A 113,637-nucleotide genomic window follows, 5' to 3' on the forward strand; every position below is an offset into this window, starting at 1 on the left:
CGCCCTCGCCCGCTCCAACGCCCCCGACGTCTCGGCCTGCACCCGCTCCAACGCGGACGCATAATCCACCAACGCGCTCCCGGTGGCCTCATACCGCGCATACGCCCGCCGGATCTGGGAGACCGTGTCCTCCTTGGTCTCCATCAACGCATCCACCGCCAGGGAGACCGACCCCGCCACATCCAGACGCGACATCGCCCCCGCCGCACCATCGATCGACTCCGCGACCTCCAGATAGTCCTGCCCCCCGGCAAGCACCAGCACCGGATCCCCCGGCGTCGGATCCGCATCCAACCCCACCGGCGACCAGTCCGACGGCCTCACACCGGCCCCCCGGGCCTGGCCGGGGGCGAGGCACCCTCACCACTGATCCCGTCCGCGAGATCGGAGTCGATGTCCGTGAACGCCTGCGCGACCTGCGTCGACGCGTCGGCGAGCAGGCGCAGGTTCTCCGTCATCTTCCCGCGGGTGTCGTCCCACGAGTGCGCGAAGTCCCGCACCGCGCCCGCCAGCCCCTCGTGCCCGACCGCTTCCGCGATGCGGTCGCTCTTGGTGTTCGCGTTCTCGAACTCGTTCGCCACCCTCGTCAGGCTCGACCCCAGCTCGGTCACCGCGTCCAGGTCCACTCGCAGGTCCGCCATCGGCCCTCACTCTCCTCTGCCTGGAACGAGAGTAGCCAGGAGCACCGGTGTCGCACCACGGGAAGAACTGCCCATCAGTCCTGGTCACCGGGCCGCCGGAACGGGGGGGACCCGGTCAGACGGTCCGGGGACCGGCGGCCGCTGGGCTCGGGCCGGTGCACGAAGAGCGCGGGCGGCAGGCCTCGGGCGCGCGGACCTCGTGCGACGCCGTAGCCTGGCCGGATGGATACCGAAGAGCGCCTCGCCGTCTTCCTCGACTACGAGAACCTTGCGCTCGGCGCCCGCGAGCACCTCGGCGGCATGCAGTTCGACTTCAAGCCGATCGCCGACGCGCTGGCCGTGCGCGGCCGTGTCGTCGTGCGCCGCGCCTACGCGGACTGGTCGTACTTCGACGAGGACCGCCGCGCCCTGACCCGCCACCAGGTCGAGCTCATCGAGATGCCGCAGCGCATGGGTGCGTCCCGCAAGAACGCCGCCGACATCAAGATGGTCGTCGACGCGATCGAGATGGCCTTCGAGCGCGAGTACATCACCACGTTCGTCATGTGCACCGGCGACTCGGACTTCTCCCCGCTCGTCCACAAGCTGCGCGAGCTCGACAAGCGGGTCATCGGCGTCGGCGTCGAGAACTCCACGTCGCGCCTGCTGCCGCCCGCCTGTGACGAGTTCCTCTTCTACGACCGGCTCGAGGGCGTCGACGTGCCCGACGAGTCGGAGGCCCCCGCCCCGAAGCGGTCCGGCAGGGGCGGCCCGTCCCGGTCGTCCGCGAGGTCCGGCGGCCGCGGACGCGGGAAGACGGCGGTGCCCGCCGAGGAGGCAGCGGTCGCGGAGCCGCTTGCCACGGAGGGGACGGCCCCGGTGCCCGCGCCCGCCGAGGCCGCCGCCTCGTCGACCGCGTCGTCGACCCGCGGTCGACGCAAGAAGGCCGCCGAACCGGAGCCCGTCGTCGAGCCCGAGGTCGAGCCGACGTCGTCGTCCGCCGTCGACGACGAGCACGACGACGTGACGACGCACGAGGAGCCCACCATGGAGGTGCGGGTCGCACAGACCCTCGCCGACATGCAGTCGTCCACCAGCGGCGCGATCACCGCGTCCATGCTCAAGCGGACCCTCGTGCGCAAGGACCCCACGTTCAGCGAGTCCGACTACGGCTTCCGCACGTTCGGGGAGTTCCTGAGCTTCCTGGCGGACCGTGACTTCGTCGTGCTGACGGCGGGCCCCGCCGCCGGCGACCCCGTCGTCGCCCTGCCCGCACAGCCCGACACGGCGCACGCCTTCGACCTGCTGCGCACCGTGGTGGCCTCCGACGGCGGGACGGCCCAGCTCTCCGGCCTGAAGAACGAGCTGCGCAAGCGCCGGCCCGACTTCTCGGAGAAGGCGCTGGGATACCGCGGATTCCTGCAGTTCGCCAAGGCCGCCGCGGCCGCGGACGCCGTGAAGCTGGCCTGGGACGACACCGCCGAGGACTACCTCGTCACCGTCGCGTGACCCGCGCGGCGGGCCGCGGGCCTGCCCGGGGTGCTTCCGGCGGGGGGCACAATGGTGCGGTGACCTACCGGTTCCTGCGCCTCGTCCTGTCGCTCCTGGTGTACGCGCTGCTGCGCCCGAGCGTCACGGGCCTGCACAACGTCCCCCGCCGCGGCCCGGTGATCCTGGCGAGCAACCACCTGTCGTTCATCGACTCGATCATCATCCCGCTCGTCGTGCCGCGGCACGTCACGTTCATCGCCAAGGCGGAGTACTGGACGCAGCGGGGGATCAAGGGCCGGGTCTACCGCTGGTTCTTCACCACGATGGGCAACATCCCCGTCGACCGGGACGACCCGCGCGCCGGCCAGCGCTCGCTCGACGACGCGCTGGCGGTGCTGCAGCGCGGTGGTGCGTTCGGGATCTACCCCGAGGGCACCCGCTCCCGCGACGGCAAGCTGCACGCCGGGCACACCGGTGTCGCGTGGCTGGCCCTCGCGGGCTCGGCGCCCGTCGTCCCCGTGGCGCTGCGCGGCACGGACAAGGTGCAGCCCGTCGGCAGGCGGCTGCCCCGACCGGTGCGCGGCGTCCAGGTGCACTTCGGCGCCCCCATCGACCCGTCGCGGCAGATCACGGACGGCGCCCGCCCCGCGCAGGTGCGCCGTGAGCTGACCAACCACGTCATGGAGTCCATCCACAAGATGAGCGGTCAGGAGCTTGCCGCATGACGTCGCCGTCGTCCAAGGGTGAGGACGTCCAGCGCCTCTTCGACACCGTCCCGGACTACTACGACCGGATGAACCGCCTCATGACCCTGGGGCGGCACGCGGCGTGGTGCCGCGACGTCGTGAAGCGGGCGCAGCTGCCCGCGGGCGGCTCGCTGCTCGACATCGCGACCGGCACGGGCGTCATCGCCCTCGAGGCGGCCCGGCGTTACCCGGGCGCCACCGTCTACGGCGTCGACTTCTCCGAGGGGATGCTCGCCGGTGCGCGGGAGAAGCCCGGCGCCGAGGTCGTGACCTGGCAGTTCGCGGACGCGAACGACCTGGAGTTCGACGACGCGTCGTTCGACGCCGTCACGCACGGCTACCTGCTGCGCAACGTCGAGGACGCCGAACGGGTGCTCGCCGAGCAGCTGCGGGTGCTCCGGCCGGGCGGCCGGCTCGTCATCCTGGAGACCTGCCCGCCGCGCGGCCTGCTGCGGTGGCCGGTGGCGCTCGGGGTGAAGGTCGTGATCCCGCTGCTCGGGCAGATCGTCGCACGTGACCGCAAGTCGTACACGTACCTCGAGGAGTCCACGCTCGGGTTCATGTCGCCCGAGCAGGTCGCCGAGATCCTGCGCCGGCTGGGGTTCGTCTCGGTCTCGTTCGTCCGCCGGTTCCTCGGCACGCACATGATCGTCACCGCGACCAAGCCGTAGGCGCGACCCCTCGCCCCTCGCGGCGGAGGCAGGTTCCCCCGGGTGGGGGAGGCGCCGTCGCGCCGTGCGCGGAACACTGGCGGGCATGGTGGGGCGGACGACGGCGGGCGGACGGCGCGCTCGCCTGCGCGGTGTGCTGATGCCGCTGACCAGCGCGACGACGGTGCGCGCGGGGATCTATCTCGTGGTCGGCGGCGTGGTGGCCGGGGCCTACGGAGTGCTGGCCGTGGGGTTCGGCCAGATGCTGCTGGCCCCGTCCTCGCCGCGCGCGGCGGTGGTGGTGCTGGCCGCGGTGACCGCCGTCCTCGTCGGCGCACCACCGTTCCTCGCGCCGGTGCGGGCGCTGCAGATCGCGGCGGCGCGCACCTTCCTCGACGTCGACGCGCGTGACCTGCCCGACCCGGCCGGCCCGCCGACGGCGGCGACCCGCTGGCGGGGCGCCGCATGGTTCGCGCTGCACCTGGCCCTCGGGACAGCCGTCGTCCTGGGGCTGCTCATGGCCGTTCCCCTCGCCACCCAGCTCGTGCTGTCCGCCGTGGGGGTGGACCGCTCGTTCCTGGTGCAGGTCGTGCCCACGATCACGCGGTACCCGGCGCTGTGGGTGGCGGTCGCCGTGCTGCTGGTCCTGGCGCTGCCGTACGCGACGACGGCGGCGCGGCACCTGCTGAGGCAGGCCGCCGTGCCGCTGCTCGGTCCGGACCAGACGGCGCGGATCGCCGAGCTGGAGGCGCAGGCCGACCGGCTCGCGCAGCGCGGTCGCCTCGCCCGCGAGCTGCACGACTCGGTGGGGCACGCGCTGACCGTCACGACGCTCCAGGCAGCGGCCGCGGCCCGGCTGCTCGACACGGACCCGGACGCCGCGCGGCGCTCGCTCGCGGCGGTGGAGGAGACGGGGCGGTCCGCGATGGCCGACCTGGACCACGTGCTCGGGCTGCTGCGCGGCGGCGCGGCGGAGGGTCCCGGGGGGCAGCGGGCGCCGGCCCGCTCGCTCGCCGACCTGCCCGGGCTCGTCGCCGACGCCCGGCACGCGGGGGCGGACGTGCGGCTCACGACGGATCAGCGGGGCGGGACCCAGGACGTGCCGAGGGCCGTCTCGCACGAGGCGTACCGCGTGGTGCAGGAGGCGCTCACCAACGCGATGCGGCACGCGCCCGGGGGTGCGGTGACGGTGCGGGTCGCCGGCGGCGGCACGCGCGTCCTCGAGGTCGAGGTGACGAATCCCTGGGTCGCGCGGGACGCGACCCCGGGAGGCGGTCGCGGCCTGCTCGGCATGTCCGAGCGGGTGCGGCTGCTCGGCGGGACGCTCGTCACCGGGCCGCAGGACGGCGTGTGGGTGGTGCGGGCGCGCTTCGGGCGGTGAGCCGCCCTCAGACCCCGCGAGGCGCCGGCAGCTCGCGCAGCCCGCGCAGCGGGCTGCGCAGGACGCTGAGGCTGGCGAGGCAGTGCACGGCCGCCATGACGAAGATCGTCTCGCGGACCCCGACGACGTCGCCGAGCGCCCCGGCCACCACGCCCGCCAACGGCATGGTGCCGAAGTTGACGAACTGGCTCGTGGTCGAGACCCGTCCCATGAGCTCCAGCGGCACGTAGCGCTGCTTCCAGGACGCCCGCAGCACGTTCCCCGCGACGACGGCGAGCCCGACGAAGAACTGGCCCGCGACGACCCACGCGATCCCGGGCCCGGCGGAGCCGAGCCCGACCAGGAGCGTCGGCGGACCGGCGGCGACCATGAGGACGACGGTCGCGCGGCCGCTGCCGAGGCGCCGGCTGAGCCGGGTGGCCAGGGTCGCGCCGAGCAGCCCGCCGCAGCTGCCGATCATGAGCGCCGCGCCGAGCGTGGAGGGGCTGAGGCCGACGTCGCGCACGAGGAAGACGACCAGCAGCGCGCCGTACCCGGTGAGCCCGAAGTTGGAGATCCCGCCGACGACGACGAACCACCGCAGGTAGCGGTCGGACGCCACGAACGCCACGCCCTCGCGGATGCGCACCCGCAGGGGGACGGGGGCCGCGCGCTCGGCCGCGGGCCGGGTGCCGTGCTCCGGGCGGATGCGCCACAGGCACACGGCGGAGACCAGGAAGCTCACGGCGTCCAGCACCAGCCCGCCCGCCGCGCCCACCGCCTGGGCCATCGCCCCGCCCACGCCCGGGCCGGCGATGTGCATGGCGGACTCGGTGCCGATGAGGCGGGAGTTAGCGCCCTCGAGCTGGTCGGCCGGCACCACCTGGGGGAGGAACACGACGTACGCGGTGCGGAAGAACACCGTGGTGGTGCCCGCGACGAGGGCGGCGCCCACCAGGTGCGGCATGGTGAGCACGTCGAGGGCGGCGGCGACCGGCACGCTCGCGATCCCGGCGGCCGCCGCGACGTCGGCCACGATCATCACGGTGCGCGCGGGGAGGCGGTCCACCCATGCCCCGGCGGGCAGGCCGACGAGCAGCCACGGCAGCCACGCGGCGGCGGTGAGCAGGCCCACGGCGAACGCGCTCGCCTCCAGCTCGAGCACGGCGACGAGCGGGAGCAGCACCGACGTCGTCGCGTTGCCGAGGACACTGACACCCTCCCCGAGCCACAGGCGCGTGAAGTTCCGGTTGCGCGCCAGCGGACGCACCGCCGCGGCGTCGGGCATCGTGGTGTCGGGCGTCGTGGTGTCGGGCGTCGTGGTCGCGGGCACCGCGGCGTCGGGCGGGGCGGCGCGGAGGCGGTCGGCGCTCATGGCTGCGCCGGGAACGCGCGGGCGAAGAACAGGACGGGTTCGCGCTCGACGTCGTCGTCGGGGCGGGTGTCGCGGCCCCACCGCGCCAGGAGCTCCTGGAGCTCTTCTGCGAACCGGCTGAGCTCCGCGGGGGACAGGCGCATCCAGTGCTGCGTGGCGAACGCGGTCGCGTCCCACTCGGGCGCGGACCCGGAGCTGGCCAGCCACGCGCGGGTGCGCTCCATCTGCCGCTGGAGGTCCAGGGCCTCGGCGGCCTCCGCGGCGGCGAGCGCGGAGGGGTCGTCGGCGAACTCCTGCCGCGACCAGCGCAGACCGGCGGTGACCAGGCGCCAGACGCGCTCGCGGCGGTCCTTCGCGAGCTCGGGTGCGTCCTCCACGAGGCCGGCCTCGTGCAGCACCTTGAGGTGGTGGCTGGCGCTGCCGACCGCCTGGCCGGTGCGGCGGGCGAGCGCCGAGGTGGTCGAGGGTCCGTCCACCTTGAGCGCGTCCAGGACGCGCGCCCGGAACGGGTTCGCCAGGGCGGCGAGCGCCTTCGCCTCGGTGAGGGTGCGGACGGCGGGTGCGGGCGACGGGGTCGGGTCTTCGTCGGGGGCCATGCGTTCGACCATAGACCCACAAGAAGCGTTGTACAAGAGTTCTTGTGGAATGACGCGGGCTCCGGCCCGACGGTCCGCGCGCCGTCCGCGCACCGACGGTGGCGGGTACGGCAGGATCGACCGGGTGACCCTCCCGAGCAGCAGCGACCGTGCGCCGACCCGTATCGCGCTCGTCGACGACGAGCCGCTGGTGCGTGCCGGCCTCCGCGTCATCCTCGACGCGGAGCCGGACCTCGTCGTCGTCGCCGAGGCGGACGACGGCACCGGCGTGCCCGCGCTCGTCGCCGAGTCCCGGCCCGACGTGGTCCTCATGGACGTGCGGATGCCACGCGTGGACGGCATCGCGGCGACCCGGGCCGTCGTCGCCGGTGACCGGCCCGGCGCCCCGGCGCCCCGCGTGCTCGTGCTGACGACGTTCGAGAACGACGACCACGTGCTCGACGCCCTGCACGCGGGCGCCCAGGGGTTCCTGCTCAAGCGGGCGCGGCCCGAGGAGGTCGCCCAGGCGGTGCGCGTCGTCGCCCGCGGCGACTCGTTGCTCTTCCCGGACGCCGTCAGGCGCCTGGTCGCGAGCGCGGGCGCCACGGACGGCGGCGACGGCCTGCGCGGTGCCCGGCTGACCGAGCGCGAGGGCGAGGTGCTGCGGCTCGTCGCCGCGGGCCTGTCCAACGCGGAGATCGCCGCACGGCTCTACCTGGGCGTCGAGACGGTCCGCACGCACGTCGGGAACGTGCTGGCCAAGCTCGGCGTGCGCGACCGCACCCAGGCCGTGGTGCGCGCGTACGAGTCCGGGTTCGTGCCGGTGCGAGGCGGGACCGCCTCACCCCGGTAGGGCCGCACCGCGGCCGTCCTCCCGCGTGCGCGGAGGATCAGGGACGCAGCACGTCGGCGAGCCGGGCACCCAGTTCCGCGCCGTCGGCGCCGTGCACCAGCGGGGCGTCGGGCACGGGCCGGTCGTCGCGCCGGCCCGCGGGGCGGGCGCGCCCCACCTGCCGGATGGCGATCGCGACGACACGACCGGGCCACCGGTCCGCCGCACGCACGTACACGTCCTCGTCCTGCTGCCCGGCGTCGCCCACGAGCAGCCAGCGGACCTCGGGATACGTGCGCATCAGCCGGTCGAGGCTGTCGCTCTTGTACTGGGCGCCGCTGCGGAACCAGCCGGACTGCGTCGGCCCCCAGTCGGTCAGCAGCATCGGGCCCGCCACGAAGCCGTGCCGGTCGAGGAACCCGGCCAGCGTCTCCGCCGTGTTCCACGCGCCGTTGGAGAGATAGACGAACGGGGCCCCCGGGTGATCCGCCGCGAGCCGCTGGTACAGCGCCGACATCCCGGGCACCGGACGTCGCGCGCGCGCCCGCAGGGCGAACGTGTTCCACGCCGCCACCAGCGGACGCGGGACGCCGGTGATCATCGTCGTGTCGTCGATGTCGCTCACCACGCCGAAGGTGGCGTCGTCCCCGACGACCAGCACCGCCGCCGTGACGGTCGTGCCGGTGGTCGTGCCGGTCGTCGTGAACGTCGCGTCGTGCCGGCCCGGCGGCAGGGGCGCGTCGTCGGGCAGCGAGACCTCGACGTCCACGTACCCGGCCCGATCGGTCTCGACGTCCACCACCGCGCCGCCCACGGCGATGCGCACCGCCTCACGGGGGGCGGGGAGGGTCAGGTAGCTCCACAGCCCGCGGCGGTCGCCGTCCCGCACGGGCGCGCGGGGCCCGTCCGCCCGCGACGGCGGCACCAGCAGCAGCCGTGCCAGCACCCGGACGCGACGCGGGGTGCCGTACCCGGTGTACGTGATGACGCGGGGCACCCAGCCGCGGCGACGGGCGAGCGCCCCCGCGACGTGGCACCACCGGTCCTCGACCACCGCCGCCAGGTGGGGCCGCTGGGTGGGTCGCTCGGACGCGTGCCGCAGGACGGTGCCGTTCGGGTCAGACATGCCCCGATTCTCTCTGCTCCCGCTCGTTCGTACCGGTCCGGCGCGTCACGACCGGCCGGCAGCCGCCCGGCCCAGGCCGGCACCGGCCTGCGCGGCGACGGCCGGGCACGTCGTGAGGTGGTCGTCCACGAGGCCGCACGCCTGCATGGCGGCGTAGGCCGTCGTCGGGCCGAAGAAGCGGAACCCCTCGGCCTTGAGGGCCTTGGCCATCGCCTTCGACTCCGGAGTCCACGCCGGCACGTCCGTCCACGTCGCGACCCGTCCCGCCCGCGCCGCGGGCGCGAACGACCAGAACAGCTCGTCGAGCGTGCGGCCCGCGTCGTGCAGCGCGAGCACGGCGCGGGCGTTGCCGATGGTGGCCTCGATCTTCTGCCGGTTGCGGATGATGCGGGCGTCGCCGAGCAGCCGCTGGACGTCGTCCTCGGTGAACGCCGCCACCCGCTCGGGGTCGAACCCCTCGAAGACCTCCCGGAACGCGGGCCGCTTGCGCAGGACGGTGATCCAGGAGAGCCCGGACTGGAAGCCCTCCAGCGCGATCCGTTCCAGCAGCTCCGCCTCGCCGTGCACGGGTACGCCCCACTCGTCGTCGTGGTACGCGGAGTAGAGCGGGTCGCCGTCGCCGAAGCAGCGGGCGGCCGGGGGAGCGGAGGGATCGGTCATGCACCCAGCCTGACGCACAGGACCGACACGCGAGCTCGCTCGTCCACAGGCGGCAGCGGCCGGCAGGACGGCGCCCGCGGGTGGCGCCACCGCGGGCCGCCCGGCCGGGGCTGGGAGGATCTGCCCATGACCGTGCTGCGCTCGCTGCTCCTGTTCGGTGCCGCCGCCCTGCTCGAGATCGGCGGCGCGTGGCTCGTGTGGCAAGGGTTGCGCGAGCACCGCGGCTGGCTCTGGGTGGGCGCGGGGGTGATCGCGCTCGGCCTGTACGGCGCCGTCGCCACCCTGCAGCCGGACGCGAGCTTCGGCCGCATCCTCGCGGCCTACGGCGGCGTGTTCGTGGCCGGCTCCCTGCTGTGGGGCATGGTCGTGGACGGCTTCCGGCCAGACCGGTGGGACGTGCTCGGCGCCCTCGTGTGCCTGGGCGGCGTCGCCATCATCATGTACGCCCCGCGCACCTCGTGACCGCCACGACGTCAGCGGGCCGGGAACGTCAGGGGGCCGGGACCGGCCGGGACCGTCAGCGGGCCGGGACCGTCAGCGGCTCGCCCGGTGCCAGCCGGCGGTACCCGACCGTGCCGACGAGACCCGTCGTGATCCGGTCGAACACTCGTTTGCCGACGTCGGACAGCAGGGCGTCGTGGATCGGCACCACGAGGCCGGGCGACACCTGGCGGACATAGTCCACGGCGTCGGAGAGCCGGAGCCACGGCGCGCTGACCGGCAGCGCCAGCACCTGGGGTCGTACGCCGTCGGGCAGGCCGGGGAAGGCGTCGCCCGGGTGCAGCACCGAGCCCTCGACGAGGTAGCCGACGTTCTCCAGCACCGGGATGTCGGGATGGATGACGGCGTGCGCGCCGCCCACCGTCCGGACCGCGAACCCCGCGGCCTCGAGCTCGTGCCCCGCGGCGACGGCGTGCACCCGCTCGGCCGGAGCGCCCGCGGCGACCAGCGCGGCGACCACCGGGGCCGGTGCCCACACCGCGGGTCCGTCGTCACCGGCGACGACCGTCGCGAGCCGCTCGGGCGTCACGTGGTCCGGGTGCTCGTGGGTGACGAGCACCGCTGCGGCGCCGTCGAGGATCGCCGGGTCGGTGAACGGCCCCGGGTCGATCACGAGCCGTGTGCCCTCGCGTTCGAGGCGCAGGCCGGCGTGGCCCCAGCAGGTGAGCTCGAGCGAGCCCGTCTCGGGTACCGGCTTCTCGGTGGGCGGCACGGTGGTTCCTCTCGGTGCGGGGGTGGTCGTCACGACTCGATCATGCCGTGACCGATCTTCGTCCGGCCGCCCGACGGGAAGGCCGCCATCCGCGCCGTGGCGCCGGTCGGTGGTGCTCGGCGGAGGCGTGGAACGAATCGGTTCGATGAAGACACGAGCCGATGGCCGGAACGCCGGGAGAAACGGGGCCTTGTGCGACCCGTTCTACGTCCGCTAGTGTCGAACCGGTTCGCAACGATGTGCACCGACGATCGAGCAGGAGGCGTAGTGGCCACCATCGGGGACGTCGCCCGGGTCGCGGGCGTGTCGCGCAGCACCGCGTCATACGCGCTGTCGGGCAAGCGCGCCATCTCCGCCGCCGTGCGGCGCCGGGTCGAGGACGCCGTCCGCGAGCTCGGCTACACCCCGAACGCCGGAGCCCGGGCGCTCGCCACCTCTCAGACGATGGTCATCGGCCTGCTCGCACAGTTCCTCGAGGACGAGTTCGCGCCCGCGATGCTGCAGTACATGCTCGGCGTCTCCGACACCGCGCGGGAGCTGGGCTACGACATCCTGCTGTCGACGGAGGCCGACGGTCGCAACGCGCTGCGGCGCATGACCGACTCGCGGATGGTCGACGGCATCGTGCTGCTCAACGTCGCGGAGCACGACGACCGCCTCCCGATCCTCCGTGCCGCGCCGCAGCCCGGCGCCCTCGTGGGCCTGCCCGCCGACTGCACCGGCGTCGACGTCTTCGACCTCGACTTCGAGGACGCGGGCCGGCTGATGGTGGACCACCTGCACCGGCTCGGTCACCGCGAGCTCGTGCTGGTCTCGCAGCCCGAGCACGTCGTCGAGCGCGGGGGCGCCTACGTGTGGCGGCTGCAGAACGCCGCGATCGAGGCCGCCCGCGTGCGCGGCATCTCCCTGCACGCCACCTTCGCCTCGTCGAGTCAGCCCGACGTCGCGCGCGAGCTCGGTGCGCTGCTCGACGCCCACCCGCAGGCCACCGGACTGCTCGTCAACAACGAGGCCGCGGCCGCCGCCCTGCCCACCGTCCTGCACGCGCGCGGGCTGACGGCGCCCGCGGACCTGTCCGTCGTGGGGCGCTACTCGGACGAGTTCGCCCGCACGTTCTCCCTGCCCTACTCCTCGATCGAGAGCGCCCCGGACCGCCTCGGCCGGATGGCCGTGCGCGAGCTCGTGCGCCGTATCGAGGGGCAGGCGGGGCCCGACGAGCCGCACGTCGTCCGGTTCGTCTCGCCCGAGCTCGTCGACCGGGGCAGCACGGCGGCCCCGCGAGAGGGCTGAGGGCAACCCGCACACACCTTGCGGCGTTGCCGTCGGCCCATCGTCGAACCGGTTCGCCAATCGCGATCGCCGGCACCACCGACCCGCAGCACCCACCGATCCGCAGCACCACCGCAGCAGACCCAGCCGTCGACGACGTCGGCCAACGTTCAAGGAGGAACCGCCATGCAGCACACCGTGCGACACCCCCGGCGCAAGCCCACCACCCTCGCGGCCGCGGCCGCCCTCGCCCTGGTGGGCGTCGGCGTGCTGGGCGCCTGCTCGTCCGGCGGCGGCGCCGGCGGTCCGGGCGCGTCCGGGGGCAGCGACGACACCTACACCTGGTGGGACCCGTACCCGCAGCACGACGCGTCGTCCGACTGGGCCGGCCGCGTGCAGGCTTGCGGCGAGGAGGCGGGCGTCACCATCGAGCGCACCGCCTACGACACCACCGCTCTGACCAACCAGGCGCTGCTCGCCGCGCAGGAGGGCGCGTCCCCGGACGTCATCCTGCTGGACAACCCCGCCGTCTCCACGCTCGCCGACACCGGCATGCTCACGACGGTCGAGGAGTTCGGTCTCGACACCTCCGCGATCGACCAGAACCTGCTCGACGCGGGCGTCGTGGACGGCGCGGCGTACGGCATCCCGATCGGCGCGAACACGCTCTCGCTCTACTACAACGCCGAGGTGCTCGCCGACGCGGGCGTCGACCCGGAGTCGATCGGCGACTGGGACTCCCTGACCGCCGCGCTGAAGAAGGTCACCGAAGCGGGCCACAAGGGCATCACCTTCGCCGGCATCGGCACCGAGGAGGGCTCGTTCCAGTTCCTGCCCTGGTTCTGGGGAGCGGGCGCGGACCTCACCGACCTCGACTCGCCCGAGGCGGTCGAGGCCCTGGAGCTGTGGACGGGCTGGCTCGACAAGGGGTACGCCCCCAACTCGGTCATCAACAACTCGCAGAACACCACGTGGGAGGAGTTCCTCACCGGGGACTTCGGGTTCGTCGAGAACGGCACGTGGCAGGTCAACAGCGCGGCCGACGCGGGCTTCGAGACCGGCATCGTCCAGCTCCCGGGCAAGGACGGCGGCGTGGCACCCGCCCCGACAGGTGGCGAGTTCATCGTCGCTCCCGTCCAGGAGGACACGGACCGTTACGAGACCACGCGCGCGATCGTCGAGTGCATGACGACGCCCGAGGGCTTCGTCGAGACGGCGAACACGTTCGCGTACTACATCCCGCCGACCCAGGACGGCCAGACGGCGCTCCTCGAGGAGTCGCCCGAGCTCGAGCCGTGGGTCGAGGCCGTGAACAGCGCCAAGGGCCGCACCAGCGACGGGCTCGGCACGGACTACCCGGTCATCTCGGAGGCCCTGTGGACGGCGGTGCAGAACGCGCTGTCCGGGGCGGCGTCCCCGGCCGACGCGCTCGCGACGGCGCAGGCCGACGCGGAGTCCGGCACCCACTGATCGAAGGACGTGACATGACCAGCACCCCGGCCACCGTCGGGACGCGCGGCACGCACCCCGGTCCCCGGGGCGCGGCGGGCACCGTGCCCGCCGCGCCCGCCGCGCCCGCGGCGCCCGCGAGGCGGCGCCACCGCGGACCGAGCGCGAGCCAGTGGGCGGCCGTCGGGTTCGCCGCTCCGCTCCTGGTGTACCTCGTCGTCTTCTACGCGTACCCGCTGTGGCGCAACATCGACCTGTCGGTGCACGACTACACGATCCGCGCGTTCGTCCAGGGCAACGCCGAGTTCGTCGGGTTCGAGAACTACGCGGAGGTGTTCAGCTCCTCGACGTTCCCGACGGCGCTGGTGAACACGGTGCTGTTCACGTTCGTCTCGATCGTCTTCCAGTTCGCCGCCGGGCTCGCGCTCGCCGTGTTCTTCCGGTCGGGCTTCCGGCTGTCGAGCACGCTGCGTGCGATGTTCCTGGTGCCGTGGCTGCTGCCGCTCATCGTCTCGGCGTCCACCTGGTCGTGGATGCTCAACAGCGACAACGGCATCGTGAACTCCGTGCTCGGCGCGTTCGGTCTCGAGCAGATCAACTGGCTGACCTCGCCGGACACGGCGCTGCTTTCGGTGACGATCGCCAACATCTGGCTCGGCATCCCGTTCAACCTGGTCATCCTCTACTCCGGGCTGCAGAACATCCCCGGCGAGGTGTACGAGGCCTCGTCGCTGGACGGCGCCGGCCCGTGGCGGCAGTTCTGGAGCATCACGTTCCCGCTGCTGCGGCCGGTCTCGCTCATCACGCTCCTGCTGGGCCTCATCTACACGCTCAAGGTCGTGGACGTCATCTGGATCATGACGACGGGTGGCCCGGGCGACGCCTCGACGACGTTCGCCATCTGGTCGTACCGCGAGGCGTTCGGCACCGGCCAGCCCGACTTCTCCCCGGCCGCGGCCGTGGGCAACATCCTCATCCTCATCGCCCTGGTCTTCGGGTTCCTGCACCTGCAGCTCCAGCGCCGACAGGAGGCGTCATGACCGCCCGCCGCCCGCTCTGGAAGACCGTGCTCGGCGTCGTCCTCACCGCGCTCATGCTGTTCCCCGTCTACTGGCTGGTGAACGTCTCCCTCACGCAGACGAGCGACCTGCGCTCGGACCCGCCGCACTGGTTCCCGTGGGAGCCCACGTTCGAGGGGTACCAGGCGGTGTTCGGCCAGCAGCTCCCGGCGCTCGGCACCAGCCTGCTCGTCGGGTTCGGCTGCGTGGTCCTCACGCTGGTCATCGCGGCCCCTGCGGGGTATGCCCTGGCGCTGCTGAACCTGCGCGGCGGACGCACGTTGAACTTCCTGCTGCTCGTGGCTCAGATGGTCCCGGCGGTCGTCATGGCGATGGGCTTCTACGCCGTCTACAACAGCCTCGGGCTGCTCAACACGGTGGGCGGGCTCATCGTGGCCGACTCCACGATCGCGGTGCCGTTCGGCGTGCTGCTCTTCACCGCGTTCATGTCCGGCATCCCGCGCGAGCTGCTCCAGGCTGCCCGCGTCGACGGCGCCGGAGCGTGGCGGACGTTCTGGTCGGTGGTGCTGCCCGTGAGCCGGAACTCGGCGCTCACCGTCTCGCTGTTCGCGTTCCTGTGGGCGTGGTCGGACTTCATCTTCGCCTCCACGCTCAACCGCAACGGCGACCTCGTCCCGATCACGCTCGGCATCTACAACTACATCGGCAACAACACCACGCAGTGGAACGCGATCATGGCCACGGCCGTCGTCGCGTCCGTGCCCGCGGCGGTCCTGCTCGTCGTCGCGCAGCGCCACGTGGCCGCGGGCGTCACTGCGGGTGCCGTCAAGGACTGACGAAGGACGCTCGTGAACCAGACCCCCTCCCCCTCCCCGACGGCGCGCCCCGTCGTCCCCCCCGGGCCCCGTCGTGGGCTCGGCGTCGGCGAGCTCGTGCTCGACGGCGGCTTCTGGGGCGCGCTGCAGGAGACCAACGCCCGCGCCACGTTCCGGCACTGCCTGGACTGGATGGAGCGACTCGGTTGGCTCGCCAACTTCGACAGGACCGCCGCCGGCACCACCGGCCCCGACCGTCCGGGCTGGCAGTTCTCCGACTCCGAGGTCTACAAGCTGCTCGAGGCGCTCGCCTGGGAGCTCGGCCGCACGGGAGACCCGGACGTCGAGAAGATGTTCTCCGCGGTCGTCGACCGCGTCGCCGCGGCGCAGGACGACGACGGCTACCTCAACACCTGCTTCGGCGGACCCGGGCAGCCCGGCCGGTACACGGACCTGCCCGCCGGGCACGAGCTGTACTGCACCGGGCACCTCCTGCAGGCGGCGGTGGCGCGGGCGCGCACGTCCGGCCCCGACGACCGGCTGGTCGACGTCGCGCGGCGCGCGGCCGACCAGGTCTGCGCCGAGTTCGGTGCTGCGCGCGACGAAGGCCTGCGCCCGGGGGCCGGGATCTGCGGGCACCCGGAGATCGAGGTGGCGCTGGCAGAGCTCGGCCGCGCCCTCGGCGAGCCGCGGTACACCGAGCAGGCGCGGCTGTTCGTCGAGCGCCGGGGGCACGGCACGCTGGCGCCGATCGCGCTGCTCAGCCCCGCCTACTTCCAGGACGACGTGCCGGTGCGTGACGCGGACGTGTGGCGCGGCCACGCCGTGCGGGCGCTCTACCTGGCCGCCGGGGCCGTGGACGTCGCGGTGGACACCGGCGACGACGTGCTGCTCGACGCCGTCGAGCGGCAGTGGACGCGGTCGGTGGAGCGGCGCACCTACGTCACGGGCGGCATGGGTTCGCGGCACCAGGACGAGGGCTTCGGCGACGACTGGGAGCTGCCGCCGGACCGCGCGTACTGCGAGACGTGCGCGGGCGTGGCCTCCGTCATGGTGTCGTGGCGGCTGCTGCTCGCCACGGGCGACGTCCGGTACGCCGACCTCATCGAGCGCACCCTGTACAACGTGGTCGCGACCTCGCCGCGGGCCGACGGACGGGCGTTCTTCTACGCCAACCCCCTGCAGCAGCGTGAGCCCGGCGCGGACGTGCGGCCCGACGAGGTGAACCCGCGCGCCGAGGGTGGGGCGCGGGCGCCGTGGTTCGACGTGTCCTGCTGCCCCACCAACGTGGCGCGGACGCTCGCCTCGTGGCACACCTACGCGGCCTTCGTCGACGACACCGACGGTGCTGCGACCGTCACGCTCGCCCAGTACGCGAGCGGGGACGTGCGCGTCGCGGTGGGTGCCGGCGAGCTGGCCCTGCGGGTCGACACGACCTATCCCACGGCCGGCACCGTGCGGGTCACGGTGCTCGAGGTCCCTGACCGCCCCGTGACGCTGCGCGTGCGCGTCCCGGGCTGGGCGGGCGGCGCGACGCTCGCCACGCCGTCGGGCGGCCCGACGGCCCGTCCGGTGCCCCCGGGCTGGGCCGAGGTGCCGGGGGCGCTCGCGGCGGGCGACGCCGTCGTGCTCGACCTGCCCGTCGAGCCGCGCCTGTCCTGGCCCGACCCGCGCGTCGACGCCGCGCGCGGCACGGTCGCCGTGGAGCGCGGGCCGCTCGTGCTCTGCCTGGAGTCGGTGGACCTGCCGGCCGGCGTCGCGCTGGACGAGGTCCGCGTCGACCCCGCCGCGGGGGTGCGGCCGCACGGTGACGGTGCGCTCGTCCGCGCACGCCGCATCCCGTTGCCCGACGACGGCACGGGAGCGCCGCCCTTCGCGTCCGGTCCGCCGTCCGCCCCGTGGAGGGACGACGACGGTGCCCCGGCCGAGCTGGAGCTCCCGCTCGTGCCGTACCACCGGTGGGCCGAGCGCGGCCCGTCGGCCATGCGCGTGCTCGTGCCGATCGCGTCGCCGGCCCCGCCCGTCCAGAACCTGTCGAAGGAGACACCGTGACCACACCGACCGACGCGACCGACCGGTCCGTGCCGGGCCCCGTGCGGGCCGACGGGACTCGCCTCGTCTGGCGCGGCGGCGGCGAGGTCCTCGTCGTCGAACCCTGGGGGCGGGACTCGGTCCGAGTCCGCGCCACCGTCATGGGCGACGTCGCCGACACCGACTGGGCCCTGCTGCCGCCCGACCCGGCCGCCCACGCCGACGTCCGGGTCGAGGTGCGCACCGACGGCGCCACCCTCGTCAACGGCGGGCTCCGGGTCGAGCTGACGGCGTCGTCGTGGTTCCACGAGCCGGTCGGGTACGAGGTGTTCCGGTGCGACCTGGCGTTCTACGACGCCGCGGGCCGGCTGCTGTTCCGCGAGCTGGGCCGGGGCGGGTCGCTCGACCTGCGGGCCCGGCACTTCCGGCCGCGCGCCGGGGGTGACGGCCACGAGCTGACGGTGGCGTTCGAGGCCGACCCGGACGAGCGGCTCGCCGGCATGGGGCAGTACCAGCAGCACGTGCTCGACCTCAAGGGCTCGACGTTCGAGCTGGCGCACCGCAACTCGCAGGCGTCCGTGCCGTTCGTGGTCTCCAGCGCGGGCTACGGGTTCCTCTGGCACGACCCGGCGATCGGGCGGGCGACGTTCGCCCGCAACCGAACCGAGTGGCACGCGGAGTCCACGCGACAGCTCGACTACTGGGTGACGGCCGCAGCCACCCCGGCCGCGATCTCCCGGAACTATGCCGACGCGACCGGCCACGCCCCGATGATGCCCGAGCGGGGGCTCGGGTTCTGGCAGTGCAAGCTGCGGTACTGGAACCAGGAGCAGCTGCTCGGGGTGGCGCGCGAGCACCACCGCCGCGGGCTGCCGCTGGACGTGATCGTCGCGGACTTCTTCCACTGGCCGCACATGGGCGACTTCCGGTTCGACGAGGAGTTCTGGCCGGACCCGGCCGCGATGATCGCCGAGCTCGCCGAGCTGGGCGTCGAGCTCATGGTGTCGGTGTGGCCGCAGGTGGCGCTGTCCTCGGAGAACTTCGCGTTCCTGCGCCAGAACAACCTCCTGGTGCGCGCCGAGCGTGGCCTCGACGTCCAGATGTCCTTCGAGGGGCCGAGCGTGTTCCTCGACGTCACGAACCCCGAGGCGCGGGCCTGGCTGTGGGAGACCTGCCGGCGAAGCTACGGCGAGCACGGGATCCGCACCTTCTGGCTGGACGAGGCCGAGCCGGAGTACGGCGCCTACGACTACGACGCCTTCCGCACGCACCTGGGCTCCAACCTCCAGGTCGGCAACGTGTACCCGCAGCTCTTCGCGCGGGCGTTCGCGGACGGCCAGCGGGCCGACGGCGAGACCGACGTGGTCAACCTGCTGCGGTGCGCGTGGGCAGGCAGCCAGCGCTACGGGGCCCTCGTGTGGTCCGGGGACATCTCCTCCACCTGGGAGGACCTCGCCCGGCAGGTCACCGCGGGCATCCACATGGGCGTGGCCGGCATCCCGTGGTTCACGACGGACATCGGCGGGTTCCACCAGGGCGACGTGGCGGACCCGGGATTCCGGGAGCTGCTCGTGCGCTGGTTCCAGTTCGGGGCGTTCTGCCCGGTGATGCGCCTGCACGGCGACCGGCTGCCGTACGAGGAGGTCACCGCGGCCGACGGCACGCGGCGGCTGCGGTCGGGCGGGCCGAACGAGCTGTGGAGCTTCGGCGACGAGGTGTACCGCGTGCTGGAGCGCTACGTGCACCTGCGCGAAGAGCTGCGCCCGTACGTCCGCGAGGTGATGCGCGCCGCGCACGAGGACGGCACCCCCGCGATGCGCGGCCTCTTCTACGCGTTCCCCGGGGACCCGTCGGCCTGGGACGTCGACGACCAGTTCCTGCTCGGGCCGGACGTCCTGGTGGCGCCGGTGCTGGAGGCCGGGGCCCGGGAGCGGGACGTCTACCTGCCCGCCGGTGCCACGTGGACCGACGCCGCGACCGGCGAGGTGCACGACGGCGGCACCACGGTCCGCGCTGACGCGCCGCTCGACGTCGTCCCCGTGTTCCTCCGTGACGGGGCGCTCACGCGACTCGTGGGACGGACCGCGGGCCCGGCCTGACCCGGGTCGGGGGGCAGGCGCGCGTGCCCGGCGTGGCATCGCGGGACGACGGCCCGCCGCAATCGAACCGGTTCGGCATGAAGGGAGGCAGGAAGCCACCGCCCTCGGGGCGGGCTCGAACGACGACGTCCGAGCGTGCGCAGCACGGCGCGGACGCACGACCAGAAGGAAGGCACTCGATGATGAGCACGACACCTTCATGGGGCAGACCACGACGGACCACCGTCGCGCTGTCCGCCGTCCTGGCGCTCGCCGCCGGGTCGGGAGCCACGGCGCTCCCGGCCGCGGCCGCCGAGGTCCCGGCGCCCGACCTGCACTACACGATGGACGACGTCACCGACGGTACGGTGCCGGACGCCTCCGGAAACGGGCACGACGGGACGATCTCCGGGACCACAGACGTCGTCGAGGGGGCCACCTCCGACGACCTCGCCCTCGACCTCGCGGGCGGCACCGACGGGGGATACGTCACCGTCCCGCGGCAGGCGATCGACGGCGCCACCGACCTCACCGTCTCCGCCCGCGTCCGCTGGGACGGGCAGGGCGGCGCCTGGCAGCGCGTGTTCGACCTCGGCACCGACAACACCCGGTACCTCTTCACGACGCCGTCCGACGGCGAGGGCGACCTGCGCACGGCCGCCACCACGAGCGGCGGCGGTGGCGAGGCCAAGGTGACCGGGTACGGCGCTCTCGAGGCGGGCGACTGGGTTACGCTGACCACCACGCTCGACACCGCCGCCGGGACCGTGACGACCTACCTCGACGGGGTGGCCGTCGCCGCCGCTCCCACCCCGATGGGCGCGGGGGACCTGCTGACCGACGCGGCGACGTCGGCCGGGTACATCGGCCGCTCGTTCTATCCCGACCCCCTGTTCGACGGCGCGGTCGACGACTTCCAGGTCTTCCGGGCCGCGCTCGGCGCCGACCAGGTCGCCGAGCTGGTCGGAGAGGTGCCCACGCTCGAGGGACTCACCGAGGACTCCTTCGACGTGCGGACCGTCGTCGCCGCCGAGCCGAAGCTGCCGGCGGCGGTGCGCGCGTCGTACTCCGACGGCTACGACCGTGACGTCCCCGTCGTGTGGGACGCCGTCGACCCGGCGCAGTACGCACAGACCGGCACCTTCACGGTGGCCGGCGATGCGGCGGGCACGCCGGTCACCGCGACCGTCACCGTGCACCGCGGAGGCCTGCAGGTCGACCTCGGCACCGACACCGGCGAGTTCCACGGCGGGGCGTCAGGCACCCTGTACGGCCTCTACGGCGACGGCCTGCCCAGCGACAACCTGCTCGAGGGCATGGGGGTGCGGACCGTGTCGACCAAGGCGCAGGACGGTCCCCAGCACCCCGGCGCGGACGCGCTCGAGGTGGTCGGTCCGCTCGCCGACGCCACGGACGGCGACACGTACATCTACATGACGGACATCCACCGCGGATTCCCGTACCAGTGGCCCGGTGACACCCCCGCGGCAAAGCTGGACGGGTTCGTCGACAAGATCGCCACGCAGGTGGACCAGGTGCTGGAGCTTCCCGAGGAGCACCGGGACAACATCGTCTTCGTGCCGTTCAACGAGCCCGAGGGCAACATGTTCGGCACGGGGGAGTGGAGCTACGACGGGACGAGCTGGCTCGACGACCCGACCGACTACTTCGCGGCCTGGGACCGGGTCTACGCCCTGATCAAGGACCGGATGCCCGACGCGCGCATCGCCGGGCCCAACACCAGCGTCCTCTTCAGCCAGGTGAAGGGCTTCCTCGAGCACACGGTCGAGGCCGGCACCGTGCCCGACGTCGTCACGTGGCACGAGCTGTCCCACCCCGAGAGCATCCGGACCTCGGTGGAGCGGTACCGCGGCTGGGAGGCCGACGTGTTCGCGGGCACCGAGCACGAGGGCACCGAGCTGCCGCTCAACATCAACGAGTACGCGTTCAACTACCACACGTCCGTGCCGGGACAGATGATCCAGTGGGTCTCGGCGATCGAGGACTCCAAGGTGGACGCGGACATCGCCTACTGGAACATCGACGGCAACCTGTCGGACTCCGCGGTGCAGTCCAACCGGGGGAACGGCCAGTGGTGGCTCTTCAACGCGTACGCGCGGATGAGCGGGCACACCGTCGAGGTCACGCCGCCGTTCCCGGGGGAGAACTACACCCTGCAGGGCGTGGCGACGCTGGACGAGGAGGCCGCCGTCGCGCGCACCATCATCGGCGGGGCCGACGGCGCCGCACCGATCGACCTGGTGAACGTGCCGGGCGACGTGTTCGGCGACCAGGTGCGCGTCACCGTGCGGGAGATCGGCTGGACCGGTCAGCTCGGTGACTCCGCGGCTCCCGCGCTCGTGAGCGAGTCCGTCGCGGACGTCACGGGCGGCACGGTTGCCGTCGACTTCGACGGGGACGGCCTCCCGCTGCTCGACGAGTCCTCCGCGTACGAGATCGTCATGACCCCGGCCGGGGTGGGCGAGACCACGGTGGCCGCGCCCACCACGTGGGACGGCAGCTACGAGGCGGAGGACGCCGCCTACACCGGCGGTGGCTACTCGAAGAACGGGCCCGAGGGCTCGCCGTCTGACGTCTCGAAGTTCTACACCTCGGGTGGGTACGACGTGGGCGGCCTGCGCACCGGTTCCGACGGCGTCCTCGACTTCGAGGTGACCGTCCCGCAGGACGGCACCTACGACCTGTCGGTCTTCGCCAACAGCGAGAACACGTTCGAGCGCGTGCAGGAGCAGGGGCCCACCAACGTGTTCCTGCGCGTGGACGGTGCCGACGAGCAGGAGATCTTCCTTCCGCTCGGCTACAAGTGGGTGGTCTGGGACCACGCAGACACCACCGTCGAGCTGACCGAGGGCACGCACACCATCTCGCTCGCAGCCCAGAGCCTCGACGGGGCGGGTGCCACGCAGGGTGACGCGATCATCGACCGCATCACGCTGTCCCGGCCGAACCCTGACGCCGCCACCACGGTCTACGAGGCCGAGCACGCCGTGCTCGACGGTGGCAGCACCACCTACGAGGCGGCCGACGGGGTCGCCCCGGCCGACGTCTCCGGTGCGGGTGGCGTGGAGCTCGCCGAAGGCGCGACCGCCACGTTCTGGGTGTACGGGGCCGTGGACGCCGAGGCGACCCTCGCCGCGGACCTCCTCGGTGCCGGCAGCGGCACGGTGGCGGTCAACGGCCACGAGGTGCTCGACCTGACGCAGGCCACCGAAGCCGCGGTGCACCTTGCGGGCGGCGTCAACAAGGTGGTCGTCACCGGTGGACCCGAGGGAGCCGTGCTCGACCGGCTCACCGTGGCCGACGGCACCGGGGCGCTCGCGGCGACCGACTACCAGGCCGAGGACGCCGCGACGGCCGGCAGCGCCGCCGTGGTCGACCTGTCGCTGGCCGAGGGCGGTCAGGCCGTGTCCGGCATCGGGGGCGAGCCGGGCAACGGCAACACCCTGACCTTCGAGGTCGAGGCAGCCGAGGCCGGGCCGCACGCCGTGGTGCTGCGCTACTCCAACCCCGAGCAGTCACCGGCGTCGCACTACAACCCCGACCCGATCGCCCGGCGAGCGGACTTCGTGGTGAACGGTGGTGATCCGCGCGGCGTGCTCTTCCCGCACACGTTCCACGAGAACAACCTGTGGGAGAAGACGGTGGTGCTCGAACTCGAGGAGGGTGCCAACACCATCACCCTGCGCTCCGAGGAGGCGACGAACTTCGACGGCGAGACGTACGCGTCCGACGTCTGGCCCGACTTCCCGCTCCGGTCGCAGTGGGCACCGGTCGTCGACCGGATCACCGTCTCGCCGCTGGTGCACTCGGAGTCCGCCGAACCGGGTCCCGACGCGTGGGACGCGTCGGTCGGGTACACCGCGGGTGACCGGGTGTCGTTCGACGGCTCGGTGTTCGAGGCGTCGTGGTGGACCAAGGACCAGGAGCCGGGCGGTTCGCCGTGGGGCCCGTGGCAGGAGATCGCCTCCACCGAGGACGGGACGGCGGTATGGACGTCCTCGCGGATCTTCACCGCCGGTGACGTCGTCGAGCACGACGGCGCTCGGTACGAGGCTCAGTGGTGGACGCGCAACCAGGAGCCTGGTGGTTCGCCGTCCGGTCCGTGGGAGCCGACCGGCTGACCCCGCCCGCGAGCGTCTCTGTGCGTCCCGCATCGAGGTCTGATGAGGGACGCACAGAGACGCTCGCGCGTTCGGTGTGCGGCGGCTCAGCTCCGGGACAGCACCAGCGCGGAGCTGTGGCCGCCGAACCCGAAGGCGTCCACGAGCGCGTGCCGGGCCGACGTCCCCCTGGACGCCGTCACGACGTCCAGGCCGACCTCCGGGTCCTGCTCGTCGAGGTTGAGCGTGGGGGGCACGACGCCGTCGCGCATCGCGAACAGCGCCGCGAGGGCGCCCAGCGCCCCGGACGCGCCGAGCAGGTGACCCGTGGAGGCCTTGGTCGCGGTCACCGGCGGCGGGTCCCCGAACACCGAGCGCAGGGCCCGGGCCTCGTTGAGGTCGCCCGACGGGGTGGACGTGGCGTGCGCGTGCACCAGCCCGACGTCGGCGGGCTCGAGCCCGGCGTCGCGGATCGCGAGCTCGATGGTGCGAGCCTGGTTGGTCGGCTCGCCGCCCACGATGTCGTGCGCGTCCGAGGTCAGGACGGCGCCGTCGACGGCGCCCAGGACGGTCGCGCCGCGTGCCCTGGCGTGCTCCTCGGCCTCGAGGACGAACAGGACGGCGCCCTCGCCCATGACGAAGCCGTCGCGGCCGGCGTCGAACGGACGTGACGCGCGCCCGGGCTCGTCGTTGCGGGTCGACATCGCGCGGGCGCGGGCGAACGCCGAGATGCACAGGTCGACGATCGTCGCCTCGGTGCCGCCGCACACGACGACGTCGGCCTCCCCGGCCCGGATCATCGAGCGGGCCGTGAGGATGGCCTCCGTGCCGGCGGCGCAGGCGCTCACGGGCGCACGGGCGCCCGCCTTGGCGCCGAGGTCGATCGACACCCAGGCGGCCGGCCCGTTGCACATGACCATCGTCACCGCGTGCGGGCTGACCTGGCGGTGCCCGCCCGTCTGGAGCCGCACGTGCTGCGCGAGGGTGGTGCCGAACCCGCCGTTCGCCGTCCCCACCACCACACCCAGGCGCTCCGGCTCCACCTCCGGTGCCCCCGCGGACGCCCACGCCTCCCGGCCGGCGGCGACGGCGAGCTGCTCGCCGCGGTCGAGCCTGCGCAACTCGCGCACGGAGAGAGCGTCGGCGAAGGCGTCGTCGACCCTGGCCGCGATCCGCACGGGAAGCTCCTGCGCCCACGCGTCGGCGAGGGGTGTCACGGCGTTGGTCCCGGCCACCAGACCGGCCCACGACTGCTCGGCCGTCAGCCCCACGGGCGTGACGGCCCCGACCCCGGTGATCACCGTTCGTCGCACGTTCGCACCTTCCCCGATCCGGTCCCGCCGCAGGTGGGCGGGCCCCTGGTGGCTCACCCTGCCCTAACCGCGCGCGCCGCGCCGGGCGAGGCCGAGGGGCGGCGCGCCGCCCGCGTGCCGCGCGGCGCCGGGCCGGGCAGGGTTCTATGGGGGGACGGCGCACCGGAGCGCCAGGCGTGCCGGGTGCAGCGACGCGAGGAGGCCGAGATGAGCCAGGAAGTCGTCGACGGGGACAGGGTGGTCCCGAACCACGGTCTCAAGCGTGTGATGGGCCGCAAGCTCCTGCTGCTGTTCATCGTCGGAGACATCCTCGGCACCGGGGTCTACGCGCTGACCGGTCAGGTCGCCGGCGAGGTCGGCGGGGCCGCCTGGGCGCCGTTCCTCATCGCGTTCGCCGTGGCGACCCTCACCGCGTTCTCCTACCTGGAGCTGGTCACCAAGTACCCCCAGGCCGCCGGCGCCGCGCTGTACACGCACAAGGCGTTCGGCATCCACTTCGTCACGTTCATCATCGCGTTCATGGTGATGTGCTCGGGCATCACGTCCGCGTCGACGGCGTCCAACGCGTTCGCCGGGTTCCTCAACGACGGGTTCGGCCTCGGCCTCGAGACGGGCGGTGCCGGCCTCCTGTGGATCGCGCTCGGGTTCATGACGCTCGTCGCGATCGTCAACTTCCGGGGCGTGGGCGAGAGCGTCAAGGCGAACGTGGTGCTGACGCTCGTCGAACTGTCCGGCCTGCTGCTCATCATCTTCGTCGGGATGTTCGCGGTGACGCAGGGACGTGCCGACTTCGCGCGCGTCGTCGTCTTCGAGAGCTCCGACGACAAGAGCGTGTTCCTCGCGGTCACGGCGGCCACCACGCTGGCGTTCTTCGCCATGGTCGGCTTCGAGGACTCGGTCAACATGGCCGAGGAGTGCCGGGACCCGGTCAAGGACTTCCCCCGCGTCATGCTCACCGGGCTGTCGGTCACGGGCCTGATCTACGTGCTGGTGGCCATCACGGCGGTGGCGCTGGTGCCGGTGGGCGACCTCACGGACGAGTCGAAGGGCTCGGCGCTCACGCAGGTCGTCGCGGCCGGGGCGCCGAACCTGCCCTTCGACACGATCTTCCCGTTCATCGGGATGTTCGCCGTCGCGAACTCCGCGCTCATCAACATGCTCATGGCGTCGAGACTGCTGTTCGGCCTGGCGAACCAGGGCGTGCTGCCGCGCGCCTTCGGCCGGGTGCACCCGACGCGCCGCACCCCGTGGGTGTCCGTGATCGTCACGACGCTGATCTCGTACGGCCTCATCGTGTACGTGGTCCGGGCCAGCGGCTCGGAGTCCGGCTCCAACGCCATCAGCCTGCTCGGCGGGACGACGTCGTTGCTGTTGCTCGTCGTGTTCGCCGTCGTGAACGTGGCGCTGCTGGTGCTGCGCCGCAAGCCCGTGCCGCACGCCCACTTCCGGACGAAGGTGTGGCTGGCGGTGCTCGGGGCGATCACCTGCGCCTACCTCGCCGGGCCGTGGGCACGGTCGGACGAGCAGCAGGAGCAGTACGTCATTGCGGGCGGGCTCATCGCCGTCGGGGTGGTCCTGTCGTTCGTCACCTGGCTCTACAACCGGACCGTGCGGCACCGCAAGATCCACTTCGACGACGTGGCCCAGCTCGACGAGGACAAGCCCGGCGCGGGCTTCCCCAAGCGGTAGCCCGCACGCCCGCGGGCGCGGTGAGCCGCGGGGGCGGGTCAAGCCCCGGCGAGCGCCGACTCGAACGCCGTCAGGACACGGTCGCTGAAGAGCACGAAGCGGACCTCGTCGACGGTGCCCGGGTGGGTCCGGTCCCACGACCGCACGGCCCCGACGGCGGCGCGGGCGACGTCGTCGGCGTCCCACCCGTAGACGCCCGCGCCGACGGCGGGGAACGCGACCGAGCGGGCACCGGCGTCCGCGGCGACGTCCAGCGACCGGGCGAAGCACGACGCGAGGAGAGCGGGGTCCTGTTCGCCGGCGTGCCGGTTCGGGCCGACTGTGTGGACCACCCACGCGGCCGGCAGGTCGAAGCCGGGCGTGGCCACCGCCGCCCCGACGGGCAGCCCGTCCGGGACCACCGACCGGCGCAGCTCGCGGCACGCCTCGAGCAGCCGCGGCCCGGCGGCGGTGTGGATCGCGCCGTCCACGCCGCCCCCGCCCAGCAGCGACGAGTTCGCGGCGTTGACGACGGCGTCCACCGCCGTCGTCGTGATGTCGCCCTGCTCCGCGGTGACGCGCACGGTCAGGCCCGGCGGGCCTTGGCCTCGTCGGGCATGAGGATCCACAGGATGACGTAGGCCAGCACCTGCGGGCCGGGGATGAGGATCGACGCGACGGTGAGGACGCGGACCAGGCCGCGGCTCCAGCCGAGGTAGTCCGCCAGCCCGGCGCAGACGCCGCCCAGCATGCGGCCGTAGGTGGGCCGGAAGAGCGTGCGCCGGGTCGTGCCGGCGGGCTGCGCGTACGGGGTCGAGGTCGGGGTGCTCATGACTCGACGGTACGAGCGCCGCCGCGCACTCGGTATCCGGTGCTTCCCGGGTTCGACCCTGAGTCGGGTCGATCGATGCGGCAGTTCGTGATCAGGGCGGCAGTCCGGACTGCCGCCCTGATCACGAACTGCCGGGCTGACCGCCCCTCCACGACGTCGCGGGCGCCGACGGTGGGGAGAACTCCCCATGGGACGGGGCGGACGCGGGCGGGCCCATGTGAAATCCTCTGCGTCGAGACGTACACCGACCCCGGGGAGACCGCGCGTGACCGGCGACATCGTCATGAACGACGAGTTCCTGTCGGAGGTCGAGACCGACCTCGGGCGCATGAAGGAACGCCTCTACGAGCCGCTGGACGCGATCCGGTCGGCGGATCCGGCCGCGGTCGGCGAGCCGGAGCTCATCGAGAAGGTGTCGCACTTCCGCGACAAGTGGGACCACAGCATCGACCAGATGTGCGAGGCCACGGGCAACGCCAAGGACCAGCTGCTGAAGATCCGCGAGGGCTTCGCCAAGATCGACGCCGACCTCGCCGCGGCGCTCGGGGGCGAGTGATGGTCCACTACGAGCACATCGGGTACGACCCGGCACCCGGCGACCATGTCGTCACCGGCAGCCTCGCCAACGGCCTGACGGGCGGGCACGAGACCCTCGAGCGGGTGAAGTTCCTGCTCGGCAGCGTCGACGAGGGCGAGTGGGTCGGCGAGGTCGCGGTCGCCTTCCGCAGCATGCTGCACGACGACTTCGAGCCGAAGGTGATCGAGGCGGAGGAGGCCTTCCGCACGGCGGCCTCCGCGCTCGAGACCTGGGCCACCAAGCTCGAGAGCTACCGCGACCGTGCGAACACCCTGAACCACGAGCTCGGCGAGGCGAAGGCCGCTCTCAGCTCGGCCGAGTCGAACCTCTACGGCATGCCCGAGGGCCGCCGCCCGGAGGAGGACGCCCCGCAGCACGAGTGGGACCAGTACCAGGACGACGAGCGCGCCCGCGGTGTCGCGGAGGAGGCCCGCGCCGACGCCCAGGGGGTGGTCGACGGCGTCTGGACGCGCATCGAGACCCTCGTCGAGCAGTACGGCGCGGCGTCGCGCGCGCTGCTGGGGAAGTTCGAGACGGCCGCCGCGATGGCGCCGGACGACCCGTCGTGGTGGGACCGTGCGGTCGACTGGGTCGGCGACCGCTTCGAGGACATCGGCGACGCGTTCGCCGACCTCGGCGACATGATCCTCGAGTGGGCGGCCGAGAACGCCGGGCTGCTCGACCTGATCTCCGACATCATGGGCGTGGTCAGCCTCGTCGCCGGGATCATCTCCCTGCTGCCCATCCCCGGCGCGCAGGTCTTCGCGCTGGTCAGCGTCCTGGCCAGCGGGATCGGCACCCTCGCCGCCTACCTCAGCGCGGCGGGCCAGGCCGGGTCGTTCTCCGGCGGCTTCACCCCGGGCGTCATCATGGGCATGGTCGCGACGGCGCTGGGTGCCGGCGGTCTCACCGCGACGTTCCGCGCGGTGGCGGCGTCGGCCACCGCGGCGGGTCGCACCGCGCCGACGTTCCTGCAGTTCATGAACCCGGCGTCCAAGGTGGGGCAGGCCGCGACGAGCGCGTTCCCCGGGTTCTTCACGCTGGCGGCCAAGGGCGGGAGCATCGACTCCGTCGCGGAGCTGGGCTGGCGCACGGCCGACATCATGTTCGACCAGGGGATCTTCCTCGTCGCGGAGCCGTTCAACTGGTTCAGCGACTACGGGCACCTCAAGGGCGACGACTACAACGGCGTCCTGCCCGACTGGGGTGCCACGGCTGGCGAGACGGACGGCGAGGGCGCGCTGCTGCGCACCCAGCTCGAGAACAGGTGAGCGTGATGACCGAGAGCGACGTCCTCGACGCCGACAACCCCACCCGCTGGAAGCTCCGGATCCGTGTGCCCGACGACTGGGTGGAGCTCGCCGGGACGCAGACCGCCCAGGAGGCGGTCGGCGTCATCCGCGGGGCGCTCGACGCGGTGGACGTCGAGCTGCCGGCCCATGACGCCGGGCTGCTGCTCGACGGGCTGCTCGCCTGGCGGGACGTGTGGAGCGACCGGTCCGTGCTGCTGCACGGGCTCGTCTATCAGGGCAAGGAGTTCCGCGGCCCGACGGCGATCGACGAGGAGATCTTCCTCAACGTCGTGGGTTCCGTCCGGCAGATCGACGCGTTCGACGGACCGCTGTCGCTGCTGGAGGTGATCCGCCGGGTCGTCGCGGCGAAGATGGGCTTCGACCTGTCCGCCGCGTACACCGAGGCGTTCGAGACCGGCATCGGGCCGGCCCTCGGCATGACGGTGACCTACTCCGTCGACGCGCGGCTGCCCGGCGCGGCGGCAGGTTCCGCCCCGCCCGCGAAGCGCGACCTGGGGCTCGCCGTCGTCGTCACGGCACCGTCCGACGGCGGGCCGGGGCTGGTGCTCGTGGGGTGGTCGAGCGAGCCCCAGCACGTGCGCGCCGTCGGGATGCTGCTCGCCGCGATGGCGGGGCCTGCGAAGATCGTGCCGGTGGACGCGCAGGGCGAGGAGATCGGGTGACGGTGGCGCAGGCGGAGGTTCCGGGCGAGGAGGTCACGAGGCGCGGTCGTGCGCCGTTGCCCCCGTCGCCGCGCGATGTGCCCCTGCCTGCGACGTTCGGCGACTGGTACGACCTCGCGGCGGCGCACCTCGGGACCGCCCAGCGCCGTGACGGCGGCGGTCGCCGCATGCTGGCCGGGCTGCTGCTGCTCCTGGGCCTCCTCGCCGGTGCGGGGATCGGGACCCGGCCCGTCCTGGTGCTCCTGGGGCACGGTGCGGACGGCGACCGGGCGGACGTCGCGTCGCTCGTCGTCGGTGGCGTGATCGTCGCCGTGACGCTCACCTGGTGGCTGCGCCACCGGCGCGACTGGGGGCGCGCCCGCGTCCTGCGGCGCGCCTGGTCGCGCGCGCTGCGGCGGCCCGACGTCCTGGCGCTGCCGGTGCGCGAGCCCCGGCCCGCGGACGGTGTCGACCCGGAGGCGATGCACCACTTCCGCGCCCGCAGGCACGCGGAGCTCGAGCCGTACCCGGGGGTCAAGCCCGTGGACGGGGCGACGGGTCTCCTCGACGCCGCGCGCGCCGTCCTCTACCCGATCGTCGCGGCGGTCGGGCTGCTGCTGGTGGCCGTGGGTCTCGACCAGCAGCCTCTCGCGGACGGCGCCGTCGCGCTCGCGCCCGGCGTGGTGGTGCTCGTCGTCGGGCTCGCGGCGTCGGTGCGCGCCTGGTGGCGGCTCGCGGACGGGTTCGCGCTGGTGGGCCTCGAGCACGACGACGCCGCCCGGTGGTCCGGGTGGCGGGTGCTGCACGGGCTGCAGGAGCCCGCCCTGCTCCGGCCGTGGTGGAGGCGGCTCAACGTCGCGTTCCTGCCGATCGCGGGGGGCGGTCTGATCCTCGTCGTGGCGCGGCTGGGCACGGGCTCGATGCGGGTCGACGGCGTCGCCGTGGCCGTGGGCGTCTGCGTGCTGCCCGTCCTGGCCGTCTACGCCTCGTTCGCGCTGCGCGCCCTGGCCGGCCGGCTGCGCGCCCGCGGTGCGGACGTGGAGGTGCTGGTGCTGGCGGACGACGTGCCGGCCCTCGGCCCGGTCGTCGTCCCGCCGGGGCCGGCGCTGCTCCGGCTGGACGGGACGCCGGAGCTGCGCCCGGCGGGCGGGGTCCCGGTCCCGCTCGACGGCGCGACCCTGATCAGCGGTGCGCCGCACATGGTCGCGGCGCGCCGGCACTGGCTGGTGCTGGCCGACGCGTCGCAGGTGCCGCTGGTGTGCGCGGACGTCAGCCGCCTCCGACGCCGTGCGGCGGATGCCGGGCTCCGCGTGCTCTGAGCCGGCGCCGGGTGAACGCGCGCCCGGGTGCCGTCGCCCCGAGAATGGGGTGGGACGGCGAACGTCGTCGGTCCAGGCGAGGGGGAAGTCGATGCGTCGAACGGCGGCCGTGGTTCTCGGGTGCGCGCTGGCGCTGTCGGTCGTTGCCTGCGCCGAGGTGCCCGCGGACGCCGACCCGGTGCCGCACGTGGACGGCGCGCAGGGAGCGCAGGCCCCGGGGGACGACGCCTCGCTCGCCGGGGCGCCCGCTCCCGCGAAGCAGGTCGTGCTCCCGCCGGTGCGTGGCACGTTCGACTACCAGCTCGGCGGCGCGTACGACGCGGTGCCCGGCGGCGAGGGCGACGGCGGCGACGGCGGCGACGGCACGCCGACGATCGACGTCGTCGTCCGGGACGCGACGGCCGACCCGCTGCCCGGCGCGTACAACGTCTGCTACGTCAACGGCTTCCAGACCCAGCCCGACGCGGCGGGCCTGTGGACCGACGAGCACCCGGACCTGCTGCTGCGTGACGCCGACGGCGAGCTGGTCGTCGACCCGGACTGGCCGGACGAGTACGTCCTCGACCCGTCCACGGAGCCGCAGCGGGACGGGATCCTCGCGGTGATCGGGCCCGTGGTCACGGGCTGCGCGGACGCGGGCTTCGACGCCGTCGAGATCGACAACCTGGACACGTGGACGCGGTTCGACCAGATCGACGACGCCGGCGCGTACGCCCTCGCGAGCGCCTACGTCGACCTCGCCCACGCGCAGGGGCTGGCGATCGCGCAGAAGAACGCCGCCGAGATCGCGCCCGTGGCCCACCGCGAGCTCGGCTTCGACTTCGCCGTCACCGAGGAGTGCGGCGCCTGGTCCGAGTGCGCGGACTACACCGACGTCTACGGGGACCACGTGCTCCAGGTCGAGTACCCCGACGCGCTCGACGAGGCGGGGCTGACGTTCGACGACGTGTGCGCCCTCGACGACCGGGCACCGCTGACCGTCCTGCGGGACCTCGACCTCGTGGCGCCCGACGCGGAGGGCTACGTCTACGAGGCCTGCGCCGGCTGAGCTCTACCAGCCGTTCGGGCTGAGGATCTTGCGGATGCGCTTCTCGCTGACGGCGCCGTCGGTGCCGAGCTGCTGCGCGAACAGCGAGACCCGCAGCTCCTCGACGAGCCAGCGCACCTCGGCGAGCTCGGCGGCGCGCGCCGGGTCGGCGGGGCCCGTCGCGTAGGCGGCGCGCGCCTTGTCGTAGGCCTCGGTGACGTCGTGCACGCGCCAGGCCAGCTCGGCGTCCCGCGTGGGGTTGCCCTGGGCCTTCTCCAGGCGGGCCGACGCCGCACGCAGGTAGCGCACCAGGTGCGGGAGGCGCCGCGGCGGGGTCGCGGCGACGAACCCGTCGTGGACGATGCCGGCCACCTGGCCGCGGACGTCCTGGAGCGTGTTGAGCAGCGCCAGGGACGACGACGCGCGCACCTCGCCCTCGACGGTGCGCCAGGCGCTCAGCGCGGCGACGGCGTGCCCGACGACCCGGTGCACCTCGTCCTCGAGGTGCCGCCGGACGAACGCCACCGCGTCCACGTACGACGCGGCGTCCACGACACGGGCGGCCACGGGACCGCCCGTGGGGGTGCCGTGCGCCTTCGCCGCGTCCGGGCTGGTCAGCGCGGTGACGGCCGCGAGCTGCAGGTCGGCCACGAGGGCCTCGGTGTTCCGGTACGGCGCCGCCGCGAGCGTGAGCGACTGCGACGCCGTCCAGCGCGAGGTGATCCGCCCCGCCTGGAGCGCGGTCTCGCCCAGCAGCAGCCTCCGCACGCCGCGGGCGTGCGCGTCGTCGCGGCCCGACACGTCGGCCAGGACCCGCAGCGCCACCGACGGCCTGCGCTTGGCGTCCTCCTCCTCGACGAGCGCCGGGTACCCGCGCACGACGACGCCCCCGCCGAGGTCGGTCGACACGGCCGACGGCAGCGCGCCGTCGGGCAGCCCTGTGGGCCACGTGCTCAGGCCCACCTGCTCGGCCACGACCCGGGGTGCGCCGCCGGACCCGTCCGCGGCGGGAGCCGCCGCGCGGGCGGACGGGCTTGCGGGGGTGGTGGGCGGGAGCCCCGGAGGTCCGGCCTGGCGTCCGGGCGTGCCCGACGCGGCCGGGGCCCGCACCCCGGCCCCGGTGGCGGACGCACGGCGTGCCTCCTCGAGGGCGACGCCGACCGCGCCCTTGACGGCGGCCCGCACCGCGGCCTCGGACCTCGCGGCCAGCCTCCGCTGGAGGGCGAGCAGGTCCTTGGACTCGTCGACCAGGGCCGGGGCCGCCGCGCGGGGCTTGCGGCCGCGGCCCTTGCCCTGGGGGCCCGGGGCGTCCTGCGCGGGAGCACGCGGGCCCTCCTCGACGCGGAACGTCATGCGCAGGTGCGCGGGCAGCCGCTCGACCCGCTCGGCGTCCCAGACCTCGTCCGGGATGTCGACGCCGCGCAGCGCCCGGACGGCGCGCGTGAACTCGACGTGGAAGGGCGCGGCCATGTCCCCGGCACGGGTCAGGTCGTCCCACGACGGCGTGTGCTCGCGCAGCCAGCCGGCGACGGCGGCGCCGATGTCGGGCGCGGGCACGAGCTCGCGCCGCACCGTCTTGGGCAGGGAGCGGATGGTGGCGACGCACAGCTCGTCGAGCAGGCCGGGCACCATCCAGTCGAAGCCGTCGGGGGTGACGCGATTGAGGATCGACAACGGCACGTGCACCGTGACGCCGTCGGCCGCGGTGCCGGGGGAGAACTGGTAGGTGAGCGGCAGGGTGACCTCGCCCTGCGTCCACGCCTGGGGGAACTCGCCCGTGTCGACGGCGTCGGTGTCCACGAGCTGGTCGAGCGTGAACGTCAGCAGGTCCGGGGTCTCGCGCTGCGCCTGCTTCCACCAGGTGTCGAAGTGCGCGGCGCTGACGACGGACGCCGGCACCCGCTCGTCGTAGAACGCGAACAGGTCGTCCTCGGAGGCGACGAGCCCGCGCCGGCGGGAGCGCGCCTCGAGCTCTTCGGCCTCGGCGAGCAGGCGCCGGTTCTCGGCGAAGAACCGGTGGTGCGTGGTCCACTGCCCTTCGACGAGCGCGTGCCGCACGAACATCTCGCGCGCGGCCTCGGCGTCGACCTTGGCGAACAGCACGGGGCGGTCGGCGACGATCGGCACCCCGTACAGCAGCACCTTCTCCGTGGCCACGGCCGCGCCCTGCTTGGTGGACCAGTGCGGGTCGGAGTAGGTGCGCTTCGCGAGCGGGCCTGCGAGCTCCTCCGCCCACTCCGGCCGGATGCGGGCGACGTCGCGCGCCCAGAGCCGCGACGTCTCGACCAGCTCGCCCGCCATGATCCACTCCGGCGGCTTCTTGCTCAGCGGCGAGCCGGGGAAGATGGCGAACCGCGCGCCGCGGGCGCCCACGTACTCGTTGCGCGCCCGCTTGGCGGCCTGCCGCAGCGCGCGGGCGCGGGCCTCGCCCCGCAGGTGCGCGACCGACGACGCCTTGATCTCGCCCGTGTCCTGCATGCCGAGCTGGCTGAGCAGCCCCGCCAGCAGCGAGCGGTGGATGGTGTCGCCGTCCCAGCTGTGCCGATGGTGCGCGAGGTCCGCGGCGTCGGTGCTCGGGCTACCATCCGCGCCGCTCGTTCCTCGCGACGCTCCCGCCAGACCCTCCACGCCCTTCGCATCCGACGCCGCGGACCCCGCGCCGTCGCGCCCGGACGGCCGGGTGGTGTTGGGGGTGTAGCGCATGTCGATCCCGAGCGGCTTGGACATCTCGCGGAGCTGGGCGACGACGTCCTGCCACTCGCGGATCCGTAGGAAGTTCAGGTGCTCCGCCTTGCACATGCGGCGGAACGCGGACGAGCCCATCTCGTGCTGCTGGCCGCGCACGTACTCCCACAGGTTGAGGTAGGTGAGGAAGTCGGAGTGCGGGTCGGTGAACCGCGCGTGGAGCTGGTCGGCCTGGGCCCGCGTCTCGGCGGGACGCTCCCGCGGGTCCTGGATGGACAGGACGGCGGCGATGATCGCGACCTCGCGCGCCACGCCCTGCTTCGCGCCCTCGATGATCATGCGTGCCAGGCGCGGGTCCATCGGGAGCTGGGCGAGGGTGCGCCCGACGTCGGTGAGCCGGGTCCGGCCGTCCTGGTTCGCCAGGGCGCCGAGCTCGGTGAGGAGCTGCACGCCGTCGCGCACCGAGCGGGTGTCGGGCGGCTCGACGAACGGGAAGCGCGCGACGTCGTCAGGCGTGGAGACGACGCCGACGCTGATCATCTGCAGCAGCACGGACGCGAGCGAGGTGCGCAGGATCTCGGGCTCGGTGAACTCCGGCCGGCCGAGGAAGTCCTCCTCGGAGTACAGGCGGATCGCCACGCCGTCGGCCACCCGGCCCGAGCGGCCGGATCGCTGGTTGGCCGACGCCTGGCTGACGGGCTCGATCGGCAGGCGCTGCACCTTGGTCGCCTTGGAGTAGCGCGAGATGCGTGCGGTGCCCGGGTCGACGACGTAGTGGATGCCCGGCACGGTCAGCGACGTCTCGGCGACGTTCGTCGACAGCACGATGCGCCGGCCCGCGTGGGACTCGAAGACGCGGTGCTGCTCCGCGGCCGACAGCCGCGAGTACAGCGGCAGGATCTCGACGTGCTGCGGGTGCTTCGGGTCGCGGACCCGCTCCTTGAGGTGCCCTTCCAGCGCGTCGGCGGCGTCGTGGATCTCCCGCTCGCCGGAGAGGAAGACGAGGATGTCACCCGGCCCCTCGCGCATCAGCTCGTCGCAGGCCTCCACGATGCCGGTGACGAGGTCCTTCTCGTCGCGGTCGGAGCCGCCCTTGGCCTTCTTGGGTTGGTCCGGGTCGGTGTCGGGGGAGAGGGGCCGCCAGCGGATCTCCACCGGGTACGTGCGCCCGGTGACCTCGACGACGGGCGCGGCGTCGGGCAGGACGTCGACCACGGCCTCGGGCGCACCACCGACCTCCGCCAGGTGGGCCGGCGAGAAGTGTGCCGCGAAGCGCGCCGAGTCGATCGTCGCCGACGTGATGACGAGCTTGAGGTCCGGACGCCGGGGCAGCAGGCGCGACAGGTAGCCGAGCAGGAAGTCGATGTTCAGCGACCGCTCGTGCGCCTCGTCGATGACGATCGTGTCGTAGGCCAGCAGGTCCGGGTCCCGCTGGATCTGCGCCAGCAGGATGCCGTCGGTCATGACCTTGACGAGCGTCGAGTCGCTGGACTGGTCGGTGAACCGCACCTGGTAGCCGACGACGCCGCCCAGCTCGGTCCCGAGCTCGGACGCCACCCGCTCGGCGACCGACCGGGCCGCGATCCGGCGCGGCTGCGTGTGCCCGATCTGCCCGGCGCGCCCGCGGCCGAGCTCCAGCAGGATCTTGGGCAGCTGCGTCGTCTTGCCCGAGCCGGTCTCGCCCGCGACCACGACCACCTGGTGCGTGCGGATCGCGGACGCGATGTCCTCCCGGCGGGCCGAGACCGGGAGCTGCTCCGGGTAGACGATAGGCGGCACCTCGACGGCGGCACGCTTCGCGGCCGCCTTCTCGAGCTGCTCGCGGCTGACCCGGCGGGGGCCGGAGCGCTGGGGGGCGCCGCGGTTCCCGGCGCGGTTCTCGCGGCCCTGGCCGCCGCCCTGGCCGCGCCCGCGGCCCCGGCGGCGGGGACGACGCGCACCGCCGTCGTCCGACGACGACTGCGGTGCGGGGCTGGGCTCGGTGCTCACGACGTCCCATTCTCTCAACGTCCGCAAGGTGATTCGCGCGCTCAGGGGGAATGGCGCGCGACGGCGGGAGGCGAAGGGGTCTCGCCCGCGAAGGCGGACCTGCTGGGAGCGGTTCCATGATCGGGCCGCCGCAGTGGCCGACCACGACCGGAGGAGGCGCCGATGAGGGGACGCGTCACGACGCTGCGGGACGTCGCCGACCGGGCGGGCGTCTCACCCACCACGGTGACGCGGCTCATCAACGCCCACGGCTTCGTCAGCCGGGACGCGCGAGCCGCGATCCGGCAGGCCATCGACGACCTGGGCTACGTGCCGTCGGCGCTACCGACTCCCCGGCCGGGCACCGCCGACTCCCGATCGTCGCAGTCATCGCGGCCGCCGCCATCGCGACCGCGCTGGCCTACCGCGGCATGGTCCTGTTCGGACTCGAGGTCGCCGGCATGGTGCCCGCCGAGGCATACATGCTCGCCGGGTTTCTCGAGATCGCCCTGATCGCCGTCGCGCTCATGGCGCGCAGCGCGGCCCTCGACGGCCGCCCATACGAACTCCCAGATGTGACTTGCGCCGTTATATGGCGGGGTTCTATCGGGGTTGTGTGGCGGCCGGGTCAGCTGACGCCGATGACGAGGGTGCTCGCGGTGCTACCGGGCCCGGCCCAGGTGCTTCACATGCGCAACCGGTCAACCCGCGTCAGGCGTTGTGAGGCTGGATGACGATCTTGCCGGTGGCGTGGCCGCTCTCGACCGCAGCAATGGCTTCGCCCGCGTCCTCCAGCGGGTAGAGGGCCGAGACGTTGGGGTCGACGAGGTTGTATTCGATGACGCCGGTGATCTTCTCCAGTGCCTCGGTGGTGCGCTTCAGGGGACTGCCGCCGAGCTCGGTGACGGTGTCGGGGTCGGCGGCGGAGATGATCCTGGCCGGGTCGGTGACGAGTCCGGCGACCTGACGCAGGGCATCGCCACCGACGAGGTCCAGGATCAGGTCTACCCCCTCGGGGGCGATCTGGCGCACCTGGTCGGCGACATTTGCACCGGAGGGGATGAACGTTGCTCCGGTGGCTTGAACGATCTCGCGCTTGGCCTGCGAGGCGATGCCGATGACGGTGAACTGGTGGACCTTGCCGATCTGGGCGGCCATGAGTCCGACACCGCCGCCGGCCCCGAGGATGAGGAGCTGCTGGCCGGGCTCGAGCTCGATCTGGTGGGTGGCGTCGTAGGCGGTGGCCCCGGCGACGGGGATGGTGGCCGCGTCGGCGAAGGCGATCTCGTCCGGCTTGGCCACGGCATCGGTAGCGCGCACGAGGGTGTCCTCGGCGAAGGCGCCGTAGTCCGGGACCACATGGCCGAGGATCTCGTCGCCCACGGCGAAGCTTTCGACTCCCTCACCGAGGGCGGTGACGACACCGGAGACCTCCTGACCCATGGGGGCCGGCAACGGCTGGTCCCGACGGTAGCGGCCGGCGCGGATCTTGTAGTCGACGGGGTTGACACCGGCGGCGCGGACCCGGACGGCGAGCTCACCGGGGCCGGGCTGCGGCGCTGGACGGTCGATGAGTGCCTGGGTCTCGGGGCCGCCGAAGTCGGTGAATACGTACACCTTGGACATGGGGTTCTTCTCCTTCTGCTGTGTGTTCGAAGCGGGTGAGACAGGTGCGGCCAACAGCCGCTGAGTTCGCTGCGCGGGGATGGCCGGTCAGGCGGCGGTGGGAGGTTCGTCCTGGCCAGCGGCCTCGGCGGCGTCGGCTTCTTCCTTGGTGGGGTAGGCGCCGTCGGCCGCGTGCTCGGGCGGGGAGTAGATGGTGTAGAGCACGAGCGGCTCGTCGCCGGTGTTGCGGAAGTTGTGCCGGGCGCCGGCGGGGACGGCGCACTGGTCACCGGCCTCGATCGGGTGGGTATGGCCGTTGAGGTCGGCCTGACCGGCCCCGCTGACGAAGGTCAGGATCTGGTCGGTGTGCTCGTGGACCTCCTCACCGATCTCGCCACCGGCGGAGATCGTCATGATGACGATCTGGGCGTGCTGGCCGGTCCACAGCACCCGGCGGAAGTCGGGATTGTCCTGGGCGACCCGCGCGATGGTGAAGTGCTCGACGTTGCCCTCGATGGTGAAGTGTTCTTCGTTACTCATGATTCCTCCTGTTGTGGTTGTGCCGGGCTTACCCGGCGGTGATACATCCGCGCCTGGCCGGGACGGTGGATGAGGCGTCCCGCCCGGGGTAGAGGGTCAGGACCGGACCGCAGCTGGGATCGGTGCGGCGGTGGCTGGCGCGGAAGGTGTCGCCGTGGTGCTGGTGGTGTCCTGGTGGCGGCGCAGCAAGCGCATGGCGTTGACGATCACGACCAGGACCGAGGCTTCGTGGACGAGCATCCCGATGGACATGGTCACTCCGCCGAGCAGCACTCCGGCCAGCAGCACGGCCACGGTGATCAGGGCGATGGTGATGTTCTGGCGCATGTTGTTCACGGTGCGCCGGGCCAGGCCGATCGCTTCGGGGAGCTTGAGCAGGTTGTCGCCCATGAGGGCGATGTCGGCGGTCTCTACGGCCACGGCCGAGCCGGCCGCACCCATGGCTACGCCGATATCGGCGGTGGCCAGGGCCGGGGCGTCGTTGACGCCGTCACCGACCATGGCCACGACGTGACCCTGACGCTGCAGGTCCGCGACTGCGTCGAGCTTGTCCTCGGGCAGCAGGCCGGCGCGGACCTCATCGACCCCGGTCGCCGCACCAACTGCCTTCGCCACCAGCGGGGCGTCACCGGTGAGCATGACCACCTTCTTCACCCCGGCGTCGTGCAGACGGGCGACCATCTGCGCCGCGTCGGGACGGACCTCATCAGCCACCGCGACCACACCAGCCACCGCATCCTCCACGGCCACGATCATCGCCGTCCTGCCCGCTGCGGCGAGCTCCTCAGCGGCCTGCCCGGCGCCAACAGTGTCGGCGATGCCGTACTGCTCCAGCAGCGCCACGTTGCCGATGAGGACCCGGCGCCCGCCGATGGTGGCAGTGATGCCCTTGCCAGGCACGGGCTCGGTGACCTCGGGCAGCCCCGACGTGGCCAGCCCCTCCGCGGCTGCTGCCTCCAGGATGGGTCGGGCGAGCGGGTGCTCGGAGCCGGCCTCGGCCCGGGCTGCCCAGGTCAGCACCTGGGCGCGATCCATGGCTGGGGCCAGGACGACGACGTCGGTCAGGTGCGGGCGGCCCTTGGTCAGGGTGCCGGTCTTGTCCACCGCGACGGCGGTGATCTTGCCGGAGGTCTCCAGGTACTCCCCACCCTTGATGAGGATGCCGTCCTTGGCGGCCCGGCCGATGCCGGCGACGATGGAGACCGGGATGGAGATGACCAGCGCGCCGGGGCAGCCGATGACCAGCAGGGTCAGCCCGAGCACGACGTCACCGGTGAGCAGGCCCACCACGAGGGCCAGGACCATGATGGCCGGGGTGTACCAGGCGGAGAACCGGTCCATGAACTGGGCGGTCTTGGCCTTGGCGTCCTGGGCGTCCTCCACGCGGTGGATGATGCGGGCCAGCGTGGTGTCGGCGCCGATGCCGGTGGCGAGCACCTGGAGGAACCCACCCTTGGCGACGGTTCCGGCGAAGACGTGGTCGCCCTTGGACTTCTCCACGGGGATGGACTCCCCGGTGATGGAGGCCTCGTCCAGGGCGCCGGTGCCGGCCACGACCTCGCCGTCCACCGGGACCTTAGCGCCGTTCTTGACCAGGACGATCTCGCCCATGGCCACGCTCGCAGCGGGCACCTCCACCTGCACGCCGTCGCGCATGACCACGGCCACGTCTGGGGCCACGGCCACCAGCTCGGCCAGTGCCGAGCGGGTCTTGTTCAGCGTTGCGGACTCCAGGGCGTGCCCGATGGCGAAGAGGAAGGTCACCGCGGCGGCCTCCCAGTACTCCCCGATGATCACCGCGCCGATCGCGGCCACCGAGACCAGCAGGTCGATGCCGATGACCCGGGCCATGAGCGCCCGGGCTGCCTTGGTCACGATCGGGGTACCCGCGACCACGGCGGCGGCCACCATGAAGGCGTTGCTCCACGCATCGGAACCGAGGCCGCGGGCCACGAAGAACGAGATGAGGATCAGCGCCCCGGAGACCACTGGGATCGCCCACCTGCCGTACCACCACTGCTGCAGCTTGTTCATAGCTGTTCGACCTTCCTGTAGCTGTCCAACCCCAGTTCGGGGTGCTGACAACGACGTTATGAAGATCGGCACCGGGCAACCATGACCGGCGTCAATCAACCGCACACCCATCCGTGCACCGCCGCCGGGGCTGCTCTAGCGTGCTGGCGCAATGAAGAGCGTCACCGCCGAGTTGATCGGCGGTGACGCTTAGCTGGTCCGGCTCAGAATGCGACCGGACGAGCCACGTAGCCTCGGCCCGCGGGCGCCCATGACCACACCCCAGTCCGCGGGGCCCGTGGGGCCGGGTGTCACGCGCATGGCGGGACGGCCCCGTCAGGTTCGCCTGGTTGCCAGTTCCTCCACCATCAGGCCCAGACCGCTACCGAGCATGAAGACGTCCCGAGCGATCCCCATGCCAGCCGGCGCTGGACGGATTCCGTCATCACGGGTGAACCCTGGCGTCTTGAGGTACACGGCCATCAATGCGGCCGAGAATCCACTTAGGCCGGCCGCGGCCACCTGGGTGGGTACCATCGGGGCTAGTAGCGCCGTGCCCAGAGCGATCTCGAAGGTCGACAACGCCTTCCCGAAGCGGACCGGGTCCATCTTCTTCAAGAACGGGAACGCGTTGGCGGCCTGGTCCCGCAGCCCCGTTGCCCCGTCGACGTCCAATGACCGCTTAGTGATTCCGGTGTTCAATATGAAGGCCCCGCTCGCCAGGCGCGGCGGGACATGGTGAAGCTTGACGCTCATAGCAATCTCTCCTGAGTTCTTGGGACGTGGGTCTACCAGCGGTTCACACGTGAGAATGCAGCGGGCAGGCTTCCGCTGATCATTGACGGGCCCGGCGGCCCGGTGCGGCCCTCATGGGTGGCGGGATGACGCCCGGGCAGTGCGCTCGCGCTTGGTCTGGGCACCGGTCGACGTCCCTGGTCGCCCTAGTGGAGGCGGGTCCTAGGTCCTCCGAGATAACGCTTGCGGTAACGCCGGCACCGCCGACGGTCACCAGGATGTCCTCGACGTCCAAGCGTCGGGGGTCGTAGTCGACGTCAACCCGGTGCGAGTGCAGATCGATGTGCACGGCCTGCACCCCGGAAGACGCTTCAGGTGCCGGTTGATGTCGGTGGCGCACGAGGGGCAGAAAAACTCGCCCAGGCGCAGCTGCAGGTGCGCCGCCTGTGCCATGACGCTCACTGTCCTTCTCCTTGGCGCGGCGGGCGTCAGAACGCGGCAGGCTTGGCGACGTACCCGGCCTTGCCCACAGCGGCGATCAGGTCCTCGACGCTGGCCTTGGCCGGGTCGTGGTCGACCTCGATGCGTGCCGAGGCGAACTGGACCTTCACGGCGCTGACGCCGTCCAGGCGTCCGACACGCTTCTCGATCTTCGCCACGCAGGAGGGGCAGGAGAAGCCTTCGGCGCGCAGGGTCGTGTGGGTGGTGGTGGGAGCGGTGGTGCTCATGGTGTGTTCCTTCCTTCTCTGACGAGGTCTCACCCTTCTTGGGTGCTGACTACGACGTTACGAGCGGGCCAGGAACCGAACCATGACGTGCATCAATCAACCGCAGCAGACGTGAGAGAGTCCTCGCCCCTCAGGCACTGGCGGCCACGGTGGCGAGCAGACGGTCGCCGTCCAGGATGGCGGTCCATCTGCGGCCGGAGTCGATGATGCCGTCCTTGCGGAGCTGGCTCATTACCCGGGAGACGGACTCCGGTGTCGAACCGGTCATGCCGGCCAGGTCAGTGCGAGACAGCGGCAACTGGATCAATGTGGCACCGGAGGAGCTGTCCTGGCCGAACTTCTCGGCTAGGCGCAACAGCGTGGTCGCTACCCGCTGGGCGACGGTGGCGGTGGATTGCGCGGTGACGTCCGCACGCGCTTGCGCTAGCAGCGCGGTGACGTCGTCCACCACCCGTAGGGCGACCTCGGGGTGTTGCGTCATGACATCGCGGAAAGCGCGTGTGTCGATGCGTAACGCGCAGGTGGTGGTCAGGGCGCGAACGGTTTCGGGGTAGGTGGGCTGGCCCAGGGTGTGCATGCCTCCGAAGAGGTCGCCAGGGGCCAGGAGATCGACGACGACGTCCTGGCCGTTCGGGGTCGGGCGGGAGACCTTGGCGCGCCCGGCTGCCATGACGTAGAGATGTTCGGCCACGTCGCCGGCTGTGTAGAGCGGGTCGTCCTCAGCCCAGGACAGCGAGACCATGCGGTGGTCGATACCGACAAGATCCTCGTGGGACAGACCGGCGAAGAGCGGCACCTGGCCGAGAACCTTCATGCGTACCGGCAATGGACAGTGATGGGGCTGGGCGCAGGTTGAGCGCAGCGGGACTCGTCGTCGGCCAGGTGCGCCGGTAGCCGAATTGACCGGGGAGGATGCACCGTGCGATGCGGCGGAGCCGGGTTCGCTGCTCACGATTGCCTCCTGAAAGTGATGCTAGATGCGCCGAGACGAATAAGCACGTGCTTCGTCTCATTATTGGTAGCCGTAATGGTCAGGCGAGCGTGTATTCGCCCGCCTCCTGCACGGCTGCCTCGATGGCCGAGCGGTTCAGCTCGACGTCGTCCTTGTGCTTGAGGATGATGCGCGCTTCGCCGTCGGGAATGATCTCGGTGGCGACGGCACCGATACCTGCCACGAGATAGAGCCTGTCCTTGATGGCCCGCGCATCCTCGGCTGTGGTCATGCCGGCGACGGTGTAGATAGTGCTGATCATGCCCTGCTCCTGTCAGATCCGGCCGTTGAACGCCTGCATCGCGGCGTCCTCACGGGTGCCGCCACGACCCTCACCGTACGCGGCGTAGTCGGTGATCCACTCGATGGACTTGATCCACTTGACCATCTTGTACCCATGGTTCGACTCCACCCGCAGCCGCAGCGGCGCGCCCAGATGCACCTCCAACGGGTGCCCGTTGCGCTCGTACGCCAGGATCGTGTCGTCCTCGGCGACCGTGTCGAGGTCCAGCACCGCGTAGAACGGTTCCCGCGGCCGGTGGTCCCACATCTCCTGGGCCAGGCCGTGGGAGGTGATCATCACGTAGTTGGCACCCTCCGGGGGAGGTCCGAGGACCTCGAGGAGGTCACGGAGCCGGACGCCGGCCCATTTGGAGGTGGCCGACCAGCCCTGCATGCAGGTGTGGACCGCGATGTACTCGGTCTTCGGGAGCTGACGCAAGTCCCCCAGGCTCAGCTGCAGCGTCTTACCGCTCAGCTCACCACCGAGCTCGAGGCGCCAGTCACGGAAGCCGCTGTCCCGGTGGGCGAGCCACTCCGTGGACTCGTCCTTGGTCGGCGGGAGCCCGTTGGTCCAGTGGAACTCCGAGATGTCCTTCTCGGTGTAAGTACTCTGGCGTCCCATGCGGGGCTTCATCCAGTTCAGGGTGACCTTGCGGATCGGCTCAGTCAGCGCCACGAGCACGCGCTGGGAGCGCGGGCGGTCGGCCAGCGTGAGGTAGCTCAGAGCGATCCACAAGCCGATAACGACGACGATCGTGGCGATCGCGATGGTGAAGGCCTGCGCGTATCGGGCGGTGTCGGTGACACCGAAGACCATGTGCGGCAGGTTGTACTCGGGGTGGACCAAGAACACCAGACCGATGTGCATCACGATGAAAATGCTCATCAGGACCATGCCGATGAAGTGCAGCGAACGAGCGCCCTGGTGCCCACCCCACAGCTTCAGGTACCAGGGGAAGCGCGAACGCACGGCCGGGGACATCGCGATACCTGTCAGGATCAGCAACGGCGCCAAGATGAAGACGACGCCGGTGTAGGTGAGCATCTGCAGCGCGTCGTAGGGCTGGAAATGCTCGATCGAGGGCACGCCGAAGCCGAGGTAGATCCGCATGGATTCCCACGCCTCGGGGAACACATCCCACGAGTTCGGCACGATCCGCCGCCACAGGCCGGTGCCGAACAGCAGGACGACGTAAAGCAGGCCGTTGATCAACCACAGCGTCACTCCCAGTCCGTGCCAGTGCCGCCCCAGGCCGATGTTCTTCTTCCCCGGCAAGGTCAGCAGCGGGCTGGCGGATCGCTCGTCCATGAGGGAGGTGTAGACGCCCTCCTCCTTCGGCAGCTCCCGGCGGGTGAACTTGATCCACTCAGTGCCCGGCTTGGAGTCATTGCGCCACCACAGGCGGGGCAGCGAGGCGAGAATTTCCCACCCGCTGCGCAGCACAATCCCCATTAGGACAAAGTTGAGCAGGTGTGTAGCCCGCAGCCAGAGCGGGAAATCCGGGTCCAAGAATGCCTCCATAGATCGTCGCCGGCTGTAGCCGCGCCTGTCCTCGCCACACTAAGCCGCCCACCTATCCCGGGCATCTACGGGCTGCTCGATGCCGGTCCGCTGCCATCGGTCGGATCCCGTGTTGGCCTTCCATCCCGGGCATCTACGGGCTGCTCGATGCCGGTCCGCTGCCATCGGTCGGATCCCGTGCTGGCCTTCCACGGCAGGCTGCGGTGGGAGCTTTGGTGCGGGAGCCCAGACGTAGATGCTCGGAGAGCCGCCCTGTGCCCCGCGCTCGCATCGGAATCGGACAGAGGGAGTGGAACTCAACCCAGCGGCACACCCTGTGCGGCCATGGGAAAGGTTCGGGGTCGATGGGCTGGCCGTCGATGTGGACGGCGTACTGCAGGTGGTAGCAGCAGGCGAAGTTCCCGGCGTCGCCAACCAGGGCGATGACTAGCCGCAGGCGGCCCCCGAAGTCGGTGCCGTAGTGAAACATGCCGCCCAATAACTTGCGGGGCCCGAAACGTGAGGTGATCGGTGCATCCAGCGGCGCGGGCCGTCACCGAAGCGCTGGTGCCCCAACACCCCAACGCTCGGGCAGCCGTCGCTGCCTGCATGGCCAGAGTCCTCAGCGAGGTCGACGGCAGGCCCCTGACGTTCCACGGGCCATCAGCGATCCGCACTTCTCTTGGCAGCCACGACGCACCACTCGCAGTCTGCTGTACGTAATCGAACGATTCCGCTACAGCGGCGACGAGGGCTCGGCGCCCTCTTCAGGATGCTTGACGGTTCGCGGTTCTCGGCCCACGCCATTTGTAACGAAACTCAGTGCCGGATTCTATGGCTCGATACTTCCCGTGCTGAACGAGTATCGCTACAGTCAGCGCCATGGGGCATCTGCTGGGGTATGCGCGTGTGTCGACGACCGATCAGGACGCTGCGCTGCAGATCGATGCGCTGACTGCGGCGGGGTGTTATCGGGTCTTCGTCGATACGATCTCTGGCTCCCTGGATCACCGGCCCGAGCTGGCGAAGTTGATGGACCAGTTGCGCCCGGGGGACACGCTGGTGGTGTGGCGGCTGGACCGGTTGGGTCGCTCGATCAGGCATCTGATCGACCAGCTGCAGGTCCTGTCCGAGCAGGGCGTGGGGTTCCGCTCCTTGCAGGAGACGATCGACACGACCTCCTCGGGCGGGCGGCTGGTGTTCCACGTCTTCGCCGCGCTGGCCGAGTTCGAACGTGACCTGATCCGTGAGCGCACCCACGCAGGACTGGCCGCCGCCCGGGCCCGTGGCCGCAAAGGCGGGCGACCGCCCGCCCTGTCGCCGGACCAGGTCAAGGCGGCCCGTCGGATGTATGAGCAGAATGAGATGACGGTGGCGCAGATCGGTGCGGTCTTGGGCGTCAGCCGGGCCACCATCTACCGCGTGCTCAACCGCCAAAGTGTCCCAGTGGTCGAACCACGACAGTCGAGAAGCGCCGTGTAGGTCATGGACGCGGCCGGGCGCTGGCAGATCCTCAGGCTTCACGTCGAGGACCAGATCCCGCTCGCCGCCCTGGCCCGGGACACCGGGATCGGGTTGCGCACGCTGGAGCGGTGGCACGCCCGCTACCGCACCGAGGGATACGCAAGCCTCGATAGGCGGCAGCGCGCTGATGTCGGCAGCCGCCGCCTGCCCGCTGAGCTCGTGTCGTTGGTCGAAGGGCTGGCGTTGAGGAAGCCTCGGCCGGCGATCATCACCATCCACCGCAAGGTCAGCGCCATCTGCGAGGAGCAGGGATGGCCCGTGCCCTCCTATGGCGTCGTGCGCGCGATCATCGCCGACCTCGATCCGGGCATGGTCACCCTGGCCCTGGAAGGGCCGGCGTCCTACCGGGACAAGTACGAGATCGCGCTGCGCCGGCAGGCCGAGCGGCCGAACGCGATGTGGCAGGCCGATCACACCCTGCTCGATGTCCTCGTGGTGGGCACCGACGGCAAGCCCGCCCGGCCGTGGCTGACGACGATCATCGATGACTGCTCGCGCGCTATCTGCGGGTACACCGTGTTCCTCGGTGCGCCCTCGGCGATGAACACCGCGCTGGCGCTGCGTCAGGCGATCTGGCACAAGACCGACCTCTCCTGGCCGATGTGCGGCCTGCCCGAGGTGCTCTACGTCGATCACGGCAGCGACTTCATCAGCAACCAACTCACCGGCACGGCCGTGGACTTGCATATCCGACTCATCCACTCTGCCGTCGCGCGTCCTCAGGGGCGCGGCAAGGTGGAGAGGTTCTTCGGGACCGTGAACACCGAGCTGCTGGCTGGTCTGCCTGGGTACATCGCCGAGGGACACCACTGGCCGACGCCGAAGCTGTCCCTGGCTGAGCTCGACGCTGCGATGGAGGAGTTCGTAATCACCTACAACGACCAAACTCACAGCGAGCTCGGCACCTCCCCGCGCGCTGCCTGGATCGCCGATGGCTGGCTACCGCGCATGCCGGAGAGCCTGGAGGACCTCGACGGGCTCCTGCTCACCGTCGCCCAGACCAGGGTCGTGCGCCGCGATGGCATCCACTTCCAGGGCCTGCGCTACATCTCCCCGACCCTGGCCGGTTACGTCGGCCGGTCGGTCGTGATCCGCTACGACCCCAGGGACATCACCGAGATCCGCGTGTTCGACCACGAGGACTTCATCTGTAAGGCCATCAACCAGGATCACCACGACCAGAAGGTCAGCCTCAAGGAGGTCCAGGCCGCCCGCAACGCCCGGCGCCGGGCGCTGCGTCAGGGCATCAACGAGCGGATCGCCGTCGTGGCCACGCAGACCGACCCTGCACCAGCGACCGAGGCGCCGCCGCCGGCGCCTCGGCGGAAGTTGCAGGTCTATAGAGAGGACCTGAGGTGAGTCAGCGCTTCATCGTGACCAAAGAACACCGCCGCTTCACCGAGTTCGCCGACGCCGTGCGGCGCGGGCACACCATCGGCCTGTGCTTCGGACCAGCCGGCGTGGGAAAGACGCTCTCCGCGCGCCGCTACGCCCGCTGGGACAAGGCCCACGACCTGCTGACCTACTGGGGACCGCGCTCCGACAGTGACGCGAAGATCTACGCCGCGCTGGCCAAGAGCCGTACCGTGCTCTACACCCCCAGCGTGCTGACCACGCCACGGGCCCTGAAGGAGGAGCTCGACCAGGTCATCTCCCGCACCAATATCTGCATCGAGCAGCACCTCGCGCCGGCCGGACAGGTCACGCCAGAGACGCGCGGGTGGCGCCACAGCAGGAACTACGTCGAGCTGATCATCGTCGATGAGTCCGAACGCCTACGCCCCACCGCACTGGAACTGCTGCGCGATCGCTACGACCGCGACAACATCGCCCTCATCCTGATCGGCATGCCCGGCCTGGAGAAGCAGTTCAGCCACTACCCCCAGTTCTACAGCCGCGTCGGCTTCGCCCACCAGTACCGGCCCCTGGGCAAGGACGAACTGCTCTTCGTCCTTCAACGGCACTGGCGCGCCCTCACCAAGACCCTCGACCCAGAGGACTTCACCGACGCCCAAGCCATCGCCGCCATCGCCCGCATCACCCGAGGGAACTTCCGACTCCTGGAACGACTCTTCCCCCAGATCGAGCGCGTCCTGAAGATCAACGAACTCGACACCATCACCAACGACGTCATCGAAGCCGCCGCCAGCACCCTTGTCATCGGCGTCAGTTGACAGGCCGCCACATAGCACCTACAGAACCCCGCCATTTATCGGCGCAAGCCACAACTCCCAGAACCCGATTCTGGCGTGCCTCAGAATCGGTCAGTTCTGAAGCGACGACCTGACTTGTGGGAACGGGCCAAGACGTAGCAGTCGATGCCCTCAGGGTGACTCTGCTATGCCCGGGCCGAACCAAGGCGCCAGAGACGTGCCTCCTGTAGCCCTGGTCACGAATGCGCGGGATGGCGATCGAACCTGGACGGATCCTGGCGGCGAACAGGTCATGCCAGGTCCGGAAGCTCCATCCGGCCTAGCGTCGCCCTGTCGGCGACTGCGGTGATCGCCGTCATACGCCGGTGCTCCACGGTGCAGGTCATCAGGCCCACGGGACGACCGGTGGGAGCGAAGGCGAGGACCCCGGGTCGCCCGTCCACCACGACCTGGCGAGCGGTGAACCCCAGCTCGCTCCCCCGCACGACGGCGCGGACGAGTTCTGCACGGCCTCGTCTCACCGTCACGCCCCGCGGGCTGCGCACCTCCCAGACCAGGTCCGGGTGGAGGACCTCGAGCAGGGCCTCGAAGTCGCCGTCGCGGGCGGCGGCCAGGAACGCGTCGACCACAAGTCGTTGCCGGCGGTGACTACCAGTGGGGCGTGCGGCGTCACGGACCTTGCGGCGAGCACGGCTCGCTGCCATCTTTGCGGCGTCGACCGACTTGTCGATGATCACGCCGATCTCGGCGAACGGGACACCGAACACGTCGTGCAGCACGAAGGCGAGCCGTTCATCTGGCCGGAGCGAGCCCAGCACAGTGAGCAGAGCCAGGCCGAGTGCCTCGCTGTCGATCGCGTGGCTCTCCGGGTCCCCGTCGGTGGAGACGACGTCGGCCGTGACGACCGGGTCGCGGAACTGCGCTTCGAAGGACGTCTCGCCCTTTGCCGCCCGGGAGCGCAGGACGTCAATGCTCAGCCGCCCCACCACGGTGGTCAGCCATGCGGCGAGGTTCTCGATCGTTGCGGGGTCCTGACGGGCGAGACGCACCCACGCCTCCTGCACGACGTCCTCCGCGGAGCTCGCGCTCCCGAGCACCCGGGTCGCGATCGCCAGCAGACGCCCGCGCTCTGCCTCGAAGTTCTCTGCCAGGTCGGTCTGGGAGCTCATCGTTACCTCTCCTCGGTCTGTCCCGTCATCACGATGACGGGCCCGAGCGGGCCGACGTAACGACGAAGGAGAAGTTCGTGAACCTCGCCCTGTGGATCCTCGCCGGCGCACTCGCCATCGCCTACACCGCGGGCGGCACCAGCCTGCTGCTGATGCCCAAGGAGCGGTACCGCGCACTCGGGGCCAGCCAGCACTGGGTCGACGACTTCGAGGACCGGCACCTCAAGGTCATCGGCGTCGTCAAGATCATCGGGAGCCTCGGCCTCATCCTCCCGGCAGCGCTCGGCGTCGCACCGCTCCTGACTCCTCTCGCGGCCAGCGGGCTCGCACTCTTCATGGCCGGCGCCGCAACCACGCGCTTCCGTCGCAGCGAATGGAAACTGATGCTCATTGACGTGTTCTACCTCAGCCTCTTCCTCGTGCTGGCCTGGGGGCGGTTCGACCTCCAGCCGCTCTAGGTCTAACCGGCCACGACTTCGATGCCAGTTCGTGTTGTCGAAGTGAGGGTCTCCGGTTCGCGCAAGTGCCCGAACAGGAAGGAGCCCCCCTGAAGTTCCGAAAACTCCAGAACCCGATTCTGGCGCGCCTCAGAATCGGTCAGTCTTGGAGCGTTGACAGTGATTGTTGGGGCTCGACAGAACCGCCACTACTCCAGCGCGGCAGTCGTCACGTCGTGTGGATGAAACGAGGTCGACCCGGCCCTGCGCACCCACTATCGACCGCCCACCGGCCGCAGCGCACTCGTCACCGCGGTCTCACGCCGCAAGGGCGTGACGTACCGTGTCGCCATGTCGAGCGCCAGCGCCCCCACGCATCTCGCGATCTTCGCCTCGGGTGAGGGGAGCACGGCCGCGCGGATCATCGACGCGGCGGGCCGAGGGCTGGACGCCGCGGTCCGTCTGGTCGTCAGCAACAACAGCGGCTCAGGTGCGCTCGAGCACGCGCGCTCCCGAGGCGTGCCGACGCGCCACCTTAGCGGCCGGACCCACTCCGACCCCGAGGCGCTCGCCGCTGCAATCGCGGGGGCGCTCCACGAGGCCGGCGTCGAGCTCGTGGTGCTCGCTGGCTACATGAAGAAGCTCGGCCGCCGCGTCCTGGCTGGTTGGGACGGGCGCATCGTCAACACCCACCCGGCCTTGCTGCCCGCCTACGGCGGCGTCGGGATGTATGGGGACCGCGTCCACTCGGCCGTCCTTGCCGACGGGGCCACCATTACCGGCGCCTCGGTCCACGTCGTCACCGCCGAGTACGACGAGGGTCCAGTTCTCGCGCAGTGCCCCGTGCCGGTCGAGCCCGACGACGACGTCGCGAGCCTCCGCGCGCGCGTCCAGGCGGCCGAGAAGGAGCTCCTCATCTCGTGGCTCACCGCGTCCTGCGGCGTCCGCGAGACCGCCCTGCCCACCTGAGCCGCAGGCCGTCCCGCAGATCCGTCCTGCTCACCGCGTCCTCCGCCCTGCTCACCGCGCCCCCGTGGGCCGGATGCGAGTGAGCCGGCAACGATGCTCACCCAGCGAACCAGGTGACCGTGCGACATCGAACCGTCATCCGGTCCGGGCTGGTGCGGCTTCCGCTGCCTCCGTGTGGTCAGTCGGCCACGGCTCGTCAGGTTCCGAAACTCCCAGAACCCGATTGTGACGCGTCTCAGAATCGGTCGGTTGAGCGGTGTCTGAGAACTTGGCAGGCACACGGTGGCACTACGCGTCGTTGTGCTTCCGGTTCATGGAGTGGGCGCGGGCCAGGCGAGCAAGAAGTGTTGTTGGGACTGCTGCACGGATAGGTGACAGTGGTTCTCAGGCGGCGAGTGCGACCTGAGTGGTGATGATGGCTTCGTACTCGATGGGGGTCAAGCGTCCCGCCGCTCGAACCTGATTTTCTCGTCGTCGATGTCCACGACTTGATCGTCGACGGTGCGCGCGGTCGAGGGCTGCGGCGGTCCGGGCCGGATCACGCGCTAGCTTTCGGCCTTCGTGCGCGATATGTGGCCGGCCTGGAAATGCTGGACCAAGGTGACCGCAGCGAAGGTTGCCGCTTCCGCGTCTGCTCCACTCACTCCGAGAGGACCTCCGGGTCATCGGTCCCGTGACGGTCGAACTCGCTGCGCCACACCATCCCCGTCAGGTGGTGGATCGTGACGCGTGAGTCGTTGCGAATCAGCTTCCCGAGAGTCGCGTCGTCGTCATCGGGGGCGAACGTGCTCTTGCCCGCGGCTTCCACGCCGACGCCTACCAGACGGAGTACAACACCCTCCGCCCGCACGAGGCCATCGCGTGGAACCGGCCCCTGGACGCTGCGGCGCACCACCCGGACGGCGGCGGGCGTCAGATCGACGTGGCGATGCTGTCCACCGACGAGTACGAGGAGATCGCCGCGAAGAATCCGCCGAACATCGCGAGCACGATGAACAGCACGTACAGCACCCAGAACGACGTGAAGATGATCGACAGCCACAGCCCCCACCTGCCGAGGGTGTTGGGGTAGCCCACCTTCTTCGACTCCGACAGGGCCATCGCGGAGACGACGATCCCGGCGGGGGAGATGATGAACGCGAGGATGAAGCCGACGATGCCCATCGTCTTGCCGGGCGGGTCCGGGGCGTAGCCCGGGTAGCCGTAACCGGGCGCCGGGTACGGACCCTGGGGGTAGCCGGCCTGGGGGTAGCCGGCCTGGGGATAGCCGTGCTGGTCGTAGCCAGGCTGGGCGTAGCCCTGCGGAGGCTGCTGCGGGTTCTGCTGCGGGGACGGCTCGCCGGCCGGATACGGATCGCTCACGGGGACAGTGTCGTGGATCGACGGCGTCCGGCGCCAGCACGTGTCAGCCGTCGACCGCCCGGGCGTAGCGCACGGACAGGACCCGCAGGTGCTCGACGAGCTCCGGCGGCTCGGCCGCGTGGAAGTCGAGGCCGAGCATGCCGATCCACACGGCGACCACCTCGACGCTGTCGCCGCCGGTGACGAGCACGCTGCGGCCGTCCGGCAGCGGCTCGACGGTGCCCACGGCGGGGTTGATCCGCGCCAGCACCTCCTCGGCCGGGGCCTCGACGGTGATGCGGGCGTGCACCGCCCAGCCGGTACGCGCCACCTCCTGCACGACGAACGTCGTGAGGTCGCCGGGGAACGGGGCGGGGACGAAGCGCCGCCCGCCCGGGGTGCGTAGCCGCAGCCAGTCGACGCGGTACGGCGTCCACGCGCCCGTGGCGACGTCGCGTCCCACCAGGAACCACCGGCGCTGCCACGAGACCAGGTGGTACGGCTCGATCTCGGCGGGCTCGTCCGCGTAGAGGCAGCGCAGGCTCTGGTGGTCGCGGACGGCGTCGGCCACCGCCGCCAGCGTGGCGGAGTCGACGCGCGGGTCCTCGACGTTGGAGCCGGTGTTCTCGGGGCCGGCCGTGCTGGCGTCGCGGATGGCGGCGAGCCGGCGGCGGAGGCGGTCGGGCATCACCTGCTCCAGCTTGGTCAGCGCCGACTGCCCGGACTCCTCGAATCCCGCGGTGCCCGTGACGGTGCGCAGGCCCACGGCCACGGCGACGGCCTCGGTGTCGTCGAGCAGCAGCGGGGGCAGGCGGGCGCCCGCCCCGAGCCGGTACCGCCCGCCCGGGCCCCGGACGGCATGGACGGGATAGCCCAGCTCACGCAGCCGTGCCACGTCGTTGCGGACGGTGCGGTCGGTGACGTCGAGGCGTTCGGCAAGCTCGGCTCCCGACCAGTCCGGCCGTGACTGGAGGAGGCCGAGCAGCGTCAGCATGCGCGCCGAGGTGGAGCCCATCGCGACCTCCGGAAGTTCGTCGAGAAGTGGTCGAACCCTCCCAGAATAAAGGAAGGAACCTTTCCTGAACCGTCACTACGGTGGTCTCAGGAGCTGGGGCGAGGGCCCGGCTCACGACACCGGGAGAACGCCATGACCACCACCACCGCCGGTCAGGCCGGCATCGAGCTCCGCCCGTTCACCGCGGCGGCCCCGCAGGCCGACCTGGACGACCTGCGGCAGCGGCTCGAGCGGACCCGCTTCGCCCCGGCAGCCCCCGGCGACTCGTGGGACTACGGCACGCCGGAGTCCTACCTGCGCGACATGGTCGAGCGGTGGAAGGGCTTCGACTGGCGCGCCGTCGAGGCCCGGCTCAACGCCTTCCCGCAGTTCACCACCGAGATCGACGGGCAGACGGTCCACCTCCTGCACGTGCGTTCCGCGCACGCGGACGCGACGCCGTTGCTGCTGGCGCACACCTACCCCGGCTCCGTGCTCGACTTCCTCGACATGATCGACCCGCTGGTCGACCCGGTCGCGCACGGTGGCCGCGCCGAGGACGCCTTCGACGTCGTCGTCCCGTCGATGCCGGGCTTCGGCTTCTCGACCCCGCTGGTCGGGGAGTGGACGATGGCGCGGGTCGCGCAGACCTACGACACCCTGATGCGGGGGCTCGGCTACGAGTCCTACGGCATCCACGGCAGCGACGGCGGGGCGATGGTCGCGCGCGAGCTCGCCGTGCTCGACCCCGAGGGCTTCCTCGGCGCGCACGTGCTGCACCTGTTCTCCTTCCCGTCCGGCGCGCCGGGGGAGATGGACGGGTTCGGCGAGAAGGAGTACGCGGCGCTCGCCCACGCGCAGTGGTTCCAGTCGGTGGGCGCGTACAACGTGATGAACGCGTCGCGGCCGCAGACCGTCGCGGCCGGGCTGGCGGACTCGCCCGTGGCGACCCTGGCCTACTCCGAGCTCTTCGAGAGCTTCGGCAACGGCACGTCGCTGGTGCGCCCGGAGCAGGTGCTGGCGCAGGCCACGCTCTACTGGCTGACCAACACCTACGCCACGGCCGCGCGCTACCACTACGCGGAGCAGCGCTCCGGTGCCGAGCCCGTCGTCAGCCAGGGGCGGATCGGCGTCGCGGTCTTCAAGGACGACTTCCAGACCATCCGCAGCCTCGCCGAGCGGGACAACGCGCGCATCGAGCACTGGTCCGAGCTTCCCCGCGGCGGGCACTTCGCCGCGATGGAGGTGCCGGACGACGTCGTCGCCGACCTGCGGGTGTTCTTCGGCTGACGAGCCGGCGCATCATCCGAGCGGCACGGGCACCCGGCGGTCGGTGCCCGTGCCGCGCTCCGGATCACGGCCCCGCACCAGGACCTCCCACCGATCGACCTCCAGGAGGTACAGGCGGAGGTCGGACCCGCCGGCCAGCTCCTCAGGCGTGAACGACACCCCGTCGCGGGTGTCGGCGTACGCCGCGGCGCAGCGGGTCCCGAGCTCGTCGTCGGGCACGCGCCGTGCCCGGCCCGTGAGGTACACGGCCTCCGCGGACCCGACCCGGACGGTGGAGTCGAAGACGACGCCCTCGACGCGCGGCTCGCGCTCGACGTTCCGGGAGTGGTGCGCGGCGGGGGACGACACCCAGTAGACGTGGTGACCGTCCCGAGTGAAGAACACCGGCGAGACGCGGGGGGCGCCGTCCGGGTCGATCGTCGCGAGCGCGACGTAGCGGACGGTGGCCAGGACGCGTGCGGCGTCCGAGGTGAGGTCGGTCATGGTCGGCGGACCCGGCGTCGGCCGCGAACTCATCGGACGGTGGACCCGTCGGCGGGACCTCGTGATGGAATCGACGGGTGTTCACGCGATCCCGCACCCGCTTCGACCTCGTCCCCCGTCGCGTGCGCGTGCACGCCGTCACCGAGCTGACCGGCTCGATGCGTCGCACGACGTTCCGTGACGTCGACGGAGCCGACCCCGGCGCGCCGACGTCGCTGGCCGCGCTCCGGGCCCCTGGCCCGGAGGACCACGTCAAGGTCTTCCTCCCGGACCCGGCCACCGGCGAGCTGCACGCCCCGACGACCGCCCCTGACGGCGGGCTGCAGCGGCCCACCGGCGTCGTCTCCATCTCGCGGGACTACACGGTGCGTGCCACGCGCACGGTGGACGGCGTGGCCGAGCTCGACGTCGACTGGGTGCTGCATGGCGACGAGGGCCCGGCCTCCGCGTGGGCGGCGCGCGCCGCCGTGGGCGACGAGGTGGTGCTCGCCGGGCCGCGCGGCAGCGTGGGGGTGCCCGACGGCGTCGCCCGGCTCACGCTCGTCGGCGACGAGACGGGTCTGCCGGCCCTCGCGCGGTGGGTCCGGTCGACGGGGCCGCAGGTGCCGGTGACGGCCGTCGTCGAGATCGGCGACGACGTCGACGAGGAGTTCGTCGAGGCCGAGCTGGGGCGCGCGGAGGTCGAGATCCTCTACCGCACCGACGGCCCGGGGCAGCTCGAGACCGCGGTGCGCTCGCTCGGCGGACTGGAGGACGGCGAGTTCCTCGTGGCGCTCGGCGAGGCGGGCGAGCTGGTGCCGGTGCGTCGCTACCTGCGCCGGGAGCTCGGCCTGCCCGCCGAGCGGCTGTCCCTCGCCGGGTACTGGCGCCGGGGCACGGTCAACCTGGACCACCACCTGCCGCTGGACCCGAGCGACCCGGACTGACGGGAGGTGCCCCGCCCGCCGGGGCCGCGGTGAATGGCAGCGGGCCCGGTCAGCCGGCGGCGCGGTCGGTCTCGCCGCGCAGGGTGTCGATCTGCTCCTGCAGCCCGCCGAGCAGCCGCGCCACGTCGTCGGCCCCGGCGTCCGCGGCCTCCTGCGTCACGTGCCTGACCTCGGCCGACGCGGCCTCGAGCGCCACCTGGGCGTCCTGGAGCGCGACGACGGCGCCGTCCTTCGAGTCCTGGGCGCGCTGGAGCGCGTCCCGGGCCTCCTCCGTGGCGGCGGTGGCGGACGCCACGGCGTTCGTGACGTCGCCGGCCAGCGCGGCGGGGAGGTCGGACGCCTGCTGCTCCAGGCGCTGGAGGTCGTCCTCGATGGCCTGCGCCTGGTTCTGGGCATCGGCGATGAAGCGTTCGACGTCGGCGGGGGCGGAACACGCGCCGAGCATCATCGCGAGGGCGAGCAGGCTCGCGGCGGCAAGACGGGTGGTCGTCTTGCCCTTCGTCGATGTCGGCGCTGACGTCATGGACCGATTCTGCCCTGAGACGCCGCCGGTGCAGGGGTTCGAATCCACAGAAGGTGTGGAGATCTTGGACACGCTCGGCCGGGTCGGGACAGTGCTGGAAGGATTCGGGCAGCGAAGGGCCGCGACCGAGGGAGTGGCGATGACCGACGGGATCCGGGCCGACGGTGGCCGCGTCGCCGGCCTGGCCGCCCTCCTGCGGCACGGCGCGAGCACCTGGACCCAACGGGCGGACGCCACCGCGCTGACCGGTCTGGGACCGGGGGTCGCCGACGCCGCCACGCAGGCCGCGGCCACCTGGCGCGCCGAGCTCACCGTCGGCGGCGACGCCGTCCGCGACCTCGCCCGCTCCCTGGACGACGGGCTCGCCACCCTGCGGCAGACGGACGACGACGCCGTCCGCCGGGCCGGGCAGGTGCGGCACACCTCCTTCGCCGCCCCGACGCCGTCCGGCGTCGGCGTGCGGACGCAGGGCGCCCAGGCCGCCGCCCGCCGCTGGGGCGGCGACGTCCTCACCGCGCCCGAGGGAGCGCCCGACGACGTCCGCGCGGGCGCAGGCGAGTACGAGACCACGGCGGACCTCCTGGACGAGCGGGCGGACACGCTGACCGCGACGGCCCACGAGGTCACCGACGCCGACGCCGAGGCCGGGACGGCGGCGGCGCAGGGCGCGCTGGCACTCGCCGACCTGGCCCGCCTCGAGGCAGGCGGCTGCCGGATCATCGCCGCCGGGCTGCGCGCCTACGCGACCGCGCTCGACGGCGCGCAGAAGGACCACGCCGCGACGTCCGGGGCTGCTGCCGGCGCGGAGGACGCCCTGCGTCTCGCCCTCGGCGACGCCGCCGGGCACGCCCGGCTCGCGGGTTTCGCCCCGACCGGCACGGTCACCGCGCTCGACGCGGCGGCGGCGCTCGCGGCCGGTGTCGGCGACCCGGACAAGGCCGTCGTGTCCGCGGCCGAGTGGGCGGCGTACCTCGCGGTCCGCGACGACCTCTCCGACGCGGAGCTGGCCCGGTTCGACGCCGTGCTGGCGGACGCCCGGACCCCCGAGGAGCGGCAGGCGGTGATCGCCGCCCTCGCCACGGGGGCCGGACTGCCGCTCGCGCTCGCGCTCGCCCGGCGGCTCCGGCAGATGACGCCTGCCGAGGTGCGCGCCGTCGCGTCGCTCGGCCTCGCCGACGTGGGTGCGGGCGTCTCCGGGGTGGCGCTCGGGACGCCCGACGGCACCGACCTGATCCAGTTCACCGGCACCACCTGTGGTTCCGCGTCCCTGCTCCTGCTGGCCGCGCAGCGCGACCCGTACCTGGCGCTGTTCCTCGCGACCGGCGAGACCGTGGACGGCCACGTGCCCGACTACCTCGCCGACATCCCGCGGATCGACCGCCTCGCGGGCGCCGGGCTCACCACGGGCGAACGGCTGCGACACGTGCAGGAACAGGTGCGCGTCCAGACCAACAGGTTCACGTTCTGGCCGGGTCGCTGGCTCGGGTCCGCGCCCTGGGGCTACGGCGACGAGGTGAGCAGGATCCTCGGCGGGCAGGACGTCGACATGTCGTACAGCCTGCTGAGGCCGAAGGGCGGCGCGCGCGACCTGGTCGCGCGCGCCGTCGCCTCCGTGGACGCCGGGACGCCCGTGCCGTTCCTCGTGGGTCCGAGCGGTACCGACGTGCCGCGCCACTACGTGCTGCTCGTTGGGCACTCGGACGGTGAGCTGCAGTTCTACGAGCCCGGCAGCGGCGAGGTGCGCAGCGTGTCCGTCCAGGACGCCGTCGCGGGGACCGGCCCCGTCGGGGCGTTCGGCAACTGGCACGCCATCTACGGGGCGGCGGTCCCGGAGGGCTGAGCTGCCCGGGCCGTCGCGACCAGGAGGGTCGACGTCGCGCGGTGCGCGCGAGGGCGGCGGGACCTCAGGGCCAGCGGGGTTGGCGGAGCGCCCTCGCCAGCACCGGTCAGCCGCGAGCGCCCAGGCGCCGGCTGACCTCGGCGGCGGCCCGCCCGGCGGCCGCGGCCAGCTCCGCGCGGCGGGCGTCGTCGACGTCGTCGGACCAGAACGTCAGGGCGACGCCCGCGACCGGGTAGCCCGTGTGGTCGAGGGCGGCGTGCGCGACGGACGCCAGGCCGGGCGTCACCTCGCCGTCCTCGGTGGCGTGGCCGCGGCGCCGGACGTCACGGAGCACCTCGCGCAGGTCACGCAGCGTGCGCGGTCCGACGCCGGTCCGGTCGGCCAGGGCGACGGCGCTGGGGAACAGCGCCCGCACCTGCGCGGCGGGCAGCAGGGCGAGGACGGCGCGGCCGCTGGCGGTGAGGTGGCCCGGCAGCCGCACGTCGACGTCGGTGACGAGCGACGGCCGGTGCGGGGCGCGCTGCTCCACCAGGTAGAGCACCTCGCGCCCGTGCAGGACGGCGAGGTGCGCGCTCTCGCCCGTCGTCTCGACCAGGCGCGCGACGACCGGGCGCGCGAGGCGGGCGAGCGGCGCCTGGCGGGTGTACGCCGACCCGAGGGAGAGCGAGGCCACGCCCAGGCCGTAGCGGTGCTCCTCCGGCAGGTGCGTCACGAACCCCTCGTCGACCAGCACCGACAGCAGGTGGTAGACGGTGGAGCGCGGCAGCCCCAGGTGCTGGGCCACGGCCGCCGCCGGGGACGGCCCGGGCTGCGCCGCCAGGTAGGTGAGCACCCGCAGCGTGCTGCGCGCCGCCGGCACGTCCGCCATCGTCCCTCCCTTCGCGCGAGGTCGGGCCCCGCGTGCCGCCGGGGCCGCCGGGCCGCGGACACGAGGCACGGCCGCCGCGCGTGTCTGGGATACCAGACTGAACTTCCCGCCGGCCGGTGTCCAGCCGCCCAGCGGCGGTGTGTGCTGGCCGCATGACCGTCACCACCCCCTCGGCGGCCCCCGGCGCCGTCGCCGACGTGGAGCTCACCGGCGAGCCCCTCACCGTCGACGACGTCGTCGCCGTCGCCCGCCACGGTGCCCCCGTCCGCATCGCCGACCGTGCGCTCGAGGCGATGGCCGCCAGCCGCGCCGTCGTCGACGACCTCGCAAACGACGACCGTCCGCACTACGGCGTCTCCACCGGCTTCGGCGCGCTGGCCCGGACGCACATCCCTCCCGAGAAGCGGGCGCAGCTCCAGGTCGGCCTCGTGCGCTCGCACGCCGCGGGCTCCGGCCCGGAGGTGGAGCGCGAGGTGGTGCGCGCCCTGCAGCTGCTGCGGCTGGCCACGCTCGCCACCGGGCGCACCGGCGCGCGGCCGGTCGTCGCCGAGACGTACGCGGCGATGCTGAACGCGCGGCTCACTCCCGTCGTGCACGAGTACGGCTCGCTCGGCTGCTCGGGCGACCTCGCGCCGCTGGCGCACGTCGCGCTCGCCGCGCTCGGCGAGGGGCCGGTCCGCGACGACGACGGCGTCCTCCGCGACGCCGACGAGGCGCTCGCGGCCGCGGGGATCGCCCCGCTGGAGCTGCGCGAGAAGGAGGGCCTGGCCCTCATCAACGGCACCGACGGCATGCTCGGCATGCTGTGCCTGGCCCTGGCGGACCTGCGCTCCCTGCTCACGACGGCGGACGTCGCCGCGGCCTCCAGCGTGGAGGCGCTCCTCGGCTCGGACGCGCCGTTCGCCGCGGACCTGGTCGGCATGCGTCCCCACCCCGGCCAGGCGGCGTCGGCCGCGAACCTCCGGGCGCTCCTCGCGGGGTCGCCCGTCGTGGCGAGCCACCGCCGGCTCGACGCCGACGGCCGCCCCGAGTGCACCCGCGTCCAGGACGCGTACTCGCTGCGCTGCGCCCCGCAGGTGCACGGCGCGGCGCGGGACACGCTGGACCACGCGGCGTCCGTCGCCGGCCGCGAGCTCGCCGCCGCCATCGACAACCCCGTGGTCACGGTGGACGGCCGCGTCGAGTCGAACGGCAACTTCCACGGCGCCCCCGTCGCCTACGTGCTGGACTTCCTCGCCGTCGCCGTGGCCGACGTCGCCGCGATGAGCGAGCGTCGCACCGACCGGTTCCTCGACGTGGCGCGCAACGAGGGGCTGCCGCCGTTCCTCGCCGACGACCCGGGCGTCGACTCCGGGCTGATGATCGCGCAGTACACCGCCGCGGGGATCGTGAGCGAGCTCAAGCGGCTCGCCGCGCCCGCGAGCGTCGACTCCATCCCGTCGTCGGCCATGCAGGAGGACCACGTGTCCATGGGCTGGGCCGCTGCCCGCAAGCTGCGCCGCGGCGTCGACGGGCTGGGCCGGGTGCTCGCCATCGAGCTCATGACCGCCGCACGCGCCCTCGACCTCCGCCTCGCTGACCTGTCGGGGCGAGAGTTGTCAGGACGTGGTGCACGCATCGATGCACGTGAGCCTGACAACTCCACGGGGCGAGAGTTGTCAGGACGTGGTGCACGTCGTGATGCACGTGAGCCTGACAGCTCCGCGGGCTCGCCAGGGTGGCGGGCCGCCGAGGGCACCGGGGCCGTCCACGCGCTGCTGCGCACCGCCGTCGAGGGGCCCGGACCGGACCGCTTCCTCGCACCCGAGATCGAGGCCGCGACCCGGCTGGTGGCGGACGGCGCGGTCGTCGCGGCCGCGGCCGCCGCCGTCGGACCGCTGAGCTGAACCGAAGGAGACACCGATGTCCCACCCCACGACGTACGACCGGGGCACCCCGGTCCCCGTGCGCGCACCGCGCGGCACCACCCTCACCGCGCGCAGCTGGCAGACCGAGGCGCCGCTGCGCATGCTCATGAACAACCTCGACCCCGAGGTGGCGGAGCGACCCGACGACCTGGTCGTCTACGGCGGCACCGGCCGCGCCGCGCGCGACTGGCCGAGCTACCACGCCATCGTGCGCACCCTGACGACGCTCGCCGACGACGAGACCCTGCTGGTCCAGTCCGGCAAGCCCGTCGGCGTGCTGCGCACCCACGAGTGGGCGCCCCGGGTGCTGATCGCCAACAGCAACCTCGTCGGCGACTGGGCGACCTGGCCCGAGTTCCGCCGCCTCGAGGCCCAGGGCCTGACGATGTACGGGCAGATGACGGCCGGCTCGTGGATCTACATCGGCGCGCAGGGCATCCTGCAGGGCACCTACGAGACGCTCGCCGCCGTCGCGGCCAAGCGGTTCGGCGGCACCCTGGCCGGGACGCTGACGCTCACCGGCGGCTGCGGCGGCATGGGCGGCGCGCAGCCCCTGGCGGTGACGCTCAACGGCGGCGTGTGCCTGGTGGTCGACGTCGACCGGTCCCGCCTGGAGCGGCGGGTGCGCGAGCGCTACCTCGACGAGGTCGCGGACTCGCTCGACGACGCCGTGCGCCGGGTCTCGGCGGCGCGTGCCGCGAGGCGGGCGTTGTCGGTCGGGGTCGTGGGCAACAGCGCGCACGTCGTGCCGGAGCTGCTGGAGCGCGGGGTCGAGGTGGACGTCGTCACGGACCAGACGTCCGCGCACGACCCGCTGTCGTACCTGCCCCTCGGCGTCGACCTCGACGCCTGGGCCGACTACGCCGCCGCCAAGCCGGAGGAGTTCACCGACCGGGCGCGCGAGTCGATGGCTCGGCACGTGGAGGGCATGGTCGGCTTCCTCGACGCCGGCGCCGAGGTGTTCGACTACGGCAACTCCCTGCGTGACGAGGCCCGCAGCGGCGGTTACGACCGGGCCTTCGAATTCCCCGGCTTCGTGCCCGCGTACATCCGGCCGCTGTTCGCCCAGGGCAAGGGGCCGTTCCGCTGGGCCGCCCTGTCGGGGGACCCCCGCGACATCGCCGCCACCGACCGGGCCGTGCTCGACCTCTTCCCTGACGACGACCACCTGCACCGGTGGATCCGCGCGGCCCAGGAGCGGGTCGCGTTCCAGGGGCTGCCCGCGCGCATCTGCTGGCTCGGCCACGGCGAGCGCGACCGGGCGGGCCTCGCGTTCAACGACCTGGTCGCGTCGGGCGAGGTCAGCGCGCCGGTCGTCATCGGCCGCGACCACCTCGACGCGGGCTCCGTCGCGTCCCCGTACCGGGAGACGGAGGGCATGGCCGACGGCTCCGACGCCATCGCGGACTGGCCGCTGCTCAACGCTCTCACCGCCGCGTCGTCGGGCGCGACCTGGGTGTCGCTGCACCACGGCGGGGGCGTCGGGATGGGTCGCTCGATCCACGCCGGGCAGGTCTCCGTGGCGGACGGGACGCCGCTGGCCGCCGTGAAGCTGGCGCGCGTGCTGTCGAACGACCCGGGGCTCGGCGTGCTGCGGCACGTCGACGCCGGCTACGACGACGCCACGGCCGCCGCCGAGCGCGGCGGCCTGCGCGTGCCCATGCTGGAGGCGGGGGACGCCGGGGTCACCGGGGTCACAGGGGTCACCGAGCCGCAGCGGGAGGACTGAACGTGCCGGAGGTCGAACATCCCGGGGATGCGACGCTGATCCTCGGGATCGGCGAGCTGACGACGAACGCGCCCGGGACCGACGGCGCCGTCGGCCCCGACGACCCGACCGGCGTCGTCCGCGACGCCGCGCTGCTGCTCGACGGCGGCCGCGTGGCCTGGGCGGGCCCGGAGAGCGCCTGCGCGGCCGGGGTGGAGCGCGTGCTCGGGCGCGCGCCGGACCGCGTCGTCGAGGTGGACGGCCGCGCCGTCGTCCCCGGCTTCGTGGACAGCCACACGCACCTCGTGTTCGCGGGCGACCGGTCCGCCGAGTTCGAGGCGCGCATGGCCGGGCGCCTCTACACGGCGGGCGGCATCCGCACCACGGTCGCGGCGACGCGCGCGGCGTCGGACGACGCGCTGCGAGCCAACCTGCGCCGGCACGTCGCCGAGGCGCTGGCGCAGGGCACCACGACGCTCGAGGTCAAGAGCGGCTACGGGCTGAACGTCGCCGACGAGGAGCGGTCCGTGCGGCTGGCCCGCGAGGTCACCGAGGAGGTGACGTTCCTTGGCGCGCACGTCGTGCCGACCCGGTCCGCGGGGGACGCACCCGCCGACCGCGACGCGTACGTCGACCTCGTCACCGGTGACATGCTCGCCGCCTGCGCCCCGCACGCGAGGTGGGTCGACGTCTTCTGCGAGATCGGCGCGTTCACCCCCGAGCAGGCGCGGCGGGTGCTGACGGCAGGCGCCGCCGCGGGCCTCGGCGTGCGGGTCCACGCGAACCAGCTCGGCCCGGGCCAGGGCGTGCGTCTCGCCGTCGAGCTCGGTGCGGCGTCCGTGGACCACTGCACCTACCTGTCGGACGACGACGTCGCGGCGCTCGCGGGCTCGTGGCGGGACGGCGAGGGGACCGTCGCGACGCTGCTGCCCGGGGTCGAGTTCTCCACCCGGCACCCGTACCCCGACGCACGGCGGCTGCTCGACGCGGGGGCGGTGGTCGCCATCGCCAGCGACTGCAACCCCGGGTCGAGCTACACGTCGTCGATGCCGCTCATGGTGGCGCTCGCCGTGCGGGAGATGGGGATGACCGTGGCGGAGGCCGTCTGGGCCGCCACCGCGGGCGGCGCGCGTGCCCTGCGTCGTGACGACGTCGGGCACCTGGGCCGTGGCGCCCGCGCCGACGTCGTGGTCCTGGACGCGCCGTCGCGCACGCACCTGGCGTACCGCCCCGGCGTGCCGCTGGTGCACGCGGTCTGGAGGGACGGCCACCAGGTGGTGGGCCGGTCCGGTCGAACCGCGCCGGGATAGAGAGTCGTCAGGCCTCTCTATCTCGGCAGGGTGGGCTCTCTATCTCGGCGGGGTGGCCTCGCTGTCTCGGCGGAGGGCGACGCCGGCGAGGACCTCGAGGACGCACAGCGCCGCGAGGCGCACCGTGCGGCCGTCGGGAGCGTCGGCGGTGGCGTCCACCTCGGCGACGTCGACGGACCGCACGCGCTCGTCCTGCGCGGCGGCGCGCACCAGCGCGCGCAGCTCCCACGCCGCGAGCCCGCCCGGCACGCTGGCCGGGCACCCGGGCGCCACGGACCGGTCGCAGACGTCGACGTCCACGTCCAGGTGCACGGGCCCGCCCGCAGCGCCGGCGACGTCGAGGGCCTCGCGGACGAGGTCGTCGAGCCCGCCGATGCCGTCCCGACCACCCGCGCGCCGCACGTCGTCGAGCGTCACGACCGTGATCCCCAGGTCCCGCGCCCGCCGCACGTACGCCGCCGAGTTCGCGAAGTCCGCGATCCCGACCTGCACGACGCGGGACGGGTCCAGCCCCGCCTCGACGAGCCGGCGCACGGGCGAGCCGTTGGAGACGCCGTCGCGCAGGTCGTGGTGGGCGTCGAAGGTGACCAGCCCGGCCGTCGCCAGCGTCTCGCCCCACGCCCCGAGCGCGACGGGCACGGTGAGCGCGTTGTCGCCCCCGAGCGCCACCAACGCCCGTGCCCCGGCGAGCGCGGCGGCGACGGCGTCGCGCGCCCGCGCCTCGCCGTCGGGCCCGTCGGGCTCGTGGACGTCGCCGTGGTCGACGACGGCCAGGGCGCCCAGGTCGACGGGGTCGCCGCCCGGGCCGCGCACCAGGGCGGGGCCGTACCGCCGCAGCGCGTCCCGCACGGCGGCAGGCGTGGCGTGCGCGCCGGTCGCGGACAGAGACGTGCGCCACGTCCCGACGCCGAGCAGCGCGAGGTCGGCCGTCGGCCCGGGGGTGGCGGCGTCCGGCGACGGACCAGGCCAGCCGCCCGCACGCGGCCAGAGCGGGTCGTGGGGCAGGGGTGGGGTGCTCACCCGGCGACAGTACGTCGGCGTATGACGACGGTCACGTGGGGGAGCATCGGCGCCTCGACGCTGCTAGCCTCCTCGTGTCCGCGGGTCACCGGCCCGCGCCGTATCGCCCACGACTCCGTTGGAGATCCCGTGACCGTCAGCGTCCCCGTGAGGAACCTCCTCACCGCGCGCCTCGATGTCGACTTCCGTCGCGTCGCCAGCGCGCTGTGTCGCTGACCCTTCGCTGACCGCCGTCGACGCCGACGGCGTAGCACCCCGGCGCCTGCCGATCCCTGGTCCTCGGTGACCGCCGTCGTCCCCTGACGACCGCGCCGCCCCGACCGCCCCGGCCTGTGAGCGCCCGCCGCACGCGTCCGTGCGCCCGTCGTCCCCGGACGACGTCCCCTGCCCGACGGCGCCCCTACCCTTGCGCGCCGCCATCCCCGGTGCCACCCGGCACCAGAGGCGAAAGGTTCCCTCGTGTCCCGCACCTCCACGGCGAAGATCCCCGGCACGTCTGCGCGTGCCCGCGGACTGCGTCTTCCCTCGTTCTCCGTCCAGATCCTGCTGGGCCTGGTGCTCGGCGTGCTGCTCGGCTGGGCGGCCCTGGCCCTGGGCCCGCAGGCCGACGGCGAGACGCCCAACGGCCTGACCACGACGCTCGACACCATCGGCTCGTCGTTCGTCACCCTGCTCAAGGCGATCGTGCCGCCGCTGATCTTCACGGCGATCGTCGCGTCGATCGCCAACCTGCGCACCGTCACGAACGCCGCCCGCCTGGCCGGCCAGACCCTGCTGTGGTTCGCGATCACCGCCGCGATCTCCGTGGCCATCGGCATCGGCCTGGGCCTCGTGTTCCAGCCCGGCAACACCACGACGCTCACGACGGCGGACGCCGCCGAGCCGTCGCGCACCGGCACGTGGCTGGACTTCCTCAACGGCCTGATCCCGAGCAACGTGCTGGGCCTGGGCGCCTCGACGTCGGTCGAGGCGGGCGCCGACGGCGCGCTCAGCGCCGAGACGGGCGTGAGCTTCAACGTGCTGCAGATCCTCGTGGTCGCGCTCGTCATCGGCATCGCGGCGCTCAAGTCGGGCGCCAAGGCGGACCCGTTCCTGGCGTTCAACCGGTCCGCACTCGCCATCGTGCAGAAGGTGCTGTGGTGGATCATCCGCCTGGCACCGCTGGGCACGATGGGCCTCATCGGCTACGCCGTCGCGACGTACGGCTGGGAGTCGCTGCGCTCGCTCGCGTCGTTCGCGGCGGCGGTCTACGTGGGCCTCGCCCTGGTGCTGTTCGTCGTCTACCCGGTGCTGCTGCGAGTCAACGGCCTGAGCGTCCTGTCCTGGTTCCGCGGCGCGTGGCCGGCGATCCAGCTCGCGTTCGTGTCCCGCTCCTCGATCGGCACCCTGCCCGTGACGGAGCGCGTCACCGAGCGCAACCTCGGCGTCCCGAGCGAGTACGCGTCGTTCGCCGTGCCGCTGGGTGCCACCACCAAGATGGACGGCTGCGCCTCGATCTACCCCGCGATCTCGGCGATCTTCGTGGCGCAGATCTTCGGCGTCGACCTGTCGGTAACGGACTACCTGCTCATCGCGTTCGTCTCCGTGGTGGGCTCGGCGGCGACCGCCGGCCTCACCGGCGCGATGGTCATGCTCACGCTGACGCTGTCGACGCTGGGGCTGCCGCTCGCGGGCGTCGGGCTGCTGCTCGCCGTCGACCCGATCCTCGACATGGGCCGCACCGCGGTGAACGTCGCGGGCCAGACTCTGGTGCCGACGATCGTCGCCAAGCGCGAGGGCATCCTCGACCTCGAGCGGTTCCGCGCCGCGTCGGCGGAGCACCTGTTCGCCGACGACGAGCCGGAGTCCGCGGACGCCGCCGAGGCGCCCGCCGAGCGTGAGCTGGCGGAGGCCACCGCGCGCGGCTGACCCTGAGGTCGTTGTGAGCGGGGGCCCTCGGGTGGACGACCTCCTCCTCGAGGAGGAGGTCGTGCGGCCGCCGATCTCGGCCGTGCGCAGGTGACGGCGCCGTGCGGTGCGTCCCTACCGTCGACGACGACGGGCGGCACGACACCGACGCACGCCGCCGACACCAGGAGGACGCATGATCTCAGTGACGGCGCTCACCAAGCGCTACGGGCCCACCACGGCCGTGGACGGGCTGACGTTCACGGCACCGTCCGGGGCGGTGACGGGGTTTCTCGGGCCGAACGGCGCGGGCAAGTCCACGACGATGCGGATGATCGTGGGCCTCGAGCGGCCCACGTCCGGCACGGCGACGGTCGACGGCCGCCCGTACGCCGAGCTCGCCGCACCGCTGCGCACCGTCGGCGTCATGCTCGACGTCCGCTCCGCGCACCCCGGGCGCACCGCGTTCCGCCACCTGCTGGCGCAGGCGCGCACCCACGGCATCCCCCGGTCCCGCGTGGACGAGGTGATCGCCCTCACCGGGCTCGAGGCCGTGGCGCACCGCCGGGCGGGCACGTTCTCGCTCGGCATGGGCCAGCGGCTCGGCATCGCCGGCGCGCTGCTCGGCGACCCGGGGACGCTGATCCTCGACGAGCCGGTCAACGGGCTCGACCCCGACGGTGTCCTGTGGGTGCGCGACCTGGTGCGCCGCCTCGCCGCCGAGGGCCGCACCGTCCTGCTCTCCTCCCACCTGATGCACGAGCTCGCCCTGTGCGCCGACCGGGTCGTCGTCATCGGCCAGGGCCGGCTGCTCGCGGACGCGACCGTGCCCGAGCTCGTCGACGGCACCGAGGGCGGATCCCTCGAGGAGGCCTACCTGCAGCTCACCGCCGGCGCGGTGCAGTACCGGGGCGGTGACGTCCGATGACGGTGACCCTGCGGCGCGTCGTCGCCTCCGAGTGGACCAAGCTCTCCGGCCTCCGTGGCCCCGCCGCGATCGTCGTCGCCACCGTCGTGGTGTCCGGCCTCCTGACGTACGCCGCCGCGAACGCGTCGTCCGTGGACCCGGGGTTCGACCCGATCGACTCGCTCACGGCGGGCCTCGTGCTCGCCCAGGTGGGCCCCCTGATCCTGGGCGTCCTCGTCGGGACGGGGGAGTTCGGCTCCGGCACGTACCGCGCGACGTTCACCGCGGTCCCGCGCCGGCTCCCCGTCCTCGCGGCCCAGACCCTCGTCACGGCCGCGGTGGCGCTGGTCACCGCCCTCCTGGCCGTCGGCGCCGCCGTGGTCGCCCTCCTGCCGCCCGCCGCGTCGCGAGGGATCGCCCTCGACCTGACGTCGGACGGGACGCCGCAGGTCCTGGTGGGCATGGTGGCCTTCCTCGTGGGGCTTGCCCTGCTCGGCCTCGGGGTCGGGGCGCTGCTGCGCCGTCCGGTGCCGTCCGTCGTGGCCGTGGTCGCCGTGGCCCTCGTGCTGCCGATCGCGCTCGTGCTGGCGGCCGACGCCGGGACCGACCCGATGGCGGGCGCGGCGGGGAGCACCAGCCTCCAGGACACGGTCAACACCGTCGTCACCCTGCTGCCGAGCGGCGCGGGCGCGCTCCTGGCGACCCCGCCGGGGACAGGCGGTGTCGAGGGGGCCCCCGACCTCGGCCCGTGGGGCGGCGGGCTCGTCCTCCTCGCGTGGATCCTCGTGCCGCTGGCCGCGGCGGCGGCGCGCCTGCGCGGCCGGGACCTGACCGGGTCCCGGTGAGAGTCCCGGTGAGAGCCCTGGTGAGAGTCCTGGTGAGAGTCCCGGTGAGGCGGACGGTCGCCGGGCACGCCGGCGTCACCGTGACCCGCGTGGTCGCCTCGGAGTGGACCAAGCTGGCCGGCCTGCGCGCGCCGGTGTGGGTCGTCGTGGCCACCGTCGCCGCAGCGGCGGCGCTCGCGGCAGTGCTCGGGATGTTCCTGCGGCCGGGGGACGGCGGCAGCGGGGCCACGCTGGTCGTCTCGGGGCACCTGCTCGTCCAGCTCGGACCGCTGGTGCTGGGCGTGCTGGTGGGTGCGGGCGAGTACGGCGCCGGCACCGCGACGACGACGTTCACCGCCGTCCCCCGGCGGCTGCCGGTGCTCGCGGCGCAGGTGGCCGTGACGGCCGTCGTCGCGCTCGGCACCGCGGCCGCCGCCGTCGCCGCGGCGGCATGGGCGACGGCCGGCGTGCGGGCGGGCTCGGGGCTGGCGCTCGACCTCGGGGACGGCGAGACCGCCCGGGTCCTCGCCGGGTACGTGCTCTCGCTGACGGGCGTGGCCCTCCTGGGGCTCGGCCTCGGTGCCCTGCTGCGCCGTCCCGCGGCGGCGTTCGGTGCGGCCGCGCTGCTGCTCGTCGTCGTGGACCACCTGCTCGCGACGAACCCGGGTCGGGTGACCGACACGGTCCGCGCCCTCCTGCCGGGCGCCGGGTCGCGCCTGCTGCTCGACGACGCAGGGCTGGCGTCCCTGGACGCGGCGAGCCTCGGCCCCGACCTCGGGCCGTGGGGCGGGGGCGTCGTCCTCGGACTGTGGGTGGCCGGCCTGCTCGCCGCCGCCGCGCTCCGGCTGCGCCGTGGCGACGTCGTCTGAGCGCGGGGAGCGGTCGTGACGGGCGGTGGGAGAGTGGGGGACGTGACGACCCACCGCGCGGCCGGCGCCCTCACCGCGGGGCAGGTGCAGCACCAGGGCCCGGTGCGGCGCCTGCTCGCGTCCCGGCCGTGGGTCGCCGACGTGGCCCTCCTCGGGCTCGTGCTGCTGCTCGGGCTGTTCGCCGCGGCGCTCGCCCTGCAGACCGTCGAGGGGTCCACCCGCATCGGCCTGTACCGGCCGGGCGACCCTGCCGGATGGCGGGTGCCGGCGGCGTCGCTGGCCGGCACGGTCGCCGGTGCGGGCCTCCTGACCCTGCGTCGCCGACGGCCGCTCGCGGTCGTCGTGGCGCTGGTGGCGCTGTCCGCCGCCTCGCTCGCGCTCGCGGGCGTGCTGGGGGTGCTGGGGGTCTGTCTCGCGGGTGCGCTGTACGCCGTGGCGGACGCCCGCAGCCCCGGGACCGCCTGGGCCGTCTGCGCGGCCGTGTTCGCCGTGCTGTCGGTGGCGATGTGGTCGTGGCAGGAGATCGGCCTCGCGGAGATCCTGCTGTGGAGCGAGCCGATCATGGATCCCGCGGGCGAACCGGCCCGGCAGCTCGACGAGCCACCCTTCTCGGCCGGCCGGCGCTCGGCCTCGGTGTCCCTCCTGCTGGCGCTCCTGGTGCTGGGTGTCGCCGCCGGTTCGGCGGTGCGGGCCCGCCGCCTGCACGCCCTGGACATCGTCGAGCGGTACGAGGCGATGGCGCGGGACCGGGACCAGAGCGCCGCGATCGCGCGCACGTCGGAGCGCGCCCGCATCTCCCGCGAGATGCACGACGTGGTCGCGCACAGCGTCTCCGTCATGGTGGCGCTCTCCGACGGGGCGGGCGCCGCGCTCGACCGTGCGCCCGAGCGCTCCCGCGAGGCGCTGCGGGAGCTGTCCCGCACCGGCCGGGAGGCGCTGTCGGACCTGCAGCGGGTGCTGGGCGCCCTCGACCCCGGTGACGACGACGCCGCACCCGCCGACCCGGGGACGGAGCCCGTCGGGACGGACCTCGGTGCTGTCGTCGAGCGGTTCCGCGCCGCCGGGCTGCCCGTGACCGCGCGCGGCCTCGACACCCCGCTGCCGCCGGACACCTCGCTGCGCCTCGCCGTCGTGCGCATCGTGACCGAGGGCCTGACCAACGTGCTCCGGCACGCGCCCGGCACGTCCGGCGTGCACGTCGCCGTGGAGCGCGGCACGGGCACGGTCGAGGTGGAGGTGCTCGACGACGGCGGCACGCGGCCGCCGTCCGGTGGTGGCAGCGGCCGCGGCATCCTCGGGATGCGGGAGCGGGCTGCGCTCCTCGGCGGGCGTGTCGACGCCGGCCCCCGGGCGGGCGGCGGGTGGCGGGTCCGCGTCGTGCTGCCCTGGGACGAACGGACCGACCCCCGCCCCGAGGACGACGAAGGAGACCGGTGATGACCACGGTGCTGCTCGTGGACGACCAGGCGCTGCTGCGCATGGGCTTCCGCCTCGTGATCGAGTCCACCGACGACCTCGACGTCGTCGGTGAGGCGTCGGACGGCGCGAGCGCCATCGAGCAGGTCGCCGCGCTCGCCCCGGACGTCGTGCTCATGGACATCCGCATGCCGCGCATGGACGGCATCGAGGCCACGCGGCGCATCGTCGCGGAGCACCCGGCGGTGCGTGTGCTCGTGCTGACCACCTTCGACGTCGACGAGTACGCGTTCGCCGCGCTGCGCGCCGGGGCGAGCGGGTTCCTCCTGAAGAACGCGCGCCCCGACGAGCTCCTCGACGCGATCAGGACGGTGGCGACGGGGAGCTCGGTCGTCGCGCCGCGCGTCGTGCGCCGCATGCTCGACCTGTTCGCGCGGCACCTGCCCTCCGGGCAGCCGGACGACGGCGACGCCGCGGGGGACGGGCTGGACCCGCGGCTGCGTGCGCTCACGCCCCGCGAGCTCGACGTGCTGCGCGGGATCGCGGACGGGCTGTCCAACGCCGAGATCGCGGAACGTCTCGTCCTGTCGGCGACGACCGTGAAGACCCACGTCGGGAACGTCCTGGCCAAGCTCGCCGTCAGGGACCGGGTGCAGGCCGTGATCGCCGCGTACGAGTGCGGGCTCGTCGAGCCGGGCCAGGGGTTCAGGACCCGCTGACCCCGCGATGACCGTTGAGTGAATTCTGCTCTGGCGGGTGGCATGGCGCGGCAGCCTGGCGCACAGTAGGAACACGATGTGGTCGCCCGCGTCATCCGTGCGCGGGCCGATGTGCAAAGATGCGAGCGCTGCCGCATCGAGGCCAAGGGAGGTTCGCGGTCGTGACGCTTGCGCAAGGCGCTGACCAGGTGGAACGCCCTGGGTCGCGGACGTCCGGACGGCGGCTGCTGCGCCTGCTCGGCTCCGGCATGGCGGCCGGCTTCCTCGCGGTCGGCCTCGTCGCACTCCCGGTGATCGGCTCGCCCTCCGACCAGGCGCTGCTGCACGCGGACCAGGAGCTGCCCGCGCAGGGTGCGGGCAGCCCGACGGGCGAGGGCGTGTCCGTCGGGATGATCGGGTCGGCGAACGACCGGCCGACGACCGTCGACGAGGTCCTGGACGTCCTCGAGCGCGCCGAGCTGGCCGCCCACGACGCCGGGGTCGAGATGACGCCGCAGATCGAGCAGGCGGCCGCCGAGCTGGGCATGCTCCTGAGCAGCTACCTCGGCCACCAGGAGAGCGTCGTGGAAGGGCTGCGCACGTTCGCGGCGCCGTCCGACGGGGACCAGGCCGCGTCGCTCGCGCCTCCGGTGCTGGCGCCCGAGACGGAGGCGCCGGCGCAGACGCCGGTCACGGTTCGGCCCGTCGCCCGCGTCGTGGGCCTCGGCCAGGGTGCGGAGCCGGACGACGAGGCTCCCGCCGGCGAGGTTTTCGCGGACGACGAGGCTGAGGCACGCGACCACGAGGCCGACGAGGTCACGTTCGACGACGTCGTGGTCGCCGCGACGCGTCTCGCCGGGCTGCTCGACCCGTCGACGGCGATCGGCGTCTCGGCGATCGTCCCGGCCGGCGGCGCCGACGGGAGCGCGGCGGTCCTCACGGCGAGCCTGCGCGCCGTCGTCGCGAAGTACGCGGGCAGCACGTCCGGGTTCGCGAACGGACGCATCCCGACATCGGCGCTGTGCCCCCTCGACTTCGCCCCCGGCCACATGCTGCGGTGCGACGCGGCCGATCAGCTCACGGCCCTGAACGAGCTGTACGAGAAGGAGTTCGGGTCCCCGATCCCGATGACCGACTCGTACCGCCCGTTCGAGGTGCAGGTCCGGCTCAAGATCACCAAGCCTCACCTTGCCGCGGTGCCCGGCACGTCGAACCACGGCTGGGGCCTCGCCGTCGACCTGTCGAACCCGATCGCGGGCGGCGCGTCCGCCGAGTACGTGTGGCTGCGCGTGCACGGACCCGACTTCGGCTGGGACAACCCCTCGTGGGCGCGTCCGAACGGCTCCAAGCCCGAGCCGTGGCACTTCGAGTTCTTCGCCGCCGGTGCCATCCCGGACCGCGCGCAGAACGCCTCCGACGTCGGCGTGCGGGTGCGGGACGCGAGTGAGGACGGTCCGACGAAGCCGGCCGGCACCCCGTCCGACGACGGCAGCAAGGACACCTCCAGGACCGGCGCGGACAAGCCCCAGGACAGCACGAAGAAGCCCGCCGGCAAGGACACCGACAAGAAGACGCCCGCGAAGCCGGCGCCCACGCCCGCCCCGACCCCCACCGAGCCGTCGACCCCGTCTCCGTCCCCGACGCCCACGGACCCGACCGAGCAGCCGACGGAGGAGCCGACGGAGGAGCCGACCCCGACGCCCACGGACCCGACCGAGGAGCCGACCGAGCCGACTCCGACCCCGACCCCGACGCCCACGGACCCGACCGAGGAGCCGTCCGATCCGGAGCCGACCGACCCCCCGGCGGACGGCGGCGAGGGTGAAGAGGGCGACGAGGGCGACGAGGGCGACGAGGGCGACGAGGGCGACGAGGGAGCAGAAGGCGGCGAGCAGTGCCCGACGGACGATGCGGCGGCGGAGACCGAGGACTCCGAGGCCTCGGATCCCGACGCGGAGGGCACGGACACCGACGCGGCGGAGCCCGAGAGCGAGGAGCCGGAGAGCGACGGCGTCGACTGCGGTACGGATGACGAGAATGACTGCGCCACGGACGCCGCCCACGACCTGGCGGCCAAGCAGGACGAGGACGACGCGTGACGCCGTCGTCCCGGCGCGCCGCACGATGAGCGGCCCGGCCGCTGCCGACGGGCCGCGCACCGAGACGGACGGCGAGCGGCGGTCCCGGCAGGCGCTGGAGGCGTCGGGGATCCCGTTCGAGCTGGTGCGGCACGGCCGGGTGGCATCCCTCGAGGAGGCGGCGCGGGTCCGCGGCGTGTCGCCGGAACAGATCGTCAAGAGCATCGTGGTGCGCCGGGGCGAGGGTGATTTCCTTTTCGTCCTCGTGCCGGGCGGCCGCACGATCGCCTGGCCCCGCCTCCGGGCGCTGTTGGGCGTGACCCGGCTGTCGATGCCGGACAAGGACGTCGCGCGGGACGTCACGGGCTACGAGCGCGGCACGATCACGCCGTTCGGCTCGACGACACCGTGGCCGGTGGTCGCGGACCTGCGCGTCGCCGGCAAGGTCTCGGTCGGGGCCGGCGGGCACGGGGTGGCGGCCACGCTCGACGGCGCGGAGATGGTGCGCGTGCTCGGCGCCCAGGTCGCCGACGTCACGGACCCGGAACCCTCGGGATGAGGTGTGCCCCTGGGGGTGAGACCATGACCGGCAGCGGACGGACGCCACCCGGTGAGGGTGGACGAATCCACACGGCGGGGGAACACTCGACGCGGGCCCGTTGTTCGGAGCCATATCCGAGGGACCCGCTCGCCGATCGGCATTCGCACGTACGGGAGCTTCACGACGACATGGACATCGACATCAGCACTGAGCCGGAGCCCAGCTCGGGCATCTCGACACGCAACTCCGACGACGCGACCGTCCTGACCCTGTGGGGCGAGGTGGACGCGGCGCTGCGCGAGGCCGCGAGCGACGCCATGGCGGCGCTGGCGGTGCGAGGCACGGTGCGCCCGATCGTGCTCGACGTCCGCGACGTCACCTTCATCGACTCGTCGGGCATCGCCTTCATCCTGCAGGTGTACATGCTCGGTCAGGAGACCGGGACGCCGGTGCGCCTCCGCGACCCGTCCGACGCCGTGTCCGAGGTGCTGGAGATGGTCGGCATGGGCGGCCGGATCCCCGTCGACGCGTCGGAGCCGACGGGCCGCGTCGGCTGACGCCGCCGCCCGCCGCCCTCGGATGACCTTGACATTCGCCGCCGTCGACTCCGCGCGGGTGCGCGCGGCTCGCCTCGACGCGCTGCACCTGCGGCCGGACGTCGCGGGCGGCGCGCAGGACCTGACGTCGGCCGTCGCGCACCTGCTGGCCGTGCAGGGACAGGAGCTGCAGCCCGCGCTGTGGGGCCTGTCGCGCCGGGTCGCCCCGTCTCCCGGCGCGACGTCGTCTCCCGGTCGCACGGAGGCCAACGCCCTGCTCGCCGCCGGCGAGGTGCTGCGCACGCACGTGCTCCGCCCCACCTGGCACCTGCTGCGGCCCGACGACGCCCGCTGGCTGGTCCGGCTCACGGGCGAGCGCGTGGCACGGCTCGTGGCGTCCACGGAGCGGAGCTGGGGGATGGGCGACCTGGGCCCCGGCGTCGACGCCGTCGCGGCCGAGGTGGCCGACGGGCCGCGGACCCGCGCCGAGCTCAAGGAGGCGCTCGTCGCTCGCGGGCTGCTGGCCGCGGACGCGCCGGGGGTCGTGTTCACGCACGTGCTCATCCGGGCCGAGATCGGCCGCCTGGTCATCAGCGGACCGCCCACGGAGGGCCGGCCCACGCAGCACCAGACCTATGCGGCGTTCGACGACCGCGTCCCGTCGGGGTACGGGCCGCTCGGCGAGCGGTACGACGCCCAGGAGGCCGTGCTGGAGCTGTGGCGGCGCTACCTGCCGGCGCGCGCCTTCGCGACGGTGAACGACCTGCGCCTGTGGAGCGACATCACCGTCAGCGCCCTGCGCCGCGGGCTCGCGGTGCTCGAGGACGCGGGGGAGGTGGTGCGGCTGCCCGGCGCCGGCGACCTGGAGGGCCTGGAGCTGGTCGCCACGCGCGAGACCGCTGAGCGGTGGTCCGGCGCGGGGATCCCCGTCCCCTCGCGCGCCGGCCCGGTCGTGGACCTCCTCCAGGCGTACGACGAGCTCCTCCTGTCCTACCGCGAGACGCGGCACGTCGTCCTCGACCCCGCGCTGCCGCTGCCGGACCGGACGGGGTCGTTCGTCCACACGGTCCTGGTGGACGGCGTCGTCGCGGGTCGTTGGCGGTGGCCAGCGGGCCGTGCGGTCGACGCCGAGCACCCCGTCGAGGTGCAGTGGATGCGCGACCCGACGCCTGCGGAGCGCGCCGCGCTCGACGAGCAGTCGGCCGAGCTCGGCGCCTACCTGGCGCGCTGAGGTCGGTCGGAAGGACGACCGAGGATCCCCCCGGAGGCGGATTCCGTCGTCCGCGCCCAGATGGCAGGGTGGTGATCGTGCATCAGAACTGGGCTCGCAACCTCACGTACTCGGCGCGGGAGCTCGTGCGCCCCACCAGCCTCGAGCAGCTCGCGGAGGTGCTCACGGGTGACGAGCCCGTGCGCGCTCTCGGCTCGCGGCACTCGTTCAACGACGTCGCGGACACGCACGGCGTGCACGTCCAGGTGGACGCGCTCGACGACGGCCGCCCGGCGGTGGACCCGCTCACGCCCGACGGCGAGTCGACCGGCGTCGTGTCGGTCAACGCCGGCCTGCGGTACGGCGAGGTGTCGCGCGGCCTGCACGCCACGGGCCGCGGCCTGGGGAACCTGGCCTCCCTGCCGCACATCTCCATCGCGGGTGCGGTCGCCACGGCGACGCACGGGTCTGGCGACGCGAACCAGAGTCTCGCGAGCTCTGTCGTCGGCCTGGAGCTCATGACGCCGAACGGCGAGCTGCGGCGCCTGACCCGCGACGAGCACCCGGACGTGTTCGGCGGCTGCGTGGTGTCCCTCGGCGCGCTCGGCGTCGTGACGCGGGTGGAGCTGCTCACCGTGCCCACCTACGCCGTGCGGCAGGACGTGGCGGCCCACGTGCCGTGGGACGCGTTCGTGAGCGACTTCGACGCGATCACCGGGTCGGCGTACTCGGTGAGCGCCTTCACGAGCTGGGACGAGCCGGACGTGCGGCACGTGTGGTTCAAGTCGCTGGCGGGGGCCGACGGCGGGAACCGCCCGGACGTGCCGGCCTCCGTCCGGTCGTGGGCCGGCGCGCCCGTGCACCCGCTGCCCGGCGTGGACCCGGCGGCGTGCACCGAGCAACTCGGCGTCGCGGGGCCGTGGAACGACCGGCTGAGCCACTTCCGGCTCGAGTTCACGCCGTCGGCGGGCGACGAGATCCAGTCGGAGTACCTGTTCCCGCGGCGGAAGCTGGGGGCCGCCGTCGAGGCGATGCGCGCGATCTCGGCCACGGTGGGCCCGCTGCTGCAGACCAGCGAGATCCGCACGATCGCGCCCGACGACCTGTGGCTGAGCCCGTTCGACGAGCCGTCCGTGGGCTTCCACTTCACCTGGCTGTCGCGGCCCGCCGAGGTGCTGGCCGTGCTGCCCGACGTCGAGCGGGCGCTGATGCCGCTGGGTGCGCGGCCGCACTGGGGCAAGGTGAGCACCGTCGACGCGCGCGACCAGGCGGAGCTGTACCCCCGGTTCGCGGACTTCCGGCAGCTCGCCGACCGGCTCGACCCGGAGGGTCGCCTGCGCGGGGGCCTCGTGGGGCGCCTGCTCGCCGACTGACCGGCGTCGCCCGCGGACGGCGGTACGACGACGCCGATCCGCCGTCGGATCCGCGGCACGCCGGGCCGGCTTCGGATGCCGAGAGGGCCGGATGCGCGCATCATCGCTCGTGAGACACGTTTGACGCGGCGGTGATCACCATGGAGGTTCGTCACCTGTGAGCGCACCAACCACATCAGGCAACCATCCCCCACGGGAGCAGTTCAGCGGGCAGGTCGGCTTCATCCTGTCCGCGATCGGCTCGGCCGTCGGGCTCGGCAACATCTGGCGTTTCCCGGGCGTCGCGTACGAGAACGGCGGTGGGGCGTTCCTCATCCCGTACGTCATCGCGCTGCTGACCGCGGGCATCCCGATCCTCTTCCTGGACTACGCGCTGGGGCACCGGTTCCGGGGCGGCCCGCCCACGGTCTTCCGCCGCGTCAAGCGGTGGCTCGAGACGCTCGGCTGGTTCCAGGTGATGATCTGCTTCGTCATCGCCATCTACTACGCCGCGATCATCGGGTGGGCGCTGAGCTACTTCGTCTACTCGTTCGACCTCTCGTGGGGCGACGACACCGCGGGCTTCTTCACGGGCGACTACCTGCAGCTCTCCGACACGGCGAACGGCGGGGCCTGGTTCACCCTCGACTTCGTGCCGGCGGTGCTGATCCCGCTGGTGCTGGTGTGGCTCGCCGCGATCGTGGTGCTCGTCGCGGGCGTCGCCAAGGGCATCCAGCGCGCGAACGTCGTCTTCCTCCCGCTGCTGGTCGTCGCGTTCGGCATCCTCGTGGTGCGCTCGCTCTTCCTGGACGGCGCGGTCGACGGCCTCAACGAGTTCTTCACGCCGAACTGGACCGCCCTCGGCGACCCGAACGTCTGGATCGCGGCCTACAGCCAGATCTTCTTCTCGCTGTCCGTGGCGTTCGGCATCATGATCACGTACGCCTCCTACCGGAAGCGGCGGGCGAACCTCACGTCCCCCGGTCTCGTGGTGGCGTTCTCGAACTCGGGGTTCGAGCTGCTCGCCGGCATCGGCGTGTTCTCCGCGCTCGGCTTCCTGGCCCACGAGCAGGGCGTCGCCGTCGGCGACCTGGAGGGGATCTCCGGCCCGATCCTGTCGTTCGTGACGTTCCCCGCCGTCGTCTCGCAGATGCCGGCCGGGCCTCTGTTCGGCGCGCTGTTCTTCGGCTCGCTCGCGATGGCCGGGTTCACGTCGCTGATCTCGATCCTGCAGGTGGTCTCCGCGTCCTTCCAGGAGAAGTTCGCGCTGCGCCGTCAGACGGCGGCACTGTGGATCGGCGTGGTCTGCGCCGTGCTGTCGGTGGTCGGCTTCTCGACCACGACCGGCCTGTTCGCGCTCGACACGATCGACAACTGGTCCAACAACATCGGCATCGTGGCGTCGGCCGTGCTCATGTGCGTCTTCATCGTCTGGGCGCTGCGCCGCGGACCGGAGCTGCGGTACCACGTCAACGCGATCTCCACGTTCCAGGTGGGCCGGTGGTGGTACGCGTGCGTCGGCGTCATCGTGCCGGCGGTCCTCGCCTACATGCTGGTGGAGCGGATCATCACCCTGGTCGAGGAGCCCTACGAGGGCTACGACCCGACCTATCTCCTGTACGTCGGCTGGGGCACGCTCGTGGTGCTGGTGGTGGGCGCGATCGCCCTCTCGCTGCCGCGCTGGCGCCGGGACCCGGAGGACTTCGTCGCCTGGCCCCCGTTCCCCTCGTCGTCCGCGACGACGACCTCGAAGGAGGCCGCGCGATGACCACTCCCGCGATCCTGCTCATGATCCTGGCCCTGCTCATCGTGTGGGGCGGCCTCGTCGTCAGCATCCTGGCCCTGCGGGCGCGCCCTGAGCGCGACGACCTGCCGCCCGGCGGCGAGGACGACACCCGCGACGAGGGCTCGGTCATCGTCCACGACACGTGACGCGGACCTCACCTCGGCTCCCCGCCGAGATAGAGAGGGCTCCCCGCCGAGATAGAGAGGGCTCCCCGCCGAGATAGAGAGGGGGGGGCGCCCCCCGGGGGGGGCGCCCCCCCCCCCCCCCGCGGGGGGGGGGGGGGGCCCCCCCCCCCCCCCCCCCCCCGGGGGGGGGCGGGGGGGGGGGGCCCCCCCCCCCCCCGGGCGCCCCCCCCCCCCCCCCCACCCCCCCCGGGTCCGGGCTCTCTGTCTCGGTGAGACCCTTCTCCGGCTACCAGCGGTCGTGGACGTGCTCGCGGATCATCTCGTCGTAGATCTCGCGGACGCCGGAGGTGAACAGCGGTCCGAGCACCTCGACCGACCCGGCGGCGGCGTTCAGCCGTGCCTGCTCGGGCGAGCGGGCACCGGGGATCACCGTGGAGACGCCGGGGCGCTGCCACGCCCAGGCGATGGCCGCCTGCGCAGGGGTGAGGTCCTGCGCCGTCGCCGAGGAGGCGAGCTCGGTGAACCGCACCGCCGCGTCCACGCCGGTCTCGAAGGGGACGCCGGAGAACGTCTCGCCGACGTCGAACGCCTTGCCCTCCCGGTTGAACGTGCGGTGGTCGTTCTCGCCGAACACCGTGTCCTTCGTGTACCGGCCGGAGAGCAGGCCCGAGGCCAGGGGGACGCGGGCGATGATGCCGACGCCTGCCGCGGACGCCGCCGGCAGCACCTCCTCGAGCGGCTTGAGCCGGAACGCGTTGAGGATGATCTGCACGCTCGCGACGCCGGGGCGCGCGATCGCGGTGAGCGCCTCCTCGACCGTCTCGACGGACACGCCGTACGCCGCCGTCACCCCGTCGGCGACGAGGGTGTCGAGCGCGTCGTACACCTCGTCGTCGGAGTAGACCGCCGTGGGCGGGCAGTGGAGCTGCACCAGGTCGAGCCGCTCGACGCCGAGGTTGCGGCGCGACCGGTCCGTCCACTCGCGGAAGTTCGACAGCACGTAGTTCTCGGGGACCTGGTCCATGCGGCGGCCCATCTTGGTCGCCACGGTGATGCCGGCGTCCTGGTGGTCCGCCAGGAAGGCGCCGATCGCCTGCTCGCTCCGTCCGTCGCCGTAGACGTCGGCGGTGTCGTAGAACGTGACGCCGGACTCCAGCGCAGCCTCGAGCACCCCGCGGGCGGCCTCGTCGCTGACGTCCCCCCAGTCCGCCCCCAGCTGCCACGTCCCCAGGCCGACGACCGACACCATCCGGCCGGTACGGCCCAGCACCTGCTTCTCCATCGTTCCTCCGTTCGTGGGCACCCCCGGCACCCTGGGATGCGCGCCCGCTCCGGACCGCTGGTGCCCGGGAAGCGCGCCCCCCTACGCTACGTCGGCCGCGCACATCCGGCGTGCCGACTACGGTGTGAGCGTGAACACCGCAACAACTCCAGTCGCCGGGGGCGACGACGCCACGCCCGCACCGTCGGGCGCCCAGTACCGGATCGTCTCCGGCGAGCACGCCGCCACGGTCACCGAGGTGGGTGCCATGGTGCGCGAGTACTCCGTGGGCGGCCGCGATGTCTTCGTCCCGTTCGCCGTGGACGAGACCGCACCCGTCTTCAACGCCGCCGTCCTGCTCCCCTGGCCCAACCGGCTGCGCGACGGCGCCTACGCCGTGGACGGCGAGAGCTACCAGCTCCCCGTGAGCGAGCCCGCCCGCGGCACGGCCCTGCACGGGCTGGCCTGCTGGTACCGCTGGACGCCGGTCGAGGTCGCCTCCGACGCGGTGATTCTCGAGCTCGCCCTGCCCGCGCAGAAGGGCTGGCCGTTCCAGCTCGTCTCCCGCGTCACCTACCGCGTCTCGGACGCGGGCCTCGAGGTCGTGGTGAGCACGCGCAACGCCGGCACCGGGACCGCGCCCTACGGCGTCGGCTTCCACCCGTGGCTGTCGGCCGGGGGCGCCGACCTCGACGACTGCACCGTACGGCTCGACGCCGGCACCCACGTCACGGTCGACGACCGCCTGCTGCCGACGGGGACCGAGCCCGTGTCGGGGCCTTACGACCTGCGCGAGACCCGCAGCCTCGCGGGCCTCGGCCTCGACGACGCCTGGGTCGACCCCGTGCGCGACGCGGACGGCCTCGCCTGGGCGCGGCTCGGGGCCCCGGACGGCCGGACGGCGGCCGTGTGGATGGACGGCAGCATGGACTGCTGGCAGGTCTGCACGGCGGACCACATCGCCGGCCACGAGCGGTACGGTCTGGCGGCGGAGCCGATGAGCTGCGTCGCGGACGCCTTCAACACCGGTGAGCGGCTCGTCCGCCTCGCTCCCGGGGACGAGCACACCGTCCGCTGGGGCGCGACCCTGCTGTGACGCTCGGCGTGGGATCCTGCCGCACGGTGCCGGGGTGCCCCAGAATGGCCGCGCAAGGGCGACACAGGACAGGACGGTGAAGGATCGGTGACCCAGGCCGAGGTACGCATCTGCGTCGTGGGTGACGAGCTCAGCGTGGGCGTGGGTGACGCCCGCGCGCTGGGCTGGACCGGTCGCGTCATGGCGCGCACGAGGTTCGGACGACCGGCGATGGCCTTCACCCTCGCGGTGCCCGGCGAGACGAGCTCGGCGCTCGGCGCGCGCTGGCAGGCGGAGACCGAGTCCCGCTTCGGTCCGGAGGCGACCTGCGAGAACCGGCTCGTCGTCGCCCTCGGGCGTCACGACGTCGGCTCCGGCCTGTCCGTCGCACGGTCCCGGCTGAACCTGGCGAACATCCTCGACGTCGCCGAGTCCAGCCGGGTGCCGACGTTCGTCGTCGGCCCGCCGCCCGGGCGGGAGGAGGACGGCGAGCGGATCGCGGAGCTCTCCGCCGCGTTCTCCGACGTCGCCGCCCGGCGACGGGTGCCGTACGTCGACACGTACGCGCCGCTCGCCCAGCACGAGCAGTGGCTGGCCGACCTCGCCACCCACGGCACCACGTATCCCGGGCAGGCCGGCTACGGGCTCATGGCGTGGCTGGTGCTGCACACGGGCTGGCACGCCTGGCTCGGCCTGCCCGCCGAGGACTGATCCCGGAGGACCGAGCCAGAGCGCAGGGGACGGTGGTCAGCGCCGGTCGATGGTGACGTGCGCGCTGGTCACCGTCGCGGACAGGTACGCGGCGTTGCTGCCCTCTGCGGGGTGCTCGGAGTGGTCCACGACGAGGGTCGTGCCGCTGCTGGGCAGCACAGACCCGTCGAGGACCACCTGGCCGGACGCACCGCGCACCTTGACGTTCACCGCGGTCCCCGCGGGCAGCTTCACGTCGAGGGCGCCGGAGACCGTCTTGCCGTTGATCATCGGGCTGGCGCCGGCGTCGGCGGTGACGGTGCTGCGACCGGAGACGGTGCTCAGGGAGACGCGCGCCAGCGCACCGGACAGCGCCGTGGCGCCGGAGACGGTCGTGACGGCCACGTCGCCGGTGTGCCGGCTGACCGCGACGTCGCCGGAGACGGACCTCAGCGTCGCCGGGCCCGCCGCGCCGGTGACGCGCACGGTGCCGCTGACGGTCTTGACGGACAGCTGCCGCCCGCCGGTGACGTCGGTGTGCGCCTCCACGGTGCCGACGTCGACGCCGGTGCCCACGGGGACGGTGACCCGCACGACGGCGCGCTCGGTCGTGGTGAGGCTTCGCAGCCGGGCGAAGGCCGAGTCGTACCAGGTGCTCTCGTAGCCGATCCGGAGCCGGGTGTCGTCCCGGACCACCTGCAGAGGCTTGGCACCGATCTCGAGCACCTCGACCCGCACGCCGGTGGCCTCGGGGGCGGTGACCACCTCGGCCCGCCCGTCCTGCAGCCGCAGGGTCACGCCCGCGACGCCCTCGATGTCGATCGTCTGAGGGGCGGCGACCGCCCAGGACTCCGTGCTCATGCCACTCCTCGTTCACCGGCGACGTCTCTGATGCTCCCACCCTGCCAGACCCGCGGGGCGCCCGGATCGGGGACACCCCTGATCCGGGCCCTGGCCGCGATTCCGGTCCAGGCACGCGGATGTGGGATCATGGGGCGACCCCGTCCACCATTCGTGAGGAGACCACCGTGAGCAAGCGCGGTCGCAAGCGTCGTAGCCGCAAGGGCAACGGCGCCAACCACGGCAAGCGTCCCAACGCCTGAGCCTTCTGTCTCGCCGAGAAGCATCTGGGCCAGACAGGACAGAGGGCGGACCGCACCTGGTGCGGTCCGCCCTCTGTCGTTCTCGGGCGTGCCTCGGTGTTCTCGGAGGAGGTCGTCCGGGCGAGCCCGGAGTGCAGGCTCGGCGTCAGGTCGTCATGATCGTGAGCTGCTGACGGATCCGGATCCGCAGCGTCTCCGGCGCCCGCTCGGCGCAGGAGCGACGCACGAGCTGCTTGACGAGCTCCTCCACGCTCAGCTCCGCCAGGCAGGGCGCGCAGTGCGCCACGTGGGCGCGCATCCGCACCTCGTCCTGCGGCGTCATCTCGGAGTCGAGATACTCGTTCAGGTGGACGAGGGCGTGCTCGCACTCGGTCTCCCCCGCCGCAGGCTCGTGCGGGATGGGGACGATGGGTTCGGTCATGACGTTCCTCCACGGGCGCCCGCCAGGCCTCGCTGCGCCGCGTAGTCGGCGAGCAGCTCTCGCAGCTGCCGGCGTCCGCGGTGCAGCCGGGACATCACCGTCCCGATCGGCGTACCCATGATCTCCGCGATCTCCTTGTAGGGGAAGCCCTCGACGTCGGCGTAGTACACGACCATGCGTCGGTCGTCGGGCAGCTCTTGCAGTGCACGCTTCACGTCCGAGTCCGGCAGCCGGTCGAGCGCCTCGGCCTCGGCGGACCGCAGCCCGCGCGACGTGTGCGACGCGGCCCGCGCGATCTGCCAGTCCTCGATGTCCTCGGCCTGCGACTGCTGCGGCTCGCGCTGCTTCTTGCGGTACGTGTTGATGAACGTGTTCGTGAGGATCCGGTAGAGCCAGGCCTTGAGGTTCGTGCCCGGCTTGTACTGGTGAAAGGCGGCGAACGCCTTGGCGAACGTCTCCTGCACGAGGTCCTCGGCGTCGGCAGGGTTGCGCGTCATGCGCAGCGCCGCGGAGTAGAGCTGGTCCAGGTACTGCAACGCGTCGCGCTCGAAGCGAGCGGCGCGGGCCGCCGGGCTCTCCCCCTCGGGCGCGCGCTCGGTGTCCTCGGGGATCTCCACCTCGGAGCTCCCCGGGGTGTCCTGCGCGGTCCCGCGGGGCCCGTCCGGTGCGTCGCCGCCCGTCGGGTCCAGGTTCTGGGTCATTACCATCGAGCCTAGTCGAGCCACCGAGGCTGGTCCTCCGATCAAGGGGGTGGACGTGCCGTGCGCACTGCCGTCCCGGTCGGTGCCGGGGGCGTCGAACGCTCCGCGCGGCACGTCGAACAGGCGCACGGGTGCCGTGCGCTGCGCGGCGGGTGCCGTGAGGGTGTCGGGGGTTCGTGTCACGTCCGGTTGCAACCGCACCGGCGGCCCGCGCATTCCCGCGGCCCACGCCCGTCAGGCGGGGACGCTCTCGTCGCAGGCGAAGCGGCGCCGGTAGGCCACGGGACTCGTGCCGAGGCTGCGGGCGAAGTGGTGGCGCAGCACGGCGGCGCCGCCGAACCCGACGAGCCGCGCGATCTCGTCCACCGGGGCGTCGGACGACTCCAGCAGCTCCTGCGCCCGCGCGACGCGTTGCCGGGCGAGCCAGGCGCCCGGCGTCGTCCCGGTCTCCTGCCGGAACCGGCGCGCGAAGGTGCGTTCCGACATCGCGGCCCGTCGCGCCAGCCGGGGTACGGGGTGCTCGTCGGCGAGGTGCTCGCGCATCCATGCGAGCAGCCCTGCGAGCGACTCCCCCTGGCGGGGCAGCGGGTCGACGACGAACTGCGCCTGTCCGCCCTCGCGCTGCGGCGGCACGACCATGCGCCGCGCGATGCTGCGGGCCGCGTCGCCCCCGAGCTCGGCGCGCACCAGGTGCAGCGCGGCGTCGATCCCGGCCGCGGTGCCCGCGCTGGTGAGGATCCGGCCGTCGGTGACGTAGAGCGCGTCCGGGTCGACGACGGCGGAGGGCACCTTGGCCGCGAGCCGCTCGGTGTACATCCAGTGGGTGGTGCAGCGGCGGCCGTCCAGCAGCCCGGCGTCGGCCAGGGCGAACGCTCCGGAGCAGATGGCGAACAGCCACGCCCCTCGGTCGTGGGCACGACGCAGCGCCGCCAGCATCTCGGGGGGCGCGCCGCCGCCGTCCACCTCCACGCCGTCCACCTCCACGCCGTACGCGACGACGACGACGAGGTCGGCGTCCTCGACCGCCTCGAGGCCCGCGTCCACCACCACGGGGAAGCCGCCCTTGGTCGTCACCGGCCCGGGCACGGGCGTGCACAGCGTGAACTCGAACGCGGGGCCGCCGGTGTCGGTCCGGTCGATGCCGAACACCTCGTAGGCGACGCCCAGCTCGAACGGTGCCGCGCCGGGCACGACGACGGCCGCAACCTTGTGGATCATCCTGACAGCGTCGCACGGCGCTGGCAGGATGTCGACGCGAGGTGTTCATCGCGCCAATCCCGTCGGTCGCGCCGCGTTCCGTCCCGTCGCGTCCGGTGGCGTCCCGTCGCGGCGGGCGCTGGTGCTCCGTCGCGACACGGGCGTGCGGTCAGGACACCGCCCCGCCCCGGAGGCCGTCCGCCGCGACGGCCAGGACGACCGCGACCAGGAAACCCCACACCGCCAGGCCGACGCCTCCGCGCAGCCGTCCTCCGCGGCGGCCGACCCGCACCCCGAGGAGGATCACGACGACGCTCGCCACGACGGCGACCGCCGCGCCGGTCCAGAGGTACGTCGCGGCCTGCACGTGGTCGCTCGCCGTCGGCGGCTCGCCGAAGAACGACGCCAGCGTGACGACCGCGCCGAACCCGGAGACCAACGGCCAGGCCAGCATGCCGACCGTGGCCACGAACCAGGCCAGCGGGGACTCCCAGCGATACCCCTGCTCGACGCCGGAGCCCGCCACCGCACCGCCCGCCACCGCACCGCCCGCCGCCGCGACCTGACCGGCGTCCGCGGTCGACGGGTCCGCCTGGGGCACCCCGCCCGGCTCCTGCGCCGCAGCCCGCCGCGCGTCCCGCCACGCCACGATCGCGCGCCCCGCCGCCGCCGCGAGCGCCGCGTCCAGCCAGAGCTCGCCGCTTCCGGGCAGGCCGACCCAGCCGTCGCTCAGCCGGCCGAGCACGGCGCCCGCGGCGGCGAACGCGACCACCTGGACGATCACCGGGCGTCGGGCGAGCAGCGCGGTCAGCAGCGCGGCAGCGGGCACGCACAGGGCGACCGTCAGGAGCGCACGCGCCCCGAGGACGCCGATCAGGTGCCATGCCGCCTGCGTGCCGGGGGCCCCGCCCTGCGCGAGGGTGACGAGGACGGACAGCGTCGCCGAGAGCACGAACGCACAGCCGCAGGAGCGCCATCCGACGGACCATGCCCGCGCCGACGTCCCTGCGTGTCGCGAGGTCTGCGTCAGGGTCATGCGCCTTGATGCAACAGGCGATGGCCGGCCGCGTCAACCGACGACGAGCATTGGCAGGATCGCGATGGACGATGGCACTTCCGCCACTGGTGGCGGGATCTAGATGTGCGAATCATTACTGCCATGGCCCTCCTCATCCTCCTCACCCTGGTCATGACGGCGACACTGATCGGGCTCGCGCGCGTCGTCCGGCGCGACGGGCTCGGTGCGCGACGACCCCCGCGCTCCCACCTCGACTGGTGGGAGAGCACCTCGTCGCCGTGACCGGCCGTGACGGGCCGTGACGGGCCGTCACGGGCCGTCACGGTCACGGCTGCGTCGCACGCCTGCGGTCGACGCGCAAGCCTGTGCAGGCTCTGCCACAGTGGGGCCATGCTGCTGCGTCGTATCGCCCGCCCCCTCCTGGCCGCCCCGTTCGTCTACGACGGGATCCAGGCGGCGCTCCATCCGGCCGAGCACGTGGACACCGCCCGCGAAGCTTCCATGCTCGTCACCAGGACCGTCGGCACACCGTCGCTGAGCGACCGGCAGCTCGGCCTGCTGGTCCGCGCGCACGGCGCCGCGACCGCCGTCGCCGGGCTGCTGCTCGCCCTCGGGCGGACGCCACGCACCGCCGCCCTCGCGCTGGCCGCGCTCACCGCCCCGCTCGCCGTCGCGCACCAGCCGTTCACCAGCAAGGGCGCCGAGCGCAACGAGCGCACCGCCGCCTTCGTCAAGGACCTCGGCAAGGTCGGCGCCGCGGTGATCGCCGGCATCGACCTCGAGGGGCGGCCGGGCGTCACCTACCGCGTCCAGCAGGCCCGCGACCACGCCGCCGACCTGGCGGAGGCCAAGGCCAAGACCATCAAGGCCACGACCAAGGCGGAAGCCGCCGCGGTGCGTGCGAAGGTCGCCAAGATCGTCTGACGCCGCCGGGAGACCGGCGGCGAGACGCGCGACCCCGACGACCGCGCGTGAACTAGCCTCGGTGCCATGACTGCTGCCGTCCCGCCGCCCTCCGCCACGACCGATCCCGACGTCGCCGACGCCTGGGCCGCGCCGGTCGCAGAAGGCCCCCTGGACGCGACGGTCGACATCCCCGGCAGCAAGTCGCTGACCAACCGCCTGCTCGTGCTCGCGGCGCTCGCCGACGGGCCGGGCACCCTGCACGGCGCGCTGCGCTCGCGCGACGCGGACCTCATGATCGAGGCCCTGCGCACCCTCGGGGTCGAGATCTCCGAGGGCGCCTCGCCCAGCACCCTGCACGTGCGGCCCGCACCGCTGCGCGGCGGGGTCGAGGTCGACACCGGGCTGGCCGGGACCGTCATGCGGTTCCTGCCGCCCGTCGCCGCCCTCGCCGACGGCCCCGTGCGCTTCGACGGCGACCCGGCCGCCCGCGTGCGCCCGATGCTTCCCGTGCTCGCCGGGCTGCACGGCCTCGGCGTGCGGATCACCGGCGACGGGCCCGAGCTGCCCACCCACCTGCCGTTCACCGTGCACGGCACCGGCCGCGTCGTGGGCGGCGCCGTCGACGTCGACGCCTCGGCGTCGTCCCAGTTCGTCTCGGGCCTGCTGCTCGCCGCCGCGCGGTTCGAGCGAGGGCTGGCGCTGCGTCACATCGGGACGACGCTGCCGAGCCTCCCGCACATCGACATGACGGTGGCCACCCTGCGCGACGTCGGCGTGCGCGTCGACAACTCGCGCGACGGCATCTGGGAGGTCGCCCCCGGCCCGATCCGCGCCCGCGACGTGCGTGTCGAGCCCGACCTGTCCAACGCGGCCCCGTTCCTGGCCGCGGCGCTCGTGGCCGGCGGCACCGTGCGGGTCCCCGGCTGGCCGGCGGCCACCACCCAGCCGGGGGCCCTGGTGCCCGGCCTGCTCGAGCGCATGGGTGCCACCACCGCCGTCGTGCCCGGCGCGGACGGCGACGTCCTCGAGGTCACCGGCACCGGCGAGATCCACGGCCTCGACGTGGACCTGCACGCCGCGGGCGAGCTCGCGCCGACGTTCGCCGCCCTCGCCGCGCTCGCCGGCTCCCCCACCCGGCTGCGCGGCATCGCGCACCTGCGAGGCCACGAGACCGACCGCCTGGCCGCGCTCGCGGCCGAGATCACCCGGCTCGGCGGGCAGTGCGAGGAGACCCGCGACGGTCTGGTCATCACCCCGCGGCCCCTGCACGGCGGCGTCTTCCGCACCTACGCCGACCATCGGATGGCGACCTCCGGCGCCCTGCTGGGGCTGCGCGTGCCCGGGATCCGGGTCGAGGACGTCGCCACGACGGCCAAGACCCTGCCCGGCTTCGACGGGATGTGGGAGCGCATGCTCGGCGGCGCCCCGGCCGGGCCGGGGGCCGTCGCCTGATGGCGCGGTCCCGCGACGAGCACGCGCGCTACGACCGGCCCTCGAAGAAGGGGTCGCGGCCCCGCACCAAGCAGCGTCCCGAGCACGCCGACGCCGTCACCGGGCTGGTCACCGGGGTGGACCGCGGGCGGTACACGCTCGTCGTCGACGACGGCACGCCCGACGAGCACGGCGTCCTGGCCATGAAGGCCCGGGAGCTGACCCGCACACGCGTCGTCGTCGGGGACCGCGTCGACGTCGTCGGCGACACCACCGGGGACGAGGGCACGCTCGCCCGGATCGTGCGCATCGGCGACCGCACCTCCGTGCTGCGGCGCACCGCGGACGACACCGACCCGTACGAGCGCATCGTCGTCGCGAACGCCGACCAGCTCGTCATCGTCACCGCCCTCGCCCAGCCCGAGCCCCGCACCGGCATGATCGACCGGTGCGTCGTCGCCGCCTACGAGGCCCGCATGGACGTGCTGCTGTGCCTGACGAAGGCCGACCTCGCCTCCCCCGACGCGCTGCGGACGCTGTACGAGCCGCTCGGGGTCGAGGTCGTGGTCACGCGGGCCGACGACGACGCCACCGTCGAGACGGTCCGCGAGCGCCTGGTCGGGCGCACGTCGGTGTTCGTCGGGCACTCGGGCGTGGGCAAGTCGACGCTCATCAACGCCCTCGTCCCGGACGCCCGGCGCTCCACCGGGGTGGTCAACGACGTGACCGGACGCGGTCGGCACACGTCGACGTCCGCGGTCGCGCTGCGGCTGCCCACCGGGCCGGCAGCCGAGCCGGACCCTTCGCCCGCCCTGGGCTCCGGGCACGGCGTGACCCACGACGGCTGGGTCATCGACACCCCCGGTGTGCGGTCGTTCGGGCTCGCGCACGTCGAGACGGCGAACCTGCTGGCCGCGTTCGAGGACCTGGACGCCGTCGCCGCCGAGTGCCCCCGTGGCTGCACCCACCTGGCCGACTCCCCCGACTGCGCGCTGGACGCCTGGGTCGAGAGCTCGGCCGACGACGAGGTCCGCGCGGTCCGCACCGCCCGGCTCGCGTCGTTCCGGCGGCTGCTCACCGCCCGGTCCGCGGCGGAGTGACCGCGGCCCGGCTGCCCGCTCGGGTCTCGGTCCGCGCGCCTGCCCGCCGCACGGGCGGGCGGACCGCTAGCGTGTGAGACGTGCCGTACACCCAGCAGCCTCCCAGCCCCACCAGCGGGCCAGCGCGCACGTACGAGGACGACCTGCGCCTGGCCCACGTCATCGCCGACCAGGTGGACGCCATCACCATGTCCCGGTTCAAGGCGCTCGACCTGCACGTGGAGCGCAAGCCCGACGACACGCCGGTCTCGGACGCCGACCGCTCGGCCGAGGAGTTCATCCGCGCCCAGCTCCACCGCGCCCGCACCCGCGACGCCGTCGTCGGCGAGGAGTACGGCGCGGCCGGCAGCGGGGCACGCCGGTGGATCGTCGACCCCATCGACGGCACCAAGAACTTCGTGCGCGGCGTGCCCGTGTGGGCCACGCTGATCGCACTGGCCGACGGCGAGCAGGTCGTCATGGGCCTCGTCTCCGCGCCCGCGCTCGGCCGGCGTTGGTGGGCGGCGAAGGGGTCGGGCGCCTGGACCGGCAAGTCCCTCGCGGCGGCGACCCGGATGTCCGTGTCGGCCGTGGGCTCGTTGTCGGACGCCTCGTTCGCCTACTCGTCGCTGTCCGGCTGGGAGGAGCGCGACAAGCTCGACGGCTTCCTCGACCTCACCCGGGCGTGCTGGCGCACCCGGGGGTACGGCGACTTCTGGTCGTACATGCTCGTGGCCGAGGGGGCGGCGGACATCGCCGCGGAGCCCGAGCTCGAGGTCTACGACATGGCCGCCCTCGTGCCGATCGTCACCGAGGCCGGCGGACGTTTCACCTCCCTCGACGGCACTCCGGGCCCCTGGGGCGGCAACGCCGTGGCCACCAACGGCCACCTGCACGACGCCGCCATGGTCTACCTCGGCTGACCGCCCCCGCCCCCGTGCCCCCTGGGTACCCCCGCGAGAAGACCTCTCTATCTCGCGGGGACGCTCAAGGGCGGGGGATGGCGCGGATCTCCGTCGGGTCGTACCAGAGCAGGTCCCGGTCGGTGACGCGCTGCAACGCAGCGTCCAGCTCCGCGTCGTCGTCCGCGTCCACGGCGGCGAGCATCGCTCGCACGTCGGCGGCGGCCTCCGGCTCGTCGACGTGCACGGCCACGAGCGCGACGTCCGGCACGGCGGGCACGGCGACGGTGCTCTCGGCGACGTCGTCGACACCACCCTCGACGGCGGAGACCAGCTGCTCGCCCACCTCCACCGAGACGACGACCCGCAGCGGGACCACCCCGGGGCGCGCTGCCACGAGCGCGAGCGCGTCGTCGGCCGCGGCGAGGAACGCCGCGTACTCGTGCCCCTCGGCGTCGTCGTCCGGCAGCGAGGCCTCCAGCGCCGGGGTCACCGCGTGCACGTGGCGGGCGGGGAGGTCCCAGCGCACCCGGCCCGCGGCACCGGTGGCAGGGTCGAGCTCGTCGAGCGTGGCCGGGACGTAGATGCGCATGGCCCCAGTGTGCCGTCTACGCTCGGTTCCGGGGGCCGGACGCACCGCCGCGACCGCGCCGCGGCGGCCGGAGCCACCCTGCTGTCCGAGGTCGAGACCAACCCGTACGGCAGGTCCTACCGGGTCGAGGACCTCGAGGGCCACCGCTGGATGTTCATGCAGCCGTCCTGACCGACTCCCGCACGCCGTTCGCCAGAGACGCGACGGCGCGCGCCACGGGCGACGTCGGCGCGTGCTCCGCGAGCGTGCGCCCCGCGAGGACGGCGCCGTCCAACGCCGTGGCGTCCTGCGGCACCAGGTGCACCTCCTCCAGCCCGGCGTAGCGGGCGAGCGCGTCGCGCACCGACTCCTCGGGGTGCGGCCCGACGGCGGACGCCCGGACCCGGTTGGCCACCACCAGCCGCGGCGCCGCGACGGGCACCGGCACCTCGGACAGCTCCTCCAGGCCACGCACCAGACGCTGGATGCCGATCGGGTCCGCGGAACCGACGACCACCACGACGTCCGCCGCCTGCAGCGCGGCGAGGGTGGTCGCGTTGCGCTGAGGCGCGCGGGTGTCGTACATGAGCATCTCGTCCGACTCGAGCACGGCGCCGCAGTCGACAACCGTCCAGTGGGCCAGCTCGCGCGCCCGCTCGAGCACCACCTCGACGGCGCTGGCGGGCAGCTCCGGCCAGCGCGCCGCCCGCGTGATCCCCGTCAGCACGCGCAGCCGACCGTTCACCACGGGGCTGTTGCGGGCGAGGGTGGCCAGGTCGAGCGTGCCCTGACCCGCGGCACGGGCGACCGCGGCCAGGCCCGGAGCGTCGTCGAGCATGCCGAGCCGCGCCGCGACCGACGCACCGTAGGTGTCCGCGTCCACGAGCAGCGAGGTCAGCGCCTCGGGCCGGGTGCCGTCACCGTCGTTCCTGGTCGCCGAGCGACCGCGCCGCCGACGCCGACCGGCCCGGGTCACCAGCCCGGCGAGCTCGGCCGCGAGCTCCACGGCGACGGTGGTGCGCCCCGGCGCCCCGACGGGCCCCCAGACGGCCACGACATGCCCTCGGCGCGGGAGGTCGCGCGGGTCCGGCACGGCCGTCCGCACGGTGTCGTCGTCATCCCACGCGTCACCGTGCACGGCGGCGGGCGGCGCGGCCTGCGGACCGGGGCCGGGGCCCGCCAGGACGCTGCGGGGCGCCGGACCCGTCGGGGTCACCACCGCGGCGGCCTCCCGCACAGCGGCCAGCACCGCCCAGTCCTCGTACTGCTCGACGACGGCGTCGACGCCCAGCGCACGCAGCCGCTCGGCGGGCGCCCCGTCGTCGCCCAGCGCGGCGACCCGCACCCCCGCGTCGTGCAGGCGGCCGACGACGTCGCGGTCCAGGCCCGGGAGGTCGCCCGAGACCAGGGCCACCATGCCGGCACCGGCGGCGGCCGCCGCCAGCAGCTCGGCGACGTCGCCGCAGCGGCGGGTGACCGTGAGCCCCGCACCCGGCGTGCCGAGCGCGAGCACGACGTCGGTCTCGGCCGGGCCACGGACCGCGCACAGGACGGTGAGGCTCGCGGCCATCACACGCCCGTCCCGGCCTGCGGCACGACCGTGACCGCGCCGGGCGACGCCAGCGCCTTGAGCACGGCGGGCAGGTCGTCCGTGCCGACGAGCACGTGCAGCGTCGCGCCGTCGGAGACCACCAGACCGCTGCCGGCCGAGTCCACCTGCTCGACGACGACGCCGGTCACCAGCGGCGCCGGGTCGCTCACCGGGGCGGTACCCCCCGCCGAGGTCTCGGGGACGGACCACAGGTCGACGACGGCGCCCGCCGCGATCCGCTCGGAGACCCCCTGGTCCACGGGCACAGCCACCGAGCGGACGTCGACGTCGGCCGCCGCACCGAGCGACGCGCGCGACACGAGCTCGCCCTCGTCGACGACCCGCAGCGCCACGAGGTCCTCCGGGAACGGGCGGTCGGCGCGCAGATAGAGGTCCGTCCCGGAACCCAGCCGGACGTCGACGGTGCGCAGGCCCTCGACCGCGACGGGCTCGCCGGGCGTCAGGGTGCTGTCGGCGGCGTAGACCGGCACCGTCTGCGAGGCGCTGGACACCGCCCAGGACCCCAGGGCCACGGAGGCGGCGACGATGACGATGCCGACGACGAGGCGGGGGTCGCGCCAGCCGGGGCGACGCAGCCGCGGCGCGGTCGGGGCGGGCAGATGGTCGGTGCTCACGGACGTCCTCCGGAGGTCGGGGCTGCGGGCGCGTCGTCGCGCCGGTCACCTATCATCCGTGATCCACGGACGCCTTTCGATCATCCCTGTGGACAAGCAGCACCAACCGTGGTGTCCACTGTGCGAGACTGCCGCTATGACCAGCCGATTCCTGTCGCTCGCGGACGTGCAGGAGATGCTCAACATCTCGAGCACGCAGGCGTACTCGCTGGTGCGTTCGGGCGAGCTGCCTGCGATCCAGGTCGGGCCCAAGAAGGTGTGGCGGGTCGAGGCGAGCAAGCTCGAGGAGTACATCGAGCACCAGTACGCCCGCACCCGCGACCGCATCGCGTCCGGCGAGCTCTAGGCGCCCTCGGCTCCTCGCGTCGTCGCCGGTCCTCGGCCGGGCGCGCCCGTCTGCCGCCCTACGCCTCGCTGACGCGCAGCACGGCCGCGAACGGCACCGTGCTGACCACCGGCCGCGCGCGGTCGGTCTCCTCGACATCGAGGTGGTCGGCGCCGACCCGCCCGATCCGGCCGACCACGGCACCGCCGCGCGTGCGCACCAGCACCCGTGAGCGGTCCCGTTGCAGTCCGCGCAGCACGTGCCCGAGCCCGAGCCGGTCGGTCCGCGCACCCGAGGGGACGGCCATCCGGCCGAGGCCCACCACCGCGCTCACCGACGCGCGCGGCACCAGGTGCTGCACCCGGCCCCGCACGCCCTGGCCGTCCAGGAGCAGCCAGGAGTCCGCCACCCGCACGACGCGGCCGTCGACGCCCTCGCCGTCGGCCAGCTCGCACCGCACCGCGGTGCCGATCGCGGCCCGCAGGCGGTCGGTGAGCGGTATCGACGCCTGCTCGGCACGGGTCAGCTCGGCGACGACGCCCTCGCGCTCGGCGGCCTCCTCGGCCGCGAACCGCGCCTCGAGGTCGTCGAAGAGCAGCGCCCAGCGCAGCGGTCCAGGCCCGGTCATGGAGCTCCCTGTCATTCGTGCGACGGACAGCCCCAGCATGCCGGGGTGGACAAGGTGGCACCAGTCCGCTTCAATAACTGCCATCAGATGATGCCAAACGCTATCAACAGGCATCATCGGCACCGATCGAGGATCGATCGATCCGCGGTCCCAGGGACGAAGGAGATCCGATGGCCGGCAAGACCACCCCGCCGTCCGGCCGTGGCACGGGCCGGCTCGCGCTCGTCGCGGCCGGCGCGCTCGCCGCGGCGTGGCTGCTGGCACGGCGGGCATGGGCGCTGCTCCCGGAAGCCGGGGCCGCGGGCGAGACCATGGCCGGGCTCTCCGTCGACCACGTGGTCGAGCTCGTCGTGGTGACGGCGGGCGCGCTCGCGGGTGCGTGGCTCGGCCTCAGCGCCCTCGTCGCGCTCACCTGCGTCGCGTCCGGCCGACTCGGCCGCCACTGGCGGGCGGGCTGGGCGGTGCTCGACCGCGTGGCCCCCGGGGCCGTCCGTCGTCTCGCTCGCTCCGCGGTCGGCGTCGGCGTGGGAACGGGTCTGGCCCTCGCGCCGACGGCGGCACTGGCTGCCGACAGCTCCAGCGACATTCCGGGCGGTCAGGGCACCCCCTCGGTCGCCGAGGTGATCGACCTCGGCTGGCAGTCGACGCCGGCCCAGGCACCGTCCGAGGCGACGGATGCGAGCACATCCTCCGAGGACTCTTTGGAGACCACCGCTGTCGACGCCGCGGCACAGGTGCCCGCCGACGCCGTCACCACGGTGCCCCCGCCGCCGGACGGGAGCGACGCGACCCCGACCACGGAGACGCCGGCCGCGGCCGAGGATACGGCAGCGTCCGAGACCACCGAGAGCACCGACACCACCGAGACCACCGCCGAGGACGACTCCCCTGGTCCGGGAGCCGCGACCACGGTGGCGAGGACGATCCGCCCCGCGGGACCGGACGACGGCACCCATGTCGTCCTACGGGGCGACACCCTGTGGGACCTCGCCGCCGAGCGGCTCGACGGCTCACCGTCCGACGCCGACGTCCTGCGCGAGGTGGTCCGGTGGCACGACGCGAACCGTGACGTCATCGGGTCCGACCCGGACGTCATCCTCCCGGGGCAGGTGCTCCAGGTGCCGAAGTGACCGGCGTCGCCCTCAGCACCGCCCGTCCCTGACCCAGAGCGACCCGCGCCCGCCAGGCGCCCAGGACCCGGAGGCCCGCATGACCACGACCAGCGCCCCTCGCAGCGCGAGCCCGGCCGCGACCACGACACCTGCTCCGGCGGGCACTGAGGCACCGGGGACGTCCGCCCCGGCCCCGCGACCGCGCATCGTCGCCGGACCTCGGCGGCCAGGCCCGGCCTCATATCCCGAGGCAGCCCGCCGGCCGGGTGTGCGCAGGGTCCGGGTCGGAGGCCCGACACGGCGGCCGGCCGCCGAGCTCGACGACGAGGCCGCCGCCCGGCCGATCCGCCCCCGCACGCCGGCGCCGCTGCCCGACCCGACCGCGCAGTGCTGTTCCGTGGTGCGTGCCGCCGTCGAGGTGCTGCGCGACGAGCGCCCCGCCGCCCAGCTCGCGCGATGGGTCACCCCGCAGGTGCGGGACCAGCTCGCCGAGCGTGCTCGCCTCCTGCGGTCCCGGGCCGGCAGCAGGCCGGTCTCCGACGGTGCCCCGGCCAGCAGGCCGGTGCTGGTCCGCCGGGTGCGGCTCGTGCGCCTGGGTGACGACGTCGCCGAGGCCACGGTGGTGCTCGACGACGACGGCCGGGTGCGTGCGGCGGCGGTACGGCTCGAGGCCCGGCGCGGGACGTGGCGCGTGGCCGTCCTGGAGATCGGCTGACCCCTGCGCCCGCGAGATAGAGAGGTCTTCTCGCGAGATAGAGAGGGGGCGGCCCGCACCACGTGCGGGCCGCCCCCTCTCTATCTCGCGAGAAGACCTCTCTATCTCGCGGGGTGGTGCGTCACTCGTTGGCGCCGTGGCAGACCTTGTACTTCTTGCCCGAACCACAGGGGCACTGCGCGTTGCGCGGGGTGCCCGGGAAGGTGCGTCCGTCGCTCTCGACGGCGGTCGCCTCGCCGTGCAGCGCCCTGCGTGCCCGGCGCGAGTCACCGGCGACCGACGTCGACCCGTCCTCGCTCGGCGCGGAGTACTGCAGGTTCTGCGGCCGCGGAGCCTCCAGGCCCTTGGCGACGAGCACGGGCTCCTCGTCCGCGGGGGCGGTGCCGGCCGACGCGGCGGGCGCCTCCTCCGCGCGCCCGGCCTCCGCGGGCTCGGCCGCCGCCGGCCCGGTCTCCGCAGGCGCGACCGGCGCCTTGCGCGCCGCACGACCGCGCGCTCCGCCGAACGCGGCGGGCACCTCGGGCTCGGGAGCAGCGGCCGGCGTCGGCCGGGACGCCTGCGCGCCAGGGGTGGCGCCCGAGGCCAGCAGCTGACCCGCGGCGCTCTGCGCCGCGGCGGCGGCGCCTGCGGCCGAGATCGCCGGGCCGCCCGCCTGCCCGCCCTGCTGCACCTGCACCTCGAGGTTGAACAGGAACCCGACCGACTCCTCCTTGATGGCCTCGGTCATGGCCTGGAAGAGCTGGAAGCCCTCGCGCTGGTACTCGATGAGCGGGTCGCGCTGCGCCATCGCGCGCAGGCCGATGCCCTCCTTGAGGTAGTCCATCTCGTAGAGGTGCTCGCGCCACTTGCGGTCCAGCACGGACAGCACGACGCGCCGCTCGAGCTGGCGCATCGCGGGCTCGCCGAGGGACTCCTCGCGGGCCTCGTAGGCCACGCGCGCGTCGGACAGCAGCTCCGTCAGCACCAGGTCGTGGCTGAGGCTGCCGATACCGCCCGCCTCGTCGATGACGTCCTCGGGCGTGATCGACACGGGGTACACGGACTTCAGCGCGGTCCACAGCCCGTCGAGCTCCCACGACTCCGGGTTGCCCGTGGAGGTGGCGCCGTCGACGTAGGCGGTGATGACGTCGCTGAGGAAGTGCTGCACCTGCTCCTCGAGGTCCTCGCCCTCGAGCACCCGCTTGCGCTCGGCGTAGATGACAGAACGCTGGCGAGCCAGGACGTCGTCGTACTTGAGCACGTTCTTGCGGATCTCGAAGTTGCGCGACTCGACCTGCGACTGCGCGCTCTGGATCCCGCGGGTGACCATCTTCGACTCGAGCGGCATGTCGTCCGGGAACCCGGCGCGGTCCATCATCGACGAGGCGAGGCCCGAGTTGAACAGGCGCATGAGGTCGTCCTGCATGGACAGGTAGAACCGGGACTCGCCCGGGTCGCCCTGACGGCCGGAACGACCGCGGAGCTGGTTGTCGATGCGTCGCGACTCGTGGCGCTCGGTGCCCAGCACGTACAGCCCGCCGAGGGACTTGACCTCTTCGTGCTCCGCGGCGACGGCGTGCTTGGCCTTCTCCAGGACGTCGGGCCAGGCGGCCTCGTACTCCTCCGGGTCCTCCGCCGCGTCCAGGCCGCGCGCCGACATCTCGCTCACGGCGAGGAACTCCGCGTTGCCACCGAGCATGATGTCGGTTCCACGACCGGCCATGTTGGTCGCCACGGTGACGGCGCCCTTGCGTCCCGCCTGGGCGACGACGGCAGCCTCACGCTCGTGCTCCTTGGCGTTCAGCACGTTGTGCGGGACGCCCGCACGCTTGAGCAGGCTGGACAGCAGCTCGGACTTCTCGACGCTCGTGGTGCCGACGAGCACCGGCTGCCCCTGGGCGTGACGCTCCACGATGTCGTCGACGACCGCACCGAACTTGCCGTCCTCGTTCTTGTAGACGAGGTCGGGCTGGTCGATGCGGATCATCGGCCGGTTGGTCGGGATGGGCACGACGCCGAGCTTGTACGTGCCCTGGAACTCCGCGGCCTCCGTCTCGGCCGTACCGGTCATGCCGGCGAGCTTGCTGTAGAGGCGGAAGTAGTTCTGCAGCGTGATCGTGGCGAGCGTCTGGTTCTCCGCCTTGATCTGCACGCCCTCCTTGGCCTCGATGGCCTGGTGCATGCCCTCGTTGTAGCGGCGGCCGGCGAGGATTCGGCCGGTGTGCTCGTCGACGATCATGACCTCGCCGTTCATCACGACGTAGTCCTTGTCGCGCTTGAACAGCTCCTTGGCCTTGATCGCGTTGTTGAGGAAGCCGATGAGCGGCGTGTTGAGCGACTCGTACAGGTTGTCGATGCCGAGGTAGTCCTCGATCTTCTCGATCCCTGGCTCGAGCACGCCGACGGTGCGCTTCTTCTCGTCGACCTCGTAGTCCTTCTCGGCCTCGAGGCGGCGCACCACCTTGGCGAACTCCGTGTACCAGCGGTTCGCGTCGCCGGACGAGGGACCCGAGATGATGAGCGGCGTCCGCGCCTCGTCGATGAGGATCGAGTCGACCTCGTCGACGATCGCGAAGTGGTGGCCGCGCTGCACCAGGTCGTCGGGCGACCAGGCCATGTTGTCGCGCAGGTAGTCGAAGCCGAACTCGTTGTTCGTGCCGTACGTGATGTCCGCGGCGTACTGCCTGCGGCGCTCGTCGGGCGTCTGGCCGGACAGGATGACGCCCGTCGTCAGGCCCAGGAAGCGGAACACGCGCCCCATCAGGTCGCCCTGGTACTTCGCGAGGAAGTCGTTCGTGGTGATGACGTGCACGCCCTTGCCCTCGAGCGCGTTGAGGTACGCCGCGGTCGTGGCGACGAGCGTCTTGCCCTCACCGGTGCGCATCTCGGCGATGTTGCCGAGGTGCAGGGCCGCGCCGCCCATGAGCTGGACGTCGAAGTGCCGCTGACCGAGGGTGCGCCGGGACGCCTCCCGGACGGCGGCGAACGCCTCCGGCAACAGCTCGTCGAGGGACGCACCGTGCTCCAGCCGCTCCTTGAACCGTGCGGTCTCCTCCTGGAGCTCGGCGTCGCTGAGCTCGGTGAAGCTCGGTTCGAGCCGGTTGACCTGCTCGGCGTAGCTGGTGAGCTTCTTGAGGATCCGGCCCTCGCCGAAACGCAGGACCTTCTCGAGGATCGCAGGCACGCAGTACTCCTGGGTCGGTGACGCCCCGGGATGTCCGGGACCGTACGGTTGCGGCGCCGACGCCGGCCGATGGCTCGAGCGCGTCGTCACCTGGGTCACACCAGGACCATCCTAGAGCCTGTCGAGCAACCTCCGTGAGGCTGTCAGCAGCATCCTTCTCGGACGTCCCTGTGCCGCCGAAGCGGTGAGGGTTCCCACGTCATCCCGGCCGGTCTCGCTCACGCGGGTGCGTGAGCCAGAGCCGTCCGCTCGGCAGGCGTTGTTGACCTGGCCTCGTGCTTCGGGGGCCAAGTCCTGGGAGCGGTGGTGCTTCTCGCCCCAGGTGGCGAGGTTGACCGCGGCGTTCAGGCCGCGGTCGATCGTGTGCCCGCAGTCTCGTGCTACGCCGCCTCGACGGACACGGACAGTTCTTCGCCGGGCTTGAAGCCGATCCTCGGCCCGCCACGCCCGGGTTCGCAGCGGACGAACGGCGGCCCCTACGTCGCCGATGCCGGGTGGCCCGCTCAGCGCTCGCCCCCGGGCGGCGTCGGGCTGGCGGCCTGGTCCGCCAGCTCGGCACCCGCCGCCCCGTAGAGGTGGAAGACGGCGTCGGCGCCGTGGCGCCGCAGCTCCGCGGCATCGGCGTCGTACCGGGCGATCGCCGCCACCCGGCCGTCGAACCCGGTGGCCCGCAGCCGCGCGAGCGCGATGAGGTTCGCCTTGTGGAACGGCATCGCCAGGACGGCGAGCCGCACGTGCCCGGCCCGCTTGACGCGCGTCCAGAACTCGGTGTCCGTGGCGTCGGCGGGCACGACGTCGATCCCCTGGGCGCGCAGCGCCGCCACGCGTGTGCGGTCGTGCTCGACGCCGATGACGGCGAAGCCGTACGTGTCCCGCAGCCGCGTGTACGTCGCCGCGCCGACGCGGCCGAGCCCCAGCACGACGGCGTCGGCGTCCCCGACGTCCACGGGCCGGTCGTCCGGGTGCAGCCTCGCGGCGTCGCGGCGCGGCAGCAGGCGGGTGAGCCAGGTCGCGAGCTCCACCCCGCGCCGGTTGACGATCGCCGAGACGACGAAGCTGGCGGCCACCGCGAGCGAGACGACCACCGCCCACTCCTCGTCGAGGAGCCCGTGGGTGGCCCCGACGGCGACCACGATGATGCCGAACTCGGAGAAGTTGCCGAGCGTCAGCGCGGCCAGGAACGCCGTGCGCCGTCGCAGGTGCATGAGCCACAGGAGGACGGCGTAGGCCGCCGCTTGGAGCGGCACGAGGAGCAGCAGGAGGAGCGCGAGGCCGACGTCGGCGGCCGTGGGGGTGCCGTGGAGACCGATCTGCAGGAAGAACGCGACGAGCGCGAGGTCCTTGACGGTCAGGAGCGAGCGCGACAGCTCGGTCGCGTGCGGGTGGCCTGCGAGCAGCGCGCCCATGACCAGTGCGCCGAGATCACCGGACAGCCCGACCGTCTCGAACAGCCAGAACCCGGGGACGAGGGCGACGAAGGCCCCGAACAGCGCCTGCATCTCGCCGTGCCCGGTACGGTCCCAGAGGCGGTGCAGCAGGAGCCGGCCCGGCAGCAGCCCCAGCAGCGTCACGGCCCAGGGACTGGGCGGCTCCCCCGTCGACAGCGCGAGGAACACCACGGCGACGATGTCCTGGACCACGAGCACACCGACGGCGATCCGGCCGTAGAGCGCCGTCGTGTCGGACCGGTCCTCCAGCACCTTGACGACGAACACCGTGGAGGAGAACGACAGCGCCAGGCCGACCAGTGCCAGCGACCCGAAGGGCTCGTCGGCGAGCAGCGGCAGGCCGACGACGGCGAGGAACCCCAGGAACCCGACGCCGAGCGCGACGCTCACCGCGAGGTGCGCCATGGTCGTGAACCAGATCTCCCTGCGCAGCAGGGAGCGGACGTCGAGCTTCAGCCCGATCGCGAACAGCAGGAAGGCGACGCCGAGCTCCGCGACCAGCTCGAGCTCGGGCAGCTCCGGTGCGCCCGCCACCCCGAGCGCGAAGCCCGCGGCGAGGAACCCCACCAGCGGCGGCAGGCGCGCCAGCATCGCCAGGAATCCGCCGAGCAGCGCGGCGGCGAGGTACAGCACTGCGGTGGCCATGGCGCTCCTCGCGTGGACTGCCGCGAGGATCCCAGACGTCGCGGCCGCGCACCACCGCGGCGGCAGATGTCTCGAGGCGCCTCAGGCCCCCGCGGCCGCCGCCATGACGCTTCCCGCGCCGCCGCCCGGGACCGCCGTGGCGCGGGACAGCCGGGGGGCGAGGTCGCCCCGCGGTCCCACGACCGTCTCGTCCAGGCCCAGCCAGCCGGCGAGGAGCTCAAGCTCCGCCCCGAGCGCTGCCGCGGTGCCGTCGGTCGCGTGCGCGGTGGCGTGCGCCGCCTGCACCCGGAGGACGCCGGCCTGCCGGTCGGCCTTGAGGTCGACCATCGCGGTGATCGCGTCCCCCTCGAGGAAGGGCAGCACGTAGTAGCCGAGGGTGCGGAGCGGTGCGGGCACGTAGATCTCGATGCGGTAGTAGACGTCGAACAGCGCCTCCAGCCGGCGCCGCTCCCACACGAGCGGGTCGAACGGGCTGAGCAGGGCCCTCCCCTCGGCCCGGCGCGGCAGCCGCGCGTCCCGGTGCCGGAACGTCGGCTGGTCCCAGCCGTCGACCCGCACCCGCGCGAGCACACCGTCCTCGACGAGCTCCGCGAGCGCCCGACGTACCACGGGGCCCTTGAGCCGGAAGTAGTCGGCGAAGCAGCGCGCCGTCCCCACCCCGTGCGCCCGCGCGCCGAGCGCGAGCAGCTCGCGCACCGCGTCCGCGTGCGGCACGGGCTCGACGGTGCGCACCGCGGGCGGCAGCACCCGCTCCGGCAGGTCGTAGCAGCGCTCGAACGCGCTGTTGCGCCGCGCCGACATCACCTCGCCGGTGAAGAAGAGGAACTCGAGGCACCGCTTGGCGACCGTCCAGTTCCACCCCCATTCCTCCCGGGTGCGCGGCGTGGTGCGGCCCGCGGCCTCCAGCTCGTCGTGGATCTCGCGCGCCGTGACCGGCCCGCGCTCGGCGACCATCTGCCGCACCAGGTCGACCTCGTGCGCGTGGGCGAGCGCGGTGCCGGAGATCTCGCCCCACGCCTCGTCCAAGTAGTTGCGGCGCCGCCACTCGAGCAGCGGGTACGTCGTCGCGGGCACGAAGGACGCGACGTGCGCCCAGGTCTCGACGATCCGGCGCGGCGAGCGGCCCGACGCCCGGTCGAGCAGGCCGACGTCGTACGGCCCGAGCCGCGAGAACAACGGCATCAGGTGCGCCCGGGCCAGGACGTTCACCGAGTCGATCTGCAGCAGGTTCAGGCGGTCCACCCCCGCCATCGCGCGCCGCATCGACACCTCTCCCTCGGGGCGCGGGCGGTGCAGTCCTTGCGCGGCGAGCGCGATGCGCCGCGCCTGGGCGAGCGAGAGGGTGTCCACCCCGGCATCCTGCCCGCGCCCACCGACACCCGCCGAGACGGAGAGGGGCCCGCCGAGATAGAGAGGGGGGCCCGCACTATAAAGGCGGGGCCCCCCACCCTCGCGGGGGGGGTCCCCCCCCCCCCCCCCCCCCCGGCCGGGGCCCCGCGGGCTAGCGTGGGGGCCCCCCACTCTATCTCGGCGGGACCCCTCTCCGTCTCGGCGGGTGTCTGCCCTGGCGTCAGGTGAGCTCGGTGACCGGCTCGGCGCCGTCGACCTGGGTGTCGAGCTGGATCACGCCGTACGTCCAGCCGCGGCGCCGGTAGACGGCCGCCGGGCGGGCGGACTCCTTGTCGATGAAGAGGAAGAAGTCGTGCCCCACCATCTCCATCTGGTAGACGGCGTCGTCGACGGTCATCGGCTCGGCGCGGTGCAGCTTCTCCCGGATCAGCACCGGCGAGTCGCCGAGCTGGTGCTCGACCGCGTCGCCGGGCTCGGCGAGCGTCGCGGGGGCGGCCTCCGTCTCGCGCTCGGCGGCCACCTCGTCGTACGGGCGGACGTCGACGGCGGGGATGACGTCGTTGGAGCGGCGGCGGTGGTCCTTGCGGCGGTCGCGCGCACGGCGCAGGCGCTCGGTCAGCTTGTCCAGGGCCAGGTCCAGCGCACCGAAGCGGTCGTCCGCCGCGGCCTCCGCGCGGATCACGGGCCCCTTGTCCCGGACGGTGAGCTCCACCCGCTCGCGCAGCTCGGACAACCTCGGGTTGTTCTCACGCGTGACCTCGACGTCCACGCGACGGGCGTAGGGGGCGAGCTGGGTGACCTTGGCGAGCTTGTCCTCCGCGTGACGGCGGAAACGCTCCGCCACCTCGGTGTGCCTGCCGACGACGACGATCTCCATCGTGTTGCTCCACTTCGTCGTGGGTCTGCCCGACTCGAGCGACCCGGTTGTGCTGTCTGGGCACCTCGAGGGGTGCCGGTATCGGCACCACCTCCCGGTCGCCGGGCACTCGGCCCGGCCGCGGTCGCGGGTCGGTCAGACGGTCCGCTCGTCGCGTTCCACCTGCCGTCGGATACCTAGGCTAACCCCTCCCGGTGGCCCGGGTACACCGAGGGCGTCGCCGCCTCGACGGGCGTCGCCGGACGGCCCGGCGGGGGTGTCGCCGCGACCACCAGCGCGGCGACGACCTCGGCCTGTGCCGCCTCCAGCGCCCGTTCGGCGGAGGCCAGCGTGGCCCCGGTGGTGACGACGTCGTCCACTAGCAGGCAGACCGCCCCGGACGCGACCTCGGCCGAGGCCCTGCGGTGCACGACGACGCCGGTCGCGAGGTTGCGGCCCCGCGCCCGGGCCCCGAGTCCTACCTGGTCCCGGCTGTGACCGCGCCGCCCCAGCGCCCGTACGACGTGTGCCGGGACGCCCGCGTCACGCAGGCCCTGCGCCACCGCGCCGGCGAGCACCACGACGTGCTCGCGGCCCCGCGCCCGACGCGCGGCCGCCGTCGACGGTGCGGGGACGACGAGGACCGGCGCACCCCGTGCCGCGGCGGCGACCGGCCCCGCCACCGCCCCCGCGGCCCTGCGCACCGCGGGCACGAGCAGCCGGTCGAGGTCGACCCGGCCCCGGTCCTTCCAGCCGACGACCAGCTCCCGGACCTCGCCCGCATACGGCGCGAGCGCCCACACGGGCAGCGGCTCCACGCCGTCGAGCCGGTCGAGCCGGGGCGCCGCGTCCTCGACCCGCCGCGGGACGCCTGCCAGCGGGGCGGCGCAGGCCGGGCAGCAGCGCACGTCGGGCAGCCCGCAGCCTGCGCACGCCACGGGCACGACGAGGCGTGCGAGCTCGCGGGCCCAGCCGGCTGCCCGGCCCAGCGGTCGTGCATCCCCTCGTCGTCGGACCATCCCCGGAGTCTTGCCGAGAGTGCCGGCGTCCCGACCCGACGGACACGCCCCTGGGGACCACGACGGCGCGCGGGCCCCTGGGGACGACGTCCGGCACCCGTCAGCCCGGGTAGGCGACCGCCGTCACGCCCTCGGACACCACCGGCCACAGCGACGACGTCTGACGCGAGTACAGGGTCCCGTCGCCGTCGAGCACGAGCATCGCGCCCGTGCCGACCGACGACGTGACCCACCTCGGGCCGGTGACCCCCGTCACCGTGCGGGTCTGCCCACCGGTGCCGGCCTGGCCACCGACCCCGGCCAGCGACAGGATGCGGTCACCGTCGTTGTTCATGCCGAGGATCGCCAGCACCGCGCCCTCCTGCCACGACGCCAGCGCGGCCTGGCTGACCGGCGCGCCCACCTGGACCGGGTCGGACAACCCCGTGGGGACCCCGTCGGCGTCCCGCTGGATGCCCGCGACGTGGACGCTGCGGCCACCGGTGCCCGAGCTGACCACCGCGATCCGCGCACCCTCCGGCGACACCCGGACCGAGAGCACCGCCCGGTCCGCGAGCCAGCTCACGTCGACCGGCTGCACCTGGCCCGAGGCCAGGGCCACGAGCAGCTCGTCGCCCTGGGCGCTCCACACCGCGTCGAAACGGTCGACCGACGGCGCGACGAGGTTGGTCCCGGACATGAGGACCGTCTGCCCCTGGTCCCCGGACACCCGGACGATCCGCTCCTTGCCGTCGCGCACGACCACCGGGCTGTCGCCGCTGCCCACCGCGAGCGCCGTCGGGTCCAGCCCCTCGAGGCTCACCGCGAGGTCCGCGTCCTCCAGGGAGTGGCCCACCACCTCCTGGAGGCCGTCGGCGGTCAGCGCGCGGGCGGCCCCCAGGGTCCGCGGCCGCGGCAGCTCGACCACGGCCGACTCCGGCACGACCAGCGGCGACGTCCGGTCCGACAGCACGACGTCGCGCCCCTCGCCGCCCTCGACCAGGGTGGCCTCGAGCTGCGCCAGGGCGAGCGCCCGCTCCTGGCTCGTGGCCTGGGTGATCGTCGAGGTGAGGCTGACGTCGATGGTCCCGTCGTCGCCCACGGTCACCGCGTCGATCGCGAGCGTGGTGCCCTCCGGGATCACCGTCACCGTGGAGTCCGCCAACCACTCGGGCGGGCCGGCGAGGATCTGGCTGGTCGCGTCCGTGCGCCAGGTCTGGCGCGGGAACCACCGCACGTCGGGCACCCACCAGCTCAGGTCGGGCGTGGGGAAGTACAGGCTCGTGAGGTGGAACGCCTGGCCGAAGAACGCCGTCGACAGCATGAGGCCGTCCTCGAGCTGGGAGATGCGCCACTCGCCGTCGGCCTGCCGCGTGAGCTCGAAGGTGACGGCCTCCGGGCTCGGCCGCGCCTCCTCCGTGTACACCCCGTTCTCGTCGAGGGTGGCGACGACGTTCGCCCGCGCCGTCACGACGGCGGTCGTGACCTCGGCGTCGGTGGCCTCCTCGTCCGCCGGTTCCTCGGCGAGGGAGCTGTCCAGCAGCGCCTCGCCGTCGAGCACCAGGACGCGGGCGTAGCGGTCCCACCCCGTCCACGCGCTGCGCGTGACGAACTCCTGCGCCGCCGCGAACGAGCCGGCGGACGTGGGGCCCGCCGCCGCCTGCGTGAGGAAGCCCCGGACGATCTCGTCGGGACTCGCCCCCGGGGTCGGGCCGGCGGGGATGAACCCGATCTCGCTCGCCTGCTCCAGCTCGGCGGCGCCGTCGCGCACCGCGCCGTCGGTGGGGATGCGGGCGCACCCGGCCACCACCGCGAGGGCTGCCACCGTCGCCGCGAGCAGCGCCGTCGTCCGCGGTCGCCGTGGGGTTCTCATCGCTCCTCCTCGGTCCGTGCCCCGCCACCGGACGGGCCGGGGGTCGGTGCGCCCTTCGGGTCGACGGCGGTCGTGTCGTCCAGCGCCCCCACGCCCGGCTGCTCCAGGTCGGGGATCTCGGTCGGTGTCGGCCCCGTCGGCGGGTAGACCACGGGAATCTGCCCGGTCGGGAGGTTCGTGACGCCCTGGTCGGCCTCGAGCGGCAGCGGCGAGCGCTCAAGCCGGATACCGGCGCGCCGCGGCAGGGTCAGCCGGAACGTGGACCCCTCGCCGATCTTCCCGGTCACCTCGAGCCAGCCGGCGTGCAGGCGCGCGTCCTCCAGCGAGATCGCGAGCCCCAGGCCCGTGCCGCCGGTGGTGCGTGCCCGCGCCGGGTCGGCGCGCCAGAACCGGTCGAAGACCCGCTGGAGCTGGTCCGGCGTCAGGCCGACACCGTGGTCGCGCACCACGACCGCGACGGCGCGCGCGTCCGCCGCGACCTCCACCTCCACGGGCCGCCCCTCGGCGTGCTCGACGGCGTTGACCACCAGGTTCCGCACGATCCGCTCGACCCGGCGCGGGTCGACGTCGGCCGTCGCCGGCTCCTCGGGCAGAGTCACGGACAGGAACACGGACTTGGACTCCGCCAGCGGGGCGGCACCCTCCACGACCCGGTTCACCAGCTCGCGCAGGTCGCGGAGCTCGACGTCGAGCACCGCCGCGCCGGCGTCGAAGCGGCTGATCTCCAGCAGCTCCGTGAGCAGCAGCTCGAACCGGTCGAGCTGGGTCTGCAGGAGCTCCGCGGATCGCCGCGCCGCCGGGTCGAGGTCGTCGCGCGAGCCGTGGATGACGTCGCCCGCCATCCGGATCGTCGTCAGCGGGGTGCGCAGCTCGTGCGACACGTCCGACACGAACCGCCGCTGCGCGGTCGACAGCTCCTCCATCCGGGCGATCTGGTCCTCGAGGTTCGCCGCCATCTCGTTGAAGGTGCGTGCGAGCGTCGCCATCTCGTCGTGACCACGGCTGCCCGACATCCGCTCGTCCAGGTGACCGTCGGCCAGGCGCGACGCGACCGTGGCCGCCCGGCGGACCGGTGCGACGGTCTGCCGCGTCACGAACCAGGTCAGGACGCCGATCAGCACGAGGATCGCGGTCGCGCCGATCGCGAGGATGCGCTGGACGAAGGACAGCGTCTCCTGCTCCGCCTGGAGCGAGTAGACCGCGTAGAGCTCGTACGTGCCGATCGTCGGCACCTCGACCGTCGAGCCCACCACCACGCCGGGCTCGGACGCGTCCGAGTCCGTGAACTCGGCCGGGATCCGGACGGACTGCAGCACCTGGCCGTCGGACGCGAGCGTCGCGACCCGCAGCTCCGGGCTCACGATCTCCTCCAGGCCCACCTCGGTGGCGGGCTCGACCAGCCGCACGCTCACGTCCGGCCCGCTGAGCAGCAGGAAGTCCTGCGCGCTCGAGGCCCCGACCGCGAGGGTCTGGACCATGGTGGTCAGCAGCGTCGTCAGGTCCGACGTCGTGGTCGCGGGCGAGGAGCTGAACGACGTGCGCACCTGCTCCGCCATCGCCGCGTTCTCGAGCTCGATCCGGTCCACCCGTTGCTCGAACAGCCCGTCACGGATCGAGAAGGACAGGTACACGCCGAGCAGCGAGGCCGCCAGGAAGCCGACGGCCAGCGCCGACGCGACCACGCGCAGCTGCAGGGACGACCGCCACCGGTGCGCCACCGCGCGGCCCCGCCGGGCCACCCAGCGGCGCGACCGCCGCCACGTCTCGGAGACGCGGCGCGCGGCGTCCTCAGCGCGGGGCACCGGCCTTGTACCCCACCCCTCGCACGGTCAGGACGACGGTCGGGTTCTCCGGGTCGCGCTCGACCTTGGACCGCAGCCGCTGCACGTGCACGTTGACCAGGCGGGTGTCGGCGCTGTGCCGGTAGCCCCACACCTTCTCCAGCAGCACCTCGCGGGTGAAGACCTGCCAGGGCTTGCGCGCCAGCGCGACCAGCAGGTCGAACTCCAAGGGCGTGAGGCTGATGCGCTCGCCCTCGCGGGTGACGCTGTGGCCCGTGACGTCGATCTCGACGTCGCCCACGCGCAGCCGCTCCGGGCCGGGCTCGTCCGTGCGTCGCATGCGGGCGCGCATCCGCGCGACGAGCTCCTTCGGCTTGAACGGCTTGGTCACGTAGTCGTCGGCACCGGACTCCAGGCCGAGGACGACGTCCACCGTGTCCGTCTTGGCGGTGAGCATGATGATCGGGGTCCCGGACTCCGCCCGGATCTCCCTGGCCACCTCGATGCCGTCCTTGCCGGGCAGCATCAGGTCGAGCAGGACGAGGTCGGGCTGCTCGTCGCGGAAGGCGGCGAGCGCACTGTCCCCGTCCGTGCAGAAGGCCGGCTCGAACCCCTCGGAGCGCAGGACGATGCCGATCATCTCGGAGAGGGCGGTGTCGTCGTCTACCACCAGCACGCGGGACTTCATGGGCCTCAGTCTGCCAGGCTGTGGACTGCTGCGTGGGGCACCTCGCCCCGGGGTACTAGGGTCGTGCCGTCCAGCGGCACCGGTTCTCCGCCTCCGCGGTCGCGGACGCCCCTGCTCGACCCCCAGAGTTTCACCCGCACGCCCGACCACCGGCCGACCCCGCCGCCTGTAATCTCCCGACCCGACCGCTGCAGTTCCCCGACCCGACCGCCCAGAGATCCCCCGACCCGACCGCCCAGAGATCCCCCGACCCGACCGCCCAGAAAAGCCGCCCGGGAGGCCGCGATGTCCACGCCCGATCAGCCCGCACCGCCGTCCGGCTGGGGTGACACCCCCGAGCCACCGCGGTACGGCCAGCGCGCCCCCGACGCGCCGGCCCCGCCCGCGGGGTCGCCGGGCCAGCAGTACGGGCAGGGGCAGTACGGGGAGAGCCGGTACGGCGGTGGCCAGCCCGGCCAGACCCCGTACGGGCAGGGCACGCCGGGCGCGCCGCCGTACGGCCCGCAGGACTCCAAGCCCGGGATCGTGCCGCTGCGGCCGCTGTCGCTGGGCGAGATCTACGACGGCGCGTTCAGCGCGATCCGCCACAACCCGGCGGTCATGCTCGGGATGTCCATCCTGGTGCTCCTCGTCGCGACCGTGCTCGGCCTGCTGGTCGGCCAGCTCGCCGTGCCCCCGCTGACGGCGTTGTTCGGCGCCGGCGCGACGGCCGACCCCATGCTCGCCGGCTTCGAGAGCCTGTACGCCCAGATCTTCGCGACCGGCCTCGGCAGCGGGGTGACCGTCATGCTCGCCACCCCGGTGGTCGAGGGCATCCTCACGGTGTCGCTGAGCCAGTCCGTCATCGGACGCAAGGCACCCGTGGCCGAGGTGTGGGGCAAGGTACGTCGCCGGGTCCCCGTCCTCGTCGGGTGGGCGCTGCTGCGCTCGATCGGCGTGGGCATCGTCATCGGCGGCTGGCTCACGCTGATGATCATCGGCATCGCGTTCACCGCGGAACAGTCCACGTGGCTGGCCGTGACGCTCGGCTTCGTGGCGGTCATCGGCTTCCTGGTCGGTGCGGTGTGGCTCGGGGTGCGGCTCGGACTGGTGGCGCCCGCGCTCGCCCTCGAGGGCAAGGGCCTGGGCACCACCCTCGCCCGCGCATGGCGCCTGACGCGCGGCTCGTTCTGGCGCCTGTTCGGCATCTACCTGCTCGCGTACGTCATCGTGTACTTCGCGGCGAGCATCATCACCACGCCCATCCAGTTCATGGTCGGATACTTCGGCGCCACCGACACGAGCACGCTCACGCTGGCCACGATCATCGGGATGGTCCTGGCGACCCTGATCTCCACGGCCGTGACCACGATCTTCATGTCCTCCGTGGTGTCGCTGCTCTACATCGACGTGCGGATGCGGCGCGAAGGGCTCGACGTCCAGCTCGCGACGGCGGCGGCCTCCCAGGACGGCGACGCCCGGCCCGGCACGCGGTGACCCTCACGTCCGGGCTGCCGGCGACCGCGCTCGCGGCCGCCGGCGGTCTGCTGCCCGCGGCCGTCCCCGTCGACCCGGACCGTGCGACCGCACGCCGCTGGCTCCTCGAGGAGCTGTCCAAGCCCGAGTACCAGGAGGATCCGTCCCTCCTGATGCGGTTCCTCGAGTGGTTCGCCGGTCTCTTCGACGACCTGCCCGCCCTCGACAGCGGTCGGGTGTGGCTGGCCGTCGTGCTGGTCGTCGTGGTGCTGGTGATCGTGCTGATCGCCTGGCGCGTGGCCGGCCCGATCCGGCTCTCGCGCCGCGCCCGCCCGTCGGTCGCCGTGCTCGAGGACGACTCCCGCACAGCCGCCGAGCTCCGGGCGTCTGCCGACGCCGCCGCCGCACGCGGCGACTGGTCGACGGCCATGCTCGACAGGTTCCGTGCGCTGGTGCGGTCGCTCGAGGAGCGCGTGGTGCTCGACGAGCGACCCGGCCGTACCGCCCAGGAGGCAGCGGCCGCCGCCGCGGACCGCCTCCCCGACGTCGCCGCGCAGCTGCACCGCGCCGCCGCCCTGTTCGACGACGTCTGCTACGGCACGCTGCCCGCCCGAGCGGAGGACGACACCACCATGCGAGAGCTCGACACCCGGGTCGCCGCCCTGCGCCCGCAGCTCCCGGCCACGGTGGCCGCACCCGGGCCGGGTGATCCGGCATGAGCGCCACTACCGCGGAGCCCGCGCTCGCCACCGGCGCGGGGTCGACCTCCTCGACCGGCGGTGCCCTTCCCGACGGCACCGTCGTCGGGGACGGCACCACGGGCCGCAGCCGGGCCGCGCGCCGGTGGCGGCGCGCCCGCTGGACCCTTCTCGTGCTCGCGCTGTTCGCGCTTGTGGTGCTCGTCCTGGCGGTCTCCCGCCCGACGACGTCGACCGTGCCGTACGCACCGGACAACGTGGGCGGCTCCGGAGCCAGGGCCGTCGCGGAGGTGCTCGCCGACCACGGCGTCGAGGTCCGCCACGAGACGCGGGTCGCCGACGCCGTCGCGGCCGCGGGGCCGGGCACCACCCTGCTGGTCACGCCGTCGCCGCTCCTGCTGCCCGAGCAGGCGGAGGCCATCGCCGCGTCGGCCGCCGACGTCGTCGTGCTCGAGGCCGACAGGTACACCGCCGAGGTCGTCTCGGACGGCGCGGTGACGCGCGTCCCTGCCGGCGGCACCCCCGGGGCACCGGTCGCCCCGCGGTGCGACCTGCCGGCCGCCGTCGCGGCCGGCGACCTGCTCCTCGCCGAGGGCGGCCTGGAGGCCATGCCCGGGCACGGCGACGACGTGACGCTGTGCTGGCCGGGCGAGGCGGGCGCCACGCTGGCGCACCTGACCCGCGACGACGGCGCAGGCGACGTGACCCTCGTCGACGACGCGACCTTCCTGATCAACGACGCCGTGCTCGACGACGGGAACGCCGCGCTGGCGCTGCACCTCCTCGGCGCGCACGAGCGCCTCGTGTGGCTCGTCCAGGACCCTCTGGACACCAGCTCGACCAGCGACGAGGCCTCCACCCCGACCGGCGCCCTGCTGCCGTCCTGGGCAGGCCCGGTCGGCCTGTGGGCCCTCGTCGTGGCCCTCGTGACCGCGATCTGGCGCGGACGACGGCTCGGCCCGCTGGTGCCGGAGTCCCTGCCGGTCGTGGTCCGTGCCTCCGAGACCACCCGTGGCCGCGGCCGCCTCTACCGGAGATCCCGCTCGCGCGGGCACGCCGCCGCCGGTCTGCGAGCCGGGACGGCCGAACGCGTCGGGCAGCGTCTCGGCGTCCCCCGGTCCGCCGACGCGACCGCCCTGACCGATGCCGTCGCCCGCGCCACCCGGCGCGCACCGCAGCAGGTCGCCGACCTGCTGTACGGCCCCCCACCCACCGACGACGACGCGCTGACCGAGCTCGCGCGTCGGCTCGACACCCTGGAGAGCGAGGTCCACCGATCGTGACGACCCCCGAGGACAGCCCGACCACCGAGCCCACACCGCCGGCCGTGCCCGTCGAGACCGCACCGCCGGTCGAGGCGGCCGCGCCCGCCGAGGGCGCACCTGTCGAGGCAGAGGCCGTCGAGGCAGCGCCCGTCGAGGCAGCGCCCGTCGAGGCAGCGGCCGTCGAGGCAGCGGCCGCG

General features: G+C 73.3%; 105 protein-coding genes (1 of these 105 only partly in view). 60 read left to right on the top strand and 45 right to left on the bottom strand.

Features of this window, described 5'->3' with window-relative positions; genetic code table 11:
- Window positions 1–324 (bottom strand): hypothetical protein (locus LEP48_RS14475; protein WP_225566318.1); only part of this gene is annotated, 324 nt, incomplete at its 3' end.
- Window positions 321–641 carry a hypothetical protein gene (locus tag LEP48_RS14480; RefSeq protein WP_225566319.1) on the bottom strand — a complete coding sequence of 107 codons (321 nt, stop codon included), beginning with the start codon at window positions 639–641 and terminating at the stop codon, window positions 321–323. The genes LEP48_RS14475 and LEP48_RS14480, both read right to left, overlap by 4 nt.
- Before the next feature lie 222 nt (window positions 642–863).
- On the opposite strand from LEP48_RS14480, the gene LEP48_RS14485 reads away from it, so the two are divergent.
- From LEP48_RS14485 to LEP48_RS14500, 4 genes are all read left to right on the top strand, one after another.
- A complete protein-coding gene (locus LEP48_RS14485) occupies window positions 864–2,129 on the top strand; it encodes a PIN domain-containing protein (RefSeq protein WP_225566320.1) in 1,266 nt (421 codons plus the stop codon).
- A 59-nt stretch (window positions 2,130–2,188) separates the two neighbouring features.
- On the top strand, window positions 2,189–2,836 hold the full coding sequence (locus tag LEP48_RS14490; protein ID WP_225566321.1) for a lysophospholipid acyltransferase family protein: 648 nt from the start codon (window positions 2,189–2,191) through the stop codon (window positions 2,834–2,836).
- A complete protein-coding gene (locus tag LEP48_RS14495) occupies window positions 2,833–3,528 on the top strand; it encodes a ubiquinone/menaquinone biosynthesis methyltransferase (RefSeq protein ID WP_225566322.1) in 696 nt (231 codons plus the stop codon). The genes LEP48_RS14490 and LEP48_RS14495 overlap by 4 nt, the downstream gene beginning before the upstream one ends.
- A gap of 139 nt (window positions 3,529–3,667) precedes the next feature.
- Window positions 3,668–4,888 (top strand): sensor histidine kinase, encoded by a 1,221-nt coding sequence (locus tag LEP48_RS14500; RefSeq protein WP_225566324.1) that lies wholly within the window; start codon window positions 3,668–3,670, stop codon window positions 4,886–4,888.
- 7 nt (window positions 4,889–4,895) lie between these two features.
- Here LEP48_RS14500 and LEP48_RS14505 read toward each other — a convergent pair whose 3' ends face one another.
- The gene (locus LEP48_RS14505) at window positions 4,896–6,242 is read right to left on the bottom strand and encodes an MFS transporter (protein ID WP_225566325.1); all 1,347 of its coding nucleotides are present in this window, start codon (window positions 6,240–6,242) and stop codon (window positions 4,896–4,898) included.
- On the bottom strand, window positions 6,239–6,838 hold the full coding sequence (locus tag LEP48_RS14510) for an ArsR/SmtB family transcription factor (RefSeq protein ID WP_225566326.1): 600 nt from the start codon (window positions 6,836–6,838) through the stop codon (window positions 6,239–6,241). Before LEP48_RS14510 ends, LEP48_RS14505 begins: the two co-directional genes overlap by 4 nt.
- 124 nt (window positions 6,839–6,962) lie before the next feature.
- On the opposite strand from LEP48_RS14510, the gene LEP48_RS14515 reads away from it, so the two are divergent.
- Entirely contained in the window at window positions 6,963–7,670 is a 708-nt protein-coding gene (locus LEP48_RS14515; RefSeq protein ID WP_225566327.1) for a response regulator, read from the top strand.
- Between the two features lie 37 nt (window positions 7,671–7,707).
- Here the strand turns inward: LEP48_RS14515 and LEP48_RS14520 are convergent, their stop codons facing one another.
- Window positions 7,708–8,775, bottom strand: a complete 1,068-nt coding sequence (locus LEP48_RS14520; RefSeq protein ID WP_225566328.1) for an App1 family protein — start codon at window positions 8,773–8,775, stop codon at window positions 7,708–7,710.
- A 45-nt stretch (window positions 8,776–8,820) separates the two neighbouring features.
- On the bottom strand, window positions 8,821–9,435 hold the full coding sequence (locus LEP48_RS14525) for a DNA-3-methyladenine glycosylase I (protein ID WP_225566329.1): 615 nt from the start codon (window positions 9,433–9,435) through the stop codon (window positions 8,821–8,823).
- 126 nt (window positions 9,436–9,561) lie between these two features.
- Here LEP48_RS14525 and LEP48_RS14530 point away from each other — a divergent pair, with 126 nt between their 5' ends.
- On the top strand, window positions 9,562–9,897 hold the full coding sequence (locus tag LEP48_RS14530) for a YnfA family protein (RefSeq protein ID WP_225566330.1): 336 nt from the start codon (window positions 9,562–9,564) through the stop codon (window positions 9,895–9,897).
- A gap of 55 nt (window positions 9,898–9,952) precedes the next feature.
- Here LEP48_RS14530 and LEP48_RS14535 read toward each other — a convergent pair whose 3' ends face one another.
- A complete protein-coding gene (locus tag LEP48_RS14535) occupies window positions 9,953–10,681 on the bottom strand; it encodes an MBL fold metallo-hydrolase (RefSeq protein ID WP_225566331.1) in 729 nt (242 codons plus the stop codon).
- Window positions 10,682–10,915: 234 nt separating this feature from the next.
- Between LEP48_RS14535 and LEP48_RS14540 the strand changes: the two genes are divergently transcribed.
- From LEP48_RS14540 to LEP48_RS14570, 7 genes are all read left to right on the top strand, one after another.
- Complete coding sequence (locus tag LEP48_RS14540) at window positions 10,916–11,938, top strand: LacI family DNA-binding transcriptional regulator (RefSeq protein WP_225566332.1); 1,023 nt, start codon at window positions 10,916–10,918, stop codon at window positions 11,936–11,938.
- A 165-nt stretch (window positions 11,939–12,103) separates the two neighbouring features.
- Complete coding sequence (locus LEP48_RS14545; RefSeq protein WP_225566333.1) at window positions 12,104–13,387, top strand: sugar ABC transporter substrate-binding protein; 1,284 nt, start codon at window positions 12,104–12,106, stop codon at window positions 13,385–13,387.
- Between the two features lie 14 nt (window positions 13,388–13,401).
- Window positions 13,402–14,406: a carbohydrate ABC transporter permease gene (locus tag LEP48_RS14550; protein WP_225566334.1), complete on the top strand. Its 1,005-nt coding sequence runs from the start codon at window positions 13,402–13,404 to the stop codon at window positions 14,404–14,406.
- Window positions 14,403–15,221 (top strand): carbohydrate ABC transporter permease, encoded by an 819-nt coding sequence (locus LEP48_RS14555; protein ID WP_225566335.1) that lies wholly within the window; start codon window positions 14,403–14,405, stop codon window positions 15,219–15,221. The genes LEP48_RS14550 and LEP48_RS14555 overlap by 4 nt, the downstream gene beginning before the upstream one ends.
- A 12-nt stretch (window positions 15,222–15,233) precedes the next feature.
- Window positions 15,234–17,252: a glycoside hydrolase family 127 protein gene (locus LEP48_RS14560; protein WP_225566336.1), complete on the top strand. Its 2,019-nt coding sequence runs from the start codon at window positions 15,234–15,236 to the stop codon at window positions 17,250–17,252.
- Window positions 17,249–19,330, top strand: a complete 2,082-nt coding sequence (locus tag LEP48_RS14565) for a glycoside hydrolase family 31 protein (RefSeq protein WP_225566337.1) — start codon at window positions 17,249–17,251, stop codon at window positions 19,328–19,330. The genes LEP48_RS14560 and LEP48_RS14565 overlap by 4 nt, the downstream gene beginning before the upstream one ends.
- A 179-nt stretch (window positions 19,331–19,509) precedes the next feature.
- Entirely contained in the window at window positions 19,510–23,451 is a 3,942-nt protein-coding gene (locus LEP48_RS14570) for a LamG-like jellyroll fold domain-containing protein (protein WP_225566338.1), read from the top strand.
- A gap of 86 nt (window positions 23,452–23,537) precedes the next feature.
- Here LEP48_RS14570 and LEP48_RS14575 read toward each other — a convergent pair whose 3' ends face one another.
- Window positions 23,538–24,743 (bottom strand): beta-ketoacyl-[acyl-carrier-protein] synthase family protein, encoded by a 1,206-nt coding sequence (locus LEP48_RS14575; RefSeq protein WP_225566339.1) that lies wholly within the window; start codon window positions 24,741–24,743, stop codon window positions 23,538–23,540.
- A gap of 207 nt (window positions 24,744–24,950) precedes the next feature.
- On the opposite strand from LEP48_RS14575, the gene LEP48_RS14580 reads away from it, so the two are divergent.
- Entirely contained in the window at window positions 24,951–26,432 is a 1,482-nt protein-coding gene (locus LEP48_RS14580; protein ID WP_225566340.1) for an APC family permease, read from the top strand.
- Between the two features lie 38 nt (window positions 26,433–26,470).
- Here the strand turns inward: LEP48_RS14580 and LEP48_RS14585 are convergent, their stop codons facing one another.
- Window positions 26,471–26,995, bottom strand: a complete 525-nt coding sequence (locus LEP48_RS14585) for an O-acetyl-ADP-ribose deacetylase (RefSeq protein WP_225566341.1) — start codon at window positions 26,993–26,995, stop codon at window positions 26,471–26,473.
- Between the two features lie 2 nt (window positions 26,996–26,997).
- Window positions 26,998–27,243, bottom strand: a complete 246-nt coding sequence (locus LEP48_RS14590) for a PspC domain-containing protein (RefSeq protein ID WP_225566342.1) — start codon at window positions 27,241–27,243, stop codon at window positions 26,998–27,000.
- Between the two features lie 265 nt (window positions 27,244–27,508).
- On the opposite strand from LEP48_RS14590, the gene LEP48_RS14595 reads away from it, so the two are divergent.
- From LEP48_RS14595 to LEP48_RS14615, 5 genes are all read left to right on the top strand, one after another.
- Window positions 27,509–27,799, top strand: coding sequence for a hypothetical protein (locus tag LEP48_RS14595; RefSeq protein WP_225563467.1), 291 nt, complete (start codon window positions 27,509–27,511; stop codon window positions 27,797–27,799).
- The gene (locus tag LEP48_RS14600) at window positions 27,799–29,091 is read left to right on the top strand and encodes a DUF308 domain-containing protein (RefSeq protein WP_225563468.1); all 1,293 of its coding nucleotides are present in this window, start codon (window positions 27,799–27,801) and stop codon (window positions 29,089–29,091) included. Before LEP48_RS14595 ends, LEP48_RS14600 begins: the two co-directional genes overlap by 1 nt.
- 5 nt (window positions 29,092–29,096) lie before the next feature.
- A complete protein-coding gene (locus LEP48_RS14605; protein ID WP_225563469.1) occupies window positions 29,097–29,795 on the top strand; it encodes a hypothetical protein in 699 nt (232 codons plus the stop codon).
- Entirely contained in the window at window positions 29,792–31,093 is a 1,302-nt protein-coding gene (locus LEP48_RS14610) for a hypothetical protein (RefSeq protein WP_225563470.1), read from the top strand. Before LEP48_RS14605 ends, LEP48_RS14610 begins: the two co-directional genes overlap by 4 nt.
- 91 nt (window positions 31,094–31,184) lie before the next feature.
- Window positions 31,185–32,141 carry an endo alpha-1,4 polygalactosaminidase gene (locus LEP48_RS14615; protein WP_225563471.1) on the top strand — a complete coding sequence of 319 codons (957 nt, stop codon included), beginning with the start codon at window positions 31,185–31,187 and terminating at the stop codon, window positions 32,139–32,141.
- A gap of 3 nt (window positions 32,142–32,144) precedes the next feature.
- Here the strand turns inward: LEP48_RS14615 and hrpA are convergent, their stop codons facing one another.
- On the bottom strand, window positions 32,145–36,794 hold the full coding sequence (gene hrpA, locus LEP48_RS14620) for an ATP-dependent RNA helicase HrpA (RefSeq protein WP_225563472.1): 4,650 nt from the start codon (window positions 36,792–36,794) through the stop codon (window positions 32,145–32,147).
- Between the two features lie 162 nt (window positions 36,795–36,956).
- On the opposite strand from hrpA, the gene LEP48_RS18945 reads away from it, so the two are divergent.
- A complete protein-coding gene (locus LEP48_RS18945; protein ID WP_225563473.1) occupies window positions 36,957–37,286 on the top strand; it encodes a LacI family DNA-binding transcriptional regulator in 330 nt (109 codons plus the stop codon).
- Between the two features lie 198 nt (window positions 37,287–37,484).
- Here LEP48_RS18945 and LEP48_RS14630 read toward each other — a convergent pair whose 3' ends face one another.
- The 8 genes from LEP48_RS14630 to LEP48_RS14665 all read right to left on the bottom strand — a co-directional run bounded on the left by LEP48_RS14630 (window position 37,485) and on the right by LEP48_RS14665 (window position 45,177).
- On the bottom strand, window positions 37,485–38,399 hold the full coding sequence (locus LEP48_RS14630; protein ID WP_225563474.1) for an NADP-dependent oxidoreductase: 915 nt from the start codon (window positions 38,397–38,399) through the stop codon (window positions 37,485–37,487).
- Between the two features lie 87 nt (window positions 38,400–38,486).
- Window positions 38,487–38,918, bottom strand: a complete 432-nt coding sequence (locus tag LEP48_RS14635; RefSeq protein ID WP_188524003.1) for a cupin domain-containing protein — start codon at window positions 38,916–38,918, stop codon at window positions 38,487–38,489.
- 96 nt (window positions 38,919–39,014) lie between these two features.
- Window positions 39,015–40,952, bottom strand: coding sequence for a heavy metal translocating P-type ATPase (locus tag LEP48_RS14640; protein ID WP_225563475.1), 1,938 nt, complete (start codon window positions 40,950–40,952; stop codon window positions 39,015–39,017).
- A 315-nt stretch (window positions 40,953–41,267) separates the two neighbouring features.
- Window positions 41,268–41,687, bottom strand: coding sequence for a hypothetical protein (locus tag LEP48_RS14645; protein WP_225563476.1), 420 nt, complete (start codon window positions 41,685–41,687; stop codon window positions 41,268–41,270).
- Window positions 41,688–42,154: 467 nt separating this feature from the next.
- Entirely contained in the window at window positions 42,155–42,394 is a 240-nt protein-coding gene (locus LEP48_RS14650; RefSeq protein ID WP_154795784.1) for a heavy-metal-associated domain-containing protein, read from the bottom strand.
- A 130-nt stretch (window positions 42,395–42,524) separates the two neighbouring features.
- On the bottom strand, window positions 42,525–43,346 hold the full coding sequence (locus LEP48_RS14655; RefSeq protein ID WP_225563477.1) for a Crp/Fnr family transcriptional regulator: 822 nt from the start codon (window positions 43,344–43,346) through the stop codon (window positions 42,525–42,527).
- A gap of 79 nt (window positions 43,347–43,425) precedes the next feature.
- Window positions 43,426–43,647, bottom strand: a complete 222-nt coding sequence (locus LEP48_RS14660) for a hypothetical protein (RefSeq protein ID WP_168631482.1) — start codon at window positions 43,645–43,647, stop codon at window positions 43,426–43,428.
- Window positions 43,648–43,659: 12 nt separating this feature from the next.
- Complete coding sequence (locus LEP48_RS14665) at window positions 43,660–45,177, bottom strand: molybdopterin-dependent oxidoreductase (RefSeq protein WP_225563478.1); 1,518 nt, start codon at window positions 45,175–45,177, stop codon at window positions 43,660–43,662.
- An 873-nt stretch (window positions 45,178–46,050) separates the two neighbouring features.
- On the opposite strand from LEP48_RS14665, the gene LEP48_RS14670 reads away from it, so the two are divergent.
- The 3 genes from LEP48_RS14670 to LEP48_RS14680 are packed head-to-tail and all read left to right on the top strand — an operon-like array spanning window position 46,051 to window position 48,866.
- The gene (locus LEP48_RS14670; RefSeq protein WP_225563479.1) at window positions 46,051–46,650 is read left to right on the top strand and encodes a recombinase family protein; all 600 of its coding nucleotides are present in this window, start codon (window positions 46,051–46,053) and stop codon (window positions 46,648–46,650) included.
- Window positions 46,651–46,653: 3 nt separating this feature from the next.
- A complete protein-coding gene (locus tag LEP48_RS14675; RefSeq protein ID WP_225563480.1) occupies window positions 46,654–48,051 on the top strand; it encodes a Mu transposase C-terminal domain-containing protein in 1,398 nt (465 codons plus the stop codon).
- Window positions 48,048–48,866: an AAA family ATPase gene (locus LEP48_RS14680; RefSeq protein WP_225563481.1), complete on the top strand. Its 819-nt coding sequence runs from the start codon at window positions 48,048–48,050 to the stop codon at window positions 48,864–48,866. The genes LEP48_RS14675 and LEP48_RS14680 overlap by 4 nt, the downstream gene beginning before the upstream one ends.
- A gap of 269 nt (window positions 48,867–49,135) precedes the next feature.
- Here the strand turns inward: LEP48_RS14680 and LEP48_RS14685 are convergent, their stop codons facing one another.
- Complete coding sequence (locus tag LEP48_RS14685; RefSeq protein WP_225563482.1) at window positions 49,136–50,014, bottom strand: sigma-70 family RNA polymerase sigma factor; 879 nt, start codon at window positions 50,012–50,014, stop codon at window positions 49,136–49,138.
- A gap of 77 nt (window positions 50,015–50,091) precedes the next feature.
- Between LEP48_RS14685 and LEP48_RS14690 the strand changes: the two genes are divergently transcribed.
- Both LEP48_RS14690 and purN read left to right on the top strand, forming a co-directional pair.
- On the top strand, window positions 50,092–50,472 hold the full coding sequence (locus LEP48_RS14690; protein WP_225563483.1) for a DoxX family protein: 381 nt from the start codon (window positions 50,092–50,094) through the stop codon (window positions 50,470–50,472).
- Between the two features lie 330 nt (window positions 50,473–50,802).
- Entirely contained in the window at window positions 50,803–51,420 is a 618-nt protein-coding gene (purN, locus tag LEP48_RS14695; RefSeq protein WP_225563484.1) for a phosphoribosylglycinamide formyltransferase, read from the top strand.
- Between the two features lie 640 nt (window positions 51,421–52,060).
- On the opposite strand, the gene LEP48_RS14700 is transcribed toward purN, so the two are convergent.
- The 3 genes from LEP48_RS14700 to LEP48_RS14710 form a co-directional block, all read right to left on the bottom strand.
- The gene (locus LEP48_RS14700) at window positions 52,061–52,270 is read right to left on the bottom strand and encodes a hypothetical protein (protein ID WP_225563485.1); all 210 of its coding nucleotides are present in this window, start codon (window positions 52,268–52,270) and stop codon (window positions 52,061–52,063) included.
- 62 nt (window positions 52,271–52,332) lie between these two features.
- Window positions 52,333–52,782, bottom strand: coding sequence for a hypothetical protein (locus LEP48_RS14705; RefSeq protein ID WP_225563486.1), 450 nt, complete (start codon window positions 52,780–52,782; stop codon window positions 52,333–52,335).
- 43 nt (window positions 52,783–52,825) lie between these two features.
- The gene (locus tag LEP48_RS14710; RefSeq protein WP_225563487.1) at window positions 52,826–53,776 is read right to left on the bottom strand and encodes a helix-turn-helix transcriptional regulator; all 951 of its coding nucleotides are present in this window, start codon (window positions 53,774–53,776) and stop codon (window positions 52,826–52,828) included.
- 132 nt (window positions 53,777–53,908) lie between these two features.
- Here LEP48_RS14710 and LEP48_RS14715 point away from each other — a divergent pair, with 132 nt between their 5' ends.
- A complete protein-coding gene (locus LEP48_RS14715; RefSeq protein WP_225563488.1) occupies window positions 53,909–55,045 on the top strand; it encodes an epoxide hydrolase family protein in 1,137 nt (378 codons plus the stop codon).
- A 12-nt stretch (window positions 55,046–55,057) separates the two neighbouring features.
- Here the strand turns inward: LEP48_RS14715 and LEP48_RS14720 are convergent, their stop codons facing one another.
- Window positions 55,058–55,528 (bottom strand): pyridoxamine 5'-phosphate oxidase family protein, encoded by a 471-nt coding sequence (locus LEP48_RS14720; RefSeq protein WP_225563489.1) that lies wholly within the window; start codon window positions 55,526–55,528, stop codon window positions 55,058–55,060.
- Between the two features lie 77 nt (window positions 55,529–55,605).
- On the opposite strand from LEP48_RS14720, the gene LEP48_RS14725 reads away from it, so the two are divergent.
- Entirely contained in the window at window positions 55,606–56,454 is an 849-nt protein-coding gene (locus LEP48_RS14725; protein ID WP_225563490.1) for a siderophore-interacting protein, read from the top strand.
- A gap of 49 nt (window positions 56,455–56,503) precedes the next feature.
- On the opposite strand, the gene LEP48_RS14730 is transcribed toward LEP48_RS14725, so the two are convergent.
- Window positions 56,504–56,977, bottom strand: a complete 474-nt coding sequence (locus LEP48_RS14730; protein ID WP_225563491.1) for a hypothetical protein — start codon at window positions 56,975–56,977, stop codon at window positions 56,504–56,506.
- 139 nt (window positions 56,978–57,116) lie between these two features.
- Here LEP48_RS14730 and LEP48_RS14735 point away from each other — a divergent pair, with 139 nt between their 5' ends.
- Complete coding sequence (locus LEP48_RS14735; RefSeq protein ID WP_225563492.1) at window positions 57,117–58,817, top strand: hypothetical protein; 1,701 nt, start codon at window positions 57,117–57,119, stop codon at window positions 58,815–58,817.
- Window positions 58,818–58,923: 106 nt separating this feature from the next.
- On the opposite strand, the gene LEP48_RS14740 is transcribed toward LEP48_RS14735, so the two are convergent.
- Window positions 58,924–59,685 carry an IclR family transcriptional regulator gene (locus tag LEP48_RS14740; RefSeq protein ID WP_225563493.1) on the bottom strand — a complete coding sequence of 254 codons (762 nt, stop codon included), beginning with the start codon at window positions 59,683–59,685 and terminating at the stop codon, window positions 58,924–58,926.
- A 152-nt stretch (window positions 59,686–59,837) separates the two neighbouring features.
- On the opposite strand from LEP48_RS14740, the gene hutH reads away from it, so the two are divergent.
- From hutH to hutI, 3 genes are read left to right on the top strand one after another with little or no spacing between them, the layout of a single operon-like run.
- Window positions 59,838–61,571 (top strand): histidine ammonia-lyase, encoded by a 1,734-nt coding sequence (gene hutH, locus LEP48_RS14745; protein WP_225563494.1) that lies wholly within the window; start codon window positions 59,838–59,840, stop codon window positions 61,569–61,571.
- A 16-nt stretch (window positions 61,572–61,587) separates the two neighbouring features.
- Window positions 61,588–63,321, top strand: a complete 1,734-nt coding sequence (hutU, locus tag LEP48_RS14750; protein WP_225563495.1) for a urocanate hydratase — start codon at window positions 61,588–61,590, stop codon at window positions 63,319–63,321.
- 2 nt (window positions 63,322–63,323) lie between these two features.
- Window positions 63,324–64,610: an imidazolonepropionase gene (hutI, locus tag LEP48_RS14755; RefSeq protein WP_225563496.1), complete on the top strand. Its 1,287-nt coding sequence runs from the start codon at window positions 63,324–63,326 to the stop codon at window positions 64,608–64,610.
- A gap of 39 nt (window positions 64,611–64,649) precedes the next feature.
- Here hutI and LEP48_RS14760 read toward each other — a convergent pair whose 3' ends face one another.
- Entirely contained in the window at window positions 64,650–65,630 is a 981-nt protein-coding gene (locus tag LEP48_RS14760; protein ID WP_225563497.1) for an arginase family protein, read from the bottom strand.
- 459 nt (window positions 65,631–66,089) lie between these two features.
- On the opposite strand from LEP48_RS14760, the gene LEP48_RS14765 reads away from it, so the two are divergent.
- From LEP48_RS14765 to LEP48_RS14825, 13 genes are all read left to right on the top strand, one after another.
- Window positions 66,090–67,538: a dicarboxylate/amino acid:cation symporter gene (locus LEP48_RS14765; protein WP_422723783.1), complete on the top strand. Its 1,449-nt coding sequence runs from the start codon at window positions 66,090–66,092 to the stop codon at window positions 67,536–67,538.
- Window positions 67,539–67,713: 175 nt separating this feature from the next.
- On the top strand, window positions 67,714–68,445 hold the full coding sequence (locus LEP48_RS14770; RefSeq protein WP_225563498.1) for an ABC transporter ATP-binding protein: 732 nt from the start codon (window positions 67,714–67,716) through the stop codon (window positions 68,443–68,445).
- Window positions 68,442–69,269 carry an ABC transporter permease subunit gene (locus tag LEP48_RS14775; protein ID WP_225563499.1) on the top strand — a complete coding sequence of 276 codons (828 nt, stop codon included), beginning with the start codon at window positions 68,442–68,444 and terminating at the stop codon, window positions 69,267–69,269. The genes LEP48_RS14770 and LEP48_RS14775 overlap by 4 nt, the downstream gene beginning before the upstream one ends.
- Before the next feature lie 44 nt (window positions 69,270–69,313).
- Complete coding sequence (locus LEP48_RS14780) at window positions 69,314–70,117, top strand: hypothetical protein (protein ID WP_225563500.1); 804 nt, start codon at window positions 69,314–69,316, stop codon at window positions 70,115–70,117.
- A gap of 42 nt (window positions 70,118–70,159) precedes the next feature.
- On the top strand, window positions 70,160–71,554 hold the full coding sequence (locus tag LEP48_RS18865) for a sensor histidine kinase (protein WP_225563501.1): 1,395 nt from the start codon (window positions 70,160–70,162) through the stop codon (window positions 71,552–71,554).
- A complete protein-coding gene (locus LEP48_RS14790; protein WP_225563502.1) occupies window positions 71,554–72,252 on the top strand; it encodes a response regulator transcription factor in 699 nt (232 codons plus the stop codon). The genes LEP48_RS18865 and LEP48_RS14790 overlap by 1 nt, the downstream gene beginning before the upstream one ends.
- A gap of 188 nt (window positions 72,253–72,440) precedes the next feature.
- Window positions 72,441–74,330 (top strand): M15 family metallopeptidase, encoded by a 1,890-nt coding sequence (locus tag LEP48_RS18870; protein WP_225563503.1) that lies wholly within the window; start codon window positions 72,441–72,443, stop codon window positions 74,328–74,330.
- A 25-nt stretch (window positions 74,331–74,355) separates the two neighbouring features.
- Window positions 74,356–74,868 (top strand): aminoacyl-tRNA deacylase, encoded by a 513-nt coding sequence (locus LEP48_RS14800; protein WP_225563504.1) that lies wholly within the window; start codon window positions 74,356–74,358, stop codon window positions 74,866–74,868.
- Window positions 74,869–75,038: 170 nt separating this feature from the next.
- A complete protein-coding gene (locus tag LEP48_RS14805; protein WP_225563505.1) occupies window positions 75,039–75,407 on the top strand; it encodes an STAS domain-containing protein in 369 nt (122 codons plus the stop codon).
- Between the two features lie 22 nt (window positions 75,408–75,429).
- Window positions 75,430–76,617 carry a winged helix DNA-binding domain-containing protein gene (locus tag LEP48_RS14810; RefSeq protein ID WP_225563506.1) on the top strand — a complete coding sequence of 396 codons (1,188 nt, stop codon included), beginning with the start codon at window positions 75,430–75,432 and terminating at the stop codon, window positions 76,615–76,617.
- A 77-nt stretch (window positions 76,618–76,694) separates the two neighbouring features.
- Window positions 76,695–77,969 carry an FAD-binding protein gene (locus LEP48_RS14815; RefSeq protein ID WP_308009939.1) on the top strand — a complete coding sequence of 425 codons (1,275 nt, stop codon included), beginning with the start codon at window positions 76,695–76,697 and terminating at the stop codon, window positions 77,967–77,969.
- 157 nt (window positions 77,970–78,126) lie between these two features.
- Window positions 78,127–79,716, top strand: a complete 1,590-nt coding sequence (locus tag LEP48_RS14820; protein WP_225563507.1) for a sodium-dependent transporter — start codon at window positions 78,127–78,129, stop codon at window positions 79,714–79,716.
- The gene (locus LEP48_RS14825) at window positions 79,713–79,880 is read left to right on the top strand and encodes a methionine/alanine import family NSS transporter small subunit (RefSeq protein ID WP_225563508.1); all 168 of its coding nucleotides are present in this window, start codon (window positions 79,713–79,715) and stop codon (window positions 79,878–79,880) included. Before LEP48_RS14820 ends, LEP48_RS14825 begins: the two co-directional genes overlap by 4 nt.
- A 265-nt stretch (window positions 79,881–80,145) precedes the next feature.
- Here the strand turns inward: LEP48_RS14825 and LEP48_RS14830 are convergent, their stop codons facing one another.
- Window positions 80,146–81,141 (bottom strand): aldo/keto reductase, encoded by a 996-nt coding sequence (locus tag LEP48_RS14830; protein WP_225566343.1) that lies wholly within the window; start codon window positions 81,139–81,141, stop codon window positions 80,146–80,148.
- A 130-nt stretch (window positions 81,142–81,271) separates the two neighbouring features.
- Between LEP48_RS14830 and LEP48_RS14835 the strand changes: the two genes are divergently transcribed.
- Together LEP48_RS14835 and LEP48_RS14840 are read left to right on the top strand one after the other, a co-directional pair.
- The gene (locus LEP48_RS14835) at window positions 81,272–82,216 is read left to right on the top strand and encodes an aldose 1-epimerase family protein (protein ID WP_225566345.1); all 945 of its coding nucleotides are present in this window, start codon (window positions 81,272–81,274) and stop codon (window positions 82,214–82,216) included.
- An 87-nt stretch (window positions 82,217–82,303) separates the two neighbouring features.
- Window positions 82,304–82,906, top strand: coding sequence for a GDSL-type esterase/lipase family protein (locus LEP48_RS14840; RefSeq protein WP_225566346.1), 603 nt, complete (start codon window positions 82,304–82,306; stop codon window positions 82,904–82,906).
- A gap of 36 nt (window positions 82,907–82,942) precedes the next feature.
- On the opposite strand, the gene LEP48_RS14845 is transcribed toward LEP48_RS14840, so the two are convergent.
- Window positions 82,943–83,746 carry a DUF4097 family beta strand repeat-containing protein gene (locus tag LEP48_RS14845; protein WP_225566347.1) on the bottom strand — a complete coding sequence of 268 codons (804 nt, stop codon included), beginning with the start codon at window positions 83,744–83,746 and terminating at the stop codon, window positions 82,943–82,945.
- A gap of 167 nt (window positions 83,747–83,913) precedes the next feature.
- On the opposite strand from LEP48_RS14845, the gene LEP48_RS18950 reads away from it, so the two are divergent.
- Window positions 83,914–83,988, top strand: a complete 75-nt coding sequence (locus LEP48_RS18950) for a 50S ribosomal protein bL37 (RefSeq protein WP_375791718.1) — start codon at window positions 83,914–83,916, stop codon at window positions 83,986–83,988.
- A 145-nt stretch (window positions 83,989–84,133) separates the two neighbouring features.
- On the opposite strand, the gene rsrA is transcribed toward LEP48_RS18950, so the two are convergent.
- The 4 genes from rsrA to LEP48_RS14865 all read right to left on the bottom strand — a co-directional run bounded on the left by rsrA (window position 84,134) and on the right by LEP48_RS14865 (window position 87,343).
- Complete coding sequence (gene rsrA, locus LEP48_RS14850) at window positions 84,134–84,409, bottom strand: mycothiol system anti-sigma-R factor (protein ID WP_225566348.1); 276 nt, start codon at window positions 84,407–84,409, stop codon at window positions 84,134–84,136.
- A complete protein-coding gene (locus LEP48_RS14855; protein ID WP_304608344.1) occupies window positions 84,406–85,326 on the bottom strand; it encodes a sigma-70 family RNA polymerase sigma factor in 921 nt (306 codons plus the stop codon). Before LEP48_RS14855 ends, rsrA begins: the two co-directional genes overlap by 4 nt.
- Window positions 85,327–85,344: 18 nt before the next feature.
- Window positions 85,345–86,328, bottom strand: coding sequence for a helix-turn-helix domain-containing protein (locus LEP48_RS14860; RefSeq protein WP_225566350.1), 984 nt, complete (start codon window positions 86,326–86,328; stop codon window positions 85,345–85,347).
- Window positions 86,329–86,476: 148 nt separating this feature from the next.
- Complete coding sequence (locus LEP48_RS14865; protein ID WP_225566351.1) at window positions 86,477–87,343, bottom strand: hypothetical protein; 867 nt, start codon at window positions 87,341–87,343, stop codon at window positions 86,477–86,479.
- 123 nt (window positions 87,344–87,466) lie between these two features.
- Here LEP48_RS14865 and LEP48_RS14870 point away from each other — a divergent pair, with 123 nt between their 5' ends.
- The 5 genes from LEP48_RS14870 to hisN all read left to right on the top strand — a co-directional run bounded on the left by LEP48_RS14870 (window position 87,467) and on the right by hisN (window position 91,664).
- Complete coding sequence (locus tag LEP48_RS14870) at window positions 87,467–87,607, top strand: hypothetical protein (RefSeq protein ID WP_225566352.1); 141 nt, start codon at window positions 87,467–87,469, stop codon at window positions 87,605–87,607.
- 108 nt (window positions 87,608–87,715) lie between these two features.
- Window positions 87,716–88,249, top strand: a complete 534-nt coding sequence (locus tag LEP48_RS14875; RefSeq protein ID WP_225566353.1) for a DoxX family membrane protein — start codon at window positions 87,716–87,718, stop codon at window positions 88,247–88,249.
- Between the two features lie 66 nt (window positions 88,250–88,315).
- Window positions 88,316–89,683 (top strand): 3-phosphoshikimate 1-carboxyvinyltransferase, encoded by a 1,368-nt coding sequence (gene aroA, locus LEP48_RS14880; protein ID WP_225566354.1) that lies wholly within the window; start codon window positions 88,316–88,318, stop codon window positions 89,681–89,683.
- Complete coding sequence (gene rsgA, locus LEP48_RS14885) at window positions 89,683–90,762, top strand: ribosome small subunit-dependent GTPase A (protein ID WP_225566355.1); 1,080 nt, start codon at window positions 89,683–89,685, stop codon at window positions 90,760–90,762. Before aroA ends, rsgA begins: the two co-directional genes overlap by 1 nt.
- A gap of 80 nt (window positions 90,763–90,842) precedes the next feature.
- Window positions 90,843–91,664: a histidinol-phosphatase gene (gene hisN, locus LEP48_RS14890; RefSeq protein ID WP_225566356.1), complete on the top strand. Its 822-nt coding sequence runs from the start codon at window positions 90,843–90,845 to the stop codon at window positions 91,662–91,664.
- 64 nt (window positions 91,665–91,728) lie between these two features.
- On the opposite strand, the gene LEP48_RS14895 is transcribed toward hisN, so the two are convergent.
- The gene (locus tag LEP48_RS14895; protein ID WP_225566357.1) at window positions 91,729–92,235 is read right to left on the bottom strand and encodes a DUF6912 family protein; all 507 of its coding nucleotides are present in this window, start codon (window positions 92,233–92,235) and stop codon (window positions 91,729–91,731) included.
- A 9-nt stretch (window positions 92,236–92,244) separates the two neighbouring features.
- On the opposite strand from LEP48_RS14895, the gene LEP48_RS14900 reads away from it, so the two are divergent.
- On the top strand, window positions 92,245–92,406 hold the full coding sequence (locus tag LEP48_RS14900; protein ID WP_225566358.1) for a VOC family protein: 162 nt from the start codon (window positions 92,245–92,247) through the stop codon (window positions 92,404–92,406).
- On the opposite strand, the gene LEP48_RS14905 is transcribed toward LEP48_RS14900, so the two are convergent.
- Complete coding sequence (locus LEP48_RS14905) at window positions 92,390–93,784, bottom strand: CpaE/TadZ family protein (protein ID WP_225566359.1); 1,395 nt, start codon at window positions 93,782–93,784, stop codon at window positions 92,390–92,392. The genes LEP48_RS14900 and LEP48_RS14905 overlap by 17 nt on opposite strands.
- On the bottom strand, window positions 93,784–94,440 hold the full coding sequence (locus LEP48_RS14910) for a hypothetical protein (protein WP_225566360.1): 657 nt from the start codon (window positions 94,438–94,440) through the stop codon (window positions 93,784–93,786). Before LEP48_RS14910 ends, LEP48_RS14905 begins: the two co-directional genes overlap by 1 nt.
- A gap of 136 nt (window positions 94,441–94,576) precedes the next feature.
- Between LEP48_RS14910 and LEP48_RS14915 the strand changes: the two genes are divergently transcribed.
- Window positions 94,577–94,786, top strand: a complete 210-nt coding sequence (locus LEP48_RS14915; RefSeq protein WP_225566362.1) for a helix-turn-helix domain-containing protein — start codon at window positions 94,577–94,579, stop codon at window positions 94,784–94,786.
- 58 nt (window positions 94,787–94,844) lie between these two features.
- Here LEP48_RS14915 and LEP48_RS14920 read toward each other — a convergent pair whose 3' ends face one another.
- Window positions 94,845–95,393, bottom strand: a complete 549-nt coding sequence (locus LEP48_RS14920; protein WP_225566363.1) for a hypothetical protein — start codon at window positions 95,391–95,393, stop codon at window positions 94,845–94,847.
- A gap of 170 nt (window positions 95,394–95,563) precedes the next feature.
- On the opposite strand from LEP48_RS14920, the gene LEP48_RS14925 reads away from it, so the two are divergent.
- Both LEP48_RS14925 and LEP48_RS14930 read left to right on the top strand, forming a co-directional pair.
- Window positions 95,564–96,523, top strand: a complete 960-nt coding sequence (locus tag LEP48_RS14925; protein ID WP_225566364.1) for a LysM peptidoglycan-binding domain-containing protein — start codon at window positions 95,564–95,566, stop codon at window positions 96,521–96,523.
- 250 nt (window positions 96,524–96,773) lie between these two features.
- Complete coding sequence (locus LEP48_RS14930; protein ID WP_225566365.1) at window positions 96,774–97,220, top strand: Rv3235 family protein; 447 nt, start codon at window positions 96,774–96,776, stop codon at window positions 97,218–97,220.
- Between the two features lie 121 nt (window positions 97,221–97,341).
- Here LEP48_RS14930 and secA read toward each other — a convergent pair whose 3' ends face one another.
- The 8 genes from secA to mtrA all read right to left on the bottom strand — a co-directional run bounded on the left by secA (window position 97,342) and on the right by mtrA (window position 110,022).
- On the bottom strand, window positions 97,342–100,383 hold the full coding sequence (gene secA / locus LEP48_RS14935) for a preprotein translocase subunit SecA (RefSeq protein WP_225566366.1): 3,042 nt from the start codon (window positions 100,381–100,383) through the stop codon (window positions 97,342–97,344).
- Between the two features lie 503 nt (window positions 100,384–100,886).
- Window positions 100,887–102,476, bottom strand: coding sequence for a cation:proton antiporter family protein (locus LEP48_RS14940; protein WP_225566367.1), 1,590 nt, complete (start codon window positions 102,474–102,476; stop codon window positions 100,887–100,889).
- 81 nt (window positions 102,477–102,557) lie between these two features.
- Window positions 102,558–103,826 carry a winged helix-turn-helix domain-containing protein gene (locus LEP48_RS14945; RefSeq protein ID WP_225566368.1) on the bottom strand — a complete coding sequence of 423 codons (1,269 nt, stop codon included), beginning with the start codon at window positions 103,824–103,826 and terminating at the stop codon, window positions 102,558–102,560.
- A gap of 220 nt (window positions 103,827–104,046) precedes the next feature.
- A complete protein-coding gene (gene hpf, locus LEP48_RS14950) occupies window positions 104,047–104,703 on the bottom strand; it encodes a ribosome hibernation-promoting factor, HPF/YfiA family (protein ID WP_225566370.1) in 657 nt (218 codons plus the stop codon).
- A 176-nt stretch (window positions 104,704–104,879) separates the two neighbouring features.
- Entirely contained in the window at window positions 104,880–105,701 is an 822-nt protein-coding gene (locus tag LEP48_RS14955; RefSeq protein ID WP_225566371.1) for a ComF family protein, read from the bottom strand.
- A gap of 100 nt (window positions 105,702–105,801) precedes the next feature.
- Window positions 105,802–107,553 carry an LpqB family beta-propeller domain-containing protein gene (locus LEP48_RS14960; protein WP_225566372.1) on the bottom strand — a complete coding sequence of 584 codons (1,752 nt, stop codon included), beginning with the start codon at window positions 107,551–107,553 and terminating at the stop codon, window positions 105,802–105,804.
- Window positions 107,550–109,355, bottom strand: coding sequence for an MtrAB system histidine kinase MtrB (gene mtrB / locus LEP48_RS14965; RefSeq protein WP_308010041.1), 1,806 nt, complete (start codon window positions 109,353–109,355; stop codon window positions 107,550–107,552). The genes LEP48_RS14960 and mtrB overlap by 4 nt, the downstream gene beginning before the upstream one ends.
- Window positions 109,342–110,022 carry an MtrAB system response regulator MtrA gene (mtrA, locus tag LEP48_RS14970; RefSeq protein WP_225566373.1) on the bottom strand — a complete coding sequence of 227 codons (681 nt, stop codon included), beginning with the start codon at window positions 110,020–110,022 and terminating at the stop codon, window positions 109,342–109,344. Before mtrA ends, mtrB begins: the two co-directional genes overlap by 14 nt.
- 285 nt (window positions 110,023–110,307) lie before the next feature.
- Here mtrA and LEP48_RS14975 point away from each other — a divergent pair, with 285 nt between their 5' ends.
- The 4 genes in view from LEP48_RS14975 to LEP48_RS14990 are tightly spaced (each overlapping or abutting the next) and all read left to right on the top strand, a layout consistent with a single transcriptional unit that may run on beyond the window.
- Window positions 110,308–111,498 carry a DUF7847 domain-containing protein gene (locus tag LEP48_RS14975; protein WP_225566374.1) on the top strand — a complete coding sequence of 397 codons (1,191 nt, stop codon included), beginning with the start codon at window positions 110,308–110,310 and terminating at the stop codon, window positions 111,496–111,498.
- Window positions 111,495–112,196, top strand: a complete 702-nt coding sequence (locus LEP48_RS14980; protein ID WP_225566375.1) for a DUF4129 domain-containing protein — start codon at window positions 111,495–111,497, stop codon at window positions 112,194–112,196. The genes LEP48_RS14975 and LEP48_RS14980 overlap by 4 nt, the downstream gene beginning before the upstream one ends.
- On the top strand, window positions 112,193–113,458 hold the full coding sequence (locus LEP48_RS14985; RefSeq protein ID WP_225566376.1) for a DUF4350 domain-containing protein: 1,266 nt from the start codon (window positions 112,193–112,195) through the stop codon (window positions 113,456–113,458). The genes LEP48_RS14980 and LEP48_RS14985 overlap by 4 nt, the downstream gene beginning before the upstream one ends.
- Window positions 113,455–113,637, top strand: partial view of an AAA family ATPase gene (locus LEP48_RS14990; RefSeq protein ID WP_308010042.1) — the start only. The gene runs 975 nt beyond the window's last position; 183 of the gene's 1,158 nt are visible here — the first part of the coding sequence; the start codon lies at window positions 113,455–113,457; its stop codon lies off the right edge, out of view. Before LEP48_RS14985 ends, LEP48_RS14990 begins: the two co-directional genes overlap by 4 nt.

Origin of the sequence: Isoptericola luteus (genome assembly GCF_020297055.1) — a bacterium.
Lineage (GTDB): Bacteria > Actinomycetota > Actinomycetes > Actinomycetales > Cellulomonadaceae > Isoptericola > Isoptericola luteus.

What these genes read in the sequence shown, in the direction of transcription:
- LEP48_RS14525 (WP_225566329.1), bottom strand. Translation starts at nt 9,435, where the DNA reads ATGACCGATCCCTCCGCTCCCCCGGCCGCCCGCTGCTTCGGCGACGGC.
- rsgA (WP_225566355.1), top strand. Translation starts at nt 89,683, where the DNA reads ATGGCGCGGTCCCGCGACGAGCACGCGCGCTACGACCGGCCCTCGAAG.
- LEP48_RS14975 (WP_225566374.1), top strand. Translation starts at nt 110,308, where the DNA reads ATGTCCACGCCCGATCAGCCCGCACCGCCGTCCGGCTGGGGTGACACC.
- LEP48_RS14500 (WP_225566324.1), top strand. Translation starts at nt 3,668, where the DNA reads ATGCCGCTGACCAGCGCGACGACGGTGCGCGCGGGGATCTATCTCGTG.
- hutH (WP_225563494.1), top strand. Translation starts at nt 59,838, where the DNA reads ATGACCGTCACCACCCCCTCGGCGGCCCCCGGCGCCGTCGCCGACGTG.
- LEP48_RS14805 (WP_225563505.1), top strand. Translation starts at nt 75,039, where the DNA reads ATGGACATCGACATCAGCACTGAGCCGGAGCCCAGCTCGGGCATCTCG.
- LEP48_RS14955 (WP_225566371.1), bottom strand. Translation starts at nt 105,701, where the DNA reads ATGGTCCGACGACGAGGGGATGCACGACCGCTGGGCCGGGCAGCCGGC.
- LEP48_RS14660 (WP_168631482.1), bottom strand. Translation starts at nt 43,647, where the DNA reads ATGATCAGCACTATCTACACCGTCGCCGGCATGACCACAGCCGAGGAT.
- LEP48_RS14505 (WP_225566325.1), bottom strand. Translation starts at nt 6,242, where the DNA reads ATGAGCGCCGACCGCCTCCGCGCCGCCCCGCCCGACGCCGCGGTGCCC.
- LEP48_RS14770 (WP_225563498.1), top strand. Translation starts at nt 67,714, where the DNA reads ATGATCTCAGTGACGGCGCTCACCAAGCGCTACGGGCCCACCACGGCC.
- LEP48_RS14710 (WP_225563487.1), bottom strand. Translation starts at nt 53,776, where the DNA reads ATGGGCTCCACCTCGGCGCGCATGCTGACGCTGCTCGGCCTCCTCCAG.
- LEP48_RS14825 (WP_225563508.1), top strand. Translation starts at nt 79,713, where the DNA reads ATGACCACTCCCGCGATCCTGCTCATGATCCTGGCCCTGCTCATCGTG.
- LEP48_RS14810 (WP_225563506.1), top strand. Translation starts at nt 75,430, where the DNA reads ATGACCTTGACATTCGCCGCCGTCGACTCCGCGCGGGTGCGCGCGGCT.
- LEP48_RS14645 (WP_225563476.1), bottom strand. Translation starts at nt 41,687, where the DNA reads ATGAGCGTCAAGCTTCACCATGTCCCGCCGCGCCTGGCGAGCGGGGCC.
- LEP48_RS14740 (WP_225563493.1), bottom strand. Translation starts at nt 59,685, where the DNA reads ATGGCGGACGTGCCGGCGGCGCGCAGCACGCTGCGGGTGCTCACCTAC.
- LEP48_RS14720 (WP_225563489.1), bottom strand. Translation starts at nt 55,528, where the DNA reads ATGACCGACCTCACCTCGGACGCCGCACGCGTCCTGGCCACCGTCCGC.
- LEP48_RS14940 (WP_225566367.1), bottom strand. Translation starts at nt 102,476, where the DNA reads ATGGCCACCGCAGTGCTGTACCTCGCCGCCGCGCTGCTCGGCGGATTC.
- LEP48_RS14895 (WP_225566357.1), bottom strand. Translation starts at nt 92,235, where the DNA reads ATGCGCATCTACGTCCCGGCCACGCTCGACGAGCTCGACCCTGCCACC.
- LEP48_RS14640 (WP_225563475.1), bottom strand. Translation starts at nt 40,952, where the DNA reads ATGAACAAGCTGCAGCAGTGGTGGTACGGCAGGTGGGCGATCCCAGTG.
- LEP48_RS14675 (WP_225563480.1), top strand. Translation starts at nt 46,654, where the DNA reads ATGGACGCGGCCGGGCGCTGGCAGATCCTCAGGCTTCACGTCGAGGAC.
- LEP48_RS14925 (WP_225566364.1), top strand. Translation starts at nt 95,564, where the DNA reads ATGGCCGGCAAGACCACCCCGCCGTCCGGCCGTGGCACGGGCCGGCTC.
- aroA (WP_225566354.1), top strand. Translation starts at nt 88,316, where the DNA reads ATGACTGCTGCCGTCCCGCCGCCCTCCGCCACGACCGATCCCGACGTC.
- LEP48_RS14580 (WP_225566340.1), top strand. Translation starts at nt 24,951, where the DNA reads ATGAGCCAGGAAGTCGTCGACGGGGACAGGGTGGTCCCGAACCACGGT.
- LEP48_RS14485 (WP_225566320.1), top strand. Translation starts at nt 864, where the DNA reads ATGGATACCGAAGAGCGCCTCGCCGTCTTCCTCGACTACGAGAACCTT.
- LEP48_RS14775 (WP_225563499.1), top strand. Translation starts at nt 68,442, where the DNA reads ATGACGGTGACCCTGCGGCGCGTCGTCGCCTCCGAGTGGACCAAGCTC.
- LEP48_RS14860 (WP_225566350.1), bottom strand. Translation starts at nt 86,328, where the DNA reads ATGATCCACAAGGTTGCGGCCGTCGTCGTGCCCGGCGCGGCACCGTTC.
- LEP48_RS14845 (WP_225566347.1), bottom strand. Translation starts at nt 83,746, where the DNA reads ATGAGCACGGAGTCCTGGGCGGTCGCCGCCCCTCAGACGATCGACATC.
- LEP48_RS14730 (WP_225563491.1), bottom strand. Translation starts at nt 56,977, where the DNA reads ATGACGTCAGCGCCGACATCGACGAAGGGCAAGACGACCACCCGTCTT.
- LEP48_RS14520 (WP_225566328.1), bottom strand. Translation starts at nt 8,775, where the DNA reads ATGTCTGACCCGAACGGCACCGTCCTGCGGCACGCGTCCGAGCGACCC.
- LEP48_RS14855 (WP_304608344.1), bottom strand. Translation starts at nt 85,326, where the DNA reads ATGCGCGGGCCGCCGGTGCGGTTGCAACCGGACGTGACACGAACCCCC.
- mtrA (WP_225566373.1), bottom strand. Translation starts at nt 110,022, where the DNA reads ATGAAGTCCCGCGTGCTGGTGGTAGACGACGACACCGCCCTCTCCGAG.
- LEP48_RS14650 (WP_154795784.1), bottom strand. Translation starts at nt 42,394, where the DNA reads ATGAGCACCACCGCTCCCACCACCACCCACACGACCCTGCGCGCCGAA.
- LEP48_RS14875 (WP_225566353.1), top strand. Translation starts at nt 87,716, where the DNA reads ATGCTGCTGCGTCGTATCGCCCGCCCCCTCCTGGCCGCCCCGTTCGTC.
- LEP48_RS14545 (WP_225566333.1), top strand. Translation starts at nt 12,104, where the DNA reads ATGCAGCACACCGTGCGACACCCCCGGCGCAAGCCCACCACCCTCGCG.
- LEP48_RS14630 (WP_225563474.1), bottom strand. Translation starts at nt 38,399, where the DNA reads ATGTCCAAGGTGTACGTATTCACCGACTTCGGCGGCCCCGAGACCCAG.
- LEP48_RS14905 (WP_225566359.1), bottom strand. Translation starts at nt 93,784, where the DNA reads ATGGCCGCGAGCCTCACCGTCCTGTGCGCGGTCCGTGGCCCGGCCGAG.
- LEP48_RS14735 (WP_225563492.1), top strand. Translation starts at nt 57,117, where the DNA reads ATGACCGACGGGATCCGGGCCGACGGTGGCCGCGTCGCCGGCCTGGCC.
- LEP48_RS14555 (WP_225566335.1), top strand. Translation starts at nt 14,403, where the DNA reads ATGACCGCCCGCCGCCCGCTCTGGAAGACCGTGCTCGGCGTCGTCCTC.
- hutU (WP_225563495.1), top strand. Translation starts at nt 61,588, where the DNA reads ATGTCCCACCCCACGACGTACGACCGGGGCACCCCGGTCCCCGTGCGC.
- LEP48_RS14510 (WP_225566326.1), bottom strand. Translation starts at nt 6,838, where the DNA reads ATGGCCCCCGACGAAGACCCGACCCCGTCGCCCGCACCCGCCGTCCGC.
- LEP48_RS14600 (WP_225563468.1), top strand. Translation starts at nt 27,799, where the DNA reads ATGGTCCACTACGAGCACATCGGGTACGACCCGGCACCCGGCGACCAT.
- LEP48_RS14480 (WP_225566319.1), bottom strand. Translation starts at nt 641, where the DNA reads ATGGCGGACCTGCGAGTGGACCTGGACGCGGTGACCGAGCTGGGGTCG.
- LEP48_RS14985 (WP_225566376.1), top strand. Translation starts at nt 112,193, where the DNA reads ATGAGCGCCACTACCGCGGAGCCCGCGCTCGCCACCGGCGCGGGGTCG.
- LEP48_RS14870 (WP_225566352.1), top strand. Translation starts at nt 87,467, where the DNA reads ATGGCCCTCCTCATCCTCCTCACCCTGGTCATGACGGCGACACTGATC.
- rsrA (WP_225566348.1), bottom strand. Translation starts at nt 84,409, where the DNA reads ATGACCGAACCCATCGTCCCCATCCCGCACGAGCCTGCGGCGGGGGAG.
- LEP48_RS14865 (WP_225566351.1), bottom strand. Translation starts at nt 87,343, where the DNA reads ATGACCCTGACGCAGACCTCGCGACACGCAGGGACGTCGGCGCGGGCA.
- purN (WP_225563484.1), top strand. Translation starts at nt 50,803, where the DNA reads ATGTCGAGCGCCAGCGCCCCCACGCATCTCGCGATCTTCGCCTCGGGT.
- LEP48_RS14635 (WP_188524003.1), bottom strand. Translation starts at nt 38,918, where the DNA reads ATGAGTAACGAAGAACACTTCACCATCGAGGGCAACGTCGAGCACTTC.
- LEP48_RS14920 (WP_225566363.1), bottom strand. Translation starts at nt 95,393, where the DNA reads ATGACCGGGCCTGGACCGCTGCGCTGGGCGCTGCTCTTCGACGACCTC.
- LEP48_RS14715 (WP_225563488.1), top strand. Translation starts at nt 53,909, where the DNA reads ATGACCACCACCACCGCCGGTCAGGCCGGCATCGAGCTCCGCCCGTTC.
- LEP48_RS18945 (WP_225563473.1), top strand. Translation starts at nt 36,957, where the DNA reads ATGAGGGGACGCGTCACGACGCTGCGGGACGTCGCCGACCGGGCGGGC.
- LEP48_RS14685 (WP_225563482.1), bottom strand. Translation starts at nt 50,014, where the DNA reads ATGAGCTCCCAGACCGACCTGGCAGAGAACTTCGAGGCAGAGCGCGGG.
- LEP48_RS14615 (WP_225563471.1), top strand. Translation starts at nt 31,185, where the DNA reads ATGCGTCGAACGGCGGCCGTGGTTCTCGGGTGCGCGCTGGCGCTGTCG.
- LEP48_RS14670 (WP_225563479.1), top strand. Translation starts at nt 46,051, where the DNA reads ATGGGGCATCTGCTGGGGTATGCGCGTGTGTCGACGACCGATCAGGAC.
- LEP48_RS14915 (WP_225566362.1), top strand. Translation starts at nt 94,577, where the DNA reads ATGACCAGCCGATTCCTGTCGCTCGCGGACGTGCAGGAGATGCTCAAC.
- LEP48_RS14570 (WP_225566338.1), top strand. Translation starts at nt 19,510, where the DNA reads ATGATGAGCACGACACCTTCATGGGGCAGACCACGACGGACCACCGTC.
- LEP48_RS14550 (WP_225566334.1), top strand. Translation starts at nt 13,402, where the DNA reads ATGACCAGCACCCCGGCCACCGTCGGGACGCGCGGCACGCACCCCGGT.
- LEP48_RS14790 (WP_225563502.1), top strand. Translation starts at nt 71,554, where the DNA reads ATGACCACGGTGCTGCTCGTGGACGACCAGGCGCTGCTGCGCATGGGC.
- LEP48_RS14495 (WP_225566322.1), top strand. Translation starts at nt 2,833, where the DNA reads ATGACGTCGCCGTCGTCCAAGGGTGAGGACGTCCAGCGCCTCTTCGAC.
- LEP48_RS14605 (WP_225563469.1), top strand. Translation starts at nt 29,097, where the DNA reads ATGACCGAGAGCGACGTCCTCGACGCCGACAACCCCACCCGCTGGAAG.
- LEP48_RS14830 (WP_225566343.1), bottom strand. Translation starts at nt 81,141, where the DNA reads ATGGAGAAGCAGGTGCTGGGCCGTACCGGCCGGATGGTGTCGGTCGTC.
- LEP48_RS14590 (WP_225566342.1), bottom strand. Translation starts at nt 27,243, where the DNA reads ATGAGCACCCCGACCTCGACCCCGTACGCGCAGCCCGCCGGCACGACC.
- hpf (WP_225566370.1), bottom strand. Translation starts at nt 104,703, where the DNA reads ATGGAGATCGTCGTCGTCGGCAGGCACACCGAGGTGGCGGAGCGTTTC.
- LEP48_RS14800 (WP_225563504.1), top strand. Translation starts at nt 74,356, where the DNA reads ATGAGCGGCCCGGCCGCTGCCGACGGGCCGCGCACCGAGACGGACGGC.
- LEP48_RS14960 (WP_225566372.1), bottom strand. Translation starts at nt 107,553, where the DNA reads ATGAGAACCCCACGGCGACCGCGGACGACGGCGCTGCTCGCGGCGACG.
- LEP48_RS14530 (WP_225566330.1), top strand. Translation starts at nt 9,562, where the DNA reads ATGACCGTGCTGCGCTCGCTGCTCCTGTTCGGTGCCGCCGCCCTGCTC.